The following is a 111598-nucleotide window of genomic DNA, read 5'->3' as shown; positions in this document are numbered from 1 at the left end:
GCAGGCGCTCGAGATCGCGGACATGCTGATCCGCTCCGGCGCGCTCGACATCCTGGTCATCGACTCGGTCGCCGCGCTCGTGCCGCGCGCCGAGATCGAGGGCGAGATGGGCGACAACCACGTCGGCCTCCAGGCCCGGCTGATGAGCCAGGCGCTGCGGAAGATGACCGGTGCGATGAACAACTCCGGCACCACCGCGATCTTCATCAACCAGCTGCGCGAGAAGATCGGCGTCATGTTCGGCTCCCCGGAGACCACGACCGGTGGTAAGGCGCTGAAGTTCTACGCCTCGGTCCGCCTGGACGTCCGCCGCATCGAGACGCTGAAGGACGGCGGCGAGCCCGTCGGCAACCGCACCCGCGTCAAGGTCGTCAAGAACAAGGTCGCGCCGCCCTTCAAGCAGGCCGAGTTCGACATCCTTTACGGCAAGGGTGTCTCCCGCGAGGGTTCGTTGATCGACATGGGTGTCGACCAGGGCATCCTGCGCAAGTCCGGCGCCTGGTACACCTACGAGGGCGACCAGTTGGGCCAGGGCAAGGAGAACGCCCGGAAGTTCCTGCTGGACAACCCGGACATCGCCAACGAGATCGAGAAGCGCATCAAGGAGAAGCTCGGCATCGGTGCCGCCGTCGACGCCGAAGCCGCCCCCGCGCCGGTCGACTTCTGAGTTCCGCGCAGCCCCGCCAGGGGTGAAGTCACCGATCGATCGTTTCGACTGGAGTGAGAGCTGAATGCGTGCGCCCAAAGTGGATCCGGCGGAGCTGCCGCCGGACGAGCGGAGGAAGAAGGCCAAGGAGATCTGCTTCGATCTCCTGGCCGCGCGCCCGCGTTCCACGGACGAACTGCGTCAGGCCCTCAAGCGCAAGGGCTTCGACGAGGAGACGACGGAGACCCTGCTCGGTAAGCTGGACAAGGCAGGGCTCATCAACGACGCCGAGTTCGCCGAGATGTGGGTGCGTTCCCGCCATGCCAACATGGGCCTGGCACGGAACGCCCTCGTAGCCGAACTCAAACGCAAAGGAATCGATGGGGATATCGCCGTCCAGGCCGCCGAAGAGGTGGACCGAGAGGCAGAGGAGCAGCGCGCCCGAGAGCTGGTACGGAAGCGCATGCGCTCCTTGGGCAACGTCGACGAGCAGACGGCGATCCGCCGCCTGCTGGGCTTCCTCGCCCGCAAGGGCTATCCCCAGGGGCTGGCCTACACCGTGATCCGCGACGAACTCCGCGAGTTCGGCGCCGAGTCGGCGCTGCTGGACGACGCCACCCTCGACTGAGCTTCCTCACCTGAGCCGCTCGCCGGCCGTACGGGCACGCTTGCCCGCGCGGTCGGCGTTTCGCGTTCCAGGAAGGACGGCACGCTCGTGGCCGAGTTCCGCCGCGAGTCGTCCGCCTGGACACGCGTGTCGTCCGTCTGATCACGCGTGTCGGCCATCCGATCACGCCAGACGCCGTGTTCCGCGCATGCGAGACGCCGGAGCGTGGCCCTGACCAGCGCCGATACGACCGATCAGGAATCGAGAAGCGTCGGAAGCCCGTCCGGAAATAGCGTTACCGGCATGAACTTCATCGACGCCATCACCCTCGAAGTGGCCGACACCGAGGCCGCCGAACGCTTCTACACCACCGCCTTCGGGCTCGGCTCCGAGCTGCGTCTGCGGGCTTCGCAGGAGCCGTCCACCGGCTTCCGCGGCTACACCCTGTCCCTCACGGTTTCCCAGCCAGCCAACGCCGACGCGCTCATCGACGCCGCCGTCGCCGCCGGGGCGACCGTGATCAAGCCCGCCACGAAGTCGATGTGGGGGTACGGCGGAACCGTCCGGGCTCCGGACGGCGCGATCTGGAAGATCGCCACTTCGGCGAAGAAGAACACCGGACCGGCGGCCCGCGAATTCGACGCCATCGTGCTCCTGCTGGGTGTCGCCGACGTGGCCGCGAGCAAGAAGTTCTACGTCGAGCACGGCCTCACCGTGGGGAAGAGCTTCGGCCGCGTGTACGTCGAGTTCGAATCCGGCTCGAGCCCCGTGAAACTGGCGCTGTACAAGCGCAAGGCCTTGGCCAAGGACGCCGGCGTGTCCCCGGAGGGCACCGGCTCGCACCGCATCGCGATCTGCGGCGCGACGCCGTTCACCGACCTCGACGGGTTCGCCTGGGAGACCTCGACTCTCGCCGCCCAGTCCTGATGTGCCACTACCGGATGCCCCCGCTCGCCGCTTACCGAGGAGAAACCGCCATGACCGCCACGTACGAAGGATTCACGGCCGAAGAGAAGGCCGCGATGAAGGAACACGCCCAGGACATGAAGAAAGCGGCGCGCCGCGGTTCGGCCGCCGACAAAGCGGCGGCGGCCGAGCAGGACGTGGTCGCGAAGATCGCCGAGATGTCCGACGAGGACCGGGCGCTGGCCGAGCTGGTCCACACCGTCGTGAAGGCGAACGCGCCCATGCTCGCGCCGAAGCTCTGGTACGGCCAGCCCGCCTACGCGCTGGACGGCAAGATCGTCTGTTTCTTCCAGGCGGCGGCCAAGTTCAAGACGCGGTACGCGACGCTCGGCTTCAACGAGGCCGCTCGGCTGGACGACGGCGCGATGTGGGCGACGGCCTTCGCGCTGACCGGCGCCACCCCCGAGGTGGAGGAACGCATCGCCGCGCTGGTGAAGCAAGCCGTCAGCTGAGCCGAAGCAGGCGATGCCCGGCAGCGAGCACACGGGAGTTGTTGCGAAAGCCACTTTCGCAACGTCCTCCCCGCCAAGCCGCGCCACCGGCGAGTGGCAGCTCGTTTTACCGCGTGAGTGGCCACTCACGACACAGCGGTGGAACCCTAGGCTCGGGTGATCACCGGGAGGACCACATGATCACCATCGCTCCGCTGGAGCCCGAAGACCGCGAAGCCTGGGAACACCTGTTCCGCGCGTACATCGCCTTCTACGAACGTGTCGCGCCGCAAGAGGTCTACGACCGAGCCTGGCGCGAATTCCAGGCAGGGGAACGGATGCACGCGCTCGGTGCCCGCGTGGGCGGCGAGCTCGCCGGGATCACGCATTTCCTGACGCATCCCAGCACTTCGGCGCTCACCGACGTCTGTTACCTGCAAGACCTGTTCACGGCGCCGGAAGCCCGGGGCAAGGGGGTCGCGCGGGCGTTGATCGAGGCCGTCGCGGACTGGGCGCGTGACCGCGATTGTGACCGGGTCTACTGGCACACCAAGGAATCCAACGCCACCGCGCGCCGCCTGTACGACCAGGTCGCGGTCAACCGCGGTTTCCTCCAGTACCAGCTCCCGCTCTGAAAACAGTGAGGGCCACCCGTTGCACGAGTGGCCCTCACGACACGGATCAGAGCTTCGAAGCCTCCGCCGCGAACGCTTCGATCTTCCCGAAGTCCTTGGCAGCCAAGGCGTCCTTCGGCGTCAGCCACGATCCGCCGATGCAGCCCACATTGGACAGTGCGAGATAGTCCGGTGCGGTCTTCACGGTGATCCCGCCGGTCGGGCAGAACTTCAGCCCGGGCAGCGGCCCGCCGATCGACTTCAGGTACGCCCCGCCGCCGCTGGCCTCGGCGGGGAAGAACTTCAGCGCGGTCAGCCCGCGTTCGGCCAGTCGCATCGCTTCGGACACCGTGCTCGCGCCCGGCAGGAACGGGAGCCCGGTCTCGAACGCGGCGTCCAGCACGGCGTCCGTGCAGCCCGGGGTCACCAGGAACTTCGCGCCGGCGTCGGCCGCCTGCTTCGCGTGCTCGGGCGCGGTGACGGTCCCGGCGCCGATGACGATCTCCGGGACCTCCGCGGCGATCCGCTCGATGGAGGCGAGTGCCGCCGGGGTGCGCAGGGTCAGCTCGATCACGCCGATCCCGCCCGCGAGCAGGGCCCGCGCGGTGGGCACGGCGTCGTCGGCGTCGTCGAGCACGACGACGGGCATCACGGGGGACAGGCCGAGCAGGTCGGCGCCGGTGGTCACTGGGTTACCTCCACAGGGGTCAACGTGTGCGCCGGAGCGCCGAAGTGTTCCGGCGTGAGCGGTCCGAACACGCTCGCGCCCTGATCGGCGGGGCCGACCGCGCGGCGCAGCGCCGCGAACAGCTCCCGGCCGGTGCCGGTCCAGGATGCCTCCGAAGGCGGGGAGTCCACCAGTTCACGGCGGGCGAGTTCTTCGTCACCCACGAGGACGTCGAGCGTCCCGGACCTGGCGTCGAGGCGGACGACGTCGCCGTCGGCGATCCGCGCGATCGGGCCTCCCACCGCGGCTTCCGGGGTCACCTGGATCGCCGCCGGGATCTTGCCGGACGCACCCGACATGCGGCCGTCGGTGAGCAACGCCACCTGGTGCCCGCGGTCCATGAGCACCCCCAGCGCGGGGGTGAGTCCGTGCAGTTCCGGCATCCCGTTGGCCTGCGGGCCCTGCTGCCGGATGACCACGACGACGTCGCGGTCCAGCTCGCCCGCCTCGAAAGCGTCCTTGAAGGACTTCTGGTCGGTGAACACCCGCGCCGGGGCCTGGACGATCCGGTGCTCCGGCGCCACGGCCGACACCTTGATCACCGCGCGGCCGAGGTTGCCCGCGACCATCCGCAGCCCGCCGTCGGCGGCGAACGGCCGCCACACGGGACGCAGCACGTCCTCGTCGAGGCTGCGCGTCGGGACGTCACGCCAGACCAGCTCACCCTCGGACAGGATCGGCTCCTGCCGGTAGCGGTGCAGACCAGGCCCGGCGACGGTCCTGACGTCCTCGTGCAGCAGGCCCGCGTCGAGCAGGGTGCCGACCAGGAACTGGATGCCCCCGGCGGCGTGGAAGTGGTTGATGTCGGCGCTGCCGTTCGGGTACACGCGGGCGAGCAGGGGGATCACCGACGACAGATCGGAGAAGTCGTCCCAGGTCAGCTGGATGCCCGCGGCGGCGGCGATCGCGACGAGGTGCATCGTGTGGTTGGTCGAGCCGCCCGTGGCGAGCAGCGCGATGACACCGTTGACGACGGCCTTCTCGTCGAGCACGCGCGAGATCGGCGTGTACTCCTCGCCTCGCGAAAGCTTCACCACGCGGCGTCCGGCCTCTTCGGTGAGCGCCTTCCGCAGCGGTGAGTTCGGCTGCACGAAGCTGGCGCCCGGCAGGTGCAGGCCCATCACCTCGACGACCATCTGGTTCGAGTTGGCGGTGCCGTAGAAGGTGCACGTTCCCGCCGAGTGGTACGAAGCCGCTTCGGCGTCCAGCAGGTCTTCACGGGTGGCCTTGCCTTCGGCGTAGAGCTGGCGCACGCGCGCCTTCTCCTTGTTCGGCAGGCCCGAGTTCATCGGTCCGGCGGGCACCAGGATCGCCGGGAGGTGCCCGAAGGACAGCGCCCCGATCAGCAGGCCCGGGACGATCTTGTCGCAGACGCCGAGCAGCAGCGCCGCGTCGAACATGTCGTGGGAGAGCGCGATCGCGGTCGACATCGCGATCACCTCGCGGCTGAACAGCGAGAGCTCCATCCCGGGGCGGCCCTGGGTGACGCCGTCGCACATCGCGGGCACGCCGCCGGCGAACTGGGCCACCCCGCCCGCCTGACGGACCGACCCCTTGAGCATCGCGGGGTACTCCTGCATCGGCTGGTGCGCCGAAAGCATGTCGTTGTAGGACGAGACGATCGCGACACCAGGCGCCCGCACGGCGCGCAGTGCCGCTTTGTCGACACCTTCCATCGCGGCGAAGCCGTGGGCGAGGTTGCTGCAGTCGAGGCCGCGCCGCATCGGTCCTTCTTCGTGGGAGGCGGCGACGCGCTCGAGGTACGCGGCGCGGGTTTCGGCGCTGCGTGCGGCGATACGTTCGGTGACTTCGGCGATGATGGGGTGGACGTTCGGGGCGGTGCTCATTGTCCGGCTCCGGATCACTGGTCGTGGTGGTCCGCGGGACGGCAACGCTGACGTCGCTGGGTCGTGACAGTGGCCACAGTACCTCGGGGGAAAGCCCGAATCAAAATCGATACAGAAGATCGACTCGCGTGACCTCCGTCACGTCACTAGGTTCCACTGTGCTACTTGTCACATTGCACAACGCGCGGCAGAGTCGAGACGGCGAGGAATCGCCGGCCTTCGAAGGCTCAAGCGGCCAACCGAACCGACCATCGGGAGGTACCGATGTCCACCACAGAGATCGCCGAGCTTCGGCGAGCCATCGGTCAGTTGAGGCAGTGCGTCGGCGCGCTGCGATCCCGATACGGCGACGCTTCGGCGGTACGACGCCTGGCGAACGACGTCGAGCGGCTCGACATCGACGCGACCGACCTCGACACGACCCCGAACGCGGTGCCCGCGCAGGCGAAGGCCGCCGATCGTGTCCAGGTTCCCGACACGCCCTACGACCCGGCGCTGTGGCACGGCGCCGATGACGAAGGCGTCGGCGGCTACAAGCGCGACCAGCGGTGAGCGCCCCCGCCGGCAACGAGGCCGGACGGGGTACGGGGGTCCGCGCGCCGTCGCGGGCCCGGATCGCCGAAAAAACGCTGCGCACCGACCGGTGGTGGCTGTCCCCGCTGCTGACCGTCCTCGGCCTCTCCGCCTTCATCATCTACGCGACGATCAGGTCCTTCGTGCGCACCGCCTACTGGGTGCCCGAATACCACTACCTGACGCCGTTCTATTCCCCTTGCGTCTCGGAATCCTGCGTCGAAGGCTCCCGGCATTTCGGGGCCTGGATCGGCGAACTGCCGGGCTTCATCCCGCTCGGCTTCCTCGTCCTGCCGTTCCTGCTGGGCTTCCGGCTGACCTGCTACTACTACCGCAAGGCCTACTACCGGGCCGTCTGGTTCTCGCCGCCCGCCTGCGCGGTCGCCGAACCGCACGCGAAGTACACCGGCGAGACGCGGCTGCCGCTGATCATCCAGAACGCCCACCGCTACTTCTTCTACGTGGCCGTGGTCGTCTCGCTGGTCAACACCTACGACGCGATCACCGCTTTCCACGGCAAGACCGGCGGATTCGGCTTCGGGCTCGGCAACATCGTGCTGACCGGCAACGTGATCCTGTTGTGGGCGTACACGTTGTCGTGCCACTCGTGCCGTCACGTGACCGGCGGCAGGCTCAAGCACTTCTCGAAACATCCGGTCCGCTACTGGATCTGGACGCAGATCACGAAACTCAACACCCGCCACATGGCACTGGCGTGGACGACGCTCGGCACGCTCGTGCTGACCGACCTCTACGTGATGCTCGTGGCGAGCGGCGCCATTGCGGATCTGCGGTTCATCAACTAGCGGCGCGGGAATCTCCCGTCCCCGGCGACAAGCTTTGAGGTGGCTCTTTTCATGACCGAGGTCGAACGGCTCAACTACGACGTCGTGGTGATCGGTGCCGGCGGTGCCGGTCTCCGCGCGGTCATCGAAGCCCGCGAACGCGGCTTCAGCGTCGCGGTGGTGTGCAAATCGCTTTTCGGCAAGGCACATACGGTGATGGCCGAAGGCGGCTGCGCGGCGTCGATGGGCAACGCGAACTCGAACGACAACTGGCAGGTGCACTTCCGCGACACCATGCGCGGCGGGAAGTTCCTCAACAACTGGCGGATGGCCGAACTCCACGCCAAGGAGGCGCCGGACCGGGTCTGGGAACTGGAGACCTACGGCGCGCTGTTCGACCGCACCGCCGACGGCCGGATCAGTCAGCGCAACTTCGGCGGGCACACGTACCCGCGGCTGGCGCACGTCGGCGACCGCACCGGGCTCGAACTGATCCGCACGATGCAGCAGAAAATCGTTTCGCTGCAACAAGAGGACTTCAAGGAGACCGGCGACTACGAGGCGAGGATCAAGGTCTTCGCCGAATGCACGATCACCGAGCTACTGACCGACAACGGCCGGATCTCGGGCGCCTTCGGGTACTGGCGGGAGAGCGGCCGGTTCATCCTGGTCGAGACGCCGGCGGTCGTGCTGGCCACCGGCGGCATCGGGAAATCGTTCAAGGTCACCTCGAATTCCTGGGAGTACACCGGTGACGGGCACGCGCTGGCGCTGCGGGCCGGGGCGAAGCTCATCAACATGGAGTTCGTCCAGTTCCACCCGACGGGTATGGTCTGGCCGCCGAGTGTGAAGGGGATCCTGGTCACCGAAGGCGTCCGCGGTGACGGCGGGGTCCTCAAGAACACCGAGGACAAGCGGTTCATGTTCGAGTACGTGCCCGAGGTGTTCAAGGGGCAGTACGCGGACAGCGAGGAAGAAGCCGACCGCTGGTACACCGACGCCGACAACAACCGCCGCACCCCGGATCTGCTGCCGCGGGACGAGGTCGCGCGCGCGATCAACTCCGAGGTCAAGGCGGGCCGGGGATCGCCGCACGGCGGGGTCTTCCTCGACATCGCCAGCAGGCTGCCCGCGGAGGAGATCCGCAAGCGGCTGCCGTCGATGTACCACCAGTTCAAGGAACTCGCCGACGTCGACATCACGAAGGAGCCGATGGAGGTCGGCCCCACCTGTCACTACGTGATGGGCGGGATCGAGGTCGACCCGGACACCGCGTCGTCGAGCGTGCCGGGGCTGTTCGCCGCGGGCGAGTGTTCGGGCGGAATGCACGGCTCGAACCGGCTCGGCGGCAACTCGCTGTCCGATCTGCTGGTCTTCGGCCGCCGTGCGGGACTCGGTGCCGCGTCGTACGTGTCGGACCTGAAGGACCGCCCCAAGGTCAGTCAGTCCGATGTGGACGCCGCCGCGGCGATGGCGCTCGCACCGTTCGACCCGCCGGGTGACGGCGTCGAGGAGAATCCGTACAGCCTGCACACCGAACTGCAGCAGTCGATGAACGATCTGGTCGGCATCATCCGCAAGGCGGAGGAGATCGAGCGGGCACTGGAGAAGCTCGGGGAACTGCGCGAGCGGATCAAGCGGGTCACCGTCGAAGGGCACCGGCAGTTCAACCCCGGCTGGCACCTCGCCGTCGATCTGCGGAACATGCTGATGGTCAGCGAATGCGTGGCGCGGGCCGCGCTGCTGCGGACCGAGAGCCGGGGTGGGCACACCCGCGACGACCACCCGGGCATGGACGCCCGGTGGCGCAACAAACTCCTGGTCTGCTCGGCCACGCCGGGTGACAACCCGGTGATCCCGGAGATCGGTATCGAGGTCAAGGCACAGACCCCGCTGCGGCAGGACCTGCTGGAGCTGTTCGAACTGTCCGAGCTGGGGAAGTACTACACCGACGAAGAACTGGCCTCGCACCCCGGGAGCCCGGCATGAGCTACAAGGCGAGTTTCCGGGTCTGGCGCGGCGACGCCGACTCCGGTGAGCTGAAGGACTACAGCGTCGAGGTCAACGAGGGCGAGGTCGTCCTCGACATCATCCACCGGTTGCAGGCCACCCAGGCCTCGGATCTGGCGGTGCGCTGGAACTGCAAGGCGGGCAAATGCGGTTCGTGCTCGGCGGAGATCAACGGCAAGCCGCGGTTGCTGTGCATGACGCGGATGTCGACCTTCACCGAGGACGAGGTCATCACCGTGACCCCGATGCGGACGTTCCCGGTGATCCGCGACCTGGTGACCGACGTGTCGTTCAACTACACGAAGGCCCGCGAGATCCCGTCGTTCACGCCGCCCCCGGAGCTGAAGCCGGGGGAGTACCGGATGCAGCAGGTGGACGTCGAGCGCTCGCAGGAGTTCCGCAAGTGCATCGAGTGCTTCCTGTGCCAGAACACCTGCCACGTGGTGCGTGACCACGAGGAGAACAAGGAGGCCTTCGCCGGCCCCCGGTACCTGATGCGGATCGCCGAACTCGAAATGCATCCTCTCGACGTCGCCGACCGGCGCGACGAGGCGCAGGAGGAGCACGGGCTCGGCTACTGCAACATCACCAAGTGCTGCTCGGACGTATGCCCCGAGGGCATCCACATCACCGACAACGCGCTGATCCCGATGAAGGAACGCGTCGCCGACCGGAAGTACGACCCCATCGTCTGGCTGGGGAACAAGCTGTTCCGGCGGGACAAGTAGACCCGACCGGCTCGGTACCGTGCTCCTTTGCCCGCTCTGAAGTACATGAAGGCCCCCTTCCCTCGGCTCAGCCGAGGGAAGGGGGCCTTCACGCGCAGCCTCCGTGACTGCTGATGTAGATGTGACGTATGTGGCGATCACCGAAGTCCGTGAAGGCCTCCTTGAGGGACCCAGAGTCCCTCAAGGAGGCCTTCACGGACTCCAACCGTCCACAAGGGACGTTTCCTGGTGGCGACGTCACGGCTCTTTAATCGGTTGCTCCCACTCACTCGCCTGTCGCACACTTACCCGCACACCGACCGGGGAGGACACATGACGCGACGTTGTTACGCCATGGCCCTTGGTATGGAAGAGAAACACGGCTCCCCGCCGTCGTCCTAGCAGGACGTCGCGTACGTGGAGCCGCCCCTCGGGAAACCGGACCGGGCGGCTTTTCCTTTGGTGAACCCTGATTTCTGGAACGAAGCAGTCCGGTGCGCGGTGCGTGCCGGACTGTGTTCCAGGCCAAGGCGCGTTGGTCCAGCGGAAGGGATACCGGGTTTTCACCCCGGTGACGTGGGTTCGACTCCCACACGCGCTACGCCCCGGCACGGCGGGGAAACCTGTTCCGTCGTACCGGTGCGGCGGTGTGGGGTCCGTGTGTCCCATACCGCCAGACGCGCACGGTCCGGCGACCGGCCGGGATTCATAGCCCCGGCCAGCCTGGCTCGACACCAGGGTGCGCGACTCAGCCCATCTTGCGGGCGCTGTGCACGTCGCCGCTTTCGTGGCGGCGCAGGACGATGTCCTGGAAACCGTTGTCCCGCAACGCTTCTTCCAGGCCGATGCCGTTCGTGGCGACGGCCACGAGCAGTCCGCCCGTCACCAGGCTCGCGGCGACGCGGCCGAGAGGGTCGGAAGAGTCCAGGAAAGCCAGGACGATGTCGAAGGCACCCATCACGGGCAGTCGGGCGAACTGGTGGACCTCGTACGAGATCCCGACGGGGTCGCGTTCCTCTTCGCGCTGCGCGGCCGCGATCAGCGTCTGATCCGCGTCGACGCCGACGACGCGGCGAGCGCCCTTGCCACGGAGCAGGCGGGGATAGCGGCCATCACCGCACCCGACGACCAGGACCGACCTGCCCGCCAGGTCCGGCAGCGCTTCGAGCAGCGTCGCGGCCTGGTCCGCCATACGGCCGACGTTAGCCGACGAGGTCACCGTCCCGACAGGACCAAGAGGCCTATCCCGAAATACATGAAGGCCCCCTTCCTGTACGTAGGCGCAAGGAAGGGGGCCTTCATGTACTTACGGAGCTACAGCGACCGACCGGTGTTGAAGTCGGTGGCATCGACGACGGACGCGGGTGCGTCGTGCACCGGCTTGGCCCCCTTGGGAGCCTTCTTCCGCCGCGCCAGCTTGTTCTCCAGCCACGACGCGAACCAGCTCAGGAGCAGGTTCAGCACGATGAAGATGATCGCGACGATGATCAGCGTCGGGATCGTGTTGCCGTAGAGACCGGTGAGTGGTCCGGTACTCCGGATCAGCTCGTTGAAGCCGATGGTCAGCTGACCGGCCAGCGCGGTGTCCTTGAGGATGACCACCAGCTGGCTCACCAGCGCGGGCAGCATCAGGGTGACCGCCTGCGGCAGCAGGACGGTCATCATGATCTGGGTCTTGCGCATGCCCAGCGCGGACGCGGCCTCACCCTGGCCCTTGGGCAGCGAAAGGATGCCCGCACGGAACACCTCGGCCATGACCGAGCCGTTGTAGAGCACCAGACCCGTCACCGCGGCGAACAGCGGGCGGATCTCGGCGTCGATGTCGGTGTAGAACGCGTAGAACGCCGCGGCGAAGACCATCAGCAGCAGCACTGGGATCGCCCGGAAGAACTCGACGACCGCGCCGACCGGGACCCGGATCCACTTGTGGTCCGACAACCGGCCGATGCCCAGCAGCGCACCGATCGGCAGCGCGATCACGATCGACAGCGCGGCGGCCTTCAGGGTGTTGAGCAGACCGGGCACGATGAACTCGGTCCAGGTGGAGCCGTTGAGGAAGGGCTCCCACAGTGCGCCGGCCCACTGGTTCTTCTCGTCGAAGCCCACGTAGATGTAATAGAGCACCAACGCCAGGACGAGGAAGAAAAGGACGCTGTAGAGCCAGTTCCGTGCCCGCGCCTTCGGCCCGGGGATGTCATAGAGGACGGTCTGCGCGCTCATCGCTTGACCTCGACCTTCTTGGCGACCCAGCCCAGCAGCAGGCCGAGGGGGAGGACCAGGATGACGAACCCGACGGCGAAGAGCAGGAAGACCAGGAGCAGCGAGTCGGACTCGTTCTCGATCATGTCCGACATCAGCAGCGACGCTTCGGCGACACCGATGATCGACGCGACCGTGGTGTTCTTCAACAGCGCGATCATGACGTTCGCCAGCGGCGCGATCACCGACCGGAACGCCTGCGGCAGCACGATCAGCGTCAGCACCTGGACGAAGCCGAGCCCCAGCGCGCGGGCCGCTTCCGCCTGGCCGACCGGGACGGTGTTGATACCCGACCGCAGCGATTCACAGACGAATGTCGCGGTGTAGGCGACGAAGCCGAGGATCGCGAGCCGGAAGGCGTTGTCTTCCAACGACGTCGTCGACTCCGACGAGGCCAGGTTGAGCCCCAGGGTGGAGGACAATCCCAGCGAGGTGAAGACGATGATCACCGTCAGCGGGGTGTTCCGGAAGATGTTGACGTAGGCGGTGCCGAACGCCCGCATGATCGGAACCGGGCTCACCCGCATCCCCACCAGGATGGTGCCCCAGATCAGGGAACCGATCGCGGAGAAGAAGGTGAGCTTGATCGTCATCCAGAAGGCGCCGAGCAAGTCGTAATTGGGATTGTCGAGGAAATCGAACAAGGTGCTCAACCCAGCCTCGGTATGGGAACGGTGCGCCGCGGTACACGGCGCACCGTTCGATTCCTTCAGTTCAGCGGCTCAGCGAGAGCCGGGTGTCAGGAGATGGCCGGGGGCTCGGGGATCTTGTAGCCCGACGGGCCGACGTTCTTCTCCAGAGCGGCCTTCCACGCGCCGTCCTGCTGCATCTTCTTGATCGCGTTGTTGATCGCGGTGATGCTCTCGTTGTCGTCCTTCTTCAGGCCGACACCGTACTTCTCGTCGGTGAAGCCCTTGCCGACCAGCTTCAGCTTGCCGGGCTGCTGCGCGGCGTAGCCACCGAGGATGACGTCGTCGGTGGTCATCGCGTCGACGGTCTTGTTCAGCAGCGAGGTGACGCAGTCGGTGTACTTGCCGCGCTCTTCGAGCTGAACCTCCTTGGCGTACTTCTCCTTGACGTTCTGCGCCGGGGTCGAACCCTTGACCGAGCAGAGCTTCTTGTTGCCGGTCAGCGACTCCGGGCCGGTGATGTCGGTGGAGTCGGCACGCACCAGGAGGTCCTGGTGGGCGATGAAGTACGGGCCCGCGAAGGAGACCTCGTTCTTGCGCTTGTCGGTGATCGAGTAGGTGGCGACGATGAAGTCGACCTCACCCTTCTTGATCAGGTCCTCACGCTGCGCGGACTGCGCTTCCTTCCAGGTGATCCCCGACTCTTCGACGCCGAGCTCCTTGGCGATGTACTTCGCCACGTCGACGTCGAACCCGGCGTAGGTGCCGTCGGCCTGCTTCTGGCCGAGACCGGGCTGGTCGAACTTGATGCCGATGACCAGCTTCTTGTCGCTCTTGGCCTTCGCCACCACGTTCTTGGCGCCGCTGGAGCCGCTGCCGGCGTCCGACCCGCCGCCGCCACAGGCGGAGAGGGCGAGACCGGCCGCCACGACGGCCGCGCTCATTCGCAGAACTCGGTTCAACCGCATTGTTCTCAGTTTCCTTCCGAATCTTGTCCAGCCATACCGGCCGGCGGGGAAGACCTCAGTGGGTCAGGATCTTGCCGAGGAAGTCCTTGGCGCGATCCGTCTTCGGCTTGGTGAAGAACTCGTCCGGGGTGGAGTCCTCGACGATCTCGCCGTCGGACATGAACACCACCCGGTTCGCCGCGCGCCGCGCGAAGCCCATCTCGTGGGTGACGACGAGCATCGTCATCCCGTCCTTGGCGAGGGTGGTCATCACGTCGAGGACCTCCTGGACCATCTCCGGGTCCAGCGCCGAGGTCGGCTCGTCGAACAGCATCACCTTGGGGCGCATGGCCAGCGCGCGGGCGATCGCCACCCGCTGCTGCTGCCCGCCGGAAAGCTGCGCCGGGTACTTGTCCGCCTGGTTGGCGATGCCGACTCGTTCGAGCAGGTCCATCGCGGTCTTGCGGGCCTCGGCCGAGTTGACCTTGCGGACCTTCATCGGCGCGAGCATGACGTTCTCGACGATCGTCTTGTGCGCGAACAGGTTGAACGACTGGAACACCATGCCGACGTCGGCGCGCAGCGCGGCCAGCGCCTTTCCTTCGGCGGGCAGCGGAACACCGTCCACCGCGATCTCGCCGGAGTTGATGGGTTCCAGCCGGTTGATCGCCCGGCACAGCGTCGACTTGCCAGACCCGGACGGCCCGAGCACGACCACGACCTGCCCGCGCGGCACCTCGAGGTTGATCTCCTTGAGCACGTGCAGGTCGCCGAAGTACTTGTTCACGGCGGCCGCCTTGATCATCGGCGCCGCCACCTCCGCGGTCATCTGGCCTCCAGGAGCGTTCGTTTGCAGGGGACTGCGGGGTCAGGCACCACGCGATGGCGGAAACCTACTCCCGTCGGACCGCTTGTAAAGACGGCTTGACCAATACTTAGGGTTTCAAGTCCGTATCGTTCTCAAGCCACCGGACGGCCCCGGTCCACCTCCGTCCGGCGCTGATCAGCCTAGACAAGGCAGGGGTGTCCCGTAACCGGGGTCACAGCAGATCTGTGACGCATCGTGACCATTACCGCGTGCAGTGGGTCCCTCACAGGGCCATCCGGCTCAGCGGTACGGGCAGCGCGAGAGGTGACTCACCCCATAGAGTCGTTCTTCAAGTCGTCGCGGTGGCGGTGACGGCGTGAAAGGGAAAACACGGGTGCGGGTACTGCTGGTGGAGGACGACGACCGGGTCGCGGGTGCCTTGACGCCCGCGCTGACCCGGCGCGGCCTGACGATCAAACGCCTCGCCTCCGGCGCCGGGGTGCTCGATCTGGTGCACGAGGTCGACGTCGTGCTGCTCGACCTCGGGCTCCCCGACATCGACGGGATCGTCCTGTGCCGCCGGATCCGCGCGGTCAGCGACGTCGCGGTGATCGTCGTTTCGGCGCGGGGCGAGGTCGACGACCGGATCCAGGGGCTCCGGTCCGGCGCCGACGACTACCTGGTCAAGCCCTACGACGTCGACGAACTGGTCGCCCGTGTCGAGGCCGTGCGCCGTCGCCGCGGGGAACGGCCCGCCGCGCCCGAACCGCCGGGCGTCATCCGCGCGGGTGATGTCTCGGTTGACATCGGGCGGCATGAGGTGCAGGTCGACGGCCAGCCGGTTTCGTTGTCCCGCAAGGAGTTCCAGGTGCTCGCGCTGGTGGTCACCGCCCGCGGCGCGGTCTGCGCCCGTGATCACGTGCTGACCGAGGTCTGGGGGCATCGTGGTCCCGCGGAGAGCCGGTCGCTCGACGTCCACGTGGCCACCCTGCGGACCAAACTGGGCAGGCCCGCGCTGATCGAGACCGTCCGCGGCGTCGGGTACCGCCTCGGCGGCGCCTACGGTCCGGCCGAAGAGGGCTGAGCCGGTGCGCGTCCGCCTCCAGGCGATCGTGCTGACGCTGGTCGCGGCGCTCGTGTTCGGCCTCGGCATCCCGCTCGCGCTCAGCGTGGCGGCCAGTGTGCAGCTCGACCTCTTCCTCGACCGTCTCACCGACACCTCCCGGTTCGCGTCGCTGGCCCAGCGCCCGCTGGTGGAGAACCGGCCGGACCTCATCGAGGACGAACTCCGCCGCTACACCGAGGTCTACGGGGTGCCGGTGGCGATCGTCGACCAGGACGGCGAATCCGTCGCCAGGGGCCCGGGTGAGACGCCCGGGATCGATCTGAAGGATCCCGTCATCGCCTCGCATCTGCAGCACGCGCTGGCGGGGCGGCGTTCGGAGCCCGGGCAGCTGCTGATGCCTTGGAATACCGAGCCGCTGGTGCTGGCCGAGCCGATCCTCATCGACGGCGAGGTGCGGGGCGCGGTGATCACCGTGTCCTCGACGGACAAGGCCCGCACCGAACTGCTGTGGTGGTGGCTGCTCATCGCGGCGGGCGCGGTGCTGGCGTTCGGGCTCGCGCTGCTGGTCGCGGTGCCGGTGGTGCGCTGGATCCTGCGCCCGGTCCGGCGGCTCGACGACGCCACCGGCGAACTGGTCGCCTCCGTGGTCAGCGGACGCGAGGTCAAACGGGTGGGGGAGACCGGCGGGCCGCCGGAACTGCGGCAGCTCGAACGGTCCTTCGACCGGATGGCCGCCAGCGTCGACGAGGCCCTCTCGGCGCAGCGGGCGTTCGTCGCCGACGCCTCCCACCAGCTGCGGAACCCGTTGACCGCGTTGAAGATCCGGCTCGGCAACCTCGACGGCCACGTCGACGACGACCTCGCCGCGGCCGACCTCGAAGCCGCCGTCGTCGACGCGCGACGGCTCAACCAGATCCTCGACGAACTCCTCTCGCTGGCCCGTGCCGAGGCTTCGGGCGGCGAACTGGTGCCGGTCGGCCTCGACGAGACGGTGGGTGCCCGGGTCGCCGACTGGACCGTGGTCGGCGCGGCCCGCGACATCACGCTGGTGGCGACCGGTCTCGGCGGCGGACTGCGGGTGCTCACCCCGGCACGCGGTCTCGAAGTGGTCCTCGACGCGCTCCTGGACAACGCGCTCAAGTTCACCGAGCCGGGGACCGAGGTGCGGGTGGACGTCACCACCGCGGACGGGAAGGTCGACATCGCCGTCCGTGACCACGGTCCCGGCCTGCGCGAAGACGAGCTGGACCGCGCGGCGGACCGGTTCTGGCGCAGCACCGCGCATCAGAACGTGCCCGGATCCGGTCTCGGCCTGGCGATCGTCACCGAGATCCTGGCCCGCTCGGACGGTTCGCTGCGGCTCGGCTCACCCGAAGGCGGCGGCCTCGAAGTGACCGTGACCCTGCCGGTCGTCAGTCTGTGCTAGTCCTTGAGCGACCGGAAGTAGCGCAACGCGCCTGGATGCAGCGGCAGAGGCGAGGTCTCGATGGCGGGATGGACGTCGATCGACAACGCCGCGCCCGCCGCCTTGACCAGCTGGTCCCGTGCGTCGAACAGGCCGCGTACGAGCGCCTCGGCGACGTCGTCGCGCATCGACGCGGGCACCACCAGGAAGTTCGGCAACACGAGCGTGGTCACCGGGGACGGCAGGTTGTAGGCCGTCACCGGGATGGTCGCCGTCCGGTACACCGGGCTGGTGGCCCGCAGGGCGTCCGCGAGATCGGTGATGTCGAGCAGCCGCAGGCCGACCGTGTGCACCTTCTCGGTGATCGACGGCGTCGGCAGGCCCCCCGACCAGATGACGGCGTCGATCTGCCCGTTCTCCAGCGCGGGCAGCGCCTCGGGGAGGCCGAGATTGCGCCGGTCGATCGCGCCGGTCAGCCCCGCCGCCTTCAACAGCTGCTTCGAGAGGAACTCGACACCCGAATCGGGCGAACCGATCGCGACCTTGTGCCCGCGCAACTGCGCGAACGACCTGATCGACGAGTCGGCGCGGACGATGACGTGCAGGTAGTCGTCGTGCACGCGGGCCAGCGCGGCCAGCCCGGCGGTGTCGTCGGCGGCGACGTCGGCGGCCACGAACGCGACGTCCGCCTTTCCCGCGCGCACCCGGCCGATGTTGTCCGGCGAGCCCTGGGTCTGCTGGATCACGGGCCGCTCGGTGTCCAGCTGCGTGGCCCACGCGTCGGCCAGCGCCTCGGCCAGTTTGTCGTAGACGCCGCCGTCGAGCCCCGCCGCGATCCGCACCTTCGTCCCGGAGAGATCGGGCCCGCACCCGGCGACCAGGGCACAGACCACGGCGATCACCACCGTCAGCACCCCTGGTCTCCTCATGAGGGTCGATCGTGCCATGGAACCCCGCCCGCGTACCCTCGAAGGCGAGATGAGCGCGCGCACTTACCAGATCCGCACCTTCGGCTGCCAGATGAACGTGCATGACTCCGAACGTCTTGCCGGGCAGCTCGAGGACGCCGGCTACGTTCCGGGTGACGGCGAGGCCACACCCGACCTGATCGTGTTCAACACCTGCGCGGTGCGGGAGAACGCGGACAACAAGCTGTACGGCACCCTCGGCCATCTGCGACCGCAGAAGACGGCGAAGCCGGACATGCAGATCGCCGTCGGCGGCTGCCTCGCCCAGAAGGACCGCGGCGAGATCGTCAAGCGCGCGCCCTGGGTCGACGTGGTCTTCGGCACGCACAACATCGGTTCGCTGCCGACGCTGCTGGAGCGCGCGCGGCACAACGCCGAAGCCGAGGTCGAGATCCTCGAAGCGCTCGAGACCTTCCCTTCGACACTCCCGGCGAAGCGCGACTCGGCTTACGCGGGCTGGGTGTCGATTTCGGTCGGCTGCAACAACACCTGCACCTTCTGCATCGTCCCGGCGCTGCGCGGCAAGGAACGCGACCGCCGCCCCGGCGAGATCCTCGCCGAGGTCGAGGCGCTCGTCGCCGAAGGCGTGCTGGAAGTGACTTTGCTGGGCCAGAACGTGAACTCCTACGGCGTCGAATTCGGCGACCGGCTCGCGTTCGGGAAGCTGCTGCGCGCCTGCGGTTCGGTGGACGGGCTGGAGCGCGTCCGGTTCACCTCGCCGCATCCGGCGGCGTTCACCGAGGACGTCATCGACGCGATGGCCGAGACGCCGAACGTGTGCCACCAGCTGCACATGCCGTTGCAGTCAGGTTCGGACCGGGTGCTGCGCGAGATGAAGCGGTCCTACCGTTCCGCGCGCTACCTCAAGATCCTCGACCGCGTGCGCGAGTCGATGCCCGACGCCGCGATCACCACCGACATCATCGTCGGCTTCCCCGGCGAGACCGAGGAAGACTTCCAGGCGACGCTCGACGTCGTCGCGCAGGCGCGGTTCTCCAGCGCGTTCACCTTCCAGTACTCGATCCGGCCGGGCACGCCCGCCGCCGAGATGGACGGGCAGCTGCCGAAGGAGGTCGTGCAGGAGCGCTACGAACGGCTCGTGAAGCTCCAGAACGACATCTCCTGGGAAGAGAACAAGAAGATCGTCGGACGGCGGGTCGAGCTGCTCGTGGCCTCCGGCGAGGGCCGCAAGGACACCGAGACGCAGCGCATGAGCGGCCGCGCGCGGGACGGCAGGCTCGTCCACTTCACGCCGACGGGACCGCTCGTGGACCGCTCGGTGCGTCCCGGCGACGTCGTCGAGACCGTGGTGACCTACGGCGCTCCGCACCACCTCGTCGCCGACGGCGACCTGCTGTCGCACCGCCGCACGAAGGCGGGCGACAACTCCGAGGCCGGGCTGCGGCCGAAGACCAACGGCGTGACGCTGGGCCTGCCGGGCTTCGGAGCCCCGGCCGTCACGCCGGAACCGGTGAGCGGGTGTGCACTGTGACCGAACCGAAGATCGACGAACTCGCCGCCGAGATCGACGAAGTCGGCGAACGCGCGGCCAAGACGATCGAGCTGGGCAGGCGCGGGTTCTCCATCGCCGTGCTGGTGTTCGTGCTGCTGGTCGCGCAGCTGCTGCCCTGGGTCGGCGAGTACGCCGGCTGGGAGGTGCTGCTCGGCAAGGGTGGCGGGATCCCGCAGCTGTTCGCCGCGACCTCCACCGGGGTCGGGGTGTTCGTCGGCGCAGTCACGCTGGTGACCCGGCGCTGGTGGCTGGCCTGGGTCTGCGCCGCGGGCGGCTGGTTCGCCTCCGTGGACGGGATGCTCGCGATCTGGTCCCAGCAGTCCTCGAACGCGACCGGCGCGGCCGGTGGCGGTCCGGGCTTCGGGCTGATCGTCGCCTGGATCGCCACCGTCGCGCTGGCCGTCTACTGGATGCGTGCCGCTTTCTCGCGCAGCTAGCCGACGCGCAAGGTGAGGTTGCTGGACGTGTACGCGCTCGCGTAGAGCGTCGTTTCCGGGTGGTAGGCCCGCAGCGTGATCACCGCGCTGAAGGAGAAGCTGAGCTTCAGGGAGAACGTCGAGTTGGGCCGGCAGGTCGTGTCGGCGATGTTCACCCAGACACTCCCTTGAAGCTGCTGCACGATGATCGCTTCGAGGCTGTCCGTCCCGTCGGTGCGCTCCAGGGCCTGCAGCGTCCCCTTGAGGGTGACCTTCTCGTTGACCTTGACCTGCTTCTTGCTGAGCGAGGCGTCGAGCTTGACCTTCTTCTTTCCGGCTTCGGAGGAGGCCGGGAGCGGTGCCGGGGAGCCGGTCGCCGCCGCGGCCGGGGCGAGCCCGGCCACCAGAGCACAACTGATCGCCAGGGCGGCGAACGCCCGGCGTACTGGGGGAATCAGTGTCTGGTTCATGCTCGAAGTCGACCATGGTTGAGCGCGGAGAGCGCTCGAATACGCACGAAGGTGCTAGCCATCCCTCCACAGTGGAGTGACGCGTCCCGCAGGCCGTGAAGGACTCCTTGAGGGACCCAGGGTCCCTCGAAGTTCCCCTCACCCCCGCCGGATCCCACTGGCCCCATCAGCCACAACGCGGCGGCGGAACCTCGACCGCACAAGTACGTGAAGGCCCCCTTCCTTGCGCTATACGCGATGAAGGGGGCCTTCACGTACTGTCGTCGTGGGGCGAGTGGACCTGGATCAGCGGTCCGCGATGGCCGCTTCCGCCGCCTCGAGCCACTCTCGCCACTGCGCGGCCTGCTCGTCCGCCTTCTTGGCGCGCCGCTCGTCACCCGCCGCACGGGCCTTCGCCGCCTGCGACTCGAACTGCTCGACCCGCTCGCGGAACTGCGCCGCCCTGGCCTGCGCCTCCGGGTCGGTCCGGCGCCACTTGCTGTCCTCGGCCGCCTTGATCGCGTCCTGCACGGCCTTCAGGCGCCCGTCCAGCTCACGGATGCGCTCGCGCGGGACCTTGCCGATCTCGTCCCACTGGTCCTGGATGCGCCGCATGTGCTGCTTCGCCGCCTCGAGGTTCGCGGCGGGGTCGATCTTCTCGGCCTCGACGAGCAGCTCTTCCTTCTGCTGCGCGTTGGTCGCGAACTCGGCGTCCCGCTCGGAGAACACCGCGGACCGCCGGGCGAAGAACTTGTCCTGCGCGGCGCGGAACCGCTGCCAGAGCGCCTCGTCGCTGTCCTTGGGGGCGCGGCCGGCGGCCTTCCACTCGGTCATCAGGTCCTTGTAGCGACCCGCCGTCTCGCCCCAGTCCTCGGACTCCGAGAGCGCTTCGGCCTCGGCGATCAGCTCTTCCTTGCGTTGCTTGGCGCCCGCGCGCTGCTTGTCGAGCTCGGCGAAATGCGAGCCACGGCGCCGGTTGAACGCCTCACGGGCCTTGGAGAACCGCTTCCACAGCTCGTCGTCGGTCTTGCGGTCGACACCCTTGACGGTCTTCCACTCGTCCAGGATGGCGCGCAGCCGGTCGCCGGCGGCCTTCCACTGGGTCGACTCGGCGGCAAGCTTCTCGGCCTCGTCGGCGAGGGCCTGCTTGCGGAGCACGGCGGCCGCGCGGGCTTCCTCACGTTCCTGCTTCGCCGAGGCCAGCGCCTTCTCGGCGTGGGAGATGACCTGTTCGATGCGGCCGCTCAGCGCGGCGATGTCGCCGACGACGGCGGCTTCGGCGAGGCCGTCACGCAGCTGCGTGGCCGTCGCCAGTGCGTGTTTGGGATCGCCCGCGCCGGACTCCAGGCGGGTTTCCAGCAGCTCGACCTCGGTGCGCAGGTCGTCGAAGCGGCGCGCGTAATGGAGCAGACCCTCGTCCGGGCTCCCGGCCTGCCAGACACCGACCGCGCGCTCGCCGTCGGGTGTGGTGACGTAGACCGTTCCTTCGTCGTCGACCCTGCCCCAAGCGGACGGGCTGGGCTCGGCGGGCGGCACGGGGGGTGCGGGATGCCCGCCACCGAGCGCGTGCGGTACCGGGTGCGGTGCCGGGGTACCGGTGGACGTGTTCTCCTGGGCCATCGCAGGCTCCTTATCGCCTGTACGCCCGCTGGCGCGGGCGCCCCGCCTAGCGGCGGGGCCGGGTAATGCGTTGCCGTCTTGCTTCGGGGGCATCAACCCCTTGCGGCATTCAAGCAGCTCAGCGTCCACCGTGGAACCGGATGAACCACCAGAGGGCAGTGATCCTACTTCCGGAGGACCCTCCGTGTCGGTCGGTTGCCGGTCCCCATGGGCGGGGAAGGTAACGTCGGCGGCCGTGATCCGCCGTGTCGCCGTGCTCCCGCAACCCCCGCTGCTCATCCCCGAACTCGCCGCCGGAGCGGCGGACGAGTGCGCCGAGCTGCGCGAAGCCTGCCTCGCCGCCACGAGGCGCCTGACCAGCGTTTCGCCGGAGTGGATCGTCGTCGGCGCGGCCCTGGGCGCGCCCGAGGTCCCGGAACACGCGAGCGGCTCCTTCCGGGGATTCGGCGTCGACCTCGGAGTCTCACTTAGCCGGGTGACAGCGCCCGAAACCGAGCTGCCGTTGCCCGCGCTCGTGGCTGGCTGGCTACGTGAGCAGGGTGGCGCGTCGTCCGTCCGAGTCCGCCTCGTCGACCCCGCCACCCCCTCCGACCAGTGCGAACGGTTCGCCCAGGAGATGGGAGAGCCCGCCGCGGTGCTCGTCCTCGGTGACGGTTCGAGCCGGCACGGCCCGCGTTCCCCCGGCGGCGAGGACGAGCGCGCGGAGGGTTTCGACGCCGGGATCCGTGACGCGCTGGCCAAAGCCGACACGGGTGCGCTGTCCGCACTCGACCCGGCCCTGGCGGCCGAACTCGGGGCGGGCGGCCGCGCGCCCTGGCAGGTCCTCGCCGGACTGGCGGCGGACGGGGACTGGACCGCCGAGGTCCTCTACTCCGCCGCGCCGTTCGGCGTCGGCTACCACGTCGCGGTCTGGGAGCACGCGTGATCCGGCCGGTCGCGGTCGTCGGGCCCACGGCGACCGGGAAGACCGCGCTGGCGGTCGAACTGGCCCTCACCCTCGGGGGTGAGGTCGTCAACGCGGACGCGTTGCAGCTGTACCGCGGGATGGACATCGGAACGGCCAAGGCGACCCCGGAAGAGCGGCGGGGCGTGCCACATCATCTGCTGGACGTCCTCGACGTCACCGAGACGGCGTCCGTCGCCGCGTATCAGCGCGACGCACGCCGATGTGTCGAAGAACTCCTCGACGCCGGTCGCGTGCCGATCCTCACCGGCGGATCGGGCCTCTACGTGCAAGCCGTGCTCGACGACCTCAAGTTCCCGGGCACCGATCCGGACGTGCGCGCCCGCCTGACCGCCGAAGCCGACGAGCTCGGCGTCGCCGCGATGCACGCCCGGCTCACCGAACTCGACCCCGTGGCCGCCACCGCCATCCTGCCGACCAACGGCCGCCGGATCGTGCGCGCGCTGGAGGTCATCGAGATCACCGGCGAACCGTTCTCGGCGAACCTGCCGAAACCGGGACCCGCGCGCTACGACACGGTCCTGATCGGCATCGACCGGGAACCGGCCGAACTCGACGCCCGCGTCGACCGCCGCGTGGAGCTCATGTTCGAAGCGGGGCTCGTCGACGAGGTCCGGACGTTGCTGGGCCGAGGACTCCGCGACGGGCTCACCGCATCGAGGGCGCTGGGCTATCAGCAGGTGGTCGCCGCGCTCGACGGCGACGGCGACTTCCAGGCCGCGTCCGAGGCCACCGCGCAGGCCACCCGGAGGTTCGTGCGGAGGCAACGTTCCTGGTTCCGGCGGGACAAACGCATCCAGTGGTTCGACGGCGGTTCGGAGCGGCTGGCCGAGCGCGTCCTCGAAGCGACCGCCCAGTAATCTTGGTTCCATGGGCGGCATCGAATTCCTTAAGGGACACGGCACACAGAACGATTTCGTGCTGCTTCCCGACCCCGACGGCTGCCTCGAGCTGACCGAAGCGCGGGTGGCGGCGCTGTGCGATCGCCGGCGTGGTCTCGGCGCCGACGGTGTACTCCGGATCGTGCGGTCGGCCGCACTGGGTGTCGAGTCCGGCGGCGAATGGTTCATGGACTACCGCAACGCCGACGGGTCCATCGCGGAGATGTGCGGCAACGGTGTCCGCGTCTTCGTCCGCCACCTGGTCGATTCCGGGCTCGTGCCGGAGCGCGACTTCGTCATCGGCACCCGCGCCGGAGACCGGCCGGTCCGGATGCACGCGGACGGATCGGTGACCGTGCAGATGGGACCGGCGACGATCACCGGTACTTCGGTCACCGTGGTCGCGGGGCAGCCGTTCTCCGGCGTCGCGGTGAACGTCGGCAATCCGCACCTGGTGTCGGTCGTCGGGGACGACGTCGACGTGCTCGATCTGCGTGACCAGCCCGACTTCGACTCCGACGTGTTCCCCGAGGGCGTGAACCTCGAGTTCATCAACCTGCTGGGCGACAACGCGCTGAAGATGCGCGTCCACGAACGCGGCGTCGGCGAGACACGCTCCTGCGGCACCGGCACGGTCGCCGCGGTCGCCGCCGCACTGCACCTCGCGGGCACCGACACCGGCGAAGCGACGGTCGACATCCCTGGCGGTCGTGTCGTGGTCGAGGTCCGCCGCGGCGGGTCCACGCTGACCGGACCGGCGGAGATCGTCGCGCGCGGCGAACTCGACGAAACCTGGTGGGCCGGGCTCGGCGCTTAGCCGACCGCGATCGGTTCGCGCGGCAGGTCACGAAGCTGCCGGATCGGCGAGAAGACCACCCACAGCACCGCGGCCGCCTCGCCGACCGCGACGAACCACAGCGTCCCCCGGATCCCGATCGCCTCGCCCAGCACACCGCCGACCAGCCCGCCCAGTGGCAGCATGCCCCACACCACGAAGCGCACGCTGGCGTTCATGCGGCCGAGCAGCCGATCCGGGCAGACGGCCTGCCGGTACGAGACCTGCGCGACGTTGTAGACGATGATCCCGAACCCCGCGATGGCCAGCGCCGCGGGGAACAGCACGATCCGCCAGCCCGGCGCGGCGAGCGGAAGCAGCAGCTGGAACGGCCAGGTGAGCAGCGGGACGAACCAGATCGAGCGGGCTTGCCCGATCCGCCGGGTGATGCGCCCGGCCAGGATCGCCCCGATGATCCCGCCCACGCCACCGGTCGCCAGCACGAGGCCGACGACAGCCGGTGACAGGCCGAGTTCCCGGTTCAGGAACAGGATTTCGATCGCGGTGAAGGCACCGTTGAACAGGTTCGCGGTCGCGGTGCAGGCGACGATCGAGCGGAGAGCCGCGTCGGTGAAGACGAACCGCAGTCCTTCGACGATCTGGGGGAGCAGCTTCGCGTCTTCATGCTGCTCGGGAACTTCTTCGACGGTGCGGATCCTCAGCAGGCACAGCGCGGAGGTCAGGAAGCCGGCCCCGGTCATCAGCACGGCGTTGGCCGCGCCCGCCAGCTGCACGAGCCCGCCGCCGATCCCCGGTCCGGTCAGGAACGCGACCGACTGACTGGCCTGGAGTTTCGCGTTGCCTTCGAGCAGGTGCTCCCGGCCGACCAGCGACGGCAGATACGACTGGTAGGCGACGTCGAAGAACACCGTCGCGACGCCGACGAGCGTGGCGACCACGATCAGCTGTGTCAGCGAAAGCACGCCTGCCCACCAGGCGAGGGGAATGGTGAGCAGCAGCGCGGCGCGGACGAAGTCGGCCCGCAGCATCAGCGCCCGCCGCCGCATGCGGTCCACCCACACCCCGGCGGGCAGCCCGATGATCAGGAACGCGACCGTCTCGGCCGCGGTCAGCAGTCCCATCTGGAACGGCGTCGCGGCCAGCACGGTGGCCGCGAGCAGCGGAATCACGGTGTGCCCGGCGAAAGCGCCCAGCTGGCTGGCCGTGTCGCCCGCCCAGAGCCGCCGGAAGTCCGCGTGGAAGAACAGGGAATCTCTGCGCACGAAGCCACCTTGGCGTGAGTGATTGGAAACTGTCAATCACTTTCGGCTCTAGGCTGTCCCCGTGCCCACTCCACGACGTGCCGCCACCGAGGCCGAGATCGCCGCCATGGCCTCCGGAATAAGGCTGCGCATCATCCGGTTGACGTACTCGGAGGCGCTGACCAACAAGGAACTCGCCGAACGGCTCGATCGGGACCCCGCGACGACGCTGCACCACGTGCGCAAGCTCGTCGACACCGGGTTCCTCGAAGCGCTCCCCCCGAGACGCGGCACGCGCGGCGCGAAAGAAATTCCGTATCGCTCGACCGGGTTGTCCTGGCATCTTGATTCCCGCGACAGGGGGATCGATCAGGCGATCTTCGAGGCCTACCTGGCCGAGATCGCCGACGTGGGATTCGACGAGGTGCAGCAGACGCGCATGGTCGTCCAGGTACCGGACGAGCAGATCGCCGAGTTCGAAACAAGGCTGATGGAGCTTGTCGACGACTTCATCTCGCGGCCGGTCGACCCGGACGCGAAACGCACGGCCATCTACCTGTCGAAGTATCCCAGCAGGTAATGAATTCGGTCCCGCCGCCGAAACGTGGGACCATGGAGGCACGATGACGGAACTGACACACAACGATCTGAACGACGACATGGACCCATCGACCGGCGAACTGGAGCTCGAGGACCGCGCCTCGCTCCGCCGGGTAGCGGGCCTGTCCACCGAACTCGCGGATGTCACCGAGGTCGAATACCGGCAGCTGCGCCTGGAGCGCGTCGTTCTGGTCGGTGTGTGGACCGAGGGCAGCGCCCTCCAGTCCGAGGCCTCGCTCGCCGAACTCGCCCGGCTGGCCGAAACGGCAGGCTCCGAGGTGCTGGAAGGCCTGGTGCAGCGGCGGATCCGCCCGGATCCCGCCACCTACATCGGCTCGGGCAAGGTCAAGGAACTGCGCGACATCGTGGCGGCCACCGGTGCCGACACGGTGATCTGCGACGGTGAGCTCTCACCCGGCCAGCTGCGCCAGCTGGAGGAGAAGGTCAAGGTGAAGGTCATCGACCGCACCGCCCTGATCCTCGACATCTTCGCGCAGCACGCCCGCTCCAAGGAGGGCAAGGCGCAGGTCGAGCTGGCCCAGCTGCAGTACCTGATCCCGCGGCTTCGCGGGTGGGGTGCGGCGCTGTCCCGGCAGGCCGGTGGCCGCGCGGGTGGAGCCAACGGTGGCGTGGGTCTGCGTGGTCCCGGTGAGACGAAGCTCGAAACCGACCGGCGGCGGATCAGTAAGCGCGTGTCGAAGCTGCGCCGCGAGATCGCCGCGATGGACACCATCCGCGAGACCAAACGCGGCCGGCGGGTGGCCAACGAGGTGCCGAGCGTCGCGATCGTCGGCTACACCAACGCCGGCAAGTCGAGCCTGCTCAACGCGCTGACCGGCGCCGGGGTGCTGGTCGAGGACGCGCTGTTCGCCACGCTGGATCCGACGACCCGGCGGGCGCAGACCCCCGACGGCCGCACCTATACGCTGACCGACACCGTCGGTTTCGTCCGGCACCTGCCGCACCAGCTGGTGGACGCGTTCCGCTCGACGCTGGAGGAGGCGGCGAGCGCCGACCTGCTCGTGCACGTCGTCGACGGTGCCGACCCGACGCCGGAAGAGCAGGTCAACGCGGTGCGCGAAGTGCTCGCCGAGATCACGAAGCGCCGTTCCGAGCCGCTCCCGCCGGAGCTGCTGGTGATCAACAAGGCCGACGCCGCCGACGAGGTGTCGCTGGCCCGGTTGCGGCACCAGATGGCCGGTTCGGTGCAGGTTTCGGCGCGCACCGGTACCGGGATCACGGAGCTCGCCGAAGTGATCGCGGAGAAACTGCCGAGGCCCGAGGTCGTGGTCGAGGTGCTGATCCCGTACTCGCGTGGCGAACTCGTCTCCCGTGCCCACGCCGATGGCGAGGTGCTGGAGGAAGAGCACGTCGAGACGGGTACGCGCCTGGTCGTCCGCGGCAGGCCCGAACTGGCCGCGGCGCTGAGCGACTTCCAGACGAACTCGGCTCGATAGGCAGGTACGTGAAGGCCCCCTTCACTGCGTTGGACGCAGTGAAGGGGGCCTTCACGTTGTTGGTTGGTGGTGAATCCGTGACTGCGCCGACCCGTGCTGAGGTTCGCGAGGTGCTGCAGTCCCTCGTCGACGACCGCTTCCAGGCCGAGGACGACGTGGTTCGGCAAGCGCTCGACGCTCGTGAGGCCGGTCCGTGAAGGCCTCCTTGAGGGACCCAGAGTCCCTCAAGGAGGCCTTCACGGACTCGACGACATCCCCATGAGCAGCGGGAGGAAGGGCGGCGCTGAAAGTGGCCTTCGCGACATTCCGCCCCGTCTCGGCATCCGCACCGAACGGCGCGCCGTCCCGGACGTCTCCGTAGTGTGGGGCTTCAGGGGTTCCACGGTACGGAGGTGGATGTGCGGGGGATTGTCGCGACCGCGGTCGTGCTGGCGGCGTTCATCGGCGGGACGGCTCCCGCCCTGGCGCAGGAGGTCCCGGCGCCGCAGCCGGTGTGCAAGAACGGCGACTCCCGGCTCAGTGAACTCTCCGGCCTGGTCTCCGACGGCGAACACCTGTACGCCCTCAATGACGGCGGAACCAAGACGCAGGTCTTCGTCCTCGGCCGCGACTGCAAAGTCCAGAAGGTCATCTCGGCCGCGACGGACCCGTACGACCCCGAGGATCTCGCCCGCACCGCCGACGGCACCTTCTGGCTTTCCGACACCGGCGACAACCGCAAACGGCGGGACACCGTCGCGCTGATCTCGCTGACCCCGCAGGGCAAGGCCACGCTCCACCGGCTCACCTATCCCGACGGGCAGCACGACGTCGAAGCGCTGATCATGGACCGCTCCGGCACGCCGTACCTGATCACCAAGGACGTCTTCGGCGACGCGAAGGTGTACCGGCCGACGGGGCCGCTCGCCAGCCCCGGCCCGACTCCGCTGGAGAGCGTCGGGTCGCTGCAGATCAAGGAGACTTCGACGCCGGGCGGACCGGTCGGGTCGATCGGCTCGATGACGGTGACCGGCGCGGCCTCGATGGCCGACGGCTCGGTGGTCGCGTTGCGCACCTACACGGATGCCTACCTCTACGCCGTGACCGACGGAGACCTGAAGAGCGCACTGCAGCGCGAACCTGTGCGCGTGCCCTTGCCGAACGAGAAACAGGGCGAGGCGATCGCCTTCGACCCGGACGGGACGCTGCTGTCCGGCGGGGAGGGCGTCGGGGAGCAGATCCGTGCGGTGAAGGGCGCGGCAGCACTCGCTGTGGACGCGGCGAAGTCCGAGGGCAGCACGTCGGGCGGGACCTCGGCGGCCGGTGGCTCTGGACAGGGGTCCGACTTCCCGTACGTGCAGGCCGGGATCGCCGCGGTCGTCGTGATCGGCGGCCTTCTCCTGGTCGGCAGGCTGCGCAAGCGGCGCGCCTGACCGAGAAGCGAAGAGTCTGCCGAAGCTGCCGAGTCTGACCCGGGTCGGGTGACCCGGGATCCCGGCGTGCTCCGGCTCCGGACTACAGCCTGCGAAGAACGGCGACGACCTTGCCGAGGATCGTGGCGTCGTCACCCGGGATGGGCTCGTACGCCTCGTTGTGCGGCATCAGCCAGATGTGGCCGTCCTTGCGCTTGAACGTCTTGACCGTCGCCTCACCGTCGATCATCGCCGCCACGATCTCGCCCGGATCGGCCGTGGGCTGCTGGCGCACGACGACCCAGTCGCCATCGGTGATGGCGGCGTCGACCATCGAGTCACCCGTGACGCTGAGCAGGAAGAGCTCCCCCTCGCCGACGATCTCCCGCGGCAGCGGGAAGACGTCTTCGATCGCCTGCTCCGCCAGCACCGGACCACCGGCGGCGATCCGGCCGACGAGCGGCACATACGCGGCCTTCGCGGCCGACTGGGGCTGCTCGACGTCGATGCCCATCGGGTTGTCGTCCGTCGTGGCGAGCACTCCCACCGCACGCGGGCGGTTCGGGTCGCGTCGCAGATAACCCTTGCGCTGCAGGGCCTGCAACTGGTGCGACACCGACGAAGTGGAGGTCAGCCCGACCGCCTCGCCGATCTCACGCACACTCGGCGGGTAGCCGAACCGGCTCACCCACAGTTTGATCACGTCGAGCACCTGCTGCTGCCGCACGGTCAGGGTCTCGTCCACCTCGTAGACCTCGGGCAAGGCGCGCACCTTGCCCGAGCGCCTAGGCGCGTTCCCCGCCTTGCTCTCCTTAGCCACCGTATCGCTCCTTCATCTCTGCGTCGCCTCCCAGTACGTCCGGTCGCCCGGACCGACTTCGCGTGTCTTCGCCGGTGGCGGACGATCTTCCCGCCCACGGCACCGGCGGCGTCCGCGCAGCAGACGCCCTGGTCAACGACGTTAGCCCGCCGGGACGACGATTTCAAACATCTGTTCGATGGACACGCCGTGTCGCTCGATTTTTGTCGGTGGGAGGTGGTACACATTCGCACGGGCGTTCGATAGAACGCTTGTTCGATCTTGATCGCCGGGTCCCGGCCCGGCGCGAGCGCAGCAGGAGTTGCGAGGAGGTTCCGATGTCGATTCTGGCCGATCGAGGACTGGTGCGGCCCAGTTCCCCCAGGTCCGTTCCGGCAGGGGTGACCCGGCCCGTGCGGGTGGGGCGAGGCGGGCGTGCCGAGCCCTTGCGCCCGCCGACCAGGGCGCGGGTCGTGGCAGGCCGCCGCCCCGGTGCCGCCACCGTCTCCCCGGCTTGCTCGGCGCCGCGGCGGCTCCCGCTCAGGTGGCCGTCGCTCGTCGGGATGGCCTTGCTCGTCGCCGGGGTCATCACCGGATTGGGTCTGTTCTTGGCCGGTGTCCCCGGCGCCGCGGTGCCCGAACGGACCACGACGGTGTCCGTTTCCGCGGGGGAGACCCTGTCCGATCTCGCCGCGCGTTTCGCGCCAGGAAGCGACACTGGCGCGGTCGTCGCCAGGATCAAGGAGCTCAACTCCCTGGAAGACGCCGTTCTCGTCCCCGGATTGCCGCTCACGGTGCCGGTCGCGGCCGGGATCGCGGAAGGCGGGAGGTGATCCCGATGTCGTTCTCACCCCTCGTGGGTGAGCTCCTCATTCGTGTCTGATCGGCCCGCCCGTTGCGCTTGCGTGTGCCCGACCTGCGTTCTAGTCTCCACCGCTATATGTAGTAGTTACATGGCTGTAGTTGGTCCATAGCTTGGGGTAGACTCGGTATCAGTTGTCCACAGCTGGCCGGTGTTCACCCACCGGATGTCCACAGATCGATCCACATGTCGATCTTTTCGCCGTTGCGTGGCGGCGGGAACGGGCGTCCATTCGGGACCGGCCGGCGCGGAGGGGAAGGTGATCGGCGGATGAGGTGCCCGTTCTGCCGGCATGCGGACTCTCGGGTCGTCGACTCCCGAGAGGTGGATGAGGGTCAGGCGATCCGGCGGAGGCGCTCGTGCGCCGCTTGCGGCCGGCGCTTCACCACTTCGGAGACGATGGTGCTCGCCGTCGTCAAACGATCCGGGGTCACCGAGCAGTTCAGCCGGGACAAGGTGGTCCGGGGGGTGCGTCGCGCCTGTCAGGGCAGGCCGGTCGACGACGACGCGCTGCAGCAGCTCGCGCAGCGGGTCGAAGAATCGATCCGGTCGGCGGGGCTGGCGGAGATCCCGAGTCACGAGGTCGGCCTGGCGATCCTGGGCCCCCTGCGCGAACTCGACGGCGTCGCCTATCTCCGGTTCGCCAGTGTCTACCGCTCCTTCTCCTCGGTCGAGGACTTCGAGAAGGAGATCTCGGACCTTCGCGAGGCCATGGCTGCGACACCGGACGAGAGCGATCAAGACGCGAAAGACGGCTGATGCCGCCTCCCGCGTGGGAGTGAGGGAAAGACCCATGACCGAGACCGTGGGAACAGGCAACCCGGCCACAACGCGGACGAGCGGGAAGAAGAAACAGGCCGGCGGGCTCACCGTGCGGCGTGTCTTCACCACCGAGGGCGTCCACCCGTACGACCAGGTCACCTGGGAGCACCGGGACGTCGTGATGACGAATTGGCGCGACGGTACGGTCAACTTCGAGCAACGAGGTGTCGAGTTCCCCGGCTTCTGGTCGGTCAACGCGACGAACATCGTCACCAGCAAGTACTTCCGCGGCGCCGTCGGCACACCTCAGCGCGAGCAGAGCCTCAAGCAGCTGATCGACCGCGTCGTCCACTCCTATGTGAACGCCGGTCGCGAACACGGCTACTTCGCGAGCCCCGCCGACGCCGAGGTCTTCGAACACGAGCTGACCTGGATGCTGCTGCACCAGGTGTTCAGCTTCAACTCGCCGGTGTGGTTCAACGTCGGCACGACGTCGAAGCAGCAGGTCTCGGCTTGTTTCATTCTCTCGGTCGACGACACCATGGAGTCGATCCTCAACTGGTACCGCGAAGAAGGCCTGATCTTCAAGGGCGGCTCCGGCGCCGGCCTGAACCTGTCCCGGATCCGTTCCTCGCGTGAGCTGCTGTCCTCCGGCGGCACCGCGTCCGGTCCGGTCTCCTTCATGCGCGGTGCCGACGCCTCCGCCGGCACCATCAAGTCCGGTGGCGCCACCCGGCGCGCGGCGAAGATGGTCGTGCTCGACGTCGACCACCCTGACGTCGAGGAGTTCGTGCAGACCAAGGCCCGCGAAGAGGAGAAGATCAAGGTCCTCCGCGACGCCGGTTTCGACATGGACCTCTCCGGCTCGGACATCGCGTCCGTCCAGTACCAGAACGCGAACAACTCGGTCCGCGTCTCCGACGAGTTCATGCAGGCCGTCGAGACCGAGGGCGATTTCGGCCTGCGGTCCCGGACGACCGGTGAGGTCATCGACCGGGTCGACGCCAAGAAGCTGTTCCGCACCATCGCCCGGGCCGCCTGGGAATGCGCCGACCCGGGCCTGCAGTACGACGACACGATCAACGACTGGCACACCTGCCCGGAATCGGGCCGGATCACCGCGTCCAACCCGTGCTCGGAGTACATGCACCTGGACAACTCCAGCTGCAACCTCGCCTCGCTGAACCTGCTCAAGTTCGCCACCGAGGACGGCGGTTTCGACGCGCCGCTGTTCGCGAAGGCCGTCGAGCTGGTCATCACCGCGATGGACATCTCGATCTGCTTCGCCGACTTCCCGACCGAGGCGATCGGCGACACCACCCGCAAGTTCCGCCAGCTGGGCATCGGCTACGCGAACCTCGGTGCCTTGCTGATGGCGCTCGGGCACGCGTACGACTCCGACGGCGGTCGCGCGCTCGCCGCCGCGATCACGTCGCTGATGACCGGTGTCTCGTACCGGCGTTCCGCCGAACTCGCCGCGGTCGTCGGGCCGTACGAGGGCTACGCGCGCAACGCCGAGGCGCACCAGCGGGTCATGCGCAAGCACGCCGCCGCCAACGAACTGGTGCGGACCTACCACTCGAACGACGCCGCGGTCCGCGCGCTCGCGACCCAGGAATGGAAGCGCGGCATCGAGCTGGGCGAGACCAGCGGCTGGCGCAACGCGCAGGCCTCGGTGCTCGCTCCCACCGGCACCATCGGCTTCATGATGGACTGCGACACGACCGGCATCGAACCGGACTTCTCGCTGGTCAAGTTCAAGAAGCTGGTCGGCGGCGGTTCGATGCAGATCGTCAACCAGACCGTCCCGCGAGCCCTGGCCGCGCTCGGCTACCAGGCCGAGCAGATCGAGGCGATCGTCGAGTACATCGCGCAGCACGGCCACGTCGTCGACGCTCCCGGCCTGCGCCAAGAACACTACGAGGTGTTCGACTGCGCGGTGGGGGAGCGGTCCATCGCACCGATGGGGCACGTCCGGATGATGGCCGCGGTGCAGCCGTTCCTGTCCGGCGCGATCTCCAAGACGGTCAACATGCCGGAGTCGGCGACCGTCGAAGAGGTCGAGGAGATCTACTTCCAGGGCTGGAAGTACGGCCTCAAGGCCCTCGCGATCTACCGCGACAACTGCAAGGTCGGCCAGCCGCTGTCCACCGGCAAGAAGGAAAAGGAGAAGGCCGAGCCCGAGGCCGAAAAGGTCGTCGAGTACCGGCCGGTCCGCAAGCGCCTGCCGAAGAAGCGCCCGAGCCAGACGGTGTCGTTCACCGTCGGCGGCGCCGAGGGCTACCTGCACGCCGGTTCGTACCCGGACGACGGCCTCGGCGAGATCTTCGTCAAGCTCGGCAAGCAGGGCTCGACCCTTTCCGGCGTGATGGACGCGTTCTCGATGTCGATCTCCGTCGGCCTGCAGCACGGGATCCCGCTGGAGTTCTACGTTTCGAAGTTCTCCAACCTGCGCTTCGAGCCCGCCGGCATGACCGACGACCCCGACATCCGCATCGCCACCAGCGTCATGGACTACCTGTTCCGCAGGCTCGCGCTGGACTACCTGCCGTACGAAAAGCGTTCGCAGCTAGGCATCTTCACCGCCGACGAACGTTCGGCACAGGTCGAGGCGAACTACGGCACCGCACCCGCCGCCGAACCGGAGAACGTCGACCTGGACGCCCTTCGGTCCACTGTGGACTCTTCAAGTGCGGAGCCTGCCAAGGTGGCGCATTCGACGGCGGAACTGGTCGAATTGAACCTCGGCACCGCCTCCGACGCGCCGCTCTGCATGACCTGCGGCACCAAGATGCGTCCCGCCGGCTCCTGCTACGCCTGTGAAGGGTGTGGCGCCACCTCCGGCTGCAGCTGATCCCCATACCTGCTTCGGTGGACGACTCGGTCGTCCACCGAAGCAGGCGTAGGCGAAACCGGTTGTGCGGCGGCCAGTTCGCTGCTGAAGTGGTCCCGTGTTCGATGTCCGCTGGGAACGTCCACTGCATCAAGCCGGCTCGCCGTCCGCGATGGCGGTCACCGCGCGCCATGTCGTCGTGCACGAGCGGAGCACTCGATTGGTCGGCCTCGAGCCTGCCGATGGGTCTATGCGCTGGGACGTCCCGGTGGGGACATGGCCGTATGCCGTCGTGATCGACGGACCGTATTGCCTGGTGATCCCGCAGAGGATCAGCAGGCTTCTCTGCCTGGACGTCGAAACCGGTGAAGCCGTCTGGCAGGCTGAGCCGGGCTCGCTCCCCGGTCACGTGGTGGTGGACGAAGAACTGGTGCTGGTGGGCGGCTGGCGCGGCTATACGCCACTGTCCGTTTTGGACCTGCGCACCGGTGCTGTGCGTTGGCGGGCGGGGGAGCACGGCAGCACCGTCTTGCCCGCCGCGACCGAGGCCGGGTTTCTTATCGGGAAGCCCGGGCACGAATCCGTGCGTTTGATCGATCGGGGTGACGGCCGGGAACTCGCCGCGTGGTCCTTGCCGGAGCCACTGGTCGGGCCGGGCATCGGACCGGCGTTGCGAGCGGAAGGCGACGGTGGATTCCTTGTGCGGTGCGGTGACCGCTTGGTCGTACGCATCACCCTGTCCGAGACGAAAGCCGAGACGGTGGTCCGTGCCGAGCGCGATCTCATGCCCAGAGCCGTGGACCTGTGTGGCGGCTTGCTGTGGCTGGCCGAGCGGCATGGTGGTTTCACGGTGGTCGACCCGTCGGACGGTGCCGAGCGGTGGAGGGTCCGGCATGACCGGCGGTTCGTTCCCTCGGTCGCGTCCCTGGACGGAGGGTTCGTGATCGCCGACGAGGGCGGGTCGTTGCTCCGGATCGACTTGGCCGGAGCGGTGAATGCGCGTGCCCGGATCACCCAGCGGATCAGGGACGTTCGCGAGCAAGTGCCTTCGAGGCTTGTTTTACTCGCGAAGGGAACCCTGATCTCTGTCGACGTCAAGGAGCCGCGGTGACCGACGACAGCGGAATCAACGACCCGTTCGGCACGCTCGAACAGGCACTCTGGATCTGCGGCGGCCAGTGGGCGGGAAAGTCCACCGTTTCCCGCCTGCTGGCGCATCGTCATGGCATCACCGTCTACCACTACGACTTCCACGATGCCCGCGCTCACCAAGACCGCCGCATCGCTCAACGCGTCCTCGAGGGACTGCCCGCCGCCGATCCCGATCCGGAGACCGTCTGGGTGGACACCACTCCCGAACGGATGGCCGCCGACACGATCGCCGGTTTCCCGTCGCGGTTCGCATGGGCGTTGGACGACCTGCGCGCGCTGGTCTCCGGGCGCCCGATCCTCGCCGAGGGCTGGGGATTGCGCCCGGACCTGGTCGCGCCGCTCCTGGATTCACCGCGGCGGATGATCGTGATGGTGCCCACCGACGATTTCCGTGAGCACCAGCTCCGCGTGCTGCCCCGGGCAGCCGCGGTGGCGCACCGGGTCGGGGATCCCGAACGCGCGCAGCGCAACCGGATCGAGCGGGACCGGCTCGTGGCCGAGGACGCCGTCCGTACCGCGCGGGATCTCGGCATCCGGGTGCTGGAGATCGACGGCTCACAAGACGCCGAGGCGGTCGCGGACGTCGTCGCCGACCACTTCGGTCCCTACTTGGCCTGAGCGAGATCGAGGACGAGGGTCGCCACCGCCAGCGCGAGGAATCCCGCGGGGAAGGCGATGTTGTAGAGAACGCGGGCCCGCACGTGAGTGAGCACGGCGCCGAGGTAGAACAGCACCAGCCCGACGGCCGCCGCGGTCCCGATGAAGGGGACCCCGAGCAGGCCGAGCAGCAGCCCGGCCGCGCCCGCGGCCTTCAGCGAGGCCAGTGGCGGGATCCAGGACTGGGGCACGTCGACCTCGGCGGAGTTCTTGAGGACGAACGGGACACGCGCGAAATCGGCGGCGGCGATCCCGGCGTTGATCACGATCGTCACGATGGCCACGGTGAGATATGCGGGGAACATGCACTCTGGACGAGGTCCGCGCCCGGAACGTGACAGCGGTCAGGACCGTCGGTTCGGGATAGTTCCGCAGGTGGCAGGCCCCGACTTGACGAATGTGCGAAAATCGCACCACACTGGTCAGGTGGAATGGGCTGATGTGGGCGAGCGCGTCCGGGAGAGCCGGTTGGCGGCGGGCATGTCGCAAGCCGGTTTGGCGAGCGCTGTCGGTTTGGAGCGCACGAAGATCGCCAAGATCGAGTCCGGTGGACGGCAGATCGATGCGCTCGAGCTGGCGAAGCTGGCTGCCGCGCTGAAGGTGCCTATGGGGCATTTCCTTCGCGAGCAGCCGGCCGTGCTGTCGCGGCGGACCAGCCTTGCCGAGGACACGGATAGTGCTCTGTCCAGGGATTCCTATCGGCTGGAGGCCAAGTTGATGGCCTGGCTGGACGACCTTCGTCAAGTCATCGCGCTCGGCCTCCTCAAACCGGGCAAGGCGGCGGTGTACGAACGGGCCGTCACCGATTCGCAGGGTGCCCGTGAGGCTGCCTTGTGGCTCAGGAGCAGGCACGGGCTGGGACAAGAGCCGATCCGAACGCTGATGGCGGAGTGTGAACGAGCGGGGCAGTACGTTCTGGTGTCGGACCTCCCCGGCGACGGGGCGTCGCTGATGGAGGGGGATTTCGGCGTGTCCGTGGTCAGCAGGCTGGCCGACCCGGGCAGGCGGCGGGCGACCGCCGCCCACGAGTTGGGGCACTTGGTGCTGGGGGACGAGTACTCGACCGATCTCGGCGTGTCGTCTTCTCGCGAAGAGAGGGAACGTGTCATCGACGCGTTCGCGGCGGAGTTCCTGCTGCCGTCCGGAGTGCTGGAGCAGGTGGCGAAGAGCGACCTGCGGGGCGAACTGATCAAGCTGTCCGCGGTTTTCCGCACTTCGTGGTCGCTGACCGTGCGCCAGGCGGGCCATGTCGGCTTGCTCGACGGAGATCGAATGACGAAGTGGTTCTCCGACGCGCCGACGAGGGCTGAGCTCAGGGATGCCGTCGGCTGGGTGCCGCAGCCTGACCTCGAAGGGGTACGGGTCCCTCCCAGTTACGCCCACGCGGTGATGGAGGCTTTGAAGCAGCACTTCGTCACGCCTGCGAGAGCCGTCGAGCTCATGCACGGAGAGGTCGAGATCGAGGATCTGCCGGAGGTCGAAGCGGGTAACGGCTCGTGATCGTTTCTCGCCCCTTGGTCCTCGACGCGATGTGCTTGAACCATTTCGCGCGCGCCGATCGGCTGGACGTCCTCCGTGACCTGCTGATCTCCGATGAATGTCGTACTACCTACGTGGTCATCGAGGAACTGCGCCTCGGCTCGGTGGCTCATCCCGCACTTCAGGACGCTCTGGCGCTCGAATGGATCAAGGTGCACCGGCTCGACACGATCCGCGAACTCGAGTGTTTCGTCAAGTGGGCGGAAAGGACCGGGGCGGGCCAGCGGGATCGGGGCGAGGCAAGCGTTTTCGCGGTCGCTGAACTGGAGGACTGTACGGCGATAACCGACGATCAAGCCGCGATCCGGGTGGCCAGGCGGTACGGCCTGGAGGTGCACGGAACGATCTGGCTCCTGGCGCGGGCCTGTCGGGACGGGAAGCTGACCGAGGTCGCCGCCGGGAACCTCATCGACTCCGTTCGGGACGAGGTCCGCGCCCGGAACGTGACAGCGGTCAGGAACGCCAGCGTTCGAGCACCGCGTCGATGGTGGTGCGGATCCGGTCGCGGGCGGTCTGCCGTTCCACGCCCGCCATGAGGAGGTCGTCGTACTCGGTGTCCAGATGCCGGACCGAGGCGACGACGGCGAGGAACACCGCTCGTTCGGCCAGTTCCCGCCCGGCGGCCGAGCGGCCCACCCGGCCACTGCCTCGCCGGCCGGCGTGTTCGGCGATGGCGCGGGCCCGTTCCGGCGGGCAGCCGGGGAACATCTCCGTGATCGCGGTGTGGAACCGGGCGGTGAACTCGACGTCCTCGTGGGCGCGGCGTTCGCGATCCCGGCCGCGGCGCCGTTCCCGGACGTCCTCGTCGGCGAGACATTGGTCCTCGGCGCTGCGCAGTGCCGCTTCCTCGACCAGGAGCCCTTGCCGCTCACTGCGCTTCCGTGACCGGTTGAAGCGGACGACCACGGCGGAAAGCCGGCTCGCCTTCTTCGCCCGGCGGGTCAGGGCGGTGTCGCCGGCGGGCAGGAAGACCAGGTGGCCGAGGTCGGCGCAGTCGAGGCAGTGCGGCTTTTCGTTCTCCATGAACAGCAGGTCGCCGGTGCCGCCGCAGTCGGCGCACGTCCAGTCCTTCAAGGCCACGGAGACGACGAGGTCCGGCGCTTTCCGTTGCCGGGCGAGGACTTGCGCTCGTTTGGCCTCGGACAGTCCCGGCATGAGCCACTGCGTCCGGAACAGCGGTTCGAGACCGGCCAGCTCACCCGAAGCCACCCGGAGGACCGCCCGGTCGCGGGTCGCGCCGACATGCTCGATCTCCGAGCTTTCGAGGGCCTTTTCCCGCGTCCACCGATGAAGCGCGCCGAGGGCGAACTCCAGTTTTTCCGCGCTCACGGGCAAGGTGGTGGTCAGATCGGGGATCCGGCCCTGCTGCCAGCTTTTGAGCACGTTCTCCGACAGCCAGCCGATTCCGCTCAGGATGTCGAGCGCGGTCACCGATTTCCGTTTGGCCAGCAGCTTTTCCGCCGTCTCGACGACGCGCTGTTCCAGTTTCGTCTCACCCTGCATCGCCGGGAATCCTAGCGATCAGGCGGTTTCGGTGCGGGCCCGGTAGGCCCGGATCTTGGCGCGGTTGCCGCAGCGCTCCATCGAGCACCAGCGGCGGTTGCCCGAGCGAGAGGTGTCGAAGAACAGTAGATGGCAGTCGTCGGCGGAACATTCGCGGACGCGGCCGGACCGCTCGCCCGCGACGAGGCCGATGGCGTCGCGGGAGACGGCGCCGAGGAGTTGTTTCCCGGTGACGGGCGGCGCCCAGGCGAGCCGCCGTGTCTTCGGGTCGACGAGCGGCCTCGGGGTCTCCGCGGTCCCGCTGTTCAGCACGGCGAGGTCGTCGTCCGACGGCGCCTCGCCGCGGGCGAGGGCGGGCGCGACGCGGTAGAGGGCGCCCCGGAGTTCCTTGAGCGCGGCGAGTTCGGCGGGGCGGATCCGGACGTCGGTCAGGGGAGCGGTCAGCCCCAGCCGGGAGCCGGTGAACCACTCGGCGAGGTCGGACGGCGTGTGCGCGATTTCGTAGCGCTCGTACGGGCCTGGGCCGCCGGTCAGCATGAGTTCGAGGCTGAGGCTGCCCGGATCGAACCGGTACCGCTCACCCTGGGTGTTGACGAGCAGTCTTGTTCCCGGAGTCATGTAACCACTATAGTCGGTTTCAGAAACCAGGTAAGACGGTTACGGCGGAGGCGTGATGATCGGCAAGACGAAGGACGCGGGCTGGGAGATCGGCGTGTCCAAGACGGTGGCGTATCCGCTGGAACAGGTGTGGGAGTACCTCTCGGGACCGGGCCTGGCGACCTGGCTGGGCGACGTGCGGCTGGAGCCGGAGAAGGGTGCGCCGTACGAGACGGCCGAGGGCACCGTCGGCGAGGTCCGCGGCTACCGCGAACAGGAGAAGATCCGCCTCACCTGGCGTCCGAAGGACTGGGATCACGAAAGCACGGTCCAGGTGGGGCTCCGTCCGGCCGGGCCGGGCAAGACGGTCGTGGTCTTCCATCAGGAGCGGCTCACCGGCCCGGAAGAGCGTGCCGCACAGCGTGAGCACTGGCAGGCCGTGATGAAGCTGATCGTCGACGGCCTCGCCGGCTGATCAGGAGAGTGTTCGCCGGGCGAGCTCGGCCAGGGTGTCGGTGATCCGTTCGACGCTCAGGCCGAGTTCGCCCGTTTGGTGGAGAAAGACGTCCGCGGCGAGCGGCGCCAGCAGGATGTCGGCGAGCGCGTCCGGGTCCTTCGCTTCCGCCTGCTCGGCGAGGTGGCGGACATGGGTGCGCCACAGCCGGTACGGCCCGCTGGTGAACCGCGAATGCCCGACCTCGGTGCCGAGGACGAGATGCGCGTGCCGGGCGAGCAAGCCGATCATCGCCGCGTAGAACGCGGCCAGCCGCTCGGCGGGCGGTGCGCCGGGTCCCAGCGGGGGAGGGCCGGTGAGCAGCCGCTCCTGTAATTCCCGCTCGTGCTCGTCCAGGAGGGCGACGGCGATCGCCGAGCGGTCCGGGTAGCGGCGGTACAGCGTCGCCCGGCCGACCCCGGCGGCTTGGGCGATGTCCTCCATGGTGACGTCCGCGGCCGGGCGCGCCGCGAAGAGTTCTTCGGCGGCCTTCAGGATCTTCGCTCGGTTGCGGGCGGCGTCCGAGCGTTCCCGTCCCTGGCCGGTCGCGAGGAGATCTTCTGGCATGTCCGCAGCCTAGGGAATATCCGGACGCGGCGTCCACTTGTACCCGGCGAAGCAAGTGGACGCCGTGTCCACTTCCTGGTCCGGGAGGCCCCGATGAGCCACCTTCTCCACCTCGACTCCAGTGCCCGCAGCGCGTCCTTCTCCCGTGAGCTGAGTGCTCGGTTCGCCGAGGTCTGGCGTGCCGCGAATCCGGGAGCCGGCTACACCTACCGCGACGTCGCCGCCGATCCGGTGCCGCCGATCGGCCAGGCCTGGACCGAGATCTGCGACGCCCTCCTCCAGGCCGGGATCACCGATCCGGCCGGCTTTGCCTCGGTGGTGAAGACGCCGGAGCAGCGCGAGGCCTGGGCGGTCGTCGAGCCGCTGCTGGCCGAACTCTTCGCCGCCGACGTCGTGCTGATCGGGGCGCCGATGTACAACTTCTCGATCCCCGCGACGCTCAAGCTGTGGATCGACCAGGTCACGTTTCCGAAGATGTCCTTGGCAGGCAAGGCTTTCGTGGTCGCGGGAGCGCGCGGGGGCACGTATGCGCCCGGTACGCCGCGCGAGCCCGTCGACCACCACGAGCGCTACCTGCGCGACTTCTTCGCCGGGCACTACGACGTCCACGACGTCACGTTCTTGAACTCCGAACTGACGAACGCCCTCGTCGACCCGAGGCTGAGCCCCCGTGATCCCGACCGGATCGCGTCGCGGGAACAGGCGCTCCTCGGCGCCGAAAAGGCCGGAAGGGAGGTCTGATGGGCTGGGGAATCCTGCTGCTGGCGGGAGCCGTCGAGGTCGCCTGGTCGCAGAGCATCAAGCCGACGGAGAACTTCACCCGGTTCTGGCCGACCGTGCTGTGCTTCGTGCTCGGCGTCGCCGCGGTCTACCTGCTGTCGAAGGCGATGGACACGCTCCCGGTCGGCACCGCGTACGCCGTCTTCACCGGCATCGGCGCGGTGGGCGCCATCGTGTTCGGCATCGTGATCCATAAGGACCCGCTCAGCTTCGGCCGGTTCGCCGCGATGGCGTTGATCGTCGGAGGGGTGGTGCTGGCGAAGGTCGCGGAGTGACCTAGGGAAGGGGACTTTCGCGCCGGAAAGTCCCCTTCCCGGCGGCTCAGGCGAGCTTCTCCCACAGGAATTCGAGCATCAGCGCCCATTTGAACGCCAGCTGCTCGTTGTCGGCCGCAGCGCCGTGCCCGCCCTCGATGTTCTCGTGGTACCGCACGTCGTGCCCTTGCTCCAGCATCCGCGCGACCATCTTGCGGGCGTGCGCGGGATGGACGCGGTCGTCCCTGGTGGAGGTGACGAACAGGACCGGCGGGTACTCGCGTCCGGCGTGGACGTTCTGGTACGGCGAGTACTTCCCGATGAACTCCCATTCCGCCGGATCGTCGGGGTCGCCGTACTCGGCCATCCACGACGCGCCCGCGAGGAGCTTGTGGTACCGCTTCATGTCCAGCAGCGGCACCTGGCTCACGATCGCGCCGAACAGCCGCGGATAGCGCGTCAGCATGACCCCCATCAGCAGCCCGCCGTTGCTGCCGCCCTGGATGCCGAGGCGCGCGGGCTCGCTGATGCCGCGCTCGACGAGGTCGGCCGCGACCGCGGAGAAGTCCTCGTACACCTTGTACCGCTTGGCTTTCGTCACCGAGGTGTGCCAGTCCGGCCCGTACTCGCCGCCGCCGCGGATGTTCGCGACGACGTAGGTGCCGCCGCGCGAGAGCCAGCCGCGGCCGATGATGCCGCTGTAGCCAGGGGTCAGTGAGACCTCGAAGCCGCCGTAGCCGGTCAGCAGCGTCGGCCCGCCTTCAGCGTCGGAGGGGCGTACGACGAAGTACGGGATCTTCGTGCCGTCTTCGGAGGTCGCGAAGTACTGCGAGACCGTCATGCCCTCGCTGTCGAAGAACGCGGGAGCGCGCTTGAGGACCTCGACGTCGCCCCCGACGTGCCCGTAGCTCAGCGTCGACGGCTGGGTGTAGCCGCTGGAATCGAGCAGGTACTCGTCGCTGACGTCGGGGTCGGTGCCGGTGATCTGCGCGGTGCCCAGTTCCGGGGCGCCGGCGAGCGGCCGGGAGGTCCAGCCGTCGGACGGCGTGAGTACGCGCAGCTCCGTCCGCACGTCGGACAGGGTCGAGAGCAGCAGGTGGTTGTGCGTCCACACCCAGTACTCCAGCGACGTGCGCGCGTCCGGGGTGAACAGGGTCGTGAAGGTGCGCTCACCCGCCATGAACGCGTCGAACCCGCAGGCGAGCAGAGCGCCGGAGGGGTATGTCGTGCCGTCGACGGTCCAGTCCGAGCGAAGCCGGATCAGCAGCCACTCGCGGTGCGAGGATGTCTGCGCGTCTTCGGGAACCTCGATGCGGTCCAGCCCGGCGGCCGTCCGGACATACCTTTCCGTGCGGTAGAAGTCGATCGACCGGTAGACGAAGTCACGCTCCCAGCCTTCGGTCGGGTCGTGGTGGGCCGACACCGAGACGTCGTCCGCCTTGCCCTCGAAGACCACCGTCGCCGCTTCGAGCGGGGTGCCGCGCCGCCATTCCTTCGCCAGCCGCGGATAGCCCGAATCGGTCAGCGTCCCCGGGCCGAAATCGGTGCCGACGTAGACGCGGTCGCGGTCGATCCAGCCGATCCTGGTCTTGGCCTCGGGCACGAAGAAGCCGTCTTCGACGAACCGGCGCTCGTCGAGGTCGAACTCCCGGACGACCGTCGCGTCGGCACCGCCCCTCGACAGCTCGACCAGCGCGCGGTCGTAACCCGGGCGGAGGACGGCCGCGCCCTGCCACACCCAGTTCTCGCCCTCGGCTTCGGCCAGCGCGTCGACGTCGAGGAGGAGTTCCCACTCCGGTGTGTCGAGCCGGTACTGCTCCAGCGTGGTGCGGCGCCACAGGCCCCGGGGATTGGCCGAGTCCTGCCAGAAGTTGTACAGGTGGTCGCCGCGGCGGCGGATGTACGGGATCCGGTCGTCGGCGTCGAGGACCTCGCGGACCTCGTCACGGATCCCGCCGAACCGCTCGCCGTCCGCCAGTTCCGCCAGAGCCTCGGCGTTGCGGGCTCGCACCCAGTCCAGCGCTGCTTCGCCGGTCACGTCTTCCAGCCACAGGTACGGGTCCTCGTCACTCATGTTGACAGTCTCGCCGGGTGCTCCGTCCCGGCGCCACCAGGTGTGGCATTCCGTATGCTGTGGACTCGCACGTTTGGGGGACACTATGACCGGCACCGACGAGGTACCCAGACCGTTCGCGCCCTCGCCGCCTCGTCCGGAGAAGCCGCGTAACGCGGGGAACGCCGTGGTCGGTCTGCTCATCGTCGCCGCGCTGACCGCCACCGGGATGGCGATCGCGGGCGGGCCGCGGACGGTCGACGGCCAGGCTCTGCCGGTGCCCGGCGAGTACACCTCGGAAGTGGCCAAGGCACCGGCCGGGAACGCGAAGCCCGCGCCCAAGGAGGTGCGGGAACTCGAGACGAACCCGCTGCTGGCGGACGGGGTCGCCCTCGGCGCGGTCACCTGCCGGCTGCCCGCGATCAGCCGCGAGCCCGCGAAACTGGAGACGTACTACAAGACGTTGGTGTCGTGTCTGGCCGAAGCCTGGAAACCCGCCTTGGACCAGGCGAACGAGCCGGCGCTGCCGGTCACCGTGCAGGTGACGCTGCCCGAGACCAGCGCGTGCGGGAAGGCACCGGGCGAGAACGAGGCCGTCGCCTACTACTGCGGTGGCGACACCACGATCTACGCGCCGACCCAGTGGATGCTGGGTGACGCGGGCCTCGAGCGGTCCCGTCACCTCGCGACGATGGCCCACGAGTACGGGCATCACGTGCAGCGGTCCAGCGGGATCCTGTCGGCGGCCGCGGAGAAGATGTCGTCGCCGGAGGAGAACTCTCCCGCCGACAAGGAACTGGTCCGCCGCATCGAACTGCAGGCGAACTGCTTCGGCGCGCTCGCCCTCGCGGCCGCCGCCGGCCGTGGCTCGATCAGCAGGTCGCTGGCCAACGCCGCCCTCGACGACTACGGCCGCGCCGACGACAGCGACACTCACGGCAGCCGTCGTAACCAGCTGAAATGGGCGAAGGCCGGGTTCTCCGGGAAGACGACGTCGGCGTGCAACACCTGGGCGGCCCCGGCCTCGGACGTCACATGACCGACGAGGTGATGGCCGAGATCAACACCGGCCTCCAGCTGCACATCTCCGGTGACCGGGCCGGCGCGCGCGAGAAGTTCGCGGCGCTGTGGGAACGGATCGGCGAGGACGGCGACCCGCTGCACCGGTGCGCGCTCGCGCACTACATGGCCGATGTCTGCGACGACCCGGCCGACGAACTCGCCTGGGATCTGCGCGCCCTCGCGGCGGCCGATTCGCTCACCGACGACCGCGCCAAGGAGTACCACGCGACGCTGGCCGTGCGCGGGTTCTATCCGTCGCTGCACCTGAACCTCGCCGAGGACTACCGCAAACTCGGTGATCACGAGGCCGCGAAGGCCCAGTGGGAACTCGGGCGGGCCACCCTCGGCGCGCTCGGCGACGATCCGTACGGCGCCGGGATCATCCAGGCCTACGACGCGCTCGCGACCAGGCTCGGGATCGAACCGGACTCTCCGGACTTTCGCGCAGGGCGGTGAAGCCATAACCTGGAGTGACTCAGGTCACCCATCCGGGAGGAGCGCGTATGCGGATTTCCGATCTGTTGCGGACCAAGGGGGCGGCCGTCGCGACCGTCTCGCCGGAGACGAACGTCACCGAACTACTCGAGAGACTGGCGGAGCACAACGTCGGCGCGCTGGTGGTCGTGGACGCCGAGGGCGCGATCGTCGGGATCGTCTCCGAACGGGACGTGGTGCGACGGCTCAACGAGCGCGGACCCCAGCTGCTCGACGGATCGGTGTCCGCGATCATGACGAAGATGGTCGCGAGCTGCACCCCCGAGGACTCGGTCGACCAGCTGTCGGTCCTGATGACCGAACGCCGCATCCGGCACGTCCCGGTCGTGGTGGACGGCAGGCTCGCCGGGATCGTGAGCATCGGCGACGTCGTGAAGACCCGGATGGAGCAGCTGGAGAAGAGCCAGGAACAGTTGGAGGCGTACATCTCGCAGGGCTGAGCCGCCGAAGGGCCGTTCCCGGCGCGGGAACGGCCCTTCGCGCGTGCGGCTCAGCCGATGGCCCTGTCGAGCGTGAGCGCGGCGTCGATGAGCCCGAGGTGGGTGAAAGCCTGCGGGAAGTTGCCGAGCTGCTCGCCGTTCGGGCCGATCTCTTCGGCGTACAGGCCGACGTGGTTGGCGTAGGTCAGCATCTTTTCGAACACCAGCCGCGCCTTCTCCGGATATCCGGCGCGGGCGAGCGCGGTGACATAGCCGAACGTGCACAGCGAGAAGGTGCCCTCGTCTCCGCGCAGGCCGTCGGGTGAGGCGCTCGGGTCGTAGCGGTAGACGAGACTGTCGGTCACCAGCTCGTTCTCGATACCCGCCAGGGTCGCCAGCCAGCTCGGATCGTGCGGGGTGATGAACCCGACGTCGGCCATGCGGAGCAGGGACGCGTCGAGGGAGACCGAGCCGTATCGCTGGACGAAGGCCTGCTTGAGCGAACTCCAGCCGTGCTCCCAGATCTGGTCGTAGACCCGGTCGCGTTCGTCCCGCCAGGAGTCGAGCGCGCAGGGCAGCCCGTGCGCTGTCGCAAGGCGGACACCGCGATCGAAGGCGACCCAGCTCATGAGCCTGCCGTAGGTGAAGTCGGCTTTCCCTTCCCGCGTCTCCCAGATGCCGTCGTCCGGCTGATCCCAGTTCGCGGCGAGCCAATCGAGCAGATCCGTGAGCGCCTTCCAGCCGTCGTGGCCGACCTCCGTACCCCGCCTGTCAGCCTGATACACGGTGTCGAGCAGTTCCCCGTAGACGTCGAGCTGAAGCTGATCGGCGGCGGAGTTGCCGATCCGTACCGGCACCGAGCCGCGGTACCCGGACCAGTGCGCGAGGGCTTCCTCCAGCAGATCCGATGCCCCGTCGACGCGGTACATGATCTTCAGCCGTCCGTCGCCGCTGAGGTGCCGTTCCCGGAGCCAGCGGGCGAACGCGACCGCTTCGTCCGTGAACCCCAGAGCGAGCAAGGACGAGACCGACAAGGACGCGTCCCGTACCCAGGCGTAGCGGTAGTCCCAGTTCCGTTCGCCGCCGATCTGTTCCGGCAGGCTCGTGGTCGGCGCGGCGACCATCGCCCCGGTCGGCGCGTAGGTCAGCAGTTTGAGGGTGATCGCGGACCGGTCGACCATCTCCCGCCAGCGCCCCCGATAGGTCGACTGGTTCAGCCAGTCCCGCCAGAAGCGGACGGTGTCGTCGAAGGCCCGCTCGATCTCGGCGACCCGGATCGCGCGCGGCTCCCCGCCGTCCGACTCGAGTGCGAAACCCCTGGCCTGCCCGGTTTTCAGGATGACCGAGCCGTAGACGCCGCCTTCGATGACGTGGGCGTGCATCGGTGGCGGGTCACCGGGCTCCCGGACCGCGTGCAGGGTCAGGGCGGAGTCTTCGCTGTCGAACAGCACGCCGTCTTCGGTGACGGTGGTGGTGTGCGGACTGCGCGCGTAGTCGAACCGCGGGACGACCTCCATGGCGAACTCGACGGTCCCGCGCACGCAGCGGACCAGCCGGATCAGCCGGTGACCGCCGTCGGTGCGGCCGCCGGTCACCGGGCGCATGAAATCGATGACCTCGCCGGTACCCAGCCTGGTCATGAACCGGGTGATCAGCACGGCGGTGCCGGGGAAATAGAACTGACGCGACGTGTACGGCTCCCGGACGGGCCGGATCCGGCAGTGGCCACCGCGAGGATCCAGGAGCGCGCCGAACACGCTCGGGGAATCGAACCGGGGACAGCAGAACCAGTCGATCGCACCGCCGGTGCTCACCAGCGCGGCGGTCTGGAGATCTCCGATCAGCCCGTGGTCGGCGATCGGCGGTTGGTGGTGGTTCACGGGCGGCTCCTTGCCGGAAGGGGTTTTCCGCTCACCCTCGTCCGTGCCCGGGAAGCCGGGCGTCACCCTGGCCGGGTGACTTCCCGGCCAGGGCGGAGTCCCGGCGCTCATCCGCCTCAGGTGATGTGCGCACCCCGGTCGCCGCTGTCCGATGGCCACCGTCAGATCACCCATTTTCAGAAGGGACGGTGAGCCGTGGACACGTTGACCATCTGGACGTTCCGCTCGGCCGAGGGCGCGGATCGCGCGGCGGAGACGGTGCGGAGCCTGGCGAAGAACCAGCTCGTCTCGGTACACGACGCCGCGACGGTGTCGTGGCCGGAAGGCGCGTCCAAACCGAAGCTCCGGCAGCTGCGCAACCTGGCCGGCCGTGGCGCGCTGAGCGGCGCGTTCTGGGGGTTGCTGTTCGGCCTGATCTTCCTGGTACCGCTGCTCGGCGCGGCGCTCGGTGCCGCGGCGGGGGCCTTCGGCGGTCTCACCGCGGATTACGGCATCGACGACGACCTGATCAAGAAGGTCAGGGGAGAGGTCACCGAGGGCACGTCGGCGCTGTTCCTGCTCACTTCGGGCGCGGTCATCGAAAAGGTGCGAGGTGCCTTCAGCGGCCAGGAAGCGCCGGAGCTGATCTTCACGAACCTGACGCCCGAGCAGGAAGGCGCCTTGCGGGAAAGCTTCGTGCTGGAACCGGAACTCGAGGCCGCCGACGCGCCGGGAACGGGGACGAAATGAGCAGGCAGTGGAGTGCCGGTGCCGATCTCGCCGACCGGTCCGGGATACGACCGGTCTGGGCGGGATGGATCGTCTTCGCCAGCGTGATCATGCTGATCCTCGGCGCGTTCGACGTCATCGCCGGGATCGTGGCGCTGGTGCGGGGTGACTACTACATCTCAGGGCCGGAGTACTCGCTCGTCCTGGACGTGACCGGCTGGGCGTGGGCCCATCTCGTGGGTGGCACGCTGGTGGCGGTCTCCGGTGTCTTCCTCATCTCGGGGGCCATCTGGGCGAGGGTGGTCGCGGTGCTCTTCGCGGCCGGTAACGCGGTGACCCATCTGGTGTTCCTCTCGGCTCACCCGCTGTGGTCGATGCTCGTGATCGCCTTGTGCGTGACGGTGATCTGGGCGGTCGTCGTCCACGGCGACGCGGTCCCGAACCGCGAGTCATGGTGATCGACCGGCCTGCGACCCGGACACCGCGGGCGCTCGTCGTCCTGCTCGGCGCGGCCGCGATCGTGGTCGCCATCGCGGGGATCAAAGCGGTCGCGTGGCTGGCGGCGCCGACGTTGCTGGCGCTCGTCATCGTGATCACGCTCAGTCCCGCGCATGGCAGGCTGCGCCGTTTCGGTTTCCCGCGCTGGGTGGCGACGGCGGCGCTCGTGGTGTTCGTCTACGGAATTCTCCTCGCCTTCTGCTTCGCGATGATCGTTTCGATCGCCCAGCTCGCGGAGCTGCTGCCGCGCTACGGCGACCGGATCACCGCCCTGTACGAAGAAATCGCCGGCGTGCTGGCGAAATTCGGTGCCGGGCCGGGCCAGTTGCGTGACATCTTCCACGCACTCGATCCCGGCAAGCTCGTTTCCTACGCCGGTTCGCTGCTCGCCGATCTGACCGGTGTCACCACGAGCCTGGTCTTCCTGCTGGGGCTGTTGCTGTTCCTCAGCGCGGAGACGGCGGACATCGACGACCGGATCGCCGGGATCGCGGGAGAGCGGGCGCGTACGGCCGAAGCACTGCGTGACTTCGGCCGTCGCGTCCGGGTGTACCTGGCGGTGACCACGGTCTTCGGGCTCATCGTCGCGGCGATCGACGCCCTCGCGCTGGTCTTGCTGGGAGTTCCGCTCGCGGCGTTGTGGGGTCTGCTTTCGTTCGTCACCAACTACATCCCGACGATCGGCTTCCTGCTCGGCCTCGGCCCGCCCGCCACGCTCGCGCTCCTCGACGGCGGCCGGCGGGCCATGGTCGCGGTGGTGGTGATCTACCTCGTGATCAATTTCGTGCTGCAGTCACTGGTCCAGCCGCGGTACGTCGGCAACGCGGTCGGCCTGTCCGCGACGGCGACGTTCGTGGCGCTGGTGTTCTGGGCCTGGGTGCTCGGCCCGCTCGGGACGTTGCTGTCGGTTCCGGCGACCTTGCTGGCGCTGGCCGTGCTGGTCGACGACCCGGGACGCAGCTGGGTCACCGCGTTGGTGGGTTCGTCCCGGCGGGATCAGAACAGGATGAGCACGACGAAGAAGAGGCACGCCACGATGTTCAGCAACCAGCCGTGGTCGTTCGTCCAGTCGCGGACGGCGGGCATGAGCCGGGCGGCGCGGCGCCGGAAGAGAAGGTAGGCCAGGAGCGGCAGGGCGGCGATCAGCGTGGTGGTCAGCAGGAACGGGATCGCCGCACTGAACCCCGCCCCGCCGCGGCCGAGTTCGAGCCCGACGACGCACATCACGACGACGTCCGACGGAAAGAACGCGATGAGCAGGAATCCGGTACGGAATCCTCGCCGCGGTCCCGCCGACATGAGCGTTCCCAGCCATTTCGGCGGTTCCGCGGTCTCGCGGTGCGTCCAGTTCCAGATCGCCACTCCGAGGAGAAACGCGACCAGCCCGTACTGGATCAGCGTGGAGACGGAGCCGTCCGAGCCGGAGAGCAGGGGATCGGGCGGCAGGAGCCCGGCGAGCCAGGTCGTGAGCGCGGTTCCCGCAGTCACTGCCGTGGCCACCCCCGCCACGAACGCGAGCGAGGTCGGCACGGCACGCGCCGTCGTGATCAGGATCAGCGCCGACACGAATTGCGGCCCGGCCATCATGGTGATCGCGAGCGGGAGCACCGTGAGCGATTCCGTCATTCCGTACTTCCCGTCGGAGGGTGTTCCGGCACAAGAATCGCGTTGCCCGCCACCGGTTTTCTCCGGCGACGGACAACGCTCGCGCGGCGGTCTCACCGCCGGAGCCCTGGGACAGAGCCGGGCTTCTCGATCCGCGATCTCCAGAATGCGCCGCCGCCGCGCGGGCTTCTTCGTTCTCAGCGGGTGAAAACGGCGCCTCGATTCCGTCACCTACCGCGAGAAAAGTCCCTCGTTCACCACTCTTCGCGACCAGCGGTGACTCGTCTCACCCGCCAAGGAGGAGGTGACCGTCGCACGGGGTGAGCAAGATCGGTCCCCTCACTCGTCTGGGGAATCGAAGGGAGACAATCGGTGAGCACTGAGCCGCGTGGTCGGTCCAGAGCCAAGTTCGTTCTGACAGCACTGACCTTCGTGCTGGTCCTTTCGGCGCAACCGGGAAGCAGGTCATCGGGGGAGGCGGTACTTTCCGGTATCGGCCTCGTCTTCAGCGGGACTTCCCGCGTTCTGGGTTTCGCCTGGCATGTTCTCTCCAGCGCGGCGATGTCATGCGCCGGCCGATGACCCGCGTCGAGGGCACGGCGCCGGAGACCCACGACGAAGAACCGGTCGCGGTCCCGTCGCCGAAACTCGCGCCACCACCGCCCGCGGCCGACGTGCTCGAACGGGACCGGTTGCTGGACGTCCTCGATCAGGCCACGTCGGGCGAAATCCCCAGTGTCACCTTGCTCAACGCACCCGCGGGATCCGGGAAGACCGTGCTGCTCGGCAGTTGGTTCCGGCGCCGGGCGCGCCACCATCCCGGCGGTGAACACCTGGCCTGGGTTTCCTTGGACGCCAACGACAACAAGGTCTTCTCCTGGTGGTCGTCGATCCTCCAGGCGGTGTACCGCGGCGCGATCCCCGGACCGGCACTGGCGCGGGACGCCTCCGCGCACGAAGGCGTCGGCGCGTTCGTCGACGCGTGCGCACGGCTGCGGCGGCCGGTGATCCTGGTGCTGGACAACGCACACGAGCTGACCGAGCCGGAGGCGGTCAAGAACGTGAACCTGCTCCTGCGCTATCTGCCGTCCGGAGTACGGGTCGTCATCGCGACCCGGTTCCCGCCACCGCTGATCCTGCCTCAGATCCGGCTCGAAGGCAGGCTGCGGGAGATCACGGCGCACCAGCTGAACTTCACCGAGGAGGAGACGGGGCAGCTGCTCGCCCGGAAGAACCTGGCGCTGTCCAAGGCGGATCTGGACCGGGTCAGGGAGCGTACGGAAGGCTGGGCGGCCGGCTTGCGGTTCCTCACGCTCGCGTTGGACTCCGCGCCGGACGCCGGCGGGGCCATCCGGGCCTTCACCGGCGACGACCGCCTGCTGGCCGAGTACCTGTCGGGGGAGATCGTCGGGCCGCAGCCCACCTACGTCCGTGAGTTCCTGCTGAGCGTGTCGGTGTGTCCCGACCTCACCGACGGGCTGGCCACCCGGCTGACCGGGCAGGAGCACGCCGGCCAGATCCTGTACACGCTCACCCGCACCAACGCGCTGATCACTCAGCATGGCGGCGAAGAAGGTCGCTACCGCTGTCATCCTCTGCTGCGCGAGTACCTCCGCGCGGAGCTGAGCCGACGACATCCGCGGGCCTATCGCAGGCTCCACCGTTCGGCGGCGGAATGGTTCACGGACTCCGGGGACGTGCTCACGGCCTTCGAGCACAGCGTCGCGGCGCAGGACGAAGAGCTGATCACCCGGTACGTCCAGCGATTCGGGCTGCGGATCGTCCTCAAAGGACACGGGCCGCGGCTGCACAGGCTGCTCGGCGCGTTGCCGGAGCATCTCCTGGCCAGGCCACAGATCGCGCTCGTCGCCGCCATCGCGTCCCTCGACGACCACGATCTCGTGGCGGCGGACCGGTATCTCGGCCGGATCGACACGTCGGCCCAGCCGCTGCGCTCCGGACGGTTGCGCGCGTTGAACGCCGTGGCCGTCGCCTACCGCGCGAGATACGGCGGGCAGCTGGACGAAGCGCTCGCCGAACTCCGCGCCACGAGCGCGGGTGACACCGGCGACACCGACCTCGACCTGCTGGCGCTGGCCACTCGGGGGACCGCCGCCTTGTGGCTGGGCGACATCCCGGGCGCCACCGAGGATCTGGAACGCGCGCTGCGGATGGCCACCCTGGAGCGCCGCGACGCCGTCAGCCTGCAGTGTGAAATCCATCTCGCGGGGATCGCCTGTGTCCAGGGTGATCTCGCCGGGCTGGCCGTGCACACCGGTGCCGCCCTCGAACTGGCCCGGTCCCACGGCTGGACCGAGACTTCGCGGACCGCGTTCCTGTACACCGTCCTCGGCCTGGCGGCTTACCAACGGCTGGACCAGGAGAGCGCCCGGCGGTTTTCCGCGCTGGCGTCGCGGCTCTTGCCCGCCGTCGTGGACCCTGCCGTGGAACTGCTGACGGTGACGCTCAGCGCCGCTGTCGAATTCGGCCTCGCGGCCGATCCGCACGCGGTCGTCGAAACGTTGCGGGGCCACCGCAAACGGCTCGCCGGCGAACCGGTCGCGCCATGGCTGGTCGCCTGCACCGCCCCGGTCGAGCAACGGCTGGCCCTGCGGGTCGGCGAACCCACTTGGGCGATGGACGTGATGGAACGGCACCGGCATCTGCTCGCGCCGTACGCGGAGCACGCGCTGCTGAGCACCCTCGTGCACCTGCATCGCGGCAGGCCGGGCGCCGCGCGGCGGCGGCTGCGGCCGGTCATCGAGCGGCAGACCAGGACGCTGGTGGCGCACACCCTGATCGAAAGCTGGCTCCTCGAAGCGGTTCTCGCCGACCAGGCCGGTGAACAGAACCGGGCGCACACCGCCCTCGCCCACGCGCTCGACCTCGCGGCCCCCCTGCAGGCACTCCGGCCGTTCCACGACGCCGGGCAGGACATCCGGGAGCTCCTGGTGCGCGGCGCCGGACGGTTCGGGCGCACCGAAGAGTTCGCGAGCGCCGTGCTGCAGGCGTTACCGGCCCACCCGGGGGCGCCGGTCGATCCGCTCACCTCACGCGAGCTCGAACTGCTCACCGAGCTGCCGTCCATGCGGACCGCGGAGCAGATCGCCGACTCGCTCTACGTCTCGGTGAACACGGTCAAGACCCACCTTCGCGGCATCTACCGGAAACTCGGCGTCAATCACCGCCGCGACGCCGTCGTCGCAGCACGCAGGCGTGGCCTGTTGTAGGCCCGCGGGCCGGCTACTCCCGCCAGCCGGCCAGCTCGACACCCTTCGCGACTTCGACCCGGTACCCGAGCGTCACGACGCTCTTCGCGCCCGGAGCGAGCGTCAGCCGCCAGGTGTACTCGCCCAGCTCGGTCCGCTCCACCGGCTCCGGCGTGGTGCGCACGTCCCGGACGGTGATCGCGTCGTCCCGGGAGACCGGAGCCTGGTCCAGCACGGTCACGACGGCTTCGCGCGGGCTGTGGTTGACGATCGTCGTGGTGTACACGGCCTCCCGCTTGCGAACCCCGGACAGCGTCGCCTTGCTCGCCGTGCGGTGCGTGAGTTCCCGTTCGACCCGGATCCGGTCGTCCACGCCGAGGGCGAGTTCGAGTTCCTCGCCCGGCGCCCAGACGTCCAGCCGCGTGGTGCCGACGAACTCGGTCTCGTGGAACACCGACGCCTTGCCCGGCCGCAGCGTGTGCTCCGAAGTGTTGACCACGGTCGCCCGCAGGAACGCCTCCGGCGACACCACCGGAGCGGTGACGTGACCCAGTTTCGCGGTCAGCTCCAGCTGCGCGAGCGTCGTACGGTGGCCCTGCGCTCCCGAGGGGACCGCCACCGGGCGGCCGGGCCGGTAGGTGACCGCGGTGGTGCCCTGTTCGACGGACGCGGTCCGCGCCGCCATCGCGGGAGCCGGCATGCCCACCGACTCCGGGATCCCGCCGCCCGCGGGCGACGCGCTGCCGTACGCCATGCGTGCCATCGACGGCTGCACCGGACGGACGCGGTCGAGGAACCACGGATCGAGTTCCGGCACCTCCACGGTGTTCGCCGGCCGCGCGGTGGAGAGGGCCAGCTCGCATTCCGGCCAGTCCTCGCCGGTGTGCTGGGTGATCCGCCCGTACCAGGTCAGCGAGACGTCCTCGCCGTGGACGCGCACGTCGTAACCCGGTTCCCAGCTCGCGTTCGCGACCACATAGGACAGCTCGAGGCCGATTTCCGCGCCGTCCTCTCGGGGTTCCAGTTCGACCGTGACCGTAGCGCTGTCCACTTCGGACGTTCCTTGTTTCGCCTCGATCTCGCGGTCGAGTGCCTTGAGGTCGTCACGGAGCCGGGCGAGACGGATGCCGAGTTCGCGGCGCTTTCCGAGCGCTTCGGCCAGCTGCGTGCCGAGCGCGTCGGTGACTTCGGCGACCCGGGGCGGCTCCGCCGTACCCTCCGCGAGCGCCTTCGCGAAACTCTTGCCGCTGCGTGTCGCCAGCCCGGTCAGCAGATCTACCTTCGCGGTCTCCGCGGCGACGGCGTCCGCGACCTCGTCGACCACCGCCTGATCGGCGCGCCGCCGCTCGGTCAGCGCGCGCAGGGAGGCGTCCGCGGGCGCGGGATGGCGTTCGACGGCGACGTCGACCCCGGCGATGACCGCCGGACCGGAACCGGTGACGCGGACCGAGTCGGTGTCCAGGTTCCACGGCAGGCCCCCGAAGGCGAAGCGCGTTTCGCCGTCGAGGGCAGCCGAAGCCCGCCTAGTGATCCGGGCATGGTGCGGGTAGACGGTGACGGCGACGATCGGTGCTTCCAGGGTGCTCGGCATGCCTCCGACGTTAGTCTCTTGACACCTGTTCGGGTGGCCGGAAACCTCACCTGGGTCTTGCCCGCCCGCCATTGGGGGTCCTGTGAGAGTCGCCAGGCTCGCTGCCCTGTTCACCGCCGTCCTGGTCCTTCCGGCGACGGCGCTGCCCGCCCAGGCCGACGCGCCGCCGGCTCCGGTCTTCAAGGACGGCCAAGCTCAGCCGGTGTTCGACCCGAAGGACGTCATCCGGGAGAACGTCTGGGTCACCGCGCCGGTCGACAGCGACCGTGACGGCAAGGACGACCTCGTGCACGCGGAAGTGGTGCGGCCCCGCGCGACGCAGCAGGGCATGAAGGTCCCGGTCGTCTACCAGGCCAGCCCGTACTACGCGGGCGGCAACGACGTCGCGAACCACAACGTCGACGTCGAGCTGTACGTGCCCGGCGCGAAGCGCGCCCCGGCGGGCCCGCGGATCGCGACGAAGACCGTCGGCCCGAACGCGGCGCCGATCAGCTGGCGCTACCAGGACTACTTCACCGCTCGCGGCTTCGCCGTGGTGTACGGGGAGTCGCTCGGCAGCGGCCAGTCCACCGGCTGCCCGAGCAGCGGCGACGTCAACGAGACCATCGGCGCGAAGTCCATTGTGGATTGGCTGAACGGCCGCGCGACGGCGCGGGACGCTGCGGGCAAGGCCGCGGTCGCGGACTGGAGCACCGGCAAGACCGGCATGATGGGCGTGTCCTACAACGGGACGCTGCCCAACGCGGTGGCCGGCACGGGCGTCGAGGGGCTGGAGACGATCGTCCCGATCGCGGCGATCTCCAGCTGGTACGACTACTACCGCAACGACGGCGCCGTCGTCGCGGCCGGCGGGTTCCAGGGCGAGGACGCGGACGTGCTCGCGGACTACGTCTACACGCGCCAGGATCGCGCCGTCTGCCGTCCGCTGATCGACGGCATCGCGGTCGACCAGGACCGGGTGACCGGTGACTACAGCCCCTTCTGGGACGCGCGGAACTACCGCAACGACGTGAACAAGGTGCGGGCCTCGGTGCTCGTGGTGCACGGCTTCGGCGACTGGAACGTCAAGACCGACCAGGGCACCCGCTGGTACGAGAAGCTCAAGGCGCGCGGTGTCGAGCACAAGATCTGGCTGCACCAGGCCGGGCACGCCGACCCGTACAGCCTCCGCCGCGACGTCTGGCTCGCCACGCTGAACAAGTGGATGTCGCACTATCTCTACGACGTGGACAACGGCATCGAGCGCGAGCCGAAGGCCACCATCCAGCGTGAGGACAAGTCGTGGGTGGACGAGCCGGAGTGGCCGCTGCCCGGCACCCAGGACGTCAAGCTCTACCCGTGGCCCGGCGGCTCTTCGAAGGGCAAGCTCGACACCCGCAACCCCGTTCCGGGCAAGGCCGCCGTCGAGACGCTGGCGGACGACGCGAGCAAGACCATCGAACAGCTCGCCGCCGCGACGTCGTCGGGCAACCGGCTGCTGTACTCGACCACCGCGGCGAAGCAGCCCGTCCGGCTTTCCGGAACGGTGAAGACCGACCTGTCGCTGTCCTTCGACAAGCCGGCCGCGAACGTGACCGCGGTGCTCCTCGACCGCGCTCCGGACGGGACGGCGAAGGTGATCACGCGCGGCTGGACCGACCCGCAGAACCGGCGCGACCCCGCCCGCACCGACCCGATCACCCCTGGTGAGAGCTACAAGGTCGAGGTGGAACTGGTCGCGAAGGACTACCTGCTCGCGGCCGGGCACAAGATCGAGTTCCTGGTGGCCTCCAGCGACCACGACTACACGCTCCGGCCCAAGCCGGGCGCCGGTGTCTCGGTCGAGCTGAACCGGACCTCGCTGGTGCTGCCGGTGGCGGGTGGCAAGCCCGCGCTGCGAGCCGCTTTCGGCTGAGCGGGGCCGACGGTCCGTGAAGGCCTCCTTCCTTACCTTGAGGGTAGGGAAGGAGGCTTTCGCAACGTCACACCGCGGCCATCGGGCCCAGCCAGAATCCACGGGGTAACCAAGCGCCCCTGCCCGACCGACGGCCTCGCAGGTGTCGCGAAAGCCACTTTCGGGACGCCTGATGTCTCGAAAGTGGCTTTCGCGACACGCGACGCAGGCGCGGCCGCGGGACGGGGCAACCGGCGTGCCGAGTGGAAAACCCCGACCCGACCTCGGCCTTGTACGGAAAATGTATTTCCCCCGGCTTTGCTTCGGCCTGTCCGGCTTCCCCACCTGATGGAGGTCTCCATGTCCAGGTTGCGCCGTTTCGCAGTGCTCGCCGCGGCCGCCGTCATCCCCGCGCTCGGCCTGACCCTCGCCGGTACGACGCAGGCGTCGGCCGCCCCGAACTTCCAGGTCCCGTTCAAATGCGGCGTCACGGTCACGGCGGCGACGTTCAGCGGGCACAGCCCGGCGAACTCGGTCGACTTCCAGAAGTCGGGGATCACCGGGATGCCGGTGCTGGCGTCCGCGGGCGGCACCGTCACCCGGGTCGCCAACGAAGGCAGCACGAGCTACGGGCGCTGGGTCGAGATCGACCACGGCGGCGGCTGGCGTACCCGGTACGCCCACCTGTCCACCCAGTCCGTCTCCGTCGGCCAGGCCGTCAGCCTCGGCAAGCAGATCGGCACGGCCGGGGCGACCGGCGGCGTGACCGGCCCCCACCTGCACTTCGAACAGCGGCTCAACGGGGTGGCGCAGAAGGCGGTGCTGCACGGGGTCGCGGTGCCGTACTACGGCCACACCAACTTCACCAGCAAGAACTCGTGCGGCGGCAACCCGTACGAGGCCACCGAGGTGTGCGGCAGCGGGTTCTCGGTCGTCGACTCGCAGGGGCTCGCGAACGGTTCGGGTACCGCGTACCTGCTCTACAACGCGTCGACCAAGGCCAACTGCGTCACCACGCTGAAGGCGGTTTCGCTCGGCACCGCTTCGCCGGTCTCCGCGTTCCTCGAAGTCCAAGGTTCGGCTCGGGTGACCGACTCCGGCAGCTTCACCTACTACGCCGGACCGGTGACGAAGACGGCCGCCTCGACCTGTGTGAAGTGGGGCGGTTCGGTCGGGTCGAACGCCTACGAGAGCCCGTTCGAACACTGCGGCTGACCCCGCGGGACCGGGCACTGTAGACCACCCCACCGACAGGATCGGCGTCCTGCGCCCGGTCCCGCGGTGGTTGTCCACAACGGTCCCGGCTGTCCACAGATCTGTCGTGCCCCCACCCGGCGGCCCCATTCCCGCCGCAGGGTGGGGGCATGACCACATCCACTCCGACCGGCAGGACCAAGGTCGATCTGACGGATCCGGCGGACCTGCTCGCCGCGATCCCGTACCTCCTCGGCTTCCATCCCGAGGACTCCGTCGTCGTCTTCGGCCTGCGTGGCCCGGGACGCAAGCAGCAGGGCCTCGTCATGCGCGTGGACATGCCACCGCCGGGCCTGGAACTCGACCAAGCGCGTGACCTGGCGGTCCGGCTCGCCGTGACCGGCCACACCGGTGCCACCGTGGCGGTGGTCGGCGGTGGTGTCGCGAACAAGGCGGGGAGGCCCCCGCGACGCCGGTTCATCCGGCGCCTGGAGACATCGCTGACCGAGTACGGCATCTCGCTGAAGCATTCGGTGTGGGCGCCGCGTATCGCCGCCGACGTGCGCTGGGGCTGCTACCGGGAACGGACCTGTGGCGGGCTCCTGCCCGACCCGCGCGACTCGGTGGCCGCCGCGGTCGTCACCGGCGCCGGGCAGGTCACGCACGCGAGCCGGGAAGAGGTCGAGCGCCTCTTCGACCCCGTCGCGCCGGAGACACTCGCCCGCCGTGCCGATCTCCTGACCAGGATGGCCGAGCCGCCATGGCGAGGCGGAGATCTCGTCCAGGCCGCCATCGCCGAGGTGAACGCCGCGCTCGCCCGCGCCGACGCGGGCGACCGGACGATCACCGACGACCAGGCCGTCCGGCTGGCCTGGGCCCTTTCCCTGGTGGAGGTCCGGGGCGCCTGCATGCTCACCGCCGCCCCCGCGGATTCACCCCTCGCCCGCACGGCGGAGGAGCTTTGGCTCACGCTCGCCAGGGAACTCCCGGCGCCCGAAGCCGCCGAGGCGCTGGCACTGAAGGCACACGCCGCCTACGCCCGAGGCGATCTGGCGACCGCCGGGATCGCCCTGGTCAGGGCCCGCGAAACCGACCCTGAACACGGGCTGGCGAAGTTGCTGACCGGGGCGCTGGAAACGATGGTGGAGCCGTCCGAAGTGGCTCGGGTGGTCCTCCGGCAGCGAGCCGAAGGAACGGCCGAGATCGGCCTCAGGCGTTCCGGCGGGACCGGGTGAACGCCCAGGCGTCGGCGACGATGCCGTCGAGGTCGGTGCGTTCGGGCTTCCAGCCGAGTTCGTCACCGGCCCGCTCGCTGGAGGCCACCAGCACCGAGGGGTCACCCGCCCGGCGCGGAGCGACCGCGGCGGGGATCTCGTGGCCGGTGGTGCGGCGGCACGCCTCGATCACCTCGAGCACCGAGAAGCCGGTGCCGCTGCCGAGGTTGTAGATGCGGTGTTCGCCTTCGGCCGCGTGACGCAGGGCCAGCTGGTGCGCGTCGGCGAGGTCGACCACGTGGATGTAGTCGCGGATGGCGGTGCCGTCCGCGGTCGGGTAGTCGTCACCGAAGATCTGGATCCGCTCGCGGTCCCCGGTGGCGACCTGGAGCACGAGGGGGATCAGATGGGTTTCGGTGGTGTGCCGCTCGCCGAAGGAGCCGTAGGCGCCGGCGACGTTGAAGTAGCGCAGGCTGACGGCGGCGATGCCATGGGCGCGCGAGAACGAGGTGATCGCGTGGTCGATGGCCAGCTTCGTCGCGCCGTAGGTGTTCGTCGGCTGCGTCGGCGCCGTCTCCGGGATGGGGGAGGACTCGGGCTCGCCGTAGGTGGCCGCGGTGGAGGAGAACACCAGCCGCTTCGTGCCGTGATCGCGCATCGCCTCGAGCAGGCGGAGCGAGGTCAGGACGTTGCCTTCCCAGTACTTCGCCGGATCCGTCATCGATTCGCCGACCAGCGACTTGGCGGCGAAGTGGAGGACACCGTCGAAGCCGTCGCCGAGCAGCCGCCGGGCGACCTCGGCGGCGTCACCCTCGACGAAGGTGGCGTCCGGGTGCACCGCGTCGGCGTGCCCGGTGGAGAGGTCGTCGACCACGGTGACGTCGTGCCCGGCCTCGATGAGGCGGGCCGCGCAGACGCTGCCCACATAACCGGCTCCGCCCGTCACCATCAGCTTCAGGGTCTTGGTCGGTTCGTCGGTCACGTTCGCGCCTTTCTGCTGCGGATGCGGTCGCGGCCCAGTGTCCTCGCTCCCGGTCACCGGCCGCGCCCGGGGGTGCGGGTGCGATCTACGGAATCCGGCCCCGGCGTGGTCGGCCTTGAAACACGCGGATCACGCCGCGGGGCCGGCCCTGGGCTAGAGCTGGTCGCGGCCGGCGCCGCGCGACGGCACGGCGGTGAACAGCCTGGGGTGGCGCAGATCCGCCGCTTCGTACGCGGCCTTCACCGCTCGCCCGACGGTGTCCACATCGGACTCGCGGACCAGCGCGATCGCCGAACCGCCGAAGCCGCCGCCGGTCATCCGAGCGCCGAGCGCCCCGGCTTCGCGAGCCGAATCGACGGCGAGGTCGAGCTCACGGGTGGAGATCAGGTAGTCGTCGCGCATGCTCGCATGCGAGGCGTCCAGATGAGGGCCGATCTCGGCGATACGGCCGGCCCGCAGCAGATCCACGGTGTCGAGGACGCGCTGGTTCTCCGTCACCACGTGGCGCACCAGCGGCACGAGTTCGTCCGGCAGCCTCTCGAGCGCGGCGTCCAGCCCGTCGATGCCGATATCCCGCAGCGCCTTCACTCCGAGCAGTTCCGCCGCGCGCTCACAGCCCCGGCGGCGTTCGCCGTAGCCGCCCTCGGCGTGCGAATGCTTCGTGCGGGTGTCCACGATCAGGATCCGGACGCCGGATTCCTCCAGCGGGAACGGCACCTGTTCCATCTCGCCGGAGCGGACGTCGAGGAACAGCACGTTCGATTCCGTGCAGCACAGGGAAGCGGTCTGGTCGAGCAGACCGGTCGGTGCCCCGACGAAGTCGTTCTCCGAACGCTGCACCCACCGGGCCACTTCGTGCAGGCTCGGCGAACCCCCGCCGGTGCCCGGAGTGATCTCCGCGAGCCCCAGCAGGGCGAGCGCGACGGCGCATTCGAGCGCGTGGGAAGAGGACAAGCCCGCCCCCGACGGCACGTTCCCCGCGATCGTCACGTCCGCGCCGCCACCGAGGCCCTGGTCACGCAGGACCCACGCGACCCCCGCCGGGTACGCGGCCCACCCCTCGACCGAGCCGGGCCGCAGGTCGGCGATGGCCAGCGGGCCGGACTCCTGGACCCTGCCGTCCGAGCCGAGGGTGGCCACGGTCAGCACACCGTCCTCGCGCGGCGTCGCCGCGGCGGCGAGCCGGTGCGGAAGGGCGAACGGCAGCACGAAACCGTCGTTGTAGTCGGTGTGCTCACCGATCAGGTTCACCCGGCCCGGCGCGGACCAGACCCCGGACGGAGCCCGGCCGTGGAGGGCCAGGAAGGTCTCCGCGGCGTCGGACGCGGCGCTCACCTGGCCTGCGCCAGCACGGCGTGCAGCGCCGACACGGGCACCTGCGCGGAACTGCTCCCGCCGGTGACCTCGATGGTGCCGCCGGGCGCCGTCTTGCCGACCTTGACCCGGTTGCCGGGCACGATGCCGACCGATTTGAGCTCCGTCATCAGCGTCTCGTCCAGCTGCACGTGCTCGGCGATACGGCGGATCTCGACCTCGCCGCCACCCATGCGGGCGAACTCGTCGAGCCGCACGAGGTCGGCTTCGGCGGGCGGAGCGGGATCGCCGTCGCCGAGCTTGTCGAGCCCCGGGATCGGGTTGCCGTAGGGCGACGTGGTGGGGTGGTCGAGCAGCTTGACCAGCTTGCGCTCGACGGCCTCGCTCATCACGTGTTCCCAGCGGCAGGCCTCGTTGTGGACGTGCTCCCACTCCAGGCCGATGACGTCGACCAGGAGGCGCTCGGCCAGCCGGTGCTTGCGCATGACCGCGATGGCGAGTTCGCGCCCGTGCTCGGTCAGCTGCAGATGCCTGTCGTCCGCGACCACGACCAGTCCGTCGCGCTCCATCCTGGCGACGGTCTGGCTCACGGTCGGGCCGCTCTGCTGCAGCCGCTCCGCGATCCGGGCCCGCAGCGGGACGACACCTTCTTCTTCGAGCTCGTAGATGGTACGCAAGTACATCTCTGTGGTGTCGATGAGATCGTTCACGCTGTCCCCTTCGTCCGCGTTGCTCATCGTAGTCGCTGGCACTGACAGCGACGCAGGCGTGGGGAGAACAAGCACCGAGCCGGGAAAAGTCCCCCAAGCTGGGCAGGGAGCACCGGCGCACGGAAAGATGGACCCATGCGCCCCATGATCACCACCAGCGAACTCGCCGCGCGGCTATCCGGGCCGGAATCGGCACGCTCCGTAGTGCTCGACGTCCGCTGGCGGCTCGCCGGCCCGCCGGGCGCCGATTCCTACCGTGAGGCACATCTCCCCGGCGCGGTGTACGTCGACCTCGACACCGCGCTCGCCGGGGAGCCAGGCGACGGCGGCCGTCATCCCCTTCCCGAACCGGAGACGCTGCAGCGGCATCTGCGGGCGGCCGGGGTCCGCGCCGGTCACCCGGTCGTGGTCTACGACGACGCCGACGGCTCGGTCGCGGCCAGGGCGTGGTGGCTGCTGCGCTGGGCCGGGCACACCGAGGTCGCCGTGCTGGACGGCGGGTTCGCGGCCTGGGCCGAGGAGGAGCGCCCGGTCACCGACGAGGTCCCTTCGCCGGCGGAGGGGGACATCGTCGTGAAGCCCGGCGGCATGCCGGTGCTGGACGCGGACGAGGCGGCCGCGCTCGCCAGGGACGGCTTGCTCTTCGACGCGCGGGCGAGGCCGCGGTACGCGGGGGAGACCGAGCCGATCGACCCGCGCGCCGGGCACATCCCCGGCGCGGTCAACGCGCCCTTCTCCGGTCATCTCGGCGAGGACGGGCGCTGGCGCGACGCCTCGGAGCTGGCCGAACGGTTCGAAGGTCTCGGCGTGGCCCCGGGGACGCCGGTCGGTGTCTACTGTGGATCGGGCGTCACCGCCTCGTCCGTCGTGCTCGCGCTCGAGGTCGCCGGTCACCCGGAGCCCGCGGCGTTGTACGCGGGTTCGTGGTCGCACTGGTCGCGTGATCCGGAGCGGCCGGTGGCCACCGGGGATCTGCCCGGCTGACCCGCGGGCGTCCGGGCACAGGTCGCCTGCGTCGGAAATCCGGCGCGGATCCCGGCAGCCCCGCTTGCCGACGGCCGCGTCGGTTGCCGGCGGAAACCTGGACCCACCGGGATGAGCACCGTATTTCCGCCGCGGGGCACTAGAGTTCGGACCATGCGAGCACCGGCCGTCGTATGGGACTCCTCGCTGCTGGGCTACGACCTCGGCGGCGAGCATCCGTTCAACCCGGTGCGGCTCGAGCTGACGATCCGGCTCGCCACCGAGCTCGGCGTGCTCGACGGGGTCGACCTGCTCGTCCCCGGCCCGGCGGGCGAAGACGAGCTGCGCCGCGTGCACCTCGCCGAATACATCGAGGCCGTCCGGCAGGCGCCGATGACCGGTGCCGATTTCGCGCACGGGCTCGGGACCGAGGACAACCCCGTGTTCACCGGGATGCACGAGGCCTCCGCGCTGGTCGTGGGCTCGACGCTGCTGGCCGCGCGGAAGATCGCGGAGGGCGAGGCGACCCGGGCGGTCAACATCGCCGGCGGGCTGCACCACGCGATGCCGGGCAAGGCGTCCGGTTTCTGTGTCTACAACGACTGTTCGGTGGCGATCTCGTGGCTGCTGGACCACGGTTTCGACCGCATCGCCTACGTCGACACCGACGTGCACCACGGCGACGGCGTGCAGACGGCCTTCTACGACGACCCCCGGGTGCTGACCGTCTCGCTGCACCAGCACCCGTTCACGTTGTGGCCGGGAACGGGCTACTCGGGGGAGATCGGCAAGGGCGGGGCCGAGGGCACCGCGGTCAATCTCCCGCTGCCGCCCGGCACCCGCGACGGCGGCTGGCTGCGCGCGTTCGAGGCGGTGGTGCCGTCGCTGCTGGAGCAGTTCCGGCCGCAGATCCTCGTCACCCAGTGCGGCGTCGACTCGCACGAGGAAGACCCGCTGGCGGATCTCTCGCTGTCGGTGGACGGCCATCGCGCCATCTACCGGCGGCTGCGCGAACTGTCCGAAGCGCACGCCGGTGGCCGCTGGCTCGCCGTGGGCGGCGGTGGCTACCAGCTGATCCGGGTGGTGCCGCGCTCCTGGACCCACCTGCTCGCGACCGTGCTCGGCCGCGACGTCGACCCGGCGACGGCGCTGCCGCCGAACTGGGTCGCGTCGATTTCCAGGGCGGCGCCGAAGGCCGAGATCCCGGCCGGCATGTCCGACGGGCGCGAGACCGCGTTCGTCCCGTGGGGAGACGGAGAGGACGAGCCGGTCGACATCGCCATCCGTGACACCCGCCGCGCGATCTTCCCGCTGCACGGCCTCGATCCGGACGATCCGAGGGACTGACATGGCCAGTGAGGACACCAAACGCGACCCGTACGACTTCCCGCGCGAGTGGGAGGCCGACGTCCTGCTCTCCGACGGCGGCACGGTGCACCTCCGCCCGGTGATCCCCAGCGACGCCGACGGGCTCGTCGCCTTCCACGGCAGGCTGTCCGAACGCACCCGCTACTTCCGGTACTTCGGCGCCTATCCGCGGATCCCGCAGCGCGACCTCGAACGGTTCTCGGTCGTCGACCACCACGACCGGGTCGCCTTCGTCGCGCTGCTGGGCGACGACATCGTCGCGGTCGGCCGGTACGAACGGCTCGAACACGGGCCGTCGGCGGAGGTCGCGTTCGTCGTCGACGACGTCCACCAGGGCCGCGGGCTCGGGTCGATCCTGCTGGAGCATCTGGCCGCCGCCGCCTCGGAATGCGGGCTTCGCCGTTTCGTCGCCGAGGTGCTCGCCGAGAACGCCGCGATGGTGCGGGTGTTCCGTGACGCGGGCTACCAGGTCAGCCGCGAAATCGAAGAAGGCGTGCTGCACCTGGAGTTCGACATCGATCCGACCGAGGAGTCGCTCGCGGTCGCCCGATCAAGGGAGCAGGCCGCCGAGGCGCGCAGCGTGCACAACCTGCTGCATCCGAAGTCGGTCGCGGTGATCGGCGCGTCCACCGATCCGACGAAGATCGGCTACGTCGCCCTCACCAACCTCCTCAGCGCCGATTTCGCCGGCACCGTCTACCCGGTCAACCCCGAGCACAAGTCCGTCCGCGGCGTCCGCGCCTATCCGTCCGTCGTGGACATTCCCGAGGACGTCGATCTCGCGCTGGTCGCCGTGCCCGCCGAGGCCGTCGAGTCCGTTTTGGACGGAGCGCTGGCCAAGGGGGTCAAGACCCTGCTGATCGTCTCCGGCGGTTTCGCCGAGGCCGGGCCGCACGGGCTGCACGCCGAGCTGCGGCTGGTCGGAGAGGCCAGGGCGCACGGTATGCGGGTCGTCGGCCCGAACGCGCTGGGCGTGCTCAACACCGACGCCTCGGTCCGGCTCAACGCCACCCTCGCGCCCCGCCTGCCGGCGCGCGGCCGCACAGGGTTCTTCTGCCAGTCCGGCGCGCTGGGCACCGCGATCCTCGCCGACGCCGAGGCACGCGGTCTCGGGCTGTCGACGTTCGTCTCGGCGGGTAACCGCGCCGACGTCTCCGGCAACGACCTGCTCCAGTACTGGGAAACCGATCCGGCGACCGACCTCGTCCTGCTGTACCTGGAATCGTTCGGCAATCCGCGCAAGTTCGCGCGGCTCGCGCGGCGGCTGGCGCGGACGAAGCCGGTGGTGGCGGTGAAATCCGGCAGGCACGCGGTCCGCCCGCAGCTCGCCGCGACGTCGGCGGAGGTCGACGAGTCCAGTGTCCAGGCCTTGTTCGAGCAGGCGGGTGTCGTCCGCGTCGACACGCTCGCGCAGCTGTTCGACACCGCGCTGGTCTTCGCGCACCAGCCGCTGCCCGCCGGGCCGCGGGTCGCCATCGTGGGCAACTCGAGCGCCATCGGGCTGCTCGCCGCCGACACCGCGCGGGCGCACGGCCTCCGGCTGACCGCCGACCCGGTCGACGTCGGGCCGCAGGCGAGCCCGGAGGAATTCGCCGCCGCCGTGCGCGAAGCACTCAACTCCCCGGAGACCGACGCGCTCGTCGTGGTCTTCGTGCCGCCGCTCGCGATCCCGGGCACCGCCTACGCCCGCGCGCTGCGGGAGGCCGTCGTCGAGATGGACAAGAACAAGCCGATCGTGTCGACCTTCCTCGCCGTGGAGGGGGTGCCGGACGAACTGGCCGTGCTGTCCGAGGACGGGGTGCCGACGCGGGGTTCGGTCCCGTCGTACCCGAGTCCCGAACGGGCGGTGAACGCGCTCGCGCGGGTCGTGCGCTATGCCGCTTGGCGGCAGCGCCCGCAGGGCAACCTGGTGCGCCCCGCGGGCCTGCACGCCGAGCAGGCGCAGGTGATCGTCAGGGAGTTGCTGGCGGGCGAGGACGGCAAGACGACGCTGCTCTCCGACGACGACGTGGTCCGGCTCCTGGGCTGCTACGGCATCGACGTGGTCCCGTTCCGGGTCGCCTCGTCCGCCGACGAGGCGGTGAAGTCGGCCGAAGAGCTGGGGTTCCCGGTCACCCTCAAGGCCGTGGACGAACGGCTGCGCGGCAGGCCGGACCTAGCGGGCGTGCGGCTCGATCTGTCCTCTGTGGACGGAGTGCGCCGGGCGTACGCCGATCTGCGCGAGATCTCCCAGGACGACGAGGTCTACGTCCAGCGGATGGCGCCCAAGGGAATTTCGTGCGTGGTCGGGCTGCAGGACGATCCGTCGTTCGGCACGCTCGTGTCGTTCGGGCTGTCCGGGCTGGTCAGCACGCTGCTGGGGGACCGGGCCTACCGCGCGGTCCCGCTCACCGACGTCGACGCCGCCACGCTGCTGCGCGAACCGAGGACTTCACCGCTGCTGACCGGATACCGCGGCGACGAACCGGCGGATCTGGCCGCGCTCCAGGACATCGTGCTGCGCGTCGCGGCGCTCGCCGAGGACAACCCCGAGGTCCGCTCGATGACGCTCGACCCGATCCTCGCCTCGCCGGACGGCGCCTTCGTCGCGAACGCGCGGATCGTGCTGGGCCCGCCGCCGTCCCGGCCCGACACCGGGCCCCGGCGGCTGAGGCCGATCAACGCGCCTGCTTGAGCCCGGTCAGGAATCCCACTCTTGGGGCGAGCGGGCCGCGAGGTCCGCGTCGTGGCCGGTGAACGCCGCGATATCGCCCCGGATCGTGTTGTGGAACGCGACGATCCGCCCCTCGTGGACCAGTTTCGTCTGCACCGCCCGCGCTTCCCCGGCCAGGGGACCGGCGGGGATGGTCAGCGTGGTGGCGGTGTGCACGAGATCGAACCCGCCGCCGAGCGGACGGCTCGACACCTGGCGGATCCGCAGCGTGCTGCCCCGGTAGATGGTGTCGAAGATGTTCTGGCTCTCGCGCGCGATCGTCGCGCGGCCGCGCTGGATCCGGCCGACGACGTCGACGAAATCCGCGTCCTCGGCGAAGTTCGCGGCCCACGCTTCGCCGTCGCCCGCGTTCCAGGCGCGCTCCAGCGCGGTGATGATCTCCTCGGTGGTCATCGCTATCCTCCTATAACAACGATCCATTACTTAGAACACTGTTCCAACTTTCGAGGAGCATACATGCCCGCGGACCTTCCCGGCATCGTCCGGTTGCGCGACCGTCGTGAGGCGCTGACGCTGCGCACGATCCTGACGGCGGCCCGCGGTCTCTTCGCCGAGCGCGGCTACGCGCGGACGCCGATCCGCCTCATCGCCCAGGAGGCGGGGGTGTCCCCGCAGACCATCTACGCCCACTTCGGTTCGAAGGCCGGTGTCCTCGGCGGTCTCGTCGACCTCCTCGACGACGAGGCCGGGATCCCCGACCTCGTCGCCGAGGCGCAGCGGACCGGGGATCCGGTCGCCTTGCTCGGCCTGCTGGCCACGGTCGCCCGCCAGGTCCGGGAGCGCTGTGGCGACATCGTCACGATGCTGAGCTCCGGTGCCGCCGTCGATCCGGACATCGCCGCGACCCAGGCGGAAGGTGCCCGGCGCAACCGGCTCGGCGTCGAGATGGTCGTCGGCCGTGTCCGCGAGAGCGGGCGCGCCGTGGTGCCCAGGGCCGCGGACATCGCCGTGGCCCTGATGAGCGCCGACGTCCACACCAGCCTCGTCGCCGGGGCCGGGTGGAGTCATGACGACTACGAGGCCTGGCTCAAGGACACCTTGGTCACGTCACTGCTTCGGTGACGCAGTGTCTTGCCGAAGAACGTCGAGAGGTGCGCGCGCTGTGCGGCGACACTCCGTGCCGGGTCGATCGTGCCGACGAACGCGGCGGGCGCGTTGCCCAGCTGGGGCAACAGGGTCTGATAGTCCGTGAAGCTGAAATGCTCGCCGTCCGGCAGGCGCGTTTCGCGGGTCCAGCCGCGCTGGTTGCTCAGGAACTCCTGCCAGGACGCGTCCGACGCGGCGCTGTGGTCACCGGCGCTCATCAGCAGGAACGGCCGGTCCAGTCCCTCGTCGGCGACACGGCCGAAGATCCGCTGCGATTGCGAGTGGGCCATGCTGCCGTCCAGGTTCGCCCCGGCGACGACACGCCGATCGGTCACCATCGTCTCGCCCGCCGTGAACCCGCCGGCGGAGTGGCCGAACATGCCGGCCTGGCTCAGCCCGAGCGAGTCGAGGACGAAACGCGTGTCACGGACGCGAGTGTCGATCACGCGCTTCGACACCTCGATACTCGACGGCGGCAAGGCCTTCTTCGCGACTCGGCCGCCGGGGAACTCCACCGCTTCCGCTTCGTGGGTGTGGTCGATGGCCACGACGACGTAGCCCTCGCTCGCCAGTTGTTCCTGATGGGTGGTGCCGTGCGACCGTGACAAGGTGCCGCCGGGCGAATACAGCACGACAGGCCGCTCGCCGCCGATCGCGGGCGCGCCGATCCGGGAGTGCGTGGGGAAGCGGTAGTCGAGCCGATCCACCGCCATGCCCAGCTTGACGGCGTCGCCCTCGGCCACCACCTTCGCCACGCCCGGCGCCATGTACGGCGCTTTCGGCTTTCCGCTCGGCAGTGCCGGGTACCGCACGGTGACCATCAATTCCCTTGCCGCGCCGGGAATCCACGGATCCTGGCGGGAGTGGTCGATCAGGTGGAGGTCGGTGACGCCGACCGCGTGAGGGCCGGTCGGCACGGGAAGGCTCAGCCGGACGGGCGCCGCCGACGCGGACGGCGCGAGGAGGACGGCGGGCAGGGCGAGCGCGGTGGCGAGTACGCCGATCCGGCGCGTGGTTCGTTTCATGGCACCGAACGTAGGGAGCGGGCCGGGCCCGGGACATCGGGAAGATCACCGGTGGCGACCCTGGGATCGGTCCCGGGGCTCTCGTTCGCAGCTCGAGTGCCGCTTGTGGCAATTGCCGGTTCCGGAAGCTCCGTTCGCTGGGGAACGGGCGAACCCCTTGTTACGTTCGGTGATGGCGCGTGCACGCCCGGACCGAAGGAAATCCGACGAAAGGTGAGTGCCATGAAGGAATACGAGACCCCCATGTTGATCGACGCCGGCGAGTTCGAAGAGGTCACCGGCCTGCTCGCCAGGCACGGCAACGACCGGCTGATCTTCAGCAAGAACTGAACGCGCTGACCGTCTGCGTCGATGCGTCAAGTCACTGACACGCTGGGTCACGGCGAGGAGTACTTCGCGGTCTTTCCCGACCACGAAGCCACTCTCGCCGTGGCCCCGCGGTTGCACGCACCTGGGTCCCGGACGCTCGCCCACGCGTCGGGGCGGCCGTGGCTGACCGGCCGGTGGCCGGATGACGGGATCGTCGTGGCATCGGCGGGGCGGACCAGGCTGGCGGTGATCGGCTGGTGCCCGGTCACCGAGAAGGAACTGACCGCCGCGGCCGCGCGGCTGCGCGATCCCGGCGGACTCGACGCGCTGGCAACGAAACTGCCGGGCAGTTTCCACCTGGTGGCCTCGGTGGACGGGCACTGCCGGGTGCAGGGCACCGCGTCCGGGCTGCGGCTGGTCCACCACACCAGGATCGGCGGCGTGGTGGTCGCGGCCGACCGCGCGGACATCCTCGCTCACGCGGCAGGCGCGGACATCGACGAGCGGATGCTCGCGGTCCGGCTGCTGTTCCCGGTCCCGCATCCGTTGCTGCACAAGCCGATGTGGCGTGGGGTGCACGGGGTGGAGCCGGGCAGCGCGCTGATGCTCGCGCCGGACGGCGTCGCCGCCCGCACGGTGCGGTGGTGGGATCCGCCGCGCCCGGAACGCTCGCTCGCGGAAGGCGCGCCGCTGGTGCGGGAAGCGCTCACCGCCGCGGTGGACGCGCGCACGGCCGCCGGCGGCGTGGTCGCCTGCGACCTTTCCGGTGGCCTGGACTCGACCTCGGTGACCTTCCTCGCCGCACGTGGCGACGCGAAGATCGTGGCGAGCACCTGGCCGGGCCTCGACCCGGCCGACGACGACCTCGCCTGGGCGGCGCGCGCGGCGGCACATCTGCCCGAGGTCGAGCATGTGGTGTGGGACGTCGCCGCGTCTCCGCTGGTCTATGCGGGCCTGCTCGAAATCGACGATCCGCTCGACGAACCGACCATCGGGATGATGGACAGGGCCAGGCTGCTCAGCGATCTGGGACCGCTGGCGGCCAAGGGCAGCCGGGTCCGGCTGACCGGCATCGGCGGCGATCACGTCGCTTGGTGCTCGGAAGCGCACTATCACACGATTCTGCGGCGACGCCCGTTGTTCGCACTGGGCGCGCTGCGGGGGTTCCGCGCGCTGTTCACCTGGCCGCTCGGTGGCATGGTCCGCGCGCTCGCGGATTCCCGTTCGTACCGCCGGTGGCTCTCGGACGCCGCGGCCGACGTCCGCGCGGCGAAGACCGCACCGGTGACCGCGGCGCTGGGCTGGAGCACTCCGCCCCGCTTGTTCGACTGGGCGACGCCGGAGGCGAAAGAGCTGGCGAGCGCGGAGATCCGCGACGCGGCGCTCGCCGCGGAGCCGCTCGGCAGGACCAGGGGCGAGCACGCGGACCTGGAGCAGATCCTGTCCTGCACGCGGATCATCCGGCAATGGGAGCAGATGAGCGCGCGGGCCGGGCTGCCGATCCAGTCGCCCTTCTTCGACGACCGGGTGATCGAGGCCTGCCTGTCGATCAGGCCGGACGACCGGGTGACGCCGTGGGCGTACAAACCGGTGCTCACCGAAGCCATGCGCGGCGTGGTTCCCGGCGAATGCCTGGCCCGCACCAGCAAGGCGCAGGCGTCGATGGACGCCGCGGCGGGCCTGCGGGCCAGCCGGGGCGACCTGCGTGAGCTGTGGGCGGACTCGCGGCTGGCCGAGTTCGGCCTCGTCGACCGTAATCGCTTGGGCGCCTTGGCATCGCGCCCCGAAACGCCGGAGCTTCGCGACGGCATCCTGTATCCGACCATCGGCTGCGAGGTATGGCTGCGCACGCTCTCGAAGCCCTTGCTCTCTCTGGAGGAGAAATGAGCCTCGCGTTCCGTCCGAACGTGTCCATTGTGGATACGGACTATGGGTCAGTGCTGCTCGACGAGCGCAAGGGCCGGTATTTCCAGCTCAACCCGAGTGGCCGGATCGTCGTGCGGACGCTGCTGGAAGGCGGTGACAGCGAAGAAGCGGCCGGCGCGCTCATCGAGGAATACGACGTCTCGCGTGAGCGTGCCGAGCAGGACGTGACCGCGCTGGTGGAGGGTCTGCGCGCGGCGGGCCTGGTGACGTCGTGACCACCCCGAGCGCGCTCAGCAGGTCGCGGTCACTGCCGTTCGCGCGGCGGCTCGCCGCGCGGCTGGCGGTCGCCGTGGCCAGGCTGATCGCGATGCTGCCGCCTCATCGGATCCGGGTGGTCTTCGGCGTACTCCGCCGCGGCGCGCGGCCCGCCACCTGCGAGCAGGCGGAGGCCGCGAGGGAGGCGGTGCTCGCGGTCAGCCTGGCCTGTCTCGGCCCGAAAGGCTGCCTGCCGAGATCGCTGGCGGTCACGCTGCTGTGCAGGTCGCGTGGTGTCTGGCCGACGTGGTGCGTCGGCGTCCGGGCGCGGCCGCCGTTCGGCGCGCACGCCTGGGTCGAGGTGGACGGGCAGCCGGTCGGCGAAGGGGTCTCCGCCGGGTACTTCGCGAGGCTCGTCGCGGTCGGGCCGCCGGATCGGGTCCGATGAGCGATCGGGCGGGCGTCCGGGATCTGCTGCGGCTGACCGCGGGCCACCGGAGGGTGCTGACACTGGCCATCGTGCTCACCGTGGCGGCGTCCGGGCTGGGGATGCTCCAGCCGTTGCTGGTCCGGCACGGGATCGACTCGGTGGGCACGCGGCCGCTCTCCTGGTGGTTCATCGCGGGCATAGCCGGGCTTTTCCTCGTCCAGGCCGCCGTGGACGGGCTCGGCTTGTTCATGCTGGAGCGGTCGGGAGAACGCGTGGTGCTCAGCGTGCGCAAGCGGCTGATCGCGCGCCTGCTGCGGCTGCGGATGCCCGCCTACGAGGACCATCGGCTCGGCGACCTGCTCTCCCGGCTCAGCGTCGACACCACCGTGCTGCGCGACGTGGTGTCGACCGCGTCGGTCCAGCTCGTCGCGGGCGGGTTGACCGGACTGGGCACGGCGGTGCTGATGCTGCTGCTCGACCCGGTGCTGTTCGGCCTGGTGGCAGCGACCGTGTCGGTCGCCGCCGTCGTGGTGGCCGCGTTGCTGGGCAGGCTCCGCGCGGCGGGCGAGCGCACGCAACGCGGCGTCGGCGAGATGGCCGCGGACCTCGAACGCGCGCTGGGCGCGATCCGGATGGTGCGCGCGAACCGGGCGGAGCCGCGAGAGGAGCGGCGGATCGGCGAACGGGCGGAGTCGGCCTTCGCCGCCGGGGCGCAGGCGGCCAAGCTGACCTCGGTGATGACCCCGGCCGTCGAACTGGCCATCCGCGGCTCGCTTCTGCTGGTACTGCTCGTCGGCGGGGCGCGGGTGGCGGCGAACGCGACCTCGCTGGGCGAACTGGTGGCGTTCCTGTTGTACGCGACCTACCTGGTGGTGCCGCTCATCTCCCTGCTCCAGGGAATCGGCCTCGTCCAGCGCGGCATGGGCGCGCTGCAGCGGGTGCACGAAGCGTCTCTCTTGCCCGTCGAAAGCGACACGGCGCCCCGCTCGCCGATACTCCCCGTGCGCTCCGCGCCGGTGCTGGAATTTCGCGAAGTCCGATTCTCCTACGGGAAAAGGACGGTGCTGGACGGCGTTTCGTTCCGGGTCGAACCGCGGACGAGCGTGGCGTTGGTCGGAAAGTCGGGAGCGGGAAAGTCGACAGTTTTCTCACTGGCCGAGCGTTTTTATCAGCCCTTTTCCGGAACGGTACTGCTGAATGGCGCCGACCTGAACGGAATGTCACTTTCCGACTGCCGTTCCCGGCTGGCACTGGTTGACCAGAACGTGCCCATCCTGCACGGCACGCTGCGGGAAAATCTCGTGTACGCGGCGCCGGACGCCGATGCGGAGGACCTCGCGCGGGTGCTCGAAACGGTCAACCTCGCCGGGCTCGTCGCCGGCCTGCCCGACGGGCTCGACACCCAGGTCGGTGAACGCGGGAACATGCTCTCCGGTGGTGAGCGGCAGCGGGTCGCCATCGCCCGCGCCCTGCTCACGCGGCCTGACCTGCTGCTTCTCGATGAGCCGAGCGCGCATCTCGACCGGATCAACGAGTTCGCGCTGACTATGGCGCTGGAGCGGGCCGGACGTGAATGCGCGCTGCTGGTCATCGCGCACCGGCTGGCCACCGTCCGCCGGGCAGACCGGATACTGGTGCTCGACGAGGGCAGGATCGCCGGCGACGGCACGCACGACGAGCTCACCGTGTCCTGCCCGCTGTACCGGCGGCTCGTCGAGAATCAGTTGTCCGAGGACCGGTCCGCCGGAAGCCGGGCTGCCGAAGCGGCTTCCGCCGGATAATCCCCGATTGTGGACATCTCATCCCCCGGATGGCCCTGTCGCATCCTCCGAGCGCTCTTGAGAATAGGTCGCTGGGAATGTCGGATGGGGTATTCGGATGGTGGTGATGATGCTCAGATGATCTACAACCGACTGGCCGATGGCCCCATGACTCGGCGAATGGAATTCGTGGAGGTGCTGTCGGGACGGTGCGATACGCTCAGACGTATCGATCGTTTTTGTGAAACCACCAAACTCGTGTCCGGAATTCTTTCCAACGGCAGCCGGGCGGGCGTCTGCGACCCGGCGCTGCTGGAGTCGATGCTCTTCAGCCCCGGCCGCAGGCGACTGGTGGTCGACTCGCGGCTGGCGGGCGGTGAGCTGGTGCGGCACCACGAAAAGGCCAGGCAGACCGAAATCAGGGTGTACGGCGGAGTGTTGCGGCACATGCTGGTCTTCGACGCCCGGTACGCGGTCGTGCCGCTCGACGAGCTGAGCCTGCACGCGGGCGCGCTGGTGCTGCGTCCCCCGCTCGTCGGTCCCTGCGGCCAGTTCTTCGGGGTCCTCTGGTCGGAGTCGCGGCCGCTCGGTGGCGGGCCCGGCCGGGGCGCCTGTCTCAAGGGACGGCAGCGGCAGGTCGCGGACCTGCTGGTGGAGGGGGCCACGGATCATCAGGTCGCCAACCGCCTCGGCCTGAGCAGCAGGACCGTGCGCACGATCGTGTCCGAGTTGCACGATCGGTTCGGCACCACTTCGCGGATGGCCTTGGGCTTCCGTCTCGGCCGCGTGACCAAACGCGTCTAGCCCGGCCTCGCGTCCACAAGAGACACTTTTTCGCAGGCGGGCTCCCCGCTTGGGGACCCATGCGAGAAACGGATACCAGGACATCACGCCTCCCGCCGGGTCCGCGCATAGAGCCGTCGAGACCTGCTCATGGGCACGGCAGCGTGTCGATCGCAGCAGCTCACGACGTCCGGTACCGCACCTCCCAGGCTCCCGAGGTCCCCTCCGCCGCCAGCTCCCGCTTGAGCACTTTGTGCGTCGCCGTCCGCGGCAGGTCCGCGACCATCCGCACGAACCGTGGCCACTGTTTCGGCCCCAGATCACCTTGCGCCACCACGAAAGCGGCGAACTCGTCCGGGTCGATCGGTGACCGGCAGGCCAGCGCGGCCATCACCTGGTCGCCCACGCGCGGATCCGGTACCCCGTACACGGCCGCCTCGCGGACGGCGGGATGCCGGAGGAGTGCGCGTTCGATCGGGGCGGTGCCGAGGTTCTCGCCGTCGACGCGGAGCCAGTCGCCGAGCCGTCCGGCGAAGTAGCAGTAGCCGTCCGCGTCGAGGTAGGCCAGGTCGCCGGTGTGGTACATCCCGTCGCGCATCCGCTCGGCCTCGGCCGCCGGATCGCCGTAGTAGCCTGCGAAGAAGCCGGGACCACCGGTATTGACCAGCTCGCCGACCGCCTCGGCCGCGTTGAGCAGCTTCCCGTCTTCGTCGAACTTCGCCGGGGGACAGGGCTTCCCGGTCTCCGGGTCGAGGACGGCGACGCCGTCGAGCAGCCTGCCGAGCGAACCGGCCGGGGTGGTGGCGTCCCTGCCGAAGTTCACGCCGCCCTCGGTCGAACCGAACGCGTCGACCACGTGGCAGCCGAAACGCTTGCCGAAAGCGGCGAGGTCTGCTTCCGCGCCTTCGTTTCCGTAGACCAGTTTCAGCGGGTTGTCCGCGTCGTCGTCCCGCTCGGGAGTGGTGAGCACATAGGACAGTGGCTTGCCGACGTAGTTGGCGTACGTCGCCCCGAACCTCCGGACGTCCGGCAGGAAACCGGAGGCCGAGAACCGCCGCCGCAGCGCGATCCCCGCGCCCGCGGCGAGCCCGACCGACCAGCCGGCCATGATGGCGTTGGAGTGGAACATCGGCATCGACACGTACACGGTGTCCTCTGTGGACAGACCGAACCGGGTGGCCAGCATCTCACCGGGGTAGGCGATCTTGCCGTGCGTGCACCGGACGGCCTTCGGGTCGCCGCTGGTGCCCGAGGTGAAGATCAGCATGAGCAGGTCATCCGGCTTCGCGGGCACAGGGCCGGAAACCTCCGGCGCCGGCTTCAACTCGCTCAGCGGCAGCACCGGGACATCCGCCTCGGACAGCAGCGGAAGGTATTCGTCCTCGGCGAACACCAGCTCGCAGTCGGCCAGCGCGACGTCGCGGGCCAGCGCCGCGCCCCGGCGCGTGGGGTTCAGGCCGACCAGCACGTGTCCCGACAGCGCCGCGCCGCCGAGCAGGAACGAGAACTCGGGGACGTTGTCCGCCAGCAGCCCGAAGTGCCCGCCGGGCCGCAGGATGCCGGTGAGCGCGGCGGCGTGCCCGGCGCAGGCGCGGACGTGTTCGGCCCAGGTCCAGCGCCGGTCTTCGAACAGCAGGCCGGTCGAGTGGTCCTCCGCCCGCGCGAGCAGGAGTTCCGTGACCGTGGGGGTCATGCCGGGTCCGCGGCCAGCAGGTCGCCGAGTCCCCGCAGCTGCGCGGTCGCCCCGCCCCAGGTGAACTCGAGCCGTTTCGCCGCGACGAAGTAGCGATGCAGCGTGTGGTCGACGTCGATGCCGACCCCGCCGTGGACGTGCACGGCGGTGTGCGCGACCCGGTGCCCGGCCTCGGCTGTCCAGAACTTCGCCGTCGCGACCTCCTCGGCCGCCGGAAGCCCTTCGCTGAGCCGCCAGGCGGCCTGCCAGAGCGTCAGCCGGACGGCTTCGACGTCGACGTAGGCGTCGGCGAGCCGCTGCCGCACCGCCTGGAAGCTCCCGATGAGGTTGCCGAACTGCTCGCGCTCCCGCGCGTACGCCGCGGTCAGCTCCAGCGCCCGTTCGGCCACGCCGAGCTGCTGCGCGCAGACACCGATCGTGCCCCTCAGCCGCAGCCATTCGCCGATGTCGCCCAGGGACGTGGCGGACTTCGCGCCGGACAGTTCGACGAGCGCCGCGTCGGCGTGGTCGACGGTCCGCTGTGGCGAGACCGTCACGGTGTCCCGGTCGAGCAGGAACACCTGACGGCCGCCGTCGATGGCGGCTTCGACGAGGAATCCGTGCGCGAAAGCGCCCGACGGCACCGCGGTCTGCGCACCGGTCAGCCGCCAGCCGTCGCCGTCGGCCTCGGCGGTGAACCCGCACGGCACGCCGTAGTCCGGCAGCGCCACCGCGAGGACGTGGTCACCGCGCAGGATGGGGACGACCCAGTGCTCCGCGAGCCGTCCGTCGCCGAATTCCGCGACCGCCGCGGCGCCGAGGACGACCGACGTCAGATAGGGCACGGGCGCGACCGCGCGGCCGATCTCGGTCAGTACGGAACACTGCTCCAGCAGCCCGAACCCGCCACCGCCGACCGACTGCGGCAGCGCCGCGTCGAGCACCCCGGCCTGCGCCAGCGAGGTCCACAGTGGAGCGTCGAATCCGCCGGAACCGTGGGGCCCCAGCACATCGGGGGTGACCTTGTCCGTCAGGATCCGGCGCGTGAGCGAAGCGAGATCCTGCTGCGCTTCGGTGAGCGTGAAGTCCATCGATGTCTCCTAGCGCGTGACGGGCAGGCCGAGGGCGGTGGCGGCGATCATGTCCCGCTGGATCTCGTTGGTCCCGCCGCCGAAGGTGAGGATCAGCGAAGACCGGTGCAGCCGTTCGATCCGGCCGCGCAACTGGGCGCCAGGGGAGCCTTCGCGGACGACGGCGCCCGCGCCGAGGATCTCCATCATCAGCCGGTACGCCTCGGTCGCGAACTCCGTGCCGAAGACCTTCGTCGCCGACGCCTCCGCCGGGCCGAGGTCGCCGCTCGCGGCCGCCCAGGCGATGCGCCAATTCCGCAGCTTCAGGTACTCGGCGTGCGTGTGGATCCGCGCCAGGTGCAGCCGCACCCACGGCTGGTCGAGGACACGGGAGCCGTCGGGCAGCTTCGTGGCCTGCGCCCAGCTCCGCACCTCGCGCAGCGATGTCTGGATCGGCGCGGCCGAGGTCAGCGCGACCCGTTCGTGGTTGAGCTGGTTCGTGATGAGCGGCCAGCCCTCGTTCTCCCCGGCGACCCGGGAGGTCACCGGGACGCGCACGTCGTCGTAGTAGGTCGCGCTCGTACCCGGCCCGGCGACCGTGTGCACCTTCGTCCAGGAGAAGCCGGGGGCCGAGGTCGGCACGATCAGCATGCTCAGGCCCTTGTGCTTGCGGGCGTCGGGGTCGGTGCGGGCGGCCAGCCAGACGTAGTCGGCGTACTCGATCAGGCTCGTCCACATCTTCTGGCCGTTGATGACGTAGTCGTCGCCGTCGCGGATCGCGCGGGTGCGCAGGGACGCCAGGTCGGTGCCCGCGCCCGGCTCGGAGTAGCCGATCGCGAAGTGCAGCTCGCCGGCGGCGATCTTCGGCAGGTAGAACGCCTTCTGTTCTTCGGTGCCGTAGCGCATGATGGTCGGCCCGACGGTGTTCACCGTGAGGAACGGGACGGGCACCCCCGCCGCGGCCGCTTCGTCGGTGAAGACGAGCTGGTCGAGCATCGACCGGTCCTGTCCGCCGTACTCGCGGGGCCAGCCGATCGCGAGCCGGCCCGCGCTACCGAGATCGCGGACGATTTCCTTGTACACCAGGCCGTCACCGTATTCGCCACCGGCACCGGCCAGGGCTTCACGGCGTTCGGGGGTCATCAGCCCGGCGAAGTACTCCCTGAGTTCCGCCGCCAGCGCCCGCTGCTCCGGCGTGTAGTCGATCCGCATCCGTCACCTCTGCCGTCGGTGCTCGTTACTGGTGCCATGGCCGCTCGCGGCGGTAAGGTAGAACCTGTTCTAGTTGTACCAGGTGTGGCGGCGAGGAGGGAATATGGAGATCGACGTCGATCGCTCGCTCTGTGAGGCGAACGCGATCTGTGTCGGCTTCGCGCCCGAGGTCTTCGATCTCGACGATGACGAGGAGCTTGTCCTCGCGTCGGCGGAAGTTCCGCAGAATCAAGTAGAACGTGTTACTCAAGCTGTGGCGAGCTGTCCGAAAAATGCCCTGCTCATGCGTGGTTAGCACCGTTTATTTGCTGCTTGCGTTGAGCAAGAACAGATTCTACTGTGTGCGGAGAGGCGAGGAGGCCTGGAGTGAGCTTGGACGGCAGGACGGCCATCGTGACCGGGGCCGGCGCGGGACTCGGCCGGGCCGAGGCGCTGGCGCTGGCCGCCGCGGGAGCGTCGGTGGTGGTCAACGACGTGTCGGCCGCGGCGCGGGCGGTGGCCGACGAGATCGAGGCCGAGGGTGGCAAGGCCATCGCGGTCACCGGTGACGTGTCGGAGTCCGCGACCGCGGACGCGCTGCTCACCGCCGCCGTCGACCACTTCGGCGGGCTGCACCTCCTGGTCAACAACGCGGGCGTGCTGCGCGACCGGATGCTCTTCTCGATGACCGACGACGAATGGGACACCGTGCTCCGGGTCCACCTGCGCGGGCATTTCCTGCTTTCGCGCAACGCCGGGGCGTACTGGCGCGACAAGTCCAAAGTGGACGGCGCGCCGGTGTACGGCCGGGTGGTCAACACCGCGTCGGAGTCGTTCCTGCTCGGCGCGCCCGGCCAGCCGAACTACGGCGCGGCCAAGGCGGGTATCGCCGCGCTGACCGTCTCCGCCGCGCGCGGCCTTTCCCGCTACGGCGTCCGCGCCAACGCGATCTGCCCGCGCGCCCGTACGGCGATGACCGAAGCCGTTTTCGGCGCCGACGCGCCGGAAGGGATCGACCCGCTGTCGGTCGACCACGTCGCGCCGTTCGTGTCCTTCCTCTGCTCGCCCGAGGCCGATCGCGTCAACGGCCAGGTGTTCCTCGTCTACGGCGGGATGGTCGCGCTGATGCGGCCGCCGTCGGTGGAACAGCGGTTCGACACCGTCAACGGCACCTGGACCGCCGACGAACTCGCCACCAGCGTGGGCGGCTACTTCGCCGACCGCGACCCGGAACGGATGTTCTCCGCGTCCGAGATCATGTCGCTGCCGTGAATCGGAGGAGATGACGATGGGCAGGCTCGACGGCAAGGTTGCGCTGATCACCGGCGGCGCCCGCGGGCAGGGTGAGGCGGCCGCGCGGCTGTTCGTCGCCGAGGGCGCACGCGTGGTGATCGCCGACATCAACGACCTCGACGGCAAGAAACTCGCCGCCGAGCTCGGCGAGTCCGCCGTCTACCAGCACCTCGACGTCGGCGACGAGGCCGAATGGGACGCCGCGATCGAGCGCACCGTCTCGGAGTTCGGCCCGCCGACCGTGCTGGTCAACAACGCGGGCATCCTGCATTTCTCGGAACTGGGCAAGACCACGCTCGCCGACTACGAACGCGTCATCCGGGTCAACCAGATCGGGGCGTTTCTCGGGATGCGTTCGGTCGTTGAACCGATGACCGGGGCCGGAGGCGGCTCCATCGTCAACGTGTCCTCAGTCGAAGGGCTCGCCGGGATGCCGTTCCTCGTCGCCTACACCGCGAGCAAGTTCGCGATCCGCGGGATGACCAAGGTCGCCGCGCTCGAACTCGGCGCGAAGAACATCCGGGTCAATTCGGTGCATCCCGGCGCGATCGACACCCCGATGGTCGCGGCCGCCGCCGGCGGGCAGAAAGTCGACATGTCGTGGGTCGGCAAGAAGGTCGCCCTGGGCCGGGTCGGACAGCCGGAGGACATCGCGAAACTCGTGTTGTTCCTGGCCAGTGACGAAAGTTCGTACAGCACGGGTTCGGAGTTCGTCGCCGACGGCGGCGCCTGTGCCACGCACGCACTCAGATTTTGATCGGGCGCGAAGCGCCTCCGCTGAGGGTGGTGGCGGGGGCATGGATGGACTGACGCGGAGGTGCCGAGAGCAGAGTGAACACCGCTAACGCAATGGGGCGTTGACAGGTGGAGTAAGACTCGGGGCAGGCTACTGGGAGGTTCTGTGAACGCATCGGTGTCCGTCCCGGGTACGGGTGCGCTCATCCAGGTCGGCAGGCTCGCGACGCTGTCGTGGGAAGTCCTGCGCGCGATCTTCAAACGCCCGTTCCAGTTCCGCGAATGGATCCAGCAGTGCTGGTTCTTCGCCAGCGTCACCATCCTGCCGACGGCGCTCGTGGCGATCCCGTTCGGCGCCGTCATCGCCTTGCAGCTGGGCTCGCTGACGCAGCAGATCGGCGCGCAGTCGTTCACCGGCGCGGCGAGCGCGCTCGCGATCGTGCAGCAGGCGAGCCCGCTGATCACCGCGCTGCTCGTGGCGGGCGCGGGCGGCAGCGCGGTCTGTGCCGACATCGGCGCCCGCAAGATCCGCGAAGAGATCGACGCGATGGAGGTCCTCGGGGTCAACCCGATCCAGCGCCTGATCGTGCCGCGCGTACTCGCCGCGATCGTGGTTTCCGTGCTGCTGAACGGTTTGGTCAGCGTCGTGGGCGTGCTCGGCGGCTACTTCTTCAACGTCGTCATGCAGGGCGGCACCCCCGGTGCCTACCTCGCCAGTTTCAACGCGCTCGCCCAGGTGCCTGATCTGTGGATCAGTGAGATCAAGGCGCTCCTCTACGGTTTCGTCGCCGGGGTGGTCGCGGCGTTCCGCGGGCTGAACCCGGCGGGCGGGCCGAAGGGTGTCGGCGACGCGGTGAACCAGGCCGTGGTCATCACGTTCCTGCTGCTGTTCCTGATCAATGTCGTGCTGACGGCGATCTACCTGCGGATCGTGCCGCCGAAGGCGATGTGACATGGCAGGCGAACCCGCTGTTTCGGACCGGACGCTCGAAATCATCGCGCGCCCCGGCGCGATGCTGGAAGGCTTCGGCGGCCAGCTGTCGTTCTACTTCCGCGCGCTGGCCTGGACCCCGCGCACGATCCGGCGCTACGGCCGCGAGATCTTCCGCCTGCTGACCGAGGTCAGCTTCGGCACCGGCGCGCTCGCGGTGATCGGCGGGACGCTCGGCGTGATGATCGGGATGACGCTGTTCACCGGTCTCATCGTCGGCCTGCAGGGCTACTCCGCGCTGAACCAGCTCGGCACCGCCGCGCTCACCGGGTTCATCTCGGCGTACTTCAACACCCGTGAGGTCGCGCCGCTTTCGGCCGGGCTCGCGCTTTCGGCCACCGTCGGTTGCGGGTTCACCGCGCAGCTCGGCGCGATGAAGATCTCCGAGGAGATCGACGCGCTCGAAGTGATGGGCGTGCCGAGCCTGCCGTATCTCGTGACGACACGGGTGATCGCCGGCGTCACCGCGGTCATCCCGCTCTACGCCGTCGGCCTGCTTTCGTCGTACCTCGCCTCGCGGCAGATCACCATCTGGCTCTACGGCCAGTCCGCGGGCACCTACGACCATTACTTCACGCTGTTCCTGCCGCCCGAGGACGTGCTCTGGTCGTTCCTCAAGGTGATCATCTTCAGTGTGCTCGTGATCCTGTCGCATTGCTATTACGGCTACACCGCCAGCGGTGGGCCCGCCGGGGTCGGTGTCGCGGTCGGCCGCGCGGTGCGGACGTCGATCGTGCTGATCTCGGTCCTCGACTTCTTCCTCAGCCTCGCGATCTGGGGCGCCACGACGACGGTGAGGATTTCCGGGTGAACAGGGGGATTCTGCTGCGGCGGCTCCGGCATCAGGTGCTGGGCCTGGTCTTCCTCGTGGTGGTCGTGCTGTTCTTCGTCACCACCATCGCCTTCTACCAGAAGGCCTTCACCACGGTGACCCTGGTGAAACTGGAGACCGACCGCATCGGCAACCAGATGCGCGTGGGCGCGGACGTGAAGGTGCGCGGAATGGTCGTCGGCGAGGTCCGGGAGATCCGGGCGCACGGCGACCGCGCGACGATGGAGCTGGCGCTGCAACCGGACAAGACGTCGGTCATCCCGTCGAACGTGTCCGCGCGGCTGTTGCCGAAGACGTTGTTCGGCGAACGGTACGTCGCTTTGCAGATCCCCGAGAAGCCGGCACGGCACATCGCCGAGGGCGACGTCATCCCGCAGGACCGCAGCAGCAGCGCAATCGAGCTGGAAACCGTGCTCGGCAACGTGATGCCGTTGCTGCAGGCCGTCCAGCCGGAGAAGATGGCCAGCACCCTCAACGCCGTCGCGTCCGCTTTGGACGGTCAGGGCAAGCAGCTCGGCTCGACGCTGGCCGGGCTTTCGGACTACCTCGGCAAGGTGAATCCGTCGCTGCCCGATCTCAAGGCCGACATCACCGGGCTGGCCGACGCCGCCAAGATCTACGACAGGGCCGCGCCGGATCTGCTGGCCGCGCTGTCGGATCTGACCACCACGAGCAAGACCCTGGTCGAGAGCCAGCGCGGGCTCGCCGACGTGTACTCGACGGTGACCGCGGCCTCGATCGACCTGACGAGTTTCCTGAAGGTGAACCAGGACAACCTGATCCGCCTCACCACCAACCTTCAGCCCACTTTGGACGTCCTCGCGAAATACGCGCCGGAGTACCCGTGCCTGCTCAAACAGCTCGCCGGATCGGTGCCACGCGCGGAACTCGCGTTCGGCAAGGGCACCGCGCATCCCGAGGTCAGCCGGGTGACGATCGAGTTCACGCCGAGCCGGGGCAAGTACCTCCCCGGTGTCGACGAGCCGAAGTACAACGACAAACGCGGCCCCCGGTGCTATCCGGAAGTGCCGCCGCCGGGCCGCTGGCCGCAGTACCCGCCGGACGGCGCCATCGACGACGGATCGTCGAAACCCGCGCCGCCGCGCGACCCGGACGGCACCCTGCCCTCGAACGGGACCATTCCCGCGGGCGGGGGCGCGGGTGGTTCGGTGGTGAACTCGCCGGACGAGCAGCGGCTGATCGACCTGCTCGTGTCGCCCGCGATGGGCACGACGCCGGATCAGGTGCCGAACTGGGGGAGCCTGCTGGTGGGGCCGCTGTACCGCGGGGTGGAGGTGGAGCTGCGATGAGGACTCAGCCGAGCTCGCCGGGCACCGGGCCACGTCGCGAAAGCCACTTTCGGGACACCAGATGTCCCGAAAGTGGCTTTCGCGACACGCGCGCGGTGGGTGCGGGCGTGGCCCCCGGCTGCCCGCCGGTCGCCCCAACACCCACCCTGCCGACGTTGCGAAAGCCACTTTCGCAACCTTCGACGTTGCGAAAGTGGCTTTCGCAACGCGCTCGGCCCGCGGCGGCAGGAAGCGACCGGACACGCTGGGGCCTCGTGAGCGGTAAGGACGGTTCTAACCGTCCCAGCCACTCACGAGGCGGGAGGGACGCCCGATGAGGTCCTTCGTCCCGGATCTGGTCAAGATCCTCATCTTCGCCGTGGTGACCGTGCTGCTCACCGCGGTCCTCGGCGCCACCATCGCGAACACCAACTTCGGCGACACCGCCGGCTACACGGCCAAGTTCACCGACGCGTCCGGGCTCAAGGAAGGCGACGACGTCCGCATCGTCGGCGTGAAGGTCGGCCAGGTCGGCAAGATCGAGGTCGAAGAGGGCGAGAAGAACTTCGCCCAGGTCCACTTCGACGTCCAGACCTCGCATCGGCTGCCCGCGTCGGTCACCGCGACGATCAAGTACCGGAACCTGGTCGGCCAGCGGTATCTCTCGCTCGGCACGGACATCGGCGACGAGAAGTCGTTGCCGCGCGGCGGGGTCATCCCGCCCGAGCGCACCAAACCGGCGTTGAACCTGACCGTGCTGTTCAACGGGTTCAAACCGCTCTTCCGCGCGCTGAACCCCGAGGACGTCAACAAACTGTCCTACGAGATCATCCAGGTCTTCCAGGGCGAGGGCGGCACGATCACCAGCCTGCTCGCGCACACCGCGTCGGTCACGTCGGCCATCGCGGGCAAGGACAAGATCATCGGTGACGTCATCGCGAACCTCAACACCGTGCTCGGCACGGTCGAGAAACGTTCGCCGGAGCTGGGCGAGCTGATCGACCAGACCCAGCGGCTGGTCACCGGGCTCGCCGAGCAGCGGCAGCCGATCGGGGAGGCGGTCAAGGCGCTGGGCGACCTCACCGTCGCCACCACCGGCCTGCTCGCCGACGCGCGCCCCGCGCTCAAGGACGACGTCGTCCAGCTCGGCGCGCTGTCACAGAACCTCGGCGATTCGGAACAGCTGCTCGACCATCTCCTGCAGGTGCTGCCGGGCAACCTGCAGAAGTTCACCAGGACGCTGAGTTACGGCAGCTGGTTCAACTACTACCTGTGCGGGATCTCCGGCAGCATCGGTATCAAAGCGCTCGACATCGAACTGCCGATCACGCCGCTGCCCGGCACGCAGCGACCGGAGAGGTGCGGGCCGTGAAACCGCTCAAGGAACGCAACCAGGCCGTGGTCGGCGGCGTGACGCTCATCCTGATCGTGCTGATCACGGTGACGACGTACTTCTCCGACCGGATCCCGTTGTTCGGCAGCGGGACGACGTACTCCGCGTACTTCGGCGAGTCCGCGGGGCTGGCACCGGACAACGAGGTGCAGGTCGCCGGCGTCAAGGTCGGCCAGGTCAGCTCGGTGGAGCTGGCGGGCAAGAAGGTGCTGGTGAAGTTCCGGGTCAAGGATGTCCGGGTCGGCGACGCGACCGCCGCGTCCATCGAGATCAAGACGCTGCTCGGCGAGAAATTCCTCGCGCTCACCCCGAAGGGCAAGGCGAACCAGGACCCGAACACCACCATCGGGCTCGACCGCACGCGGACGCCGTTCGAGCTGCAGGACGCGTTCCAGGAGCTGTCCGGCACGGTCGGCGACATCGATACCGCCCAGCTGGCGACGAGCTTCACCGTCCTCTCCGACGCGCTCAAGGACAGCCCGCAGTACCTCAAGGACGCGCTGAGCGGCCTCTCCTCTTTGTCCAAGACGGTGTCCTCCCGCGACGGTGACCTGAAGACGTTGCTGGCCAACACGAGCAAGGTGTCCAAGACGCTCTCCGACCGCAACGCCCAGCTGAAACGGATCCTCGACGACGGCAATCTCCTGCTCGCCGAACTGCAGAACCGGAAGGACGCGATCAGCACCTTGCTCAAGGGCACGCAACAGGTCTCGGCGCAGCTGTCCGGTCTCGTCGCCGACAACCGGCAGCAGCTGAAGCCGACACTGGAGAAACTCGGCAAGGTCACCGACATCCTGCAGCGCAACCAGGACAACCTCAGCCGCAGTCTCGCGCTGATGGCGCCGTTCGCCCGCGTCGGCGCCAACGCGACCGGCAACGGGCGCTGGTTCGAGGGATACCTGTGCGGGCTGCTGCCGCCGACGATCATCGCGGGCGCGTTCCAGGTCAACCCGGAGGGCTGCACCCCGCCGATCGCGGCGCCGAACCAGGGGGTGGGCGGACGATGAGCACCCGGACCCGCACGCTGTACGAGTGGATCGCGTTCGCCTGCGTCCTCGTCCTGCTGCTGACCGCCGGGCTGTGGCTGGTGTTCAAAGAACCCGGCGGGACGCGGATCAGTGCCTACTTCGGGAAGACCGTCGGGCTCTACGCGGGTTCGTCGGTCCGGGTGCTCGGGGTGAAGGTCGGGGAGATCACCGGGGTCACGCCGCAGGGTGAGGCGGTCCGGGTCGACATGCGGATCGACGGCGACACCCCGATCCCGGCCGACGCGGGAGCCGTCGTCGTCGCTCCGAGCCTGGTCAGCGACCGGTACGTCCAGCTGACCCCGGCCTACGAGAGCGGCCCCGAAATGGCGTCGGACACGGTGATCGCGAAGGAGAAGACGGCGACCCCGGCCGAACTCGACGACCTCTACACCAGTCTCGACAAGCTCTCGACCAGCCTGGGACCCAACGGCGCCAACAAGAACGGCGCGCTGTCCGACGTGCTCGACACCGCCGCGGCGAACCTCGACGGCAACGGCAAGAACCTCAACACCACGGTGACGCGGCTGTCCGAACTGGCCAAGACGCTGGACGGCTCCAAAGGCGACCTGTTCACCACGGTCCAGAACTTGAACTCCTTCACCGGCGCGCTGGCCGAAAGCGACAAGCAGCTCAACGAGTTCTATCGCCGGGCCGCGGACGTGAGCGGTTTCCTGGCGGCGGATTCCGCCGACGTCGGCGCCGCGCTGAACTCCCTGGCGACGGCGATGGGCGACGTCGAGAAGTTCGTCGCGGAGAACAAGGATCTCCTCTCGTCCAATGTGGACAAATTGGCGGGCCTGACGAAGGTGCTCGTGGACCAGCGGGCCTCGCTCGCCGAGGTGATCGACATCGCGCCGACCGGGGCGACCAACTTCATCAATTCCTACGACGCCGCGTCCGGCACGATCGCGGTGCGGGACAACCTGAACGAGCTGACCCATCCGCCGATCCTGACCGTATGCCGCCTGATCAGCGCGAGCACGCCGAAACCGATCCCGGACGCGCTGGGCACCATCTGCAAACAGCTCGCGCCGGTCCTCGACGGCACGCTGAAACTCCCGTCGGTCCCGCAGGTGCTGGCCTCACTGCAAAGCGGTGAGCTGCCACCGCTGCCGCTCCCGCTCGTCGACGTCATGACGAAGGGGCTCCCGAAATGAGGCGGCAACGGCAGAAGATCGCGGGAGTGATGGCGGGCGTCCTCGTGCTCGCCGGCTGCAGTGACGGCGGTTTTTCGGGGTTGTACAACACGCCGTTGCCGGGCGGCGCGGATCTCGGCGACCACCCGTACCGGCTCTCCGCGCAGTTCTCCGACGTTCTCGACCTGGTGCCGCAGGCGAGTGTGAAGGTCAACGACGTCCCGGTGGGCCGGGTCGAGAAGATCGACCTCGCGCCGGACACGCGTTCGGCATGGGTGAGCATGGTCGTCAACGGCGACATCGCGCTGCCCGCGAACGCTCGTGCCGAGCTGCGGCAGTCGAGCCTGCTCGGGGAGAAGTTCGTCGATCTGCACGCCCCCGAGAAACCCGAGGGAACGCTCGCCGAGGGCGCGAAGATCCCGCTGGACCGCACGAATCGCAACCCCGAGGTCGAAGAGGTCCTCGGCGCGCTTTCCCTGCTGCTCAACGGCGGCGGGGTCGAGCAGATCCAGAAGATCAGCCACGAACTCAACGAAGCGCTCACCGGCAACGAGGCCGAGGTCCGCTCCCTGCTGTCCCAAGTGGACAAGCTGGCCACCGAACTCGACGGGCACAAGGGTGAGATCCTGCGCGCCATCGACGGCCTCGACAAGCTGTCCAAGACCCTCGTCGGCCAGACGCAGAACCTCACGAACGCGCTCGACAACCTCTCGCCAGGGCTCAAGGTCGTGACCGAGCAACGGGACCAGCTCGTCGGCATGCTGCAGTCGCTGAACACGCTGTCCGGGGTCGCGACCGAGACGATCAACGCGAGCAAGGACACGCTGGTCGCGAACTTGCGCGCGTTGCAACCCACGCTGAAGAAGCTCGCCGAAGCCGGCCAGGACCTGCCGACGGCGCTGCGGATCCTGCTCACGTACCCGTTCCCGGACTACGCGGGCAATGTGATCAAGGGCGACTACGCGAACGTCGAAGCGAAGATCGACCTGAAACTGGACACGTTCCTGGAGAACATGAACAACTCGTCGCAGCCGATCATCCAGCTGCCCGGTACCCGGGGCACCGGCACCCCCGGCGCGATCCCGTTCAACAACGGTGCCGCGCCACCGGTGCTGCCGCTTCCCACCGGTGATCTTCCGCAGGCTCCCCAGGCACCGCAGGGGGATGTGCTCGGCGGCGTACTGGGCGGGATCCTCGGGCCGCTGCTCGGAGGTGGCCGGTGATCACGCGCAAGACCACGATCCAGCTGGCGGCGTTCGTCGTCATCGCGGTGGTTTCGGTCGTCTACGCGGGCGGCAAGTACGCCGGTCTGGACCGGCTCTTCGGCACCCGCGGCTACCTCGTCACCGCGCAGCTCATGGACTCCGGCGGGATCTTCGTCAACGCCGAGGTCTCCTACCGCGGTGTCGCGGTGGGCAAGGTCGCGTCGATGACGCTCACCGAACACGGCATCGACCTCGGCCTCGACATCGATTCGGGGGCGCCGAAGATCCCCGCGGACACCAAGGCCGCGGTCGCGAACCGGTCGGCGGTGGGGGAGCAGTACGTCGATCTGCTGCCCATGCACGAAAACGGGCCGTACCTGGCCGAGGGATCGGTCATCAAGCGGGACAGGACGTCGATCCCGCTCGCGCCGGACACTGTGCTGTCCAATTTGGACAAGCTGGTGTCGAGTGTGAAGCCGGAATCGTTGAAGACCGTCGTCGACGAGACCTACGAGGCCTTCGCGAACGCGGGCCCGGATCTGCGGCAACTGCTGAACAGCACCGGTTCCCTCACCGCGACCGCGACCCAGTACCTGCCCGACACCCAGGGCCTGCTCGCCAACTCGCGGACGGTGCTGGACACCCAACGGCGGCAGGCGGACAACATCACCCAGTTCTCCAGCGGGCTCAAGACGATCGCCGCGCAGCTGAAGACGTCGGACCCGGATCTGCGGCGCGTGATCGAGGAGGCACCGAAGCTGAGCCGCCAGATCAGCGACGTGCTCGCGGTCTCCGGGACCGACCTCGGGGTGCTGTTCGCGAACACGCTCACGACCGCCCAGATCACCTCCGCCCGCACCGACGCGATCGAGGAACTGCTCGTCGCGTACCCGATCATCTCGGCGTTCTCGCGTTCGACGTCGCCGGACGGCACCGGTCACCTGGGCGTGGTGTTCAACTTCTTCGACCCGGTCTCGTGCACGAAGGGCTACGAAGGCACGAAACAGCGTCCCGCCAACGACACCACCGAGGCGCCGGTGAACACCCAGGCGTACTGCGCCGAGCCGCCGGGAAGCCCCACCGGCGTACGAGGCTCGCAGAACGCCCCGTACGCCGGGAAACCGCCGGCGGTCCCGGAGCGGCCGAAGCAGACCCAGCAGGCGGCGGAATCCGCTCAGCTGCCGGGTGTGCTGAGCCTGCTCACCGGATCCGCCCCCGGCGGACTCGGCGCGTTGCTGGGCGGCAAGTAGTGCTCACCCGTGCCCTCACTGTCGCCGCTGCCATCGCGCTCCTCATCGCCGCGTGGTTCGGCTGGTCCTGGTGGAGCGCCGCCCGGGACGACGGCCTGGCGAGGGGCCGGGAACGCGAAGCCGTCCTGGCCGCCGCGTCCGGCCAGCTCGAAGTGCTCAACACGATCGACTACCGCAGCGGCGCCCAGGACGTCGACCGCTGGCTCGGCGTCACCACGGGGCGCCTCGGCAAGGACCTCACCGGCGACCGGCAGATCCAGATCGACCGGGCGACCGCGAGCAAGACCGTCGCCACCGCCGAGCTCGAACAGGCCGCGGTCACCGAACTCGACACCGCGGCCGGGACCGCGCGGCTGATGGCCGTGCTGGACGTGCGGGTCAGCACCGGCGGCGGCCCGGCCGTGCCCAAGGTGAGCAGGCTGACCGTGGACTACCAGCGCGTCGCGGACGGCTGGAAGGTCAGCGCGGTCCAGGCGGCGGGATCATGACCGGGCGCGTCCCGTGGGTCCTGAGCGGGATCATCGCGCTGGCGACCGGCTGCGCGGTGTGGTTCGGTCTCGAAGCGTCTTCGCTGGGCTCGGACGGCAACGCGGCGCTGGTGGACCAGGCCGCCACGGCCGAGGTCGCGGACCAGGTCGGCGCCGGGGTGAAGGCCGTCTTCTCCTACGACTACAGCAACCTCGCGCGCACCGAGCGGGCCGCGGCCGACGTGCTGACCGGCGAGGCGACCGGCCAGTACCGGGACCAGTTCGCTTCGGCGCGGAAACGGGCCGAGGACCAGAAGCTCGTGCGGACGACGACGGTCCGCTCGCTGGGCGTCCGGTCCCTGCGCGGCGACCAGGCGGAAGTGCTGCTGTTCCTCGACCAGCAGACGATGACCGCCGGGGGAGGCGCGCCGCAGTCGACGGTCTCGCAGCTCTCGGTGACCGCGCAGCGCGTCGACGGCCGGTGGAAGATTTCGCGACTCATCCCGCTCTGAGCCGCGCGGGTGATCACCCCGAACCGTTCGGACGTGGTCCTGAAAACGTTCGGGTGATCTGCGGAGAAGGCTGAATTTTGAAAGGTGATACCGCTGTGGCGCCGATCCCGGAGCGGCGGGGTCGTTATCGCGTTCATCGAGGCAGGCGCCCATGGAATATCCATTGTGGAGGATTTTGTTCGGTTCACTCGAATGGGTCTTTTTGTCCACGGGAGCCGTGCGAGTAATCTTCGCCTTGAGGTCGAAAAAATCGATCTTCGGGGATGGGGAACTGTTTGCGGAATCCGTACTTTTTTGTCGGATGAGCTCTGATTGTCGAAGTGTGCCGGCGGCGGTGTTCGTCGTTCTGCTGGTTCGCGCGCTTCGGATGTGTCCGGCTTGGGGAAGTCGTACTGAAAGATCTGAACCATTCACCGTTTCCGAACGACTGGCGGATTCCGGAGTTGTTGTCGTGCAAGTCAACTTCAGTCGAAGGGTGAGCTTGATGAACTCCGCGGTGAAACGTGTGGTGTCCGGTGTGAGTGTGGCGGCGGCGGTGGCGGCCGGGTCGCTGGTCGCGGCCTCCCCCGCCTCGGCGGCGGACGTCAGTTGTGTGACCAGTACTTCGGGAGATCAGGGGATCGGCACCTGTGTCGTGCGTAGCGGCGAGGTCCGGCTCCGTGCGGATTGCGCCTTCGCGCCGGACACCTACAGCCCCTGGGCGGGCAGAGGCACCTGGGCGTTGAGAACGGGGAGTTGCCTGTTCAGTATCCGTGGCGTGATCGTGGAAACCCGGAACTGAGCGAATGCCGCGAGCGGCCGTTGTCCGTACTTCCCGCTCGCGGTAGCCTTGCCGAAAAATGAGGGGTGGCTCGATGGCGGAAGAAACGCTCATTCGGCTTTCCGGCATTCATCGCCGTTATGTCGCCGGTGAAACCACCGTGCACGCCTTGCGCGGTGTCGATGTGGCTGTGAAACCGGGTGAGCTGGTCGCGGTGCTCGGCCCCAGCGGTTCGGGGAAGTCGACGCTGCTTCTCGTGGCCGGAGGGCTCGAGCGTCCCGATTCCGGAACGGTGGAGGTCGCCGGGGCCGATCTCGGGAAACTGAGCGCCACGAAACTCTTCCGTCATCGACGCCGCAATATCGGCTTCGTCTTCCAGAACTACAACCTGGTGAAGACGCTGACCGTATTGGAGAACGTGATGCTTCCCGCGGAACTCGACGGGGTGAACCGCCGGGAGGCCGCCGCGCAGGCCCGCGCCGCCCTGGCCACGGTGGACCTGAGCGGGCTCGAAGATCGCTTCCCCGATCAGCTTTCCGGCGGACAGCAACAGCGGGTGGCCATCTCCCGCGCGCTTTCGGGCGGGCGCCGGGTACTGCTCGCCGACGAACCCACCGGCGCGCTGGACTCCGCGACCGCCGCCGAGGTCCTGCAGTTCCTGCGCAAGCAGGTGGACGACGGCGCGGCGGGCATGGTGGTGACCCACGACGCGGCCGTGGCGCGGTGGGCGGACCGGCGCATAGACCTTCTCGACGGTGAACTGGTCGAGAAGCCGGGAGACGTCCGGTGAAAGTACTGCGGCGATGGAGACTCGCGCTGCGGATCGCGGGACGGGAGTTGCGGCGCAGCCGGGGCGTCACCGTCCTGATCGTGACGCTCGTCGCGCTGCCGTTGATCGGCGTGAGCGGGTACTTCACGGTGACGGCGACCGCGGAGTTCTCCCCGGAGGAAAGGATCGCCCGTGCGCTCGGCGGGGCCGACGGGCGGATCACGTCGATTCCCGTGCCCGACGTCCCGTTGGCGAAGCAGGTGAGCGACGGCGAGGCGCGGTTGGCCGAGACGCTCGGGCGCGGCAGCGATCCCGAGCCGCTCCTCGAAACGAGGGCCGTGGTCGGCGCCGGAGATCGAGACGTCTCCGTGGCATTGCACGCCTTCGCCGACAACGCGACGACCGCGCCCTTGTTCGGGCCGGCGGCGGGACGGGCGCCGAAGTCCGAACGGGAGATCGGTCTTTCCCTCGCGGTCGCCGAGCGACTCGGGGTGACGCCGGGGGAAACCGTCCGGTTGTCCGCAGGCGGCCGTGACGCCGTGGTGTCCGGTCTCTACGTGGACCGCATTGACACCGCTTCGGCCTTCGCGATCGTCCCGCTCGGCCCGTCCGTGCTGGCCGCGGTGGATCCCGTGGTGAGGTCCGGCGGGGACGTCTCGCTGGTGTGGCTGGTGCGTGGCGATCCCGGCGCGCTGGCGGCCACCGGGGAGACCGTTCTCGACCGGGCGGGCGTACTCAGCCGGATCGAGGAGACGCCGGTGCTGGAGGTGCTGGGTGTCTTCTTCGCGGTGCTGGCCGAGATCGCGGTCGTCACCTGCGCCGCGTTCGCGGTCGTCGCCCGGCGGCAACGCCGGACCCACGGTCTGCTCGCGGTGGTCGGGGCCGAGCCGCGGCAGCGGGTTTCGATCGCGTACGCCACGGGAGTCCTGTGCGGATGCCTGGCGGTCGCCGCCGGAGTGCCGGCGGGGATCCTCGCCGGGTGGGCACTGCTGCCCGTCCTCGAGGCCCGCGCCGAACAGGACTGGGGAGCGTTGACGGTCCCGTACGGCTTCCTCCTGATCGTCGCCCTGTTCGCGGTGTGCGCGACCACGGCCGGTTCGGTGCTCGTCGGCAGGTCGGCCGCGGTGGCCAGACCGCTCGACGCGTTGCACGGCCGGGATGTGGTCGCGGCTCGTGCCGGTACGGGACGGCGGCTCACCGCGGCCGGTCTCGTCGTCGCGGGGGTGGTCCTGCTCGGTCTCGGTTTCACCGCGGGACCCGGTCCGGCGGTGCTCGGCGGTGCCCTGATCGTGCTCGGCTGCGGATTCGGCCTGGCGGCCGTCCTGTCGGCGCTGGTGCGGAATCACCGAGGGCCGCTGTGGTTCCGTCTCGTCCTGCGCGACGCCTCGATGGCGACCGCGCGGCCGTCCGCACTGGCCACCGCGATCGCGGGGATCGTCATGTTCACCACGACGGCGGCGTTCCTGCTGACCGGGCTGGCCCGGCAGCCGACCGGTTACGTGCCGTCCACAGTGGAGGGCACGGCCGTGTTCGCCGCCGACCAGCGACTCGATCGGGAGACGACGGCGGTGGCCGCCGCGAAGCTCGGGATGCCCGGCACCGGGACCTTTCGCGAAGTGATCTATCCGGCGGAGCGGGGCGGTCTTCCCGGTTTCGTGCAGGCCGACAGCACGCTACGACGTTGTCTCGACCAGTCTCTCGCCGTCGGCTCCCAGAACGTCAGTGTGGACGAGTGCGCGCGGAAGACGGGATTCTCCTTGACCGCGCCCGTGGTGGCGGCCGCGGCACCCGCCGCGCTGACGGCGCTGATCGGGCGGCCGCCGGACCCGGCCGAAGCCGCCGCGTTCGACGCCGGGGCGGCGCTGGTCCTGAACCCGGCTTTGCGGGACGACACGGGAAAGATCACGCTGCGTCCCGGATCGGTGGACCGCGCCGGTGGCGCCACTTCGGTGCCGGAACCAGGACGGACCGGGGAACGGCGGCACACCCTGCCCGCCGTGGTCGTCGGGAATCAGCAGACGCAGCTCGCGCCCATGGTGCTGCTGTCGGAGGCGACCACGGAACGGTACGGCCTCGCGCCTCGAGGCGATGTCTCGACGCTGTTCCGCGGCTCCTCGATCCCCGCGCCGGGGATCGAGGACGAAGTGCGATCCCTGCTGCTGCGGGGAACGGCGGGTGCGGGGGAACTCACGGTCGAGCGAGGTGATCCGAAACCCCGCACGATCATGGCCGTCAACCAGATCGCCGCCGGGGTCGCGGTCGCGCTGTCCCTCGCCATCGTGATCACCGGCGTCGCGCTGGCGGCCGGTGAGTCCAGGGGTGATTTCGCCGTGCTCGCGGCCGTGGGTGCCGATCCCCGGCTCCGGCGCCGGATAGCGGCTGGACAGGCTGGACTCGTCGCCATCTCCGGTGCCGTGATCGGGCTCGCGGCGGGCTACGCGGCGGCGGCTTCGTCCCTGCACGCCGAGCGGAGTGGCTGGACGCTCACCCCGCTGCTGTTCAGCGTCGGTGGTTCGTCGCTCCTCGTCGCGGTGGCGCTGATCGCGGCCTGGTGGCTCACCTCGGCCCGGCTGCCCGCTCCGCGCGTCATGGAGTGAGTGACCCCGGCGGGCGTCAGGAGAGACGTTTCATGTTCGCCCCGGTGATCGCGCCGCCGGAAACGGTGTAAGAACCGGAAAATGTGCGTAGCGAACCATCGGTCTGCCGGGCCGAAAGGGTGACGTACACCGTGTTGCCGCTGACGCTCGTCACGGTGACATCGACCCATGAAGTCGTCGCGTATCCCTTGGCGTAGGAGGCGAGAGTGCCGCCTTTGGCCAGCTTTTGCCCGCCGAGGTTCCACGCGGTGGAGAAATCGCCCCGGTTGATCGCGTCGTAGTAGGAGATCACCGTCTGCGCCACCGGAAACGCGGGCACGGGTGCGGGATAGATCGTCCGCGTCGTCGGCGGTGCCGCGTAGATCGTCTGCGGCGGGGCCGCGACCACCGGTGGCTGTCCCACGATCGTGCTCGTGGGAGCGGCCGGCGCGACGACAGGTGTCGCCGTTCCCTGATTCGGTACGGCGCACGCGGCCAGCCCGCCCGCGGCCATTATCGTCACTGCGGCCCAGTTCTTCGCTCTCATTTCCCTGCCCCTCTCATTTCTCGCCTTTTCGTTCGTGATACCGAGAATGCCGGGAAAACGCCGGGGTCACTAGAGGACTTGTCCTCGTTACGAATACTGGAAAACGCACCGCGACCGTTATGGGATCTTGTGTGCGTGAGGCGTAGGCCACCCTCGTCTCACGTCGATCGGCCACCGGGTTTAGCGTTAGGCATGACCACTGCACCTGTCGATGTCGAGAGCGCCCGCCGCGACTACGCGGCACTCGTCGACCGTGGCCTCTCCCTGGACATCACCCGCGGCAAGCCGTCCCCTCGTCAGCTGGACCTCGCCGACGGGCTGCTCGCCCTCCCTGGAGACGTGCGCAAGGCCGAAGACGGCACGGACGTCCGCAACTACGGCGGCCTCAAGGGCCTGCCCGAGCTCCGCCGCATCTTCGCCGGGCCGCTGCAGGTCCCGGCCGAGCAGCTGCTGGCCGCGGGCAACTCCAGCCTGGAGCTCATGCACGACTCGATCGTGCAGGCCTTCCTCAGCAAGCTCCCGGGCGCCGAGCGCCGCTGGGCCGACGAGCCGAGCGTCAAGTTCCTGTGTCCCGTGCCGGGCTACGACCGCCACTTCGCGCTGGCCGAGCGCTTCGGGATCGAGCTGATCCAGGTGCCGCTGACCGAGACCGGCCCGGCCATGGAGGTCGTCGAGCGTCTCGTCGCCGAAGACGCCGCGGTCAAGGGCATCTGGTGCGTGCCGAAGTACAGCAACCCGACCGGCGTCACCTACAGCGACGACACCGTGCGCCGTCTGGCGACGATGACCACGGCCGCCCCGGATTTCCGGATCTTCTGGGACAACGCCTACGCCGTGCACCACCTCACCGACGAAGAGGCGCAGCTGGCGGACCTGCTCGCGCTGGCCACCGAGGCGGGCAACGCCGACCGCGTGTTCGTCTTCGGCTCCACCTCGAAGGTCACCTACGCGGGTGGCGGCGTCGGCTTCTTCGGCGCCTCCGAGGCGAACCTGGCCTGGTGGACCGGCCTCATCGGCAAGCGGACCATCGGCCCGGACAAGGTCAACCAGCTCCGCCACGCGCAGTTCCTGCGCGACGAGGACGGCGTCCGCGAGCACATGCGCAAGCACGCCGAGCTCATCGGGCCGAAGTTCGCGGCCGTCGACGAGATCCTGACCAAGGAACTGGGCGAATCGGGCCTCGCGTCCTGGACCAAGCCGACCGGCGGGTACTTCATCTCGCTGACCGTGCCGTCCGGAACCGCCAAGGAGGTCGTGCGGCTGGCCAAGGAGGCGGGGATCGCCCTGACCCCGGCCGGCGCGACCCACCCGTACGGCGACGACCCCGACGACGCCGTCATCCGCATCGCGCCGACGTACCCCGAGCTGGCCGAAGTCGAAGAGGCCATCCGCGGTCTCGCCGTCTGCGTTCGCCTTGCCGCGGCGACGAAGAAGTAATCGAGGGGTGGCGTGATCGCACCCCGGTCAAGGAGGCCGTCTTCGCGATGAGACGGCCGCCCTGGACACCCCGTGCAAAACGCCCAAACCGGGCACGCGATACGCCGCAGTTCGAGATTCAGGCAGAAGGGCGCGGGGGCAGCGCGCAGGCGATCACCGGTGCCGTTCCGGCGGTCGCGCATGACTGGACGGACGACGCGCGTGACTGGACGGACGACACGCGCGCGGCCGGCGCCATGCCAGAGTCGTCCGCCTGGACACGCGTGTCGTCCGTCTGATCACGGGTGACGGCCTCCCTGTCACGCGGCTTCGAGATCTTTTCCAATCCGGGCCACGAGTGGTTCCGAACGTCCGAGTGGGTGGGTGTACCGCAAAGACGAGAGGAACCACTCGTGTTCGGAAAGCCCTTCGTTCGTACCCTGATCTCCCGCAGCGCCGAGAACCGCACGGATCGCCGCCGGTTCCTGAAGGCCGCGGGCGCGGCGGGGCTCGGTGTGGTCGGCGCGACCTACCTCGGGGTGCAGGCCACTTCGTCCGCGTCGGCGACGGGTGAGGCCGCTGCCGCTGCGGAAGCCCCCAGTGACGCGGCCGTGCTCAACTTCGCGCTCAACCTGGAGTACCTCGAAGCCGAGTTCTACTCCTTCGCCGTCCACGGCCGGGGGCTGCCGGACGACCTCACCGGCGGCGTCGGTACCCAGGGTGGCGTCGTCGGCGGCAAGAAGGTGATGTTCCACGACAAGACGCTGCACCAGTTCGCGAAGGAGATCGCGGGCGACGAGGTCGCGCACGTCAAGTTCCTGCGCGGCGCGCTGGGTGAGGCGGCGGTGTCGCGGCCCGAGATCGACCTGAAGAACAGCTTCACCGCCGCCGCCCGCGCGGCCGGGCTGATCAGCGAATACCAGCAGTTCGACCCGTTCGCCAACGAGAAGAACTTCCTGCTGGCGGCGTTCCTGTTCGAGGACGTCGGCGTGACGGCCTACAAGGGTGCCGCGCCGCTGATCACCAACAAGACGTTCCTGGACGCGGCCGCGGGCATCCTGGCCGCCGAGGCCTACCACGCCGCCACCATCCGGACCTCGCTGTTCGACCGGGGCCTCGGTGACGCGGCGGCCAAGATCTCCAACGCCCGCGACACCCTCGACGGCCCCGGCGACGACGACCAGGGCATCCTGCTCGGCAATCAGGCCAACATCGTGCCGGCCGACAACAACGGCATCTGCTTCGGCCGCGGCGCCGACCGGGTGCTGAACGTCGTCTACCTGAACCCCGGCCCGGTGAAGGAGGGCGGGTTCTTCCCCAAGGGGGTCAACGGCGACATCGTCGCCAGCGGCGGCGCGTAACCCTCTCTGTCGGGTCGCCGTTTCCCGGTAGGTTCGGGTGACGGCGACACGACAGGGGGTCAGCGGTGAAGGCTGTGATCATCGGCGGCGGCATCTCGGGCACGGTGACCGCGATGGCGTTGCAGCGGGCCGGGATCGAGGCGAGCGTCCACGAGGCGTACCCGTCCGGTGGCGAGGACGCGGGCGCGTTCCTGACGATCATGCACAACGGCATGGACGCCCTGCGCGCGATCGGCGCCGACGGGCCGGTGATCGACCAGTCGTTCGGCGCGGAAGGCCTGGAACTCGTGACCCCGGACGGGCGGACCGTCGAGCGGCGTTCCTTCGAGATCGACGGCCTCGCCGGGCCGCGCACGATGACGCGGGCGTCGCTTTATCGCGTGCTGCAGGAGGAGGCGATCTCGCGCGGGATCTCCTTCGAGCGTGGGAAACGGCTGGTTTCCGCCACGCCGGGGGTCGCTCGCTTCGAGGACGGTTCCGTGGTCGAAGGCGACATCCTGGTCGGTGCGGACGGGCTGAGGTCGGTCGTCCGGACCATCATCGACCCGGACTGCCCGCCTCCGCGCTCGACGGGCCTCGACGTCGTCTACGGCTACACGACCGACACGAGCATCCCGCAGGCTCCGTCCCTCTATCGGATGATTCAGAGCCTGCACGCCTTCTTCGGCTACACGAGCACGCCCGACGGCGCGACGTACTGGTTCGCGCGGCTTCCCACGGCCGAAGGCGTGCGCTCCGGCCTGTCGCCTGCCGAATGGCGCTCGGCCGCTTTCGCCGCTTTCGACGGGGAACCGTTGCCTGCGGCGGAAATCATCCAGTCCACAGGGGACGATGTCTTCGGCGGGCATTCCTACGACGTCCCCTCGACGCCGGTGTGGTTCACCGAGTCGATGGTTCTCGTGGGCGACGCGGCGCACGCGGCCTCGCCCGCCGCGGGGCAGGGGGCCTCGATGGCGCTGGAGGACAGCGTCGTCTTGGCCCAGTGCTTGCGGGATCTTCCCGACGCGCCAACGGCTTTCGCGGCCTACGAACGGCTACGGCGGGCGCGGGTGGAGGAACTGGTGGCCGGTAGCGCGGCGGTGTCGTCGGGGACGACGCCCGACCGGGACCGGAACTGGCTTTACCGGCACCACATCGAGTGGGACGCGAAGATCACCGGGTGAACCATCCCCTGTGATGCCGGTCATACGTCGCGGGATTCCCGGGTGACGCTTGTCGATCATCAGTACGGTGCGCGACGTACCGACCAAATTCACCCCTGGGGGCAATGATGTACAACAAAGTTCGTGCGCTCCTGCTCGCCACCTTCGCGGTGACGGGCCTGGCCGTCGTGAGCGTGCCGGCCGCACACGCCGCCACGTACACGCAGGTGGGCTATGCGAGCTCGTTCGGCAGGCAGGTGTACCTGTGGCGCAACAACGACAACGGGTGCATCCACGCGCAGGGCAAGAGCATGCGCAACGGTGACGAAGTGATCCTGCAGGTGGTCAGCGGCGGCATGCTCATCGACGACGATGTGCAGCGCGCCAACGCCACCGGCGTCTCGGTCAACACCCAGTCGCTGTGCAACAAGGGTGGCGCCGGCTTCCGGGGTCTCGTGAAGGACGCGAACGCGAACGGACCGCAGACCGGGACTTACCAGAACTGGTAGCCGGAAGTGCGTGAAGGCCCCCTTCACTGCGCTAGACGCAGTGAAGGGGCCTTCACGCACTTTGGCCTACTTCTTGTACAGGGCTTCGATGTCGGTCGCGTAGTTCTTGTTCACGATGTTGCGCTTCAGCTTCAGGCTCGGCGTGATCTCGCCGCCGGCCTCGGTGAAGTCCTTCGAGAGGATCGTGAACTTCTTGATCGCCTCGGCCTGCGAAACCGCGCTGTTGGCCTGATCGACGGCCGTCTGGATCTCGGCGCGCAGCTCGGCGTCGTCGGCCAGGTCGGACACCGAGGCGTCGGCGGGCTTGCCGTGCTGCGACTTCCACGACGGGAAGTACTCCTCGTCGATGGTGATCAGCGCGCCGATGAACGGCCGCTGGTCGCCGACGACCATCGCCTGGCTGACCAGCGGGCTGGCCTTGATGGTGTCCTCGAGCCCGGACGGGGCGACGTTCTTGCCGCCCGCGGTCACGATGATCTCCTTCTTGCGGCCGGTGATCTTGAGGAACCCGTCCCGGTCCAGCTCGCCGAGGTCGCCGGTGTGGAACCAGCCGTCTTCGAGCGCTTCGGCGGTCGCTTCGGGGTTGTTGAAGTAGCCGCTGAAGACGACGTCGCCCTTGAGCAGGATCTCGCCGTCTTCGGCGATCCGCACCGAGGTGCCGGCGACCGGGCGGCCCACGGTGCCGACGCGGAAACCGTCCTGGGTGCCGACACAGGCGGCGGCGGACGTCTCGGTCAGGCCGTAGCCCTCGAACACCGGGACACCGATGCCGCGGAAGAAGTGCGCGAGCCGCACGCCGAGCGGGGCACCGCCGGACACCGCGGCCACGCACCGGCCGCCGAGGGCCGCGCGCAGCTTGCTGAACACCAGCTTGTCGAACAGGGCGTGCTTGATCTTGAGTCCCAGCCCGGCGCCGCCGGTGTCCTGGGCCTGGCTGTACGCGACGGCGGCGGCTTCGGCGGCGTCGAAGATCTTGCCCTTGCCGTCACCGTGCGCCTTCTGCTTCGCGCCGTTGTAGACCTTCTCGAACACCCGCGGCACGGCGACGACGAACGTCGGCCGGAAGGTGCCGAGGTCGGCGACGAGGTTCTTGACGTCGGAGGTGTGCCCGAGGGTCACCCGCGCGCTGAGCGCGGTCACCGCGATGGCGCGGGCCAGGACGTGCGCGAGCGGCAGGAACACCAGCAGCGAGTTGCCCTGCTCCATCAGCTGCGGGAAGGCGGCGATGTCGGCGCGGATCTCGGCGAGGAGGTTCCGGTGGGTCAGCTCGACGCCCTTGGGGCGGCCGGTCGTGCCCGAGGTGTACACGATCGTGGCCAGGTCGCCGGCCTTCACCGTGCGGCGCCGCTCGTGCAGGTCGTCGTCGCTCAGCCCGGCGCCCTGCTCGGTGAGCCGGCCGACGGCGTCCGCCTCGATCTGCCAGGTGTGCTCGAGCGTGTCGAGGCGGCCCTTGACGGATTCGAGGGTCGCGACGTGGTCGTCGGTCTCGACGAACACGGCCTTCGCGGCCGAGTCCGAGAGGATCCAGTGGACCTGCTCGGCCGAGGACGTGTCGTAGATCGGGACGGTGACCGCGCCGGCGGCCCAGATCGCGAAGTCGATCAGGGTCCATTCGTAGCGGGTCTTGGACATGAGCCCGACCCGGTCGCCCGGAGCGATGCCCGCCTCGGCCATTCCCTTGGCCACGGCCAGAACCTGGGCGGCGAAGTCTTTGGCGGTGACGTCCAACCAGGTACCGTCGACCTGGCGGCGGAAACTCACGACATCGGAGAACCGCTCCGCGTTCGCCCAGACGACGTCGGCGAGATTCTCGTCGTCGGTCACCGGATTGGCGGCGGGGGCGCTGTATTCGCGCACGAGGAACCTCCGTGTTCGCGTGCAAGTGGTGTGACCGGTGTTACCCGCCAGTCAACTTAGCGTGCCGTGCACCTTAAGACCATGCTGACGAATCGGCCATACCCAGGGCATGACATTCTGCCGCTGTGAACCAGGCGCCGCCAGCTCTCGACATCGTCGACGAGACCTTCCTCGTGGTCCCGCCCTCCACCGTCGCCGCCGCTTTCGCCGATCCGCGATCTTGGTCACGTTACTGGCCGGACCTCGTCCTGGAGGTCTACACCGACCGTGGCGACCAAGGACTGCGCTGGACCGTGCGCGGCGCCTTGATCGGTACCATGGAGGTCTGGCTCGAGCCGGTGCTCGACGGCACTTTGCTGCACTACTTCCTGCGCGCCACTCCCGCCGGGCCGGACGGGGCGCCGCGCGTGCTCCAGGCCCGTGACCTGCGGCGGGAGTTCGATCGCAGGGCCCGTGCCGCCAAGGCGATCGCGCTCGGGCTCAAGGAGGTCCTCGAGGACGGGCGCGAGCCCGGGGTCGGTCCCCGGGCCGAATAGGGGAGAGCATGCGGGTTCACGTGGTGTCGGACGTGCACGGCAACGCCGACGCGCTCAAACGCGCGGGCGACGGCGCCGACGCGCTGATCGTGCTGGGCGACCTGCTGGACTTCGTCGACTACCGCGAGCACGACAAGGGCATCATGGGCGCGCTGTTCGGCGCCGAGAAGGTCGGCGAGTTCGCGCGGCTGCGGCGTCAGGGCACTCGTGATGAGACCGTTGCCTTCTCGCGATCGTTGTGGGCCACTTTGACCGATCCCGCCGCCGCGGTCGGCGAGGCGATCCAGGACCAGTACGCCGTCTTGTTCGGCGCTCTGACCGCGCCGACGTTCGCGACCCCCGGCAACGTCGACGACCCCTCGTTGTGGCCGGAGTTCGCCGGCGACGGCATCACCGTCCTCGACGGCGAGGTCGCCGAGTTCGGCGGGCTGCGTTTCGGGTTCATCGGCGGCGCGCTGCTCCCGCCGAACGTGGTCCCGCGCCGCAACGGCTTCTGGCGGCCGTACCTGCGCACCCGCGAGGAGTACGACGCCGCCGTCGCCGGGCTGGAGAACGTGGACGTCCTGTGCACCCACATCCCGCCCGCCATCCCGGAACTGACCTACGACGTGATCGCCCGGCGCTCGGAGATCGGGTCGGCGGCGCTGGTGGGGCTCATCCGCGACCAGCGGCCGCGATGGTCGGTCTTCGGGCACGTCCACCAGCCGCTGACCCCGCGGACGAGGCTCGGCAGGACCGAATGCCGTAACGTCGGTCACTTCAAAGAGACCTCTCAGCCCTACGTGCTTCGCTGGTGACGGTCGGTCCCGGCTAGAGTTCGGGGCATGGCCGAGCAGTCCACGCAGTCCATCGAGGTCGACGCCGAGCCCGCGCGGGTCATGGCCGTCATCGCCGACTTCCCCGCGTACCCGGAATGGGCCAAGGCCGTCCGGGAGACCGAGGTCCTCGCCGAGGACGACAACGGCCGCGCCAAACAGGTGAAACTCACCCTCGACGCCGGGCCCATCAAGGACGTCTACACCCTCGAGTACGACTGGGACGCCGACGGCCACGGAGTCAGCTGGCACCTGGTCAAGGGGCAGATGCAGAAGGCCCAGAACGGCCGCTACGCCCTCGAAGCGCTGGGCGCCGACCGCACCAAGGTCACGTATACGCTGTCCGTCGAGCTGGCGCTGCCGATGATCGGGCTGCTGCGCCGCAAGGCCGAGAAGATGGTCATGGACACCGCGCTCAAGGAGCTCAAGAAGCGCGCTGAAGCATCCTGAGTCGAAGGGTAGGCATGCGGATCCTGCTGTTCACCGGCAAAGGGGGTGTCGGCAAGACCACGCTGGCCGCGGCGACGGCGGCGGCACTGGCCGGGCGGGGCAGGAAGACGCTCGTGGTCTCGACCGACCCGGCGCATTCCCTCGGTGACGCCTTCGGCCGCGCGCTCGGCGGCGAACCGTCCGAAGTGGACACACTGCTGCACGCCGCCCAGATCGACACCCGCGGCCTCGTCGACAGCACCTGGCGCGAACTCCGGCGGGAAGTCCAGACCGTGCTCGCGGGAGCGGGCCTCGACTCGCTCGACGCCGAGGAACTCACCGTGGTGCCCGGCGTCGACGAACTCCTCGCCCTCACCGAGGTCCAGCGCCTCGCCGAGCACGGTCCCTGGGAGACGGTCGTCGTCGACTGTGGACCGACCGCGGAAACGCTGCGCCTGCTGGCTTTGCCCGAAGCCGTCTCCGGCTATCTGTCGAGGATGTTCAAACCGGGCGCGCGGCGGACGGCGGCCGCGGTGCGGCGGCTCGGCGCGCATCTGGAGTCGCTGCGCACCCTGCTGACCGATCCGGCCACCACGACCGTACGGCTCGTGCTGACCCCGGAACGCGTCGTCGTCGCGGAAGCCCGCCGGACCCTCAGTTCCCTTGCCCTGCGCGGAATCCTGGTCGACGGCCTGATCGTCAACCGGCTGATGCCCGCGCCCGGGTTCTGGCGCGGCGCGGCGGCCTCGTGGATGCGGACCCGTCGAGCACAGCAGAACACCGTCCTCGCCGAGCTCGCCGAGGCGGGCTTCGGGCCGGGGCAGGTGAAACCCGTCGAGCATCGCGCCGTCGAACCGGTGGGCCTCGAGGCGTTGCAGGAAATCGCGTACGAGCTCTACCAAGGCCTGGATCCCTTGGCGGGCGACGAAAAAGGTGTGACCCCGCTCTTGCGGGTGTCCGAATCGGACAGTGGCTACGAGCTGCGGATCGCGGTGCCGCTGCACCGCGACTCCGAAGTGGACCTGGCCAGAGTGGACGATGATCTCGCCGTCACCGTGGACGGTTTCCGGCGGCTGATCGCGTTGCCGGAGATGTTGCGCCCGTGCCGGATCACCGGTGCGGAATCCGACGCGCACGGCCTGGTCGTGAGCCTGGCCGGGAACCGGGGACCCGGGTGAGCGAGAACAACGACGAGAACACCGGATCGGCGCCGCTCGACCTGGTGGAGGAGATCCGCCTGCTGGTCGAACTGGTCGTCGAGCACGCCGCGCCGTGGCTGGAGGGAGTGATCTCCGCCGGGCACGGGTGCACCGACCACGATTCCGGCGGGTGGTGCCCGCTCTGCGCGGTCGTCGGGCTGGTCCGCGGGGAGCGGCCCGAGTTCGTGGCACGCCTGATGGAGCAGGCCGCGCAGCTCGTCGCGCTGCTGCGGGCGGTGCTCGCCGATCGATGGGAACCCGAGGCGGGCGTGCACATGCCGGGGTTCCAGCCTGCGCGGAAGGAGCCCGCGGCCGAAGATGTGCCGGTAGGAGCTTCGCGGGTCCAGCACATCACGGTGACCAGGCGCGACGCTTGGCAGCCGGACCGGGAGAACTGAGTTGCTGACGGTAGGGGTGGACGTCGGGGGCACGAGTGTGCGCGCCGGCGTCGTGGACGAGCACGGCTCGCTGATGGACACGGCCAGGGTCGGGACGCCCAGCGGTGAGGACGCGCTCGAAGACGCCATCGCCGGGGTCGTCGAAGACCTCCGCAACCGGCACGACGTGTCCGGCGTCGGTCTCGCGGTCGCCGGGTTCGTCGCGAAGGACCGGCGGACGGTGATGTTCGCACCGCATCTGTCCTGGCGGGCCGCGCCGGTCGCCGAGCGCATCGAAAAGCGGGTCGGCCTGCCGGTGACCCTGGAACACGACGTGAACGCCGCCGCGGTCGGCGAATACCGCTTCGGGGCCGCCCGCGGCGCTCATGTCGCCGCGCTGATCGCCCTCGGCACCGGGATCGGCGCGGGACTGCTGCTCGACGGCAAGATCTACCGGGGCGCGTACGGTGTCGCGCCGGAACTCGGGCACCTGACCGTCGTCCCCGGCGGGAGGCCCTGCCCGTGCGGGAAATACGGCTGCTGGGAGCGGTACTGCAGCGGGACGGCGCTGGCCGCGACGGCGGTGGAACTGCTCGCGCGGCACCCTGGCCGCTCGACCGTGCTCGCGCGCGAGACCAGGGGAGACCCCGGCTCGGTCACCGGACGCCGGGTCGCCGGTGCCGCCCGCGACGGCGACCCGATCGCCCAGCGCGCGATGACCGAGCTGGCGAAGTGGCTGGCCGAGGGACTGGCCCTGGTCGCCGACGTCTTCGATCCCGAGATCATCGTGATCGGCGGCGGGGTGTCCGAATCGGCGCCGCTGTTCCTCGACGAGGCGCGCGAACGCTACGCGGGCAAGATCACCGGCGCCGGGCACCGCCCGCTGGCCCGGATCCGGGCCGCGCACCACGGCGACGATTCGGCGATCGTCGGTGCCGCCGCGCTCGCCGTCGACGCGGCGAAGGCTCCCGGCGCCGAGGTCGGTGTGACAGGCTGAAGCCGTGACCCGGCAAGACGGCAACGGCTTCGTGAAGTGCGACTTCGGGCATCTTCACTGGGGTTTGAACGGCGCCGCCGGACTGCTGCTGTCCGATCCCGCGCGCGGCGTCCTGCTGCAGCGGCGGGCCTGGTGGGTCCATCATGGACGCACCTGGGCGCTGCCCGGGGGCGCCGTCGAGGCGGGGGAGAGCCCGCGTGAGGCCGCCACCCGCGAGGCGCACGAGGAGGCCGACATCCCGCCCGGGCGGGTCCGCGCGCTGGCGGCGTCGCACGTCGACCACGGGAACTGGCGCTACACGACGGTCCTGGCCGCGCCGATCGGCCCGCTTTCGGCCAGGGTGACCAGCGCGGAGAGCGCGGAACTGCGGTGGGTGCGGGCGGCCGAGGTCGCGGACTTCCGGCTGCACCGGGATTTCGCGGTGGCGTGGCCGGGATTGAGGGAACACTTGGATCGCAGGCTGGTACTGGTGGTCGACGGCGCCAACGTCGTCGGGTCGCGGCCCGACGGCTGGTGGCGCGACCGGCGTGGCGCTGCCGAGCGGCTGCGGGACAAGCTCGCGACCTTGTCCGAGACCGGACTCGCCGATCCGGGATTGCCCGGCGGCGGTGAATGGTCGTGGTGGCCGCGGATCGTGCTGGTCGTCGAGGGCAAGGCGCGGGGAGTCGCGCTGGTGCCGGGCGTCGAGGTCGTGGACGCCGAGTCCGACGGGGACTCGCGGATCGTGGCCGTCGCACGGGAGGCTCGGGCGGCCGGTCCGGACGACCACGTCGTCGTGGTGACCGCCGATCGGGAGCTGCGGTCCCGCGTCGAGGCCGTGGGCGCTTCGACCTTCGGCCCCGGCACCCTGCTGGGGCACCTCGACCGCAAGTAGGTGACGAATCGCGGCGGGGTCAGGGGCGCGCGATCTTCCCGTCCCGCATCTCCGCGATGAGCGAAGCGACGACGGCGCGGAGGCTGCCGTTGTACTGCTTCGCCACCGCGCGCTGGCGCAGGTAGCTGGGGCCGCAGGTCAGGATCGTCTCCACCGACCGCAGCTCGTCGGCGCAGTCCAGGCGCCGGGCGACCGGTTCCAGCCGGTTCAGCAGGTCGTAGGTGTCGTCGGTGACCAGGCGTTCGTTGCCCGCCGCGTCGAGGATGACGATCGCGTCGACGCCGTAGCGCGCCGCGCGCCACTTGTTCTCCTGGACGTGCCACGGCGGCAGCGTCGGCAGGATCTCGCCGTCGTCGAGGCGCGCGCTGAAGTCGTCGACCAGGCATTGGGTCAGCGCGGAGATAGCGCCGACCTCCTCCAGCGTCGGCAGCCCGTCGCACACCCGCATCTCGATCGTCCCGAAATGCGGCGCGGGCCGGATGTCCCAGCGGATCTCGGAGAAGTGGTCGATCACGCCCGTGGTGAACATGTCGTCGACGTAGCTCTCCAGCTCGGTCCACTTCCGGAACTGGAACGGCAGGCCTGCCGTCGGCAGCTGCTGGAACATCAACGCGCGGTTCGACGCGTACCCGGTGTCCTCGGCACCCCAGTAGGGCGAAGACGCCGAAAGCGCTTGCAGATGCGGCGCGTACTTGAGCAGGGCGTCCAGGATCGGCAGGGCCTTGTCGCGGTGGTCGACACCGACGTGCACGTGGACGCCGTAGATCAGCATCTGCCGTCCCCACCACTGGGTGCGGTCGATGAGCTTGGCGTAGCGCTCCTTGTCGGTGACCTTCTGCTGGTACCACGTCGAGAACGGATGCGACCCGGCCGAGAACAGTTCGACGCCCAACGGGTCGAGCACCGAGTGCACGACGTCCAGCGAGTCGTTCAGATCGGCTTTGACCTCGGCGATCGTGTCGCAGATCCCGCTGATCACCTCGATGGTGTTGAGCAGCAGTTCCTGCTTGATCTTCGGATGCTCTTCCTCGCCGCCGGGGCGGACGGCGTCGAGCACCTCTTCCGCGACCGACGAGAGCTCACCGGTCCGCCGGTCGACGAGGGCGAGTTCCCATTCCGCGCCGACCGTCGACCGGCGCGAGGGAGTGAAGTCGATCTTCATCTTACGAATTGTCCGGCAGATCAGACCTGGGCGCCGTTGTTCGGATCCGCGCCGGGCGGCGGCCCCTGGCGCACCCGCAGCAGGAGCAGGGCGATCGCGGTCGCGAGGGCGAGGATGCCGAGCGGGGTGCCGAGCCGCGTGCCCATGCCGATCAGGTTGGGCGCGATCAGGAGCAGCAGGCCGAGCACGAAGAACAGCAGGACGATGAACGCGCCCTTGCGCGGACGCGGCAGGGGAGGCGGCTCGGGCGGCACGAAATGGCCCTCGTCGTCGCTCGGCCCGGCGGGGTCGTCCTCGAAAAGGGTCTTGTCCCAGCTGGTGCCGCCCCCGCGCCAGCCCGGTTCGGGTTCGGTGTCCGGCTGCTCGGGCCGCGGGGTCTTCTCGGCGGGCTTTTCCGCCGGTTTCTCCGGTTCCTCGTCCGGGAACAGACCGACGCCCTCCGCACGGAGGTCGGCCACGATCTCGGCGAACGTCGCGTCGACGTCCTCCGGCCCGTCCTTGCCTCTGCTCATCCGGCGTCCACCTGTCCCGCCCGGCGCACGGACCGGGCGAAGTCCACCGTACGCGTGAAGATCAGGCCCGCGTCGTGGTCTTGCGTGGCGACGTGGAAGCTGTTCTCCAGCACCACCTCGGTCACGTCCTCGCTGCCGATCCCGTCCAGGATCACCTGGGAGTTGACCGGCTCCACGATGTGGTCGACGGCCGAGTGGAGCAGGAGCACCGGCTGGGTCACCTTGCCCAGGTCGGCGCGGGTGAGCTTCCACAGCTTCGCGAGGCTCGCCGCGGCGCGCACGGGCGTCCGCGAGTAGGCCAGCTCCGTCTCGCCGGGCTTCGCGATGTCGTTCGCCACGCCCGGCACCGACGGCAGGATCCTCGACAGGACGGGCAGCAGCTTGGCGTCCCAGCGCAACGTCAGGACCGACGGGTTCACCAGCACGATGCCGGCGATCCGGTCGCCGAACTCCTCGGCGAGGCGCAGCGTCAGCGTCCCGCCCATCGACATCCCGGCGACGAACACCGTCTCGCAGGTCGCGAAGAGCGCCAGCAGCTCTTCCCGGACCGCGCCGTACCAGTCCTCCCAGCCTGTCCGGTTCATGTCCTGCCACCGGGTGCCGTGCCCGGGAAGGAGCGGGCAGCGCACCGTGTAGCCGGCTTCGGCCAGATGGTCTCCCCAGGGCCGCATGCTCGCGGGAGTGCCGGTGAATCCGTGGCACAGCAGGAACCCTGCTTCGGTCGAACCGGTGTGAGCGAACGGTTCCGCGCCGGCGAGGACGGCCATGCGATCGCCTTCCGTGAGAGCTGGGTAGGTCTCCTATGTTCGCACGACCGGAGCGGCTTGTGGGCCCCCGGCCACCGGCGGAATCGGGCCGGATCGGATGTGAGATCCGTCGCTGGGTGCGGGTAACCGGGTGGACTTCGTTGTGCCTGGGGTGCGCGATTCGTAGTCTTGACCATCGGGCGCGGGGGTTGAGCTGCTAGGAGGAGTTTTCGCAGTGCTGTACTGGCTCATGAAACACGTGTTTATCGGGCCACTGCTCAAGGCGCTGTGGCCCACCAAAGTCGTCGGCGCGGAGAACATCCCCGACGACGGCGGCGCGATCCTCGCGGGCAATCACCTCGCGGTCGCCGACTCCTTCTTCATGCCGCTGCGGGTCAAGCGCAAGGTGACCTTCCCGGCCAAATCGGAGTACTTCACCGAAAAGGGCTTCAAGGGCCTGCTGAAGAAGTGGTTCTTCACCGGCGTCGGCCAGTTCCCGATCGACCGCTCCGGCGGCAACGCCGCGCAGGCCGCGCTCGACACCGCGACCCGGCTGGTCCGGGAGGGACACCTCCTCGGCATCTACCCCGAAGGCACCCGCTCCCCGGACGGCCGCCTGTACAAGGGCAAGACCGGCGTCGCGCGGATCGCGCTCGAATCCGGCGGCGTCGTGGTCCCGGTCGCCATGATCGGCACCGACAAGGTCAACCCGATCGGCTCGAAGATGTGGTGGCCGCGCCGCCTCGAAATCCGCTTCGGCAAGCCGCTCGACTTCTCGCGCTACGAAGGCCTCGCCGGTGACCGCTTCATCGAGCGGTCCATCACCGACGAGATCATGTACGCGCTCATGGAGCTGTCCGGTCAGGAGTACGTCGACATCTACGCCGCCAAGGCGAAGGAACTGCTCGCCGCCGAAGAGGCGGGGCTGCGCCCGAAGGTGCCCGCGCAGCCGTCCGCCCAGGACGTCGCCCGTATCCCGGACACCAAGGTCGGCTGACGCCCCACTAGGGTTCTCCGGTGCGCTTTTTCTACGACACCGAATTCATTGAGGACGGCGTGACCATCGATCTGGTGTCGATCGGTGTCGTGGACGAAAGAGGACGCGAGTTCTACGCGGTCTCGACCGATTTCGATCCCGGCAAGGCCGGCCCCTGGGTCCGCGACCACGTGCTCCCGAAACTCCCGTCGCCCGCCGACCCGGCGTGGCGCAGCCGCGAGAAGATCCGTACGGACCTGCTCGAGTTCTTCGGCAAGCCGCCCGGCGGGATCGAACTGTGGGCCTGGTTCGCCGCTTACGACCACGTCGCGCTGGCGCAGCTGTGGGGGCCGATGCCCGCGCTGCCGCGTCAGCTGCCGCGGTTCACGCGTGACCTGCGGCAACGCTGGGAGGACGCGGGCAAGCCGAAGCTCCCCGCGGCGCCGGACGACCAGCACGACGCGTTGGCGGACGCGCGGCACAACTAC

Annotated in this window: 110 protein-coding genes, 1 tRNA gene and 1 pseudogene (2 of these 112 running past the window's edge); 79 read left to right on the top strand and 33 right to left on the bottom strand. The window is 69.2% G+C overall.

The genetic code is table 11. The annotated features are described in order from the left end of the window. From recA to CVV72_RS17595, 5 genes are all read left to right on the top strand, one after another. Positions 1-667, top strand: the 3' portion of a protein-coding gene (gene recA, locus CVV72_RS17615) for a recombinase RecA (RefSeq protein ID WP_005164741.1). Its footprint begins 374 nt before the window's first position; the window shows 667 of its 1041 coding nt (coding positions 375-1041); the start codon falls outside the window, past its left edge; the stop codon is at positions 665-667. 79 nt (positions 668-746) lie between these two features. Beyond that, the gene (locus CVV72_RS17610) at positions 747-1274 is read left to right on the top strand and encodes a regulatory protein RecX (protein WP_219154001.1); all 528 of its coding nucleotides are present in this window, start codon (positions 747-749) and stop codon (positions 1272-1274) included. A gap of 282 nt (positions 1275-1556) precedes the next feature. Beyond that, positions 1557-2180 (top strand): glyoxalase, encoded by a 624-nt coding sequence (locus tag CVV72_RS17605; protein ID WP_219153403.1) that lies wholly within the window; start codon positions 1557-1559, stop codon positions 2178-2180. A 50-nt stretch (positions 2181-2230) separates the two neighbouring features. Continuing rightward, complete coding sequence (locus CVV72_RS17600; RefSeq protein WP_219153402.1) at positions 2231-2671, top strand: iron chaperone; 441 nt, start codon at positions 2231-2233, stop codon at positions 2669-2671. Positions 2672-2847: 176 nt separating this feature from the next. Further along, entirely contained in the window at positions 2848-3285 is a 438-nt protein-coding gene (locus CVV72_RS17595) for a GNAT family N-acetyltransferase (protein WP_219153401.1), read from the top strand. A gap of 46 nt (positions 3286-3331) precedes the next feature. Here CVV72_RS17595 and eda read toward each other — a convergent pair whose 3' ends face one another. After that, on the bottom strand, positions 3332-3952 hold the full coding sequence (gene eda, locus CVV72_RS17590; protein ID WP_219153400.1) for a bifunctional 4-hydroxy-2-oxoglutarate aldolase/2-dehydro-3-deoxy-phosphogluconate aldolase: 621 nt from the start codon (positions 3950-3952) through the stop codon (positions 3332-3334). Further along, positions 3949-5838, bottom strand: coding sequence for a phosphogluconate dehydratase (gene edd / locus CVV72_RS17585; RefSeq protein ID WP_219153399.1), 1890 nt, complete (start codon positions 5836-5838; stop codon positions 3949-3951). Before edd ends, eda begins: the two co-directional genes overlap by 4 nt. A 264-nt stretch (positions 5839-6102) precedes the next feature. On the opposite strand from edd, the gene CVV72_RS17580 reads away from it, so the two are divergent. The 5 genes from CVV72_RS17580 (at position 6103) to CVV72_RS17560 (ending at position 10514) form a co-directional block, all read left to right on the top strand. Next, complete coding sequence (locus CVV72_RS17580) at positions 6103-6390, top strand: hypothetical protein (protein ID WP_005164726.1); 288 nt, start codon at positions 6103-6105, stop codon at positions 6388-6390. Beyond that, positions 6387-7217 (top strand): hypothetical protein, encoded by an 831-nt coding sequence (locus tag CVV72_RS17575; RefSeq protein ID WP_219153398.1) that lies wholly within the window; start codon positions 6387-6389, stop codon positions 7215-7217. The genes CVV72_RS17580 and CVV72_RS17575 overlap by 4 nt, the downstream gene beginning before the upstream one ends. A gap of 51 nt (positions 7218-7268) precedes the next feature. Continuing rightward, complete coding sequence (locus tag CVV72_RS17570; RefSeq protein ID WP_219153397.1) at positions 7269-9185, top strand: fumarate reductase/succinate dehydrogenase flavoprotein subunit; 1917 nt, start codon at positions 7269-7271, stop codon at positions 9183-9185. Next, on the top strand, positions 9182-9934 hold the full coding sequence (locus CVV72_RS17565) for a succinate dehydrogenase/fumarate reductase iron-sulfur subunit (RefSeq protein WP_219153396.1): 753 nt from the start codon (positions 9182-9184) through the stop codon (positions 9932-9934). Before CVV72_RS17570 ends, CVV72_RS17565 begins: the two co-directional genes overlap by 4 nt. A 508-nt stretch (positions 9935-10442) precedes the next feature. Further along, positions 10443-10514, top strand: a tRNA-Glu gene (locus CVV72_RS17560). Between the two features lie 147 nt (positions 10515-10661). On the opposite strand, the gene CVV72_RS17555 is transcribed toward CVV72_RS17560, so the two are convergent. From CVV72_RS17555 to CVV72_RS17535, 5 genes are all read right to left on the bottom strand, one after another. Next, a complete protein-coding gene (locus CVV72_RS17555; protein WP_219153395.1) occupies positions 10662-11105 on the bottom strand; it encodes a class I SAM-dependent methyltransferase in 444 nt (147 codons plus the stop codon). A 122-nt stretch (positions 11106-11227) separates the two neighbouring features. After that, a complete protein-coding gene (locus CVV72_RS17550; RefSeq protein WP_125675703.1) occupies positions 11228-12133 on the bottom strand; it encodes an amino acid ABC transporter permease in 906 nt (301 codons plus the stop codon). Then, positions 12130-12825, bottom strand: a complete 696-nt coding sequence (locus CVV72_RS17545) for an amino acid ABC transporter permease (RefSeq protein ID WP_219153394.1) — start codon at positions 12823-12825, stop codon at positions 12130-12132. Before CVV72_RS17545 ends, CVV72_RS17550 begins: the two co-directional genes overlap by 4 nt. An 86-nt stretch (positions 12826-12911) precedes the next feature. Continuing rightward, positions 12912-13769 carry a glutamate ABC transporter substrate-binding protein gene (locus CVV72_RS17540; protein ID WP_034311964.1) on the bottom strand — a complete coding sequence of 286 codons (858 nt, stop codon included), beginning with the start codon at positions 13767-13769 and terminating at the stop codon, positions 12912-12914. A 55-nt stretch (positions 13770-13824) separates the two neighbouring features. Next, entirely contained in the window at positions 13825-14553 is a 729-nt protein-coding gene (locus CVV72_RS17535) for an amino acid ABC transporter ATP-binding protein (RefSeq protein WP_173426348.1), read from the bottom strand. Positions 14554-14950: 397 nt separating this feature from the next. Here CVV72_RS17535 and CVV72_RS17530 point away from each other — a divergent pair, with 397 nt between their 5' ends. Next, positions 14951-15640, top strand: a complete 690-nt coding sequence (locus CVV72_RS17530) for a response regulator transcription factor (RefSeq protein ID WP_034311961.1) — start codon at positions 14951-14953, stop codon at positions 15638-15640. A gap of 4 nt (positions 15641-15644) precedes the next feature. Then, positions 15645-17048, top strand: coding sequence for a HAMP domain-containing sensor histidine kinase (locus CVV72_RS17525; RefSeq protein ID WP_219153393.1), 1404 nt, complete (start codon positions 15645-15647; stop codon positions 17046-17048). On the opposite strand, the gene CVV72_RS17520 is transcribed toward CVV72_RS17525, so the two are convergent. Then, positions 17045-17956 (bottom strand): TAXI family TRAP transporter solute-binding subunit, encoded by a 912-nt coding sequence (locus CVV72_RS17520; protein WP_219153392.1) that lies wholly within the window; start codon positions 17954-17956, stop codon positions 17045-17047. The genes CVV72_RS17525 and CVV72_RS17520 overlap by 4 nt on opposite strands. A 16-nt stretch (positions 17957-17972) precedes the next feature. On the opposite strand from CVV72_RS17520, the gene miaB reads away from it, so the two are divergent. Continuing rightward, the gene (gene miaB, locus CVV72_RS17515) at positions 17973-19487 is read left to right on the top strand and encodes a tRNA (N6-isopentenyl adenosine(37)-C2)-methylthiotransferase MiaB (RefSeq protein ID WP_219154000.1); all 1515 of its coding nucleotides are present in this window, start codon (positions 17973-17975) and stop codon (positions 19485-19487) included. Next, positions 19484-19945, top strand: coding sequence for a hypothetical protein (locus tag CVV72_RS17510; RefSeq protein WP_219153391.1), 462 nt, complete (start codon positions 19484-19486; stop codon positions 19943-19945). Before miaB ends, CVV72_RS17510 begins: the two co-directional genes overlap by 4 nt. On the opposite strand, the gene CVV72_RS17505 is transcribed toward CVV72_RS17510, so the two are convergent. Together CVV72_RS17505 and CVV72_RS17500 are read right to left on the bottom strand one after the other, a co-directional pair. After that, positions 19942-20394 (bottom strand): hypothetical protein, encoded by a 453-nt coding sequence (locus CVV72_RS17505; protein WP_219153390.1) that lies wholly within the window; start codon positions 20392-20394, stop codon positions 19942-19944. The two genes, CVV72_RS17510 and CVV72_RS17505, sit on opposite strands and share 4 nt — an antisense overlap. 285 nt (positions 20395-20679) lie before the next feature. Further along, the gene (locus CVV72_RS17500) at positions 20680-21993 is read right to left on the bottom strand and encodes a DUF349 domain-containing protein (RefSeq protein WP_219153389.1); all 1314 of its coding nucleotides are present in this window, start codon (positions 21991-21993) and stop codon (positions 20680-20682) included. 235 nt (positions 21994-22228) lie between these two features. On the opposite strand from CVV72_RS17500, the gene CVV72_RS17495 reads away from it, so the two are divergent. The 3 genes from CVV72_RS17495 to dapF are packed head-to-tail and all read left to right on the top strand — an operon-like array spanning position 22229 to position 24655. After that, the gene (locus CVV72_RS17495) at positions 22229-22918 is read left to right on the top strand and encodes a class III extradiol dioxygenase subunit B-like domain-containing protein (protein ID WP_219153388.1); all 690 of its coding nucleotides are present in this window, start codon (positions 22229-22231) and stop codon (positions 22916-22918) included. Next, on the top strand, positions 22915-23817 hold the full coding sequence (miaA, locus tag CVV72_RS17490; RefSeq protein ID WP_219153387.1) for a tRNA (adenosine(37)-N6)-dimethylallyltransferase MiaA: 903 nt from the start codon (positions 22915-22917) through the stop codon (positions 23815-23817). Before CVV72_RS17495 ends, miaA begins: the two co-directional genes overlap by 4 nt. Positions 23818-23827: 10 nt before the next feature. Then, entirely contained in the window at positions 23828-24655 is an 828-nt protein-coding gene (gene dapF / locus CVV72_RS17485) for a diaminopimelate epimerase (RefSeq protein WP_219153386.1), read from the top strand. On the opposite strand, the gene CVV72_RS17480 is transcribed toward dapF, so the two are convergent. Beyond that, the gene (locus CVV72_RS17480) at positions 24652-25896 is read right to left on the bottom strand and encodes an MFS transporter (RefSeq protein ID WP_219153385.1); all 1245 of its coding nucleotides are present in this window, start codon (positions 25894-25896) and stop codon (positions 24652-24654) included. The genes dapF and CVV72_RS17480 overlap by 4 nt on opposite strands. A gap of 61 nt (positions 25897-25957) precedes the next feature. Between CVV72_RS17480 and CVV72_RS17475 the strand changes: the two genes are divergently transcribed. The 3 genes from CVV72_RS17475 to CVV72_RS17465 all read left to right on the top strand — a co-directional run bounded on the left by CVV72_RS17475 (position 25958) and on the right by CVV72_RS17465 (position 29344). Beyond that, the gene (locus tag CVV72_RS17475; RefSeq protein WP_034311941.1) at positions 25958-26455 is read left to right on the top strand and encodes a transcriptional regulator; all 498 of its coding nucleotides are present in this window, start codon (positions 25958-25960) and stop codon (positions 26453-26455) included. A 43-nt stretch (positions 26456-26498) separates the two neighbouring features. After that, entirely contained in the window at positions 26499-27932 is a 1434-nt protein-coding gene (hflX, locus tag CVV72_RS17470) for a GTPase HflX (RefSeq protein WP_219153384.1), read from the top strand. Between the two features lie 398 nt (positions 27933-28330). After that, positions 28331-29344, top strand: coding sequence for an esterase-like activity of phytase family protein (locus CVV72_RS17465; protein WP_219153383.1), 1014 nt, complete (start codon positions 28331-28333; stop codon positions 29342-29344). An 82-nt stretch (positions 29345-29426) separates the two neighbouring features. Here CVV72_RS17465 and lexA read toward each other — a convergent pair whose 3' ends face one another. Continuing rightward, complete coding sequence (lexA, locus tag CVV72_RS17460) at positions 29427-30143, bottom strand: transcriptional repressor LexA (RefSeq protein WP_034311936.1); 717 nt, start codon at positions 30141-30143, stop codon at positions 29427-29429. 317 nt (positions 30144-30460) lie between these two features. On the opposite strand from lexA, the gene CVV72_RS41680 reads away from it, so the two are divergent. The 5 genes from CVV72_RS41680 to CVV72_RS17435 all read left to right on the top strand — a co-directional run bounded on the left by CVV72_RS41680 (position 30461) and on the right by CVV72_RS17435 (position 36349). Continuing rightward, positions 30461-30955, top strand: coding sequence for a LysM peptidoglycan-binding domain-containing protein (locus tag CVV72_RS41680; protein ID WP_255632723.1), 495 nt, complete (start codon positions 30461-30463; stop codon positions 30953-30955). Positions 30956-31254: 299 nt separating this feature from the next. Beyond that, positions 31255-31743, top strand: coding sequence for a transcriptional regulator NrdR (nrdR, locus tag CVV72_RS17450; protein WP_034311932.1), 489 nt, complete (start codon positions 31255-31257; stop codon positions 31741-31743). 34 nt (positions 31744-31777) lie between these two features. Beyond that, positions 31778-34600 (top strand): vitamin B12-dependent ribonucleotide reductase, encoded by a 2823-nt coding sequence (locus tag CVV72_RS17445; protein ID WP_219153382.1) that lies wholly within the window; start codon positions 31778-31780, stop codon positions 34598-34600. Positions 34601-34697: 97 nt separating this feature from the next. Further along, positions 34698-35690 (top strand): PQQ-binding-like beta-propeller repeat protein, encoded by a 993-nt coding sequence (locus tag CVV72_RS17440; RefSeq protein WP_219153381.1) that lies wholly within the window; start codon positions 34698-34700, stop codon positions 35688-35690. Continuing rightward, positions 35687-36349, top strand: coding sequence for a hypothetical protein (locus CVV72_RS17435; RefSeq protein WP_219153380.1), 663 nt, complete (start codon positions 35687-35689; stop codon positions 36347-36349). Before CVV72_RS17440 ends, CVV72_RS17435 begins: the two co-directional genes overlap by 4 nt. On the opposite strand, the gene CVV72_RS17430 is transcribed toward CVV72_RS17435, so the two are convergent. After that, positions 36337-36693, bottom strand: coding sequence for a DoxX family protein (locus tag CVV72_RS17430; protein WP_219153379.1), 357 nt, complete (start codon positions 36691-36693; stop codon positions 36337-36339). The two genes, CVV72_RS17435 and CVV72_RS17430, sit on opposite strands and share 13 nt — an antisense overlap. Positions 36694-36814: 121 nt before the next feature. Between CVV72_RS17430 and CVV72_RS17425 the strand changes: the two genes are divergently transcribed. Both CVV72_RS17425 and CVV72_RS17420 read left to right on the top strand, forming a co-directional pair. Beyond that, complete coding sequence (locus tag CVV72_RS17425) at positions 36815-37888, top strand: ImmA/IrrE family metallo-endopeptidase (protein WP_219153378.1); 1074 nt, start codon at positions 36815-36817, stop codon at positions 37886-37888. Next, positions 37885-38463, top strand: a complete 579-nt coding sequence (locus CVV72_RS17420; protein ID WP_219153377.1) for a hypothetical protein — start codon at positions 37885-37887, stop codon at positions 38461-38463. Before CVV72_RS17425 ends, CVV72_RS17420 begins: the two co-directional genes overlap by 4 nt. Here CVV72_RS17420 and CVV72_RS17415 read toward each other — a convergent pair. Further along, on the bottom strand, positions 38381-39430 hold the full coding sequence (locus CVV72_RS17415) for a DUF2293 domain-containing protein (RefSeq protein ID WP_219153376.1): 1050 nt from the start codon (positions 39428-39430) through the stop codon (positions 38381-38383). The two genes, CVV72_RS17420 and CVV72_RS17415, sit on opposite strands and share 83 nt — an antisense overlap. 18 nt (positions 39431-39448) lie before the next feature. Further along, positions 39449-40048 (bottom strand): CGNR zinc finger domain-containing protein, encoded by a 600-nt coding sequence (locus tag CVV72_RS17410; RefSeq protein ID WP_219153375.1) that lies wholly within the window; start codon positions 40046-40048, stop codon positions 39449-39451. Between the two features lie 55 nt (positions 40049-40103). Between CVV72_RS17410 and CVV72_RS17405 the strand changes: the two genes are divergently transcribed. Then, entirely contained in the window at positions 40104-40502 is a 399-nt protein-coding gene (locus CVV72_RS17405) for an SRPBCC domain-containing protein (protein WP_219153374.1), read from the top strand. On the opposite strand, the gene CVV72_RS17400 is transcribed toward CVV72_RS17405, so the two are convergent. Then, complete coding sequence (locus CVV72_RS17400) at positions 40503-41087, bottom strand: TetR/AcrR family transcriptional regulator (protein WP_219153373.1); 585 nt, start codon at positions 41085-41087, stop codon at positions 40503-40505. Between the two features lie 93 nt (positions 41088-41180). Here CVV72_RS17400 and CVV72_RS17395 point away from each other — a divergent pair, with 93 nt between their 5' ends. Together CVV72_RS17395 and CVV72_RS17390 are read left to right on the top strand one after the other, a co-directional pair. After that, positions 41181-41828, top strand: a complete 648-nt coding sequence (locus CVV72_RS17395; protein WP_219153372.1) for an FMN-dependent NADH-azoreductase — start codon at positions 41181-41183, stop codon at positions 41826-41828. Beyond that, complete coding sequence (locus tag CVV72_RS17390) at positions 41828-42142, top strand: multidrug efflux SMR transporter (protein ID WP_192745547.1); 315 nt, start codon at positions 41828-41830, stop codon at positions 42140-42142. Before CVV72_RS17395 ends, CVV72_RS17390 begins: the two co-directional genes overlap by 1 nt. Positions 42143-42188: 46 nt before the next feature. Here CVV72_RS17390 and CVV72_RS17385 read toward each other — a convergent pair whose 3' ends face one another. Continuing rightward, positions 42189-44195 carry a prolyl oligopeptidase family protein gene (locus CVV72_RS17385; protein ID WP_219153371.1) on the bottom strand — a complete coding sequence of 669 codons (2007 nt, stop codon included), beginning with the start codon at positions 44193-44195 and terminating at the stop codon, positions 42189-42191. An 85-nt stretch (positions 44196-44280) separates the two neighbouring features. Between CVV72_RS17385 and CVV72_RS17380 the strand changes: the two genes are divergently transcribed. Genes CVV72_RS17380 through CVV72_RS17370 form a run of 3 tightly spaced genes read left to right on the top strand, consistent with a single transcriptional unit; the run spans position 44281 to position 46171 of the window. Next, complete coding sequence (locus CVV72_RS17380) at positions 44281-45213, top strand: neutral zinc metallopeptidase (protein WP_219153370.1); 933 nt, start codon at positions 44281-44283, stop codon at positions 45211-45213. After that, complete coding sequence (locus CVV72_RS17375; protein ID WP_219153369.1) at positions 45210-45692, top strand: hypothetical protein; 483 nt, start codon at positions 45210-45212, stop codon at positions 45690-45692. The genes CVV72_RS17380 and CVV72_RS17375 overlap by 4 nt, the downstream gene beginning before the upstream one ends. Positions 45693-45739: 47 nt before the next feature. After that, entirely contained in the window at positions 45740-46171 is a 432-nt protein-coding gene (locus tag CVV72_RS17370; RefSeq protein WP_034322689.1) for a CBS domain-containing protein, read from the top strand. A 50-nt stretch (positions 46172-46221) separates the two neighbouring features. On the opposite strand, the gene CVV72_RS17365 is transcribed toward CVV72_RS17370, so the two are convergent. Continuing rightward, complete coding sequence (locus CVV72_RS17365; RefSeq protein ID WP_255632722.1) at positions 46222-48030, bottom strand: glycoside hydrolase family 15 protein; 1809 nt, start codon at positions 48028-48030, stop codon at positions 46222-46224. A gap of 195 nt (positions 48031-48225) precedes the next feature. Here CVV72_RS17365 and CVV72_RS17360 point away from each other — a divergent pair, with 195 nt between their 5' ends. The 3 genes and pseudogenes from CVV72_RS17360 to CVV72_RS17350 form a co-directional block, all read left to right on the top strand. Beyond that, a complete protein-coding gene (locus tag CVV72_RS17360; RefSeq protein WP_219153367.1) occupies positions 48226-48759 on the top strand; it encodes a DUF1269 domain-containing protein in 534 nt (177 codons plus the stop codon). After that, on the top strand, positions 48756-49196 hold the full coding sequence (locus CVV72_RS17355) for a hypothetical protein (RefSeq protein WP_125675643.1): 441 nt from the start codon (positions 48756-48758) through the stop codon (positions 49194-49196). Before CVV72_RS17360 ends, CVV72_RS17355 begins: the two co-directional genes overlap by 4 nt. Then, a pseudogene (locus tag CVV72_RS17350) lies at positions 49190-50116 on the top strand (AI-2E family transporter); the annotation flags it as partial. The gene CVV72_RS17355 and the pseudogene CVV72_RS17350, both read left to right, overlap by 7 nt. A gap of 116 nt (positions 50117-50232) precedes the next feature. On the opposite strand, the gene CVV72_RS41675 reads toward CVV72_RS17350, so the two are convergent. Continuing rightward, complete coding sequence (locus CVV72_RS41675; protein ID WP_255632721.1) at positions 50233-50862, bottom strand: GAP family protein; 630 nt, start codon at positions 50860-50862, stop codon at positions 50233-50235. 557 nt (positions 50863-51419) lie between these two features. Between CVV72_RS41675 and CVV72_RS17345 the strand changes: the two genes are divergently transcribed. Further along, positions 51420-54071, top strand: coding sequence for a LuxR C-terminal-related transcriptional regulator (locus CVV72_RS17345; protein WP_219153365.1), 2652 nt, complete (start codon positions 51420-51422; stop codon positions 54069-54071). A 13-nt stretch (positions 54072-54084) separates the two neighbouring features. Here the strand turns inward: CVV72_RS17345 and CVV72_RS17340 are convergent, their stop codons facing one another. Further along, the gene (locus CVV72_RS17340) at positions 54085-55641 is read right to left on the bottom strand and encodes a DUF4139 domain-containing protein (RefSeq protein ID WP_219153364.1); all 1557 of its coding nucleotides are present in this window, start codon (positions 55639-55641) and stop codon (positions 54085-54087) included. A gap of 82 nt (positions 55642-55723) precedes the next feature. On the opposite strand from CVV72_RS17340, the gene CVV72_RS17335 reads away from it, so the two are divergent. From CVV72_RS17335 to CVV72_RS17325, 3 genes are all read left to right on the top strand, one after another. After that, positions 55724-57535, top strand: coding sequence for a Xaa-Pro dipeptidyl-peptidase (locus CVV72_RS17335; protein ID WP_219153363.1), 1812 nt, complete (start codon positions 55724-55726; stop codon positions 57533-57535). A 339-nt stretch (positions 57536-57874) separates the two neighbouring features. Continuing rightward, complete coding sequence (locus CVV72_RS17330) at positions 57875-58729, top strand: M23 family metallopeptidase (protein WP_219153362.1); 855 nt, start codon at positions 57875-57877, stop codon at positions 58727-58729. A 149-nt stretch (positions 58730-58878) separates the two neighbouring features. Continuing rightward, positions 58879-59943 (top strand): DUF4192 domain-containing protein, encoded by a 1065-nt coding sequence (locus tag CVV72_RS17325; RefSeq protein ID WP_219153361.1) that lies wholly within the window; start codon positions 58879-58881, stop codon positions 59941-59943. Here CVV72_RS17325 and galE read toward each other — a convergent pair. From galE to CVV72_RS17310, 3 genes are all read right to left on the bottom strand, one after another. Next, positions 59918-60871 (bottom strand): UDP-glucose 4-epimerase GalE, encoded by a 954-nt coding sequence (gene galE / locus CVV72_RS17320; protein WP_370641962.1) that lies wholly within the window; start codon positions 60869-60871, stop codon positions 59918-59920. The two genes, CVV72_RS17325 and galE, sit on opposite strands and share 26 nt — an antisense overlap. Before the next feature lie 186 nt (positions 60872-61057). Then, positions 61058-62239 carry a galactokinase gene (gene galK, locus CVV72_RS17315; protein ID WP_219153359.1) on the bottom strand — a complete coding sequence of 394 codons (1182 nt, stop codon included), beginning with the start codon at positions 62237-62239 and terminating at the stop codon, positions 61058-61060. Continuing rightward, positions 62236-62955 carry a metal-dependent transcriptional regulator gene (locus CVV72_RS17310; RefSeq protein ID WP_091597341.1) on the bottom strand — a complete coding sequence of 240 codons (720 nt, stop codon included), beginning with the start codon at positions 62953-62955 and terminating at the stop codon, positions 62236-62238. The genes galK and CVV72_RS17310 overlap by 4 nt, the downstream gene beginning before the upstream one ends. Positions 62956-63063: 108 nt before the next feature. On the opposite strand from CVV72_RS17310, the gene CVV72_RS17305 reads away from it, so the two are divergent. The 3 genes from CVV72_RS17305 (at position 63064) to CVV72_RS17295 (ending at position 67933) form a co-directional block, all read left to right on the top strand. Further along, positions 63064-63912, top strand: coding sequence for a sulfurtransferase (locus CVV72_RS17305; protein WP_219153358.1), 849 nt, complete (start codon positions 63064-63066; stop codon positions 63910-63912). Positions 63913-64065: 153 nt separating this feature from the next. Then, the gene (locus CVV72_RS17300) at positions 64066-65238 is read left to right on the top strand and encodes an acetoin utilization protein AcuC (protein ID WP_219153357.1); all 1173 of its coding nucleotides are present in this window, start codon (positions 64066-64068) and stop codon (positions 65236-65238) included. 1 nt (position 65239) lies between these two features. Beyond that, positions 65240-67933 carry a bifunctional GNAT family N-acetyltransferase/acetate--CoA ligase family protein gene (locus CVV72_RS17295; protein ID WP_219153356.1) on the top strand — a complete coding sequence of 898 codons (2694 nt, stop codon included), beginning with the start codon at positions 65240-65242 and terminating at the stop codon, positions 67931-67933. Between the two features lie 6 nt (positions 67934-67939). On the opposite strand, the gene CVV72_RS17290 is transcribed toward CVV72_RS17295, so the two are convergent. After that, positions 67940-68365, bottom strand: coding sequence for an SgcJ/EcaC family oxidoreductase (locus CVV72_RS17290; protein WP_219153355.1), 426 nt, complete (start codon positions 68363-68365; stop codon positions 67940-67942). A 63-nt stretch (positions 68366-68428) separates the two neighbouring features. Here CVV72_RS17290 and CVV72_RS17285 point away from each other — a divergent pair, with 63 nt between their 5' ends. Continuing rightward, a complete protein-coding gene (locus tag CVV72_RS17285; RefSeq protein ID WP_219153354.1) occupies positions 68429-69034 on the top strand; it encodes a TetR/AcrR family transcriptional regulator in 606 nt (201 codons plus the stop codon). Here CVV72_RS17285 and CVV72_RS17280 read toward each other — a convergent pair. Next, entirely contained in the window at positions 68986-70083 is a 1098-nt protein-coding gene (locus tag CVV72_RS17280) for an alpha/beta hydrolase (RefSeq protein ID WP_219153353.1), read from the bottom strand. The genes CVV72_RS17285 and CVV72_RS17280 overlap by 49 nt on opposite strands. Before the next feature lie 222 nt (positions 70084-70305). Here CVV72_RS17280 and CVV72_RS17275 point away from each other — a divergent pair, with 222 nt between their 5' ends. From CVV72_RS17275 to CVV72_RS17250, 6 genes are all read left to right on the top strand, one after another. Then, positions 70306-70413, top strand: coding sequence for a keywimysin-related RiPP (locus tag CVV72_RS17275; protein ID WP_103746198.1), 108 nt, complete (start codon positions 70306-70308; stop codon positions 70411-70413). A 21-nt stretch (positions 70414-70434) separates the two neighbouring features. Further along, positions 70435-72279 (top strand): lasso peptide isopeptide bond-forming cyclase, encoded by a 1845-nt coding sequence (locus CVV72_RS17270; RefSeq protein ID WP_219153352.1) that lies wholly within the window; start codon positions 70435-70437, stop codon positions 72277-72279. Next, positions 72276-72533 (top strand): lasso peptide biosynthesis PqqD family chaperone, encoded by a 258-nt coding sequence (locus tag CVV72_RS17265; protein WP_219153351.1) that lies wholly within the window; start codon positions 72276-72278, stop codon positions 72531-72533. The genes CVV72_RS17270 and CVV72_RS17265 overlap by 4 nt, the downstream gene beginning before the upstream one ends. Then, positions 72530-72961 (top strand): lasso peptide biosynthesis B2 protein, encoded by a 432-nt coding sequence (locus CVV72_RS17260; RefSeq protein ID WP_219153350.1) that lies wholly within the window; start codon positions 72530-72532, stop codon positions 72959-72961. The genes CVV72_RS17265 and CVV72_RS17260 overlap by 4 nt, the downstream gene beginning before the upstream one ends. Further along, positions 72958-74724: an ABC transporter ATP-binding protein gene (locus tag CVV72_RS17255; RefSeq protein ID WP_219153349.1), complete on the top strand. Its 1767-nt coding sequence runs from the start codon at positions 72958-72960 to the stop codon at positions 74722-74724. Before CVV72_RS17260 ends, CVV72_RS17255 begins: the two co-directional genes overlap by 4 nt. A 237-nt stretch (positions 74725-74961) precedes the next feature. Next, entirely contained in the window at positions 74962-75507 is a 546-nt protein-coding gene (locus CVV72_RS17250) for a helix-turn-helix transcriptional regulator (protein WP_158005430.1), read from the top strand. A gap of 160 nt (positions 75508-75667) precedes the next feature. Here CVV72_RS17250 and CVV72_RS17245 read toward each other — a convergent pair whose 3' ends face one another. From CVV72_RS17245 to CVV72_RS17235, 3 genes are read right to left on the bottom strand one after another with little or no spacing between them, the layout of a single operon-like run. Then, the gene (locus tag CVV72_RS17245) at positions 75668-77179 is read right to left on the bottom strand and encodes a long-chain-fatty-acid--CoA ligase (RefSeq protein WP_219153348.1); all 1512 of its coding nucleotides are present in this window, start codon (positions 77177-77179) and stop codon (positions 75668-75670) included. Continuing rightward, the gene (locus CVV72_RS17240; RefSeq protein WP_219153347.1) at positions 77176-78249 is read right to left on the bottom strand and encodes an acyl-CoA dehydrogenase family protein; all 1074 of its coding nucleotides are present in this window, start codon (positions 78247-78249) and stop codon (positions 77176-77178) included. Before CVV72_RS17240 ends, CVV72_RS17245 begins: the two co-directional genes overlap by 4 nt. Before the next feature lie 9 nt (positions 78250-78258). Then, entirely contained in the window at positions 78259-79440 is a 1182-nt protein-coding gene (locus CVV72_RS17235) for an acyl-CoA dehydrogenase family protein (RefSeq protein WP_219153346.1), read from the bottom strand. Positions 79441-79543: 103 nt separating this feature from the next. On the opposite strand from CVV72_RS17235, the gene CVV72_RS17230 reads away from it, so the two are divergent. From CVV72_RS17230 to CVV72_RS17155, 16 genes are all read left to right on the top strand, one after another. Next, on the top strand, positions 79544-79735 hold the full coding sequence (locus CVV72_RS17230; RefSeq protein WP_219153345.1) for a ferredoxin: 192 nt from the start codon (positions 79544-79546) through the stop codon (positions 79733-79735). Positions 79736-79806: 71 nt separating this feature from the next. After that, on the top strand, positions 79807-80691 hold the full coding sequence (locus CVV72_RS17225; protein ID WP_219153344.1) for a 3-oxoacyl-ACP reductase: 885 nt from the start codon (positions 79807-79809) through the stop codon (positions 80689-80691). Positions 80692-80707: 16 nt separating this feature from the next. Next, positions 80708-81469 carry a glucose 1-dehydrogenase gene (locus CVV72_RS17220; protein WP_219153343.1) on the top strand — a complete coding sequence of 254 codons (762 nt, stop codon included), beginning with the start codon at positions 80708-80710 and terminating at the stop codon, positions 81467-81469. A gap of 144 nt (positions 81470-81613) precedes the next feature. Continuing rightward, the gene (locus tag CVV72_RS17215) at positions 81614-82399 is read left to right on the top strand and encodes an ABC transporter permease (RefSeq protein WP_091597335.1); all 786 of its coding nucleotides are present in this window, start codon (positions 81614-81616) and stop codon (positions 82397-82399) included. 1 nt (position 82400) lies between these two features. Next, the gene (locus CVV72_RS17210; protein ID WP_034322613.1) at positions 82401-83249 is read left to right on the top strand and encodes an ABC transporter permease; all 849 of its coding nucleotides are present in this window, start codon (positions 82401-82403) and stop codon (positions 83247-83249) included. Then, positions 83246-84580: an MCE family protein gene (locus CVV72_RS17205; RefSeq protein ID WP_219153342.1), complete on the top strand. Its 1335-nt coding sequence runs from the start codon at positions 83246-83248 to the stop codon at positions 84578-84580. The genes CVV72_RS17210 and CVV72_RS17205 overlap by 4 nt, the downstream gene beginning before the upstream one ends. 313 nt (positions 84581-84893) lie before the next feature. Further along, a complete protein-coding gene (locus tag CVV72_RS17200) occupies positions 84894-85931 on the top strand; it encodes an MCE family protein (protein WP_219153341.1) in 1038 nt (345 codons plus the stop codon). Further along, on the top strand, positions 85928-86959 hold the full coding sequence (locus CVV72_RS17195) for an MCE family protein (protein ID WP_219153340.1): 1032 nt from the start codon (positions 85928-85930) through the stop codon (positions 86957-86959). The genes CVV72_RS17200 and CVV72_RS17195 overlap by 4 nt, the downstream gene beginning before the upstream one ends. Continuing rightward, a complete protein-coding gene (locus CVV72_RS17190) occupies positions 86956-88137 on the top strand; it encodes an MCE family protein (protein ID WP_219153339.1) in 1182 nt (393 codons plus the stop codon). The genes CVV72_RS17195 and CVV72_RS17190 overlap by 4 nt, the downstream gene beginning before the upstream one ends. Next, entirely contained in the window at positions 88134-89339 is a 1206-nt protein-coding gene (locus CVV72_RS17185) for an MCE family protein (protein WP_219153338.1), read from the top strand. Before CVV72_RS17190 ends, CVV72_RS17185 begins: the two co-directional genes overlap by 4 nt. Then, positions 89336-90571 carry an MCE family protein gene (locus CVV72_RS17180; RefSeq protein WP_219153337.1) on the top strand — a complete coding sequence of 412 codons (1236 nt, stop codon included), beginning with the start codon at positions 89336-89338 and terminating at the stop codon, positions 90569-90571. Before CVV72_RS17185 ends, CVV72_RS17180 begins: the two co-directional genes overlap by 4 nt. Next, positions 90571-91059, top strand: a complete 489-nt coding sequence (locus CVV72_RS17175) for a hypothetical protein (protein ID WP_219153336.1) — start codon at positions 90571-90573, stop codon at positions 91057-91059. The genes CVV72_RS17180 and CVV72_RS17175 overlap by 1 nt, the downstream gene beginning before the upstream one ends. After that, positions 91056-91550 (top strand): hypothetical protein, encoded by a 495-nt coding sequence (locus tag CVV72_RS17170; protein WP_219153335.1) that lies wholly within the window; start codon positions 91056-91058, stop codon positions 91548-91550. Before CVV72_RS17175 ends, CVV72_RS17170 begins: the two co-directional genes overlap by 4 nt. A gap of 151 nt (positions 91551-91701) precedes the next feature. Further along, entirely contained in the window at positions 91702-92331 is a 630-nt protein-coding gene (locus tag CVV72_RS17165) for a hypothetical protein (RefSeq protein ID WP_219153334.1), read from the top strand. Positions 92332-92404: 73 nt separating this feature from the next. Further along, positions 92405-93100 carry an ABC transporter ATP-binding protein gene (locus CVV72_RS17160; protein WP_219153333.1) on the top strand — a complete coding sequence of 232 codons (696 nt, stop codon included), beginning with the start codon at positions 92405-92407 and terminating at the stop codon, positions 93098-93100. After that, complete coding sequence (locus CVV72_RS17155; RefSeq protein ID WP_219153332.1) at positions 93097-95676, top strand: FtsX-like permease family protein; 2580 nt, start codon at positions 93097-93099, stop codon at positions 95674-95676. The genes CVV72_RS17160 and CVV72_RS17155 overlap by 4 nt, the downstream gene beginning before the upstream one ends. A 16-nt stretch (positions 95677-95692) precedes the next feature. On the opposite strand, the gene CVV72_RS17150 is transcribed toward CVV72_RS17155, so the two are convergent. Beyond that, a complete protein-coding gene (locus CVV72_RS17150; RefSeq protein ID WP_219153331.1) occupies positions 95693-96202 on the bottom strand; it encodes a hypothetical protein in 510 nt (169 codons plus the stop codon). Between the two features lie 192 nt (positions 96203-96394). Here CVV72_RS17150 and CVV72_RS17145 point away from each other — a divergent pair, with 192 nt between their 5' ends. From CVV72_RS17145 to CVV72_RS17130, 4 genes are all read left to right on the top strand, one after another. Next, entirely contained in the window at positions 96395-97639 is a 1245-nt protein-coding gene (locus tag CVV72_RS17145; RefSeq protein ID WP_219153330.1) for an aminotransferase class I/II-fold pyridoxal phosphate-dependent enzyme, read from the top strand. 392 nt (positions 97640-98031) lie between these two features. Continuing rightward, a complete protein-coding gene (locus CVV72_RS17140) occupies positions 98032-98979 on the top strand; it encodes a ferritin-like domain-containing protein (protein WP_219153329.1) in 948 nt (315 codons plus the stop codon). Positions 98980-99044: 65 nt separating this feature from the next. Beyond that, entirely contained in the window at positions 99045-100142 is a 1098-nt protein-coding gene (locus CVV72_RS17135) for an NAD(P)/FAD-dependent oxidoreductase (protein WP_219153328.1), read from the top strand. A 107-nt stretch (positions 100143-100249) separates the two neighbouring features. Continuing rightward, positions 100250-100630 carry a hypothetical protein gene (locus CVV72_RS17130; RefSeq protein ID WP_219153327.1) on the top strand — a complete coding sequence of 127 codons (381 nt, stop codon included), beginning with the start codon at positions 100250-100252 and terminating at the stop codon, positions 100628-100630. Between the two features lie 66 nt (positions 100631-100696). Here the strand turns inward: CVV72_RS17130 and CVV72_RS17125 are convergent, their stop codons facing one another. After that, complete coding sequence (locus CVV72_RS17125) at positions 100697-102487, bottom strand: long-chain fatty acid--CoA ligase (RefSeq protein WP_219153326.1); 1791 nt, start codon at positions 102485-102487, stop codon at positions 100697-100699. A 125-nt stretch (positions 102488-102612) separates the two neighbouring features. Here CVV72_RS17125 and CVV72_RS17120 point away from each other — a divergent pair, with 125 nt between their 5' ends. From CVV72_RS17120 to CVV72_RS17090, 7 genes are read left to right on the top strand one after another with little or no spacing between them, the layout of a single operon-like run. Beyond that, a complete protein-coding gene (locus CVV72_RS17120) occupies positions 102613-103023 on the top strand; it encodes a polyketide cyclase / dehydrase and lipid transport (protein ID WP_219153325.1) in 411 nt (136 codons plus the stop codon). A gap of 8 nt (positions 103024-103031) precedes the next feature. Continuing rightward, a complete protein-coding gene (locus tag CVV72_RS17115; protein ID WP_219153324.1) occupies positions 103032-103820 on the top strand; it encodes a metallophosphoesterase in 789 nt (262 codons plus the stop codon). Positions 103821-103847: 27 nt separating this feature from the next. Beyond that, positions 103848-104288, top strand: coding sequence for an SRPBCC family protein (locus CVV72_RS17110; RefSeq protein ID WP_219153323.1), 441 nt, complete (start codon positions 103848-103850; stop codon positions 104286-104288). 14 nt (positions 104289-104302) lie between these two features. Then, positions 104303-105445, top strand: coding sequence for an ArsA family ATPase (locus CVV72_RS17105; RefSeq protein ID WP_219153322.1), 1143 nt, complete (start codon positions 104303-104305; stop codon positions 105443-105445). Further along, positions 105442-105864: a hypothetical protein gene (locus CVV72_RS17100; protein ID WP_219153321.1), complete on the top strand. Its 423-nt coding sequence runs from the start codon at positions 105442-105444 to the stop codon at positions 105862-105864. The genes CVV72_RS17105 and CVV72_RS17100 overlap by 4 nt, the downstream gene beginning before the upstream one ends. A 16-nt stretch (positions 105865-105880) precedes the next feature. Continuing rightward, positions 105881-106840, top strand: a complete 960-nt coding sequence (locus CVV72_RS17095) for an ROK family protein (RefSeq protein WP_034322536.1) — start codon at positions 105881-105883, stop codon at positions 106838-106840. A 4-nt stretch (positions 106841-106844) separates the two neighbouring features. Continuing rightward, positions 106845-107714 carry an NUDIX domain-containing protein gene (locus CVV72_RS17090; protein WP_219153320.1) on the top strand — a complete coding sequence of 290 codons (870 nt, stop codon included), beginning with the start codon at positions 106845-106847 and terminating at the stop codon, positions 107712-107714. A gap of 19 nt (positions 107715-107733) precedes the next feature. Here the strand turns inward: CVV72_RS17090 and CVV72_RS17085 are convergent, their stop codons facing one another. From CVV72_RS17085 to CVV72_RS17075, 3 genes are read right to left on the bottom strand one after another with little or no spacing between them, the layout of a single operon-like run. After that, positions 107734-108876, bottom strand: coding sequence for a glutamate--cysteine ligase (locus tag CVV72_RS17085; protein WP_219153319.1), 1143 nt, complete (start codon positions 108874-108876; stop codon positions 107734-107736). Positions 108877-108896: 20 nt separating this feature from the next. After that, complete coding sequence (locus CVV72_RS17080; protein ID WP_219153318.1) at positions 108897-109388, bottom strand: hypothetical protein; 492 nt, start codon at positions 109386-109388, stop codon at positions 108897-108899. Next, on the bottom strand, positions 109385-110155 hold the full coding sequence (locus CVV72_RS17075) for a carboxylesterase (RefSeq protein WP_125675548.1): 771 nt from the start codon (positions 110153-110155) through the stop codon (positions 109385-109387). Before CVV72_RS17075 ends, CVV72_RS17080 begins: the two co-directional genes overlap by 4 nt. A 214-nt stretch (positions 110156-110369) precedes the next feature. On the opposite strand from CVV72_RS17075, the gene CVV72_RS17070 reads away from it, so the two are divergent. After that, entirely contained in the window at positions 110370-111131 is a 762-nt protein-coding gene (locus CVV72_RS17070) for a 1-acyl-sn-glycerol-3-phosphate acyltransferase (protein WP_007033728.1), read from the top strand. Between the two features lie 20 nt (positions 111132-111151). Then, a protein-coding gene (locus CVV72_RS17065; protein ID WP_034322519.1) for a polyadenylate-specific 3'-exoribonuclease AS crosses the window boundary here: on the top strand, positions 111152-111598 show its 5' portion. 39 nt of this gene lie beyond the right edge of the window; the window shows 447 of its 486 coding nt (coding positions 1-447); the start codon lies at positions 111152-111154; its stop codon lies off the right edge, out of view.

Source organism: Amycolatopsis sp. TNS106, from assembly GCF_019330265.1.
Classification (GTDB): Bacteria; Actinomycetota; Actinomycetes; order Mycobacteriales; family Pseudonocardiaceae; genus Amycolatopsis; species Amycolatopsis lurida.
This window is presented reverse-complemented; position numbering and strand designations above follow the sequence as displayed.

Excerpts from the sequence above, each read along its gene's own strand:
- CVV72_RS17605 (WP_219153403.1), top strand. The coding sequence starts at position 1,557 with ATGAACTTCATCGACGCCATCACCCTCGAAGTGGCCGACACCGAGGCC.
- CVV72_RS17600 (WP_219153402.1), top strand. The coding sequence starts at position 2,231 with ATGACCGCCACGTACGAAGGATTCACGGCCGAAGAGAAGGCCGCGATG.
- CVV72_RS17595 (WP_219153401.1), top strand. The coding sequence starts at position 2,848 with ATGATCACCATCGCTCCGCTGGAGCCCGAAGACCGCGAAGCCTGGGAA.
- edd (WP_219153399.1), bottom strand. The coding sequence starts at position 5,838 with ATGAGCACCGCCCCGAACGTCCACCCCATCATCGCCGAAGTCACCGAA.
- CVV72_RS17580 (WP_005164726.1), top strand. The coding sequence starts at position 6,103 with ATGTCCACCACAGAGATCGCCGAGCTTCGGCGAGCCATCGGTCAGTTG.
- CVV72_RS17570 (WP_219153397.1), top strand. The coding sequence starts at position 7,269 with ATGACCGAGGTCGAACGGCTCAACTACGACGTCGTGGTGATCGGTGCC.
- CVV72_RS17565 (WP_219153396.1), top strand. The coding sequence starts at position 9,182 with ATGAGCTACAAGGCGAGTTTCCGGGTCTGGCGCGGCGACGCCGACTCC.
- CVV72_RS17555 (WP_219153395.1), bottom strand. The coding sequence starts at position 11,105 with ATGGCGGACCAGGCCGCGACGCTGCTCGAAGCGCTGCCGGACCTGGCG.
- CVV72_RS17550 (WP_125675703.1), bottom strand. The coding sequence starts at position 12,133 with ATGAGCGCGCAGACCGTCCTCTATGACATCCCCGGGCCGAAGGCGCGG.
- CVV72_RS17540 (WP_034311964.1), bottom strand. The coding sequence starts at position 13,769 with ATGCGGTTGAACCGAGTTCTGCGAATGAGCGCGGCCGTCGTGGCGGCC.
- CVV72_RS17535 (WP_173426348.1), bottom strand. The coding sequence starts at position 14,553 with ATGATCAAGGCGGCCGCCGTGAACAAGTACTTCGGCGACCTGCACGTG.
- CVV72_RS17520 (WP_219153392.1), bottom strand. The coding sequence starts at position 17,956 with ATGAGGAGACCAGGGGTGCTGACGGTGGTGATCGCCGTGGTCTGTGCC.
- miaB (WP_219154000.1), top strand. The coding sequence starts at position 17,973 with ATGGAACCCCGCCCGCGTACCCTCGAAGGCGAGATGAGCGCGCGCACT.
- CVV72_RS17505 (WP_219153390.1), bottom strand. The coding sequence starts at position 20,394 with ATGAACCAGACACTGATTCCCCCAGTACGCCGGGCGTTCGCCGCCCTG.
- CVV72_RS17500 (WP_219153389.1), bottom strand. The coding sequence starts at position 21,993 with ATGGCCCAGGAGAACACGTCCACCGGTACCCCGGCACCGCACCCGGTA.
- dapF (WP_219153386.1), top strand. The coding sequence starts at position 23,828 with ATGGGCGGCATCGAATTCCTTAAGGGACACGGCACACAGAACGATTTC.
- hflX (WP_219153384.1), top strand. The coding sequence starts at position 26,499 with ATGACGGAACTGACACACAACGATCTGAACGACGACATGGACCCATCG.
- CVV72_RS41680 (WP_255632723.1), top strand. The coding sequence starts at position 30,461 with ATGTCGATTCTGGCCGATCGAGGACTGGTGCGGCCCAGTTCCCCCAGG.
- nrdR (WP_034311932.1), top strand. The coding sequence starts at position 31,255 with ATGAGGTGCCCGTTCTGCCGGCATGCGGACTCTCGGGTCGTCGACTCC.
- CVV72_RS17445 (WP_219153382.1), top strand. The coding sequence starts at position 31,778 with ATGACCGAGACCGTGGGAACAGGCAACCCGGCCACAACGCGGACGAGC.
- CVV72_RS17430 (WP_219153379.1), bottom strand. The coding sequence starts at position 36,693 with ATGTTCCCCGCATATCTCACCGTGGCCATCGTGACGATCGTGATCAAC.
- CVV72_RS17415 (WP_219153376.1), bottom strand. The coding sequence starts at position 39,430 with ATGCAGGGTGAGACGAAACTGGAACAGCGCGTCGTCGAGACGGCGGAA.
- CVV72_RS17410 (WP_219153375.1), bottom strand. The coding sequence starts at position 40,048 with ATGACTCCGGGAACAAGACTGCTCGTCAACACCCAGGGTGAGCGGTAC.
- CVV72_RS17405 (WP_219153374.1), top strand. The coding sequence starts at position 40,104 with ATGATCGGCAAGACGAAGGACGCGGGCTGGGAGATCGGCGTGTCCAAG.
- CVV72_RS17400 (WP_219153373.1), bottom strand. The coding sequence starts at position 41,087 with ATGCCAGAAGATCTCCTCGCGACCGGCCAGGGACGGGAACGCTCGGAC.
- CVV72_RS17395 (WP_219153372.1), top strand. The coding sequence starts at position 41,181 with ATGAGCCACCTTCTCCACCTCGACTCCAGTGCCCGCAGCGCGTCCTTC.
- CVV72_RS17390 (WP_192745547.1), top strand. The coding sequence starts at position 41,828 with ATGGGCTGGGGAATCCTGCTGCTGGCGGGAGCCGTCGAGGTCGCCTGG.
- CVV72_RS17385 (WP_219153371.1), bottom strand. The coding sequence starts at position 44,195 with ATGAGTGACGAGGACCCGTACCTGTGGCTGGAAGACGTGACCGGCGAA.
- CVV72_RS17380 (WP_219153370.1), top strand. The coding sequence starts at position 44,281 with ATGACCGGCACCGACGAGGTACCCAGACCGTTCGCGCCCTCGCCGCCT.
- CVV72_RS17375 (WP_219153369.1), top strand. The coding sequence starts at position 45,210 with ATGACCGACGAGGTGATGGCCGAGATCAACACCGGCCTCCAGCTGCAC.
- CVV72_RS17370 (WP_034322689.1), top strand. The coding sequence starts at position 45,740 with ATGCGGATTTCCGATCTGTTGCGGACCAAGGGGGCGGCCGTCGCGACC.
- CVV72_RS17355 (WP_125675643.1), top strand. The coding sequence starts at position 48,756 with ATGAGCAGGCAGTGGAGTGCCGGTGCCGATCTCGCCGACCGGTCCGGG.
- CVV72_RS41675 (WP_255632721.1), bottom strand. The coding sequence starts at position 50,862 with ATGACGGAATCGCTCACGGTGCTCCCGCTCGCGATCACCATGATGGCC.
- CVV72_RS17345 (WP_219153365.1), top strand. The coding sequence starts at position 51,420 with ATGACCCGCGTCGAGGGCACGGCGCCGGAGACCCACGACGAAGAACCG.
- CVV72_RS17340 (WP_219153364.1), bottom strand. The coding sequence starts at position 55,641 with ATGCCGAGCACCCTGGAAGCACCGATCGTCGCCGTCACCGTCTACCCG.
- CVV72_RS17330 (WP_219153362.1), top strand. The coding sequence starts at position 57,875 with ATGTCCAGGTTGCGCCGTTTCGCAGTGCTCGCCGCGGCCGCCGTCATC.
- CVV72_RS17325 (WP_219153361.1), top strand. The coding sequence starts at position 58,879 with ATGACCACATCCACTCCGACCGGCAGGACCAAGGTCGATCTGACGGAT.
- galE (WP_370641962.1), bottom strand. The coding sequence starts at position 60,871 with ATGGTGACGGGCGGAGCCGGTTATGTGGGCAGCGTCTGCGCGGCCCGC.
- CVV72_RS17310 (WP_091597341.1), bottom strand. The coding sequence starts at position 62,955 with ATGAGCAACGCGGACGAAGGGGACAGCGTGAACGATCTCATCGACACC.
- CVV72_RS17305 (WP_219153358.1), top strand. The coding sequence starts at position 63,064 with ATGCGCCCCATGATCACCACCAGCGAACTCGCCGCGCGGCTATCCGGG.
- CVV72_RS17300 (WP_219153357.1), top strand. The coding sequence starts at position 64,066 with ATGCGAGCACCGGCCGTCGTATGGGACTCCTCGCTGCTGGGCTACGAC.
- CVV72_RS17295 (WP_219153356.1), top strand. The coding sequence starts at position 65,240 with ATGGCCAGTGAGGACACCAAACGCGACCCGTACGACTTCCCGCGCGAG.
- CVV72_RS17290 (WP_219153355.1), bottom strand. The coding sequence starts at position 68,365 with ATGACCACCGAGGAGATCATCACCGCGCTGGAGCGCGCCTGGAACGCG.
- CVV72_RS17285 (WP_219153354.1), top strand. The coding sequence starts at position 68,429 with ATGCCCGCGGACCTTCCCGGCATCGTCCGGTTGCGCGACCGTCGTGAG.
- CVV72_RS17280 (WP_219153353.1), bottom strand. The coding sequence starts at position 70,083 with ATGAAACGAACCACGCGCCGGATCGGCGTACTCGCCACCGCGCTCGCC.
- CVV72_RS17275 (WP_103746198.1), top strand. The coding sequence starts at position 70,306 with ATGAAGGAATACGAGACCCCCATGTTGATCGACGCCGGCGAGTTCGAA.
- CVV72_RS17270 (WP_219153352.1), top strand. The coding sequence starts at position 70,435 with ATGCGTCAAGTCACTGACACGCTGGGTCACGGCGAGGAGTACTTCGCG.
- CVV72_RS17265 (WP_219153351.1), top strand. The coding sequence starts at position 72,276 with ATGAGCCTCGCGTTCCGTCCGAACGTGTCCATTGTGGATACGGACTAT.
- CVV72_RS17255 (WP_219153349.1), top strand. The coding sequence starts at position 72,958 with ATGAGCGATCGGGCGGGCGTCCGGGATCTGCTGCGGCTGACCGCGGGC.
- CVV72_RS17245 (WP_219153348.1), bottom strand. The coding sequence starts at position 77,179 with ATGACCCCCACGGTCACGGAACTCCTGCTCGCGCGGGCGGAGGACCAC.
- CVV72_RS17240 (WP_219153347.1), bottom strand. The coding sequence starts at position 78,249 with ATGGACTTCACGCTCACCGAAGCGCAGCAGGATCTCGCTTCGCTCACG.
- CVV72_RS17235 (WP_219153346.1), bottom strand. The coding sequence starts at position 79,440 with ATGCGGATCGACTACACGCCGGAGCAGCGGGCGCTGGCGGCGGAACTC.
- CVV72_RS17230 (WP_219153345.1), top strand. The coding sequence starts at position 79,544 with ATGGAGATCGACGTCGATCGCTCGCTCTGTGAGGCGAACGCGATCTGT.
- CVV72_RS17220 (WP_219153343.1), top strand. The coding sequence starts at position 80,708 with ATGGGCAGGCTCGACGGCAAGGTTGCGCTGATCACCGGCGGCGCCCGC.
- CVV72_RS17210 (WP_034322613.1), top strand. The coding sequence starts at position 82,401 with ATGGCAGGCGAACCCGCTGTTTCGGACCGGACGCTCGAAATCATCGCG.
- CVV72_RS17200 (WP_219153341.1), top strand. The coding sequence starts at position 84,894 with ATGAGGTCCTTCGTCCCGGATCTGGTCAAGATCCTCATCTTCGCCGTG.
- CVV72_RS17190 (WP_219153339.1), top strand. The coding sequence starts at position 86,956 with ATGAGCACCCGGACCCGCACGCTGTACGAGTGGATCGCGTTCGCCTGC.
- CVV72_RS17185 (WP_219153338.1), top strand. The coding sequence starts at position 88,134 with ATGAGGCGGCAACGGCAGAAGATCGCGGGAGTGATGGCGGGCGTCCTC.
- CVV72_RS17170 (WP_219153335.1), top strand. The coding sequence starts at position 91,056 with ATGACCGGGCGCGTCCCGTGGGTCCTGAGCGGGATCATCGCGCTGGCG.
- CVV72_RS17165 (WP_219153334.1), top strand. The coding sequence starts at position 91,702 with ATGGAATATCCATTGTGGAGGATTTTGTTCGGTTCACTCGAATGGGTC.
- CVV72_RS17160 (WP_219153333.1), top strand. The coding sequence starts at position 92,405 with ATGGCGGAAGAAACGCTCATTCGGCTTTCCGGCATTCATCGCCGTTAT.
- CVV72_RS17150 (WP_219153331.1), bottom strand. The coding sequence starts at position 96,202 with ATGAGAGCGAAGAACTGGGCCGCAGTGACGATAATGGCCGCGGGCGGG.
- CVV72_RS17145 (WP_219153330.1), top strand. The coding sequence starts at position 96,395 with ATGACCACTGCACCTGTCGATGTCGAGAGCGCCCGCCGCGACTACGCG.
- CVV72_RS17130 (WP_219153327.1), top strand. The coding sequence starts at position 100,250 with ATGTACAACAAAGTTCGTGCGCTCCTGCTCGCCACCTTCGCGGTGACG.
- CVV72_RS17115 (WP_219153324.1), top strand. The coding sequence starts at position 103,032 with ATGCGGGTTCACGTGGTGTCGGACGTGCACGGCAACGCCGACGCGCTC.
- CVV72_RS17110 (WP_219153323.1), top strand. The coding sequence starts at position 103,848 with ATGGCCGAGCAGTCCACGCAGTCCATCGAGGTCGACGCCGAGCCCGCG.
- CVV72_RS17105 (WP_219153322.1), top strand. The coding sequence starts at position 104,303 with ATGCGGATCCTGCTGTTCACCGGCAAAGGGGGTGTCGGCAAGACCACG.
- CVV72_RS17085 (WP_219153319.1), bottom strand. The coding sequence starts at position 108,876 with ATGAAGATCGACTTCACTCCCTCGCGCCGGTCGACGGTCGGCGCGGAA.
- CVV72_RS17080 (WP_219153318.1), bottom strand. The coding sequence starts at position 109,388 with ATGAGCAGAGGCAAGGACGGGCCGGAGGACGTCGACGCGACGTTCGCC.
- CVV72_RS17075 (WP_125675548.1), bottom strand. The coding sequence starts at position 110,155 with ATGGCCGTCCTCGCCGGCGCGGAACCGTTCGCTCACACCGGTTCGACC.